This is a genomic window from Saccharibacter floricola DSM 15669 (genome assembly GCF_000378165.1).
In the GTDB taxonomy this organism is placed as follows: domain Bacteria; phylum Pseudomonadota; class Alphaproteobacteria; order Acetobacterales; family Acetobacteraceae; genus Saccharibacter; species Saccharibacter floricola.
Genome location: NZ_KB899336.1, coordinates 136,763 through 228,694, shown reverse-complemented (window position 1 = coordinate 228,694; position 91,932 = coordinate 136,763). Strand labels below are relative to the sequence as shown.

The 91,932-nt window shown below is 51.3% G+C and carries 76 protein-coding genes, 2 tRNA genes, 1 other RNA gene and 2 pseudogenes (1 of these 81 running past the window's edge); 57 read left to right on the top strand and 24 right to left on the bottom strand.

Annotated features, from left to right (window positions below; all coding sequences use genetic code 11):
• Positions 1-537 precede the first annotated feature (537 nt).
• From F457_RS14365 to F457_RS14360, 6 genes and pseudogenes are all read left to right on the top strand, one after another.
• Positions 538-933, top strand: a pseudogene (locus tag F457_RS14365) (IS5 family transposase); the annotation flags it as partial.
• Between the two features lie 208 nt (positions 934-1,141).
• Positions 1,142-2,668 (top strand): type I restriction-modification system subunit M, encoded by a 1,527-nt coding sequence (locus F457_RS0105570; RefSeq protein ID WP_018980150.1) that lies wholly within the window; start codon positions 1,142-1,144, stop codon positions 2,666-2,668.
• The gene (locus F457_RS12275) at positions 2,658-3,875 is read left to right on the top strand and encodes a restriction endonuclease subunit S (RefSeq protein WP_018980149.1); all 1,218 of its coding nucleotides are present in this window, start codon (positions 2,658-2,660) and stop codon (positions 3,873-3,875) included. Before F457_RS0105570 ends, F457_RS12275 begins: the two co-directional genes overlap by 11 nt.
• Entirely contained in the window at positions 3,872-7,162 is a 3,291-nt protein-coding gene (locus tag F457_RS0105560; RefSeq protein WP_018980148.1) for a type I restriction endonuclease subunit R, read from the top strand. Before F457_RS12275 ends, F457_RS0105560 begins: the two co-directional genes overlap by 4 nt.
• Positions 7,155-7,883 carry a M48 family metallopeptidase gene (locus F457_RS0105555; RefSeq protein ID WP_018980147.1) on the top strand — a complete coding sequence of 243 codons (729 nt, stop codon included), beginning with the start codon at positions 7,155-7,157 and terminating at the stop codon, positions 7,881-7,883. Before F457_RS0105560 ends, F457_RS0105555 begins: the two co-directional genes overlap by 8 nt.
• Before the next feature lie 751 nt (positions 7,884-8,634).
• Positions 8,635-8,754: pseudogene (locus F457_RS14360) on the top strand (IS5/IS1182 family transposase); the annotation flags it as partial.
• On the opposite strand, the gene F457_RS0105545 reads toward F457_RS14360, so the two are convergent.
• The 3 genes from F457_RS0105545 to F457_RS0105535 form a co-directional block, all read right to left on the bottom strand.
• Positions 8,751-9,578 carry an N-acetylmuramoyl-L-alanine amidase-like domain-containing protein gene (locus tag F457_RS0105545; RefSeq protein ID WP_018980145.1) on the bottom strand — a complete coding sequence of 276 codons (828 nt, stop codon included), beginning with the start codon at positions 9,576-9,578 and terminating at the stop codon, positions 8,751-8,753. The pseudogene F457_RS14360 and the gene F457_RS0105545 sit on opposite strands and share 4 nt — an antisense overlap.
• A gap of 1 nt (position 9,579) precedes the next feature.
• Complete coding sequence (locus tag F457_RS0105540; protein WP_026294229.1) at positions 9,580-11,169, bottom strand: NAD(P)/FAD-dependent oxidoreductase; 1,590 nt, start codon at positions 11,167-11,169, stop codon at positions 9,580-9,582.
• A gap of 191 nt (positions 11,170-11,360) precedes the next feature.
• Positions 11,361-12,374: an MBL fold metallo-hydrolase gene (locus F457_RS0105535; RefSeq protein ID WP_018980143.1), complete on the bottom strand. Its 1,014-nt coding sequence runs from the start codon at positions 12,372-12,374 to the stop codon at positions 11,361-11,363.
• Between the two features lie 99 nt (positions 12,375-12,473).
• Here F457_RS0105535 and F457_RS0105530 point away from each other — a divergent pair, with 99 nt between their 5' ends.
• Positions 12,474-12,974, top strand: coding sequence for a DUF3465 domain-containing protein (locus F457_RS0105530; protein WP_018980142.1), 501 nt, complete (start codon positions 12,474-12,476; stop codon positions 12,972-12,974).
• An 8-nt stretch (positions 12,975-12,982) separates the two neighbouring features.
• Here F457_RS0105530 and clpA read toward each other — a convergent pair whose 3' ends face one another.
• Positions 12,983-15,298: an ATP-dependent Clp protease ATP-binding subunit ClpA gene (clpA, locus tag F457_RS0105525; protein WP_018980141.1), complete on the bottom strand. Its 2,316-nt coding sequence runs from the start codon at positions 15,296-15,298 to the stop codon at positions 12,983-12,985.
• A gap of 73 nt (positions 15,299-15,371) precedes the next feature.
• Positions 15,372-15,692: an ATP-dependent Clp protease adapter ClpS gene (gene clpS / locus F457_RS0105520; protein WP_018980140.1), complete on the bottom strand. Its 321-nt coding sequence runs from the start codon at positions 15,690-15,692 to the stop codon at positions 15,372-15,374.
• 300 nt (positions 15,693-15,992) lie between these two features.
• On the opposite strand from clpS, the gene F457_RS12270 reads away from it, so the two are divergent.
• From F457_RS12270 to F457_RS0105480, 8 genes are all read left to right on the top strand, one after another.
• Positions 15,993-17,000: a D-alanyl-D-alanine carboxypeptidase family protein gene (locus F457_RS12270; protein WP_373316386.1), complete on the top strand. Its 1,008-nt coding sequence runs from the start codon at positions 15,993-15,995 to the stop codon at positions 16,998-17,000.
• A 128-nt stretch (positions 17,001-17,128) separates the two neighbouring features.
• Positions 17,129-17,929 (top strand): type I methionyl aminopeptidase, encoded by an 801-nt coding sequence (map, locus tag F457_RS0105505; protein WP_018980137.1) that lies wholly within the window; start codon positions 17,129-17,131, stop codon positions 17,927-17,929.
• Positions 17,930-17,976: 47 nt separating this feature from the next.
• Positions 17,977-19,788 carry a gamma-glutamyltransferase gene (gene ggt, locus F457_RS0105500; protein ID WP_018980136.1) on the top strand — a complete coding sequence of 604 codons (1,812 nt, stop codon included), beginning with the start codon at positions 17,977-17,979 and terminating at the stop codon, positions 19,786-19,788.
• A 53-nt stretch (positions 19,789-19,841) separates the two neighbouring features.
• Positions 19,842-19,938, top strand: an RNA gene (gene ffs / locus F457_RS13535) — signal recognition particle sRNA small type.
• A 102-nt stretch (positions 19,939-20,040) separates the two neighbouring features.
• On the top strand, positions 20,041-22,047 hold the full coding sequence (locus F457_RS0105495; protein ID WP_026294227.1) for a DNA polymerase III subunit gamma/tau: 2,007 nt from the start codon (positions 20,041-20,043) through the stop codon (positions 22,045-22,047).
• 15 nt (positions 22,048-22,062) lie between these two features.
• Entirely contained in the window at positions 22,063-22,386 is a 324-nt protein-coding gene (locus F457_RS0105490; protein ID WP_018980134.1) for a YbaB/EbfC family nucleoid-associated protein, read from the top strand.
• 15 nt (positions 22,387-22,401) lie between these two features.
• Positions 22,402-23,004: a recombination mediator RecR gene (gene recR, locus F457_RS0105485; protein WP_040920820.1), complete on the top strand. Its 603-nt coding sequence runs from the start codon at positions 22,402-22,404 to the stop codon at positions 23,002-23,004.
• Positions 23,004-23,753: an SDR family oxidoreductase gene (locus F457_RS0105480; RefSeq protein ID WP_018980132.1), complete on the top strand. Its 750-nt coding sequence runs from the start codon at positions 23,004-23,006 to the stop codon at positions 23,751-23,753. The genes recR and F457_RS0105480 overlap by 1 nt, the downstream gene beginning before the upstream one ends.
• Positions 23,754-23,866: 113 nt before the next feature.
• Here F457_RS0105480 and F457_RS0105475 read toward each other — a convergent pair whose 3' ends face one another.
• Complete coding sequence (locus tag F457_RS0105475; RefSeq protein ID WP_026294226.1) at positions 23,867-24,352, bottom strand: hypothetical protein; 486 nt, start codon at positions 24,350-24,352, stop codon at positions 23,867-23,869.
• Positions 24,353-24,503: 151 nt separating this feature from the next.
• Positions 24,504-24,827, bottom strand: a complete 324-nt coding sequence (locus F457_RS0105470) for a TIGR02300 family protein (protein ID WP_040920890.1) — start codon at positions 24,825-24,827, stop codon at positions 24,504-24,506.
• A 172-nt stretch (positions 24,828-24,999) separates the two neighbouring features.
• Here F457_RS0105470 and aroA point away from each other — a divergent pair, with 172 nt between their 5' ends.
• From aroA to F457_RS0105435, 7 genes are all read left to right on the top strand, one after another.
• The gene (gene aroA / locus F457_RS0105465) at positions 25,000-26,331 is read left to right on the top strand and encodes a 3-phosphoshikimate 1-carboxyvinyltransferase (protein WP_018980129.1); all 1,332 of its coding nucleotides are present in this window, start codon (positions 25,000-25,002) and stop codon (positions 26,329-26,331) included.
• Positions 26,328-26,966 carry a (d)CMP kinase gene (locus F457_RS0105460; RefSeq protein WP_018980128.1) on the top strand — a complete coding sequence of 213 codons (639 nt, stop codon included), beginning with the start codon at positions 26,328-26,330 and terminating at the stop codon, positions 26,964-26,966. The genes aroA and F457_RS0105460 overlap by 4 nt, the downstream gene beginning before the upstream one ends.
• Positions 26,967-26,978: 12 nt before the next feature.
• Positions 26,979-27,959 carry a HoxN/HupN/NixA family nickel/cobalt transporter gene (locus tag F457_RS13255; protein ID WP_018980127.1) on the top strand — a complete coding sequence of 327 codons (981 nt, stop codon included), beginning with the start codon at positions 26,979-26,981 and terminating at the stop codon, positions 27,957-27,959.
• A 284-nt stretch (positions 27,960-28,243) separates the two neighbouring features.
• Positions 28,244-29,953 carry a 30S ribosomal protein S1 gene (rpsA, locus tag F457_RS0105450; protein WP_026294224.1) on the top strand — a complete coding sequence of 570 codons (1,710 nt, stop codon included), beginning with the start codon at positions 28,244-28,246 and terminating at the stop codon, positions 29,951-29,953.
• 213 nt (positions 29,954-30,166) lie between these two features.
• Positions 30,167-33,517 (top strand): glycosyltransferase family protein, encoded by a 3,351-nt coding sequence (locus tag F457_RS0105445; protein ID WP_026294223.1) that lies wholly within the window; start codon positions 30,167-30,169, stop codon positions 33,515-33,517.
• 7 nt (positions 33,518-33,524) lie between these two features.
• Entirely contained in the window at positions 33,525-36,506 is a 2,982-nt protein-coding gene (locus F457_RS0105440) for a glycosyltransferase (protein WP_018980124.1), read from the top strand.
• A gap of 64 nt (positions 36,507-36,570) precedes the next feature.
• On the top strand, positions 36,571-37,572 hold the full coding sequence (locus F457_RS0105435) for a CgeB family protein (protein WP_018980123.1): 1,002 nt from the start codon (positions 36,571-36,573) through the stop codon (positions 37,570-37,572).
• Positions 37,573-37,641: 69 nt separating this feature from the next.
• On the opposite strand, the gene F457_RS0105430 is transcribed toward F457_RS0105435, so the two are convergent.
• Complete coding sequence (locus F457_RS0105430) at positions 37,642-40,353, bottom strand: M16 family metallopeptidase (RefSeq protein ID WP_018980122.1); 2,712 nt, start codon at positions 40,351-40,353, stop codon at positions 37,642-37,644.
• Between the two features lie 124 nt (positions 40,354-40,477).
• On the opposite strand from F457_RS0105430, the gene F457_RS12260 reads away from it, so the two are divergent.
• From F457_RS12260 to F457_RS12250, 4 genes are all read left to right on the top strand, one after another.
• Positions 40,478-40,999, top strand: coding sequence for a hypothetical protein (locus F457_RS12260; RefSeq protein ID WP_018980121.1), 522 nt, complete (start codon positions 40,478-40,480; stop codon positions 40,997-40,999).
• Between the two features lie 55 nt (positions 41,000-41,054).
• Positions 41,055-42,509 carry a glycosyltransferase family 2 protein gene (locus F457_RS0105420; protein ID WP_026294221.1) on the top strand — a complete coding sequence of 485 codons (1,455 nt, stop codon included), beginning with the start codon at positions 41,055-41,057 and terminating at the stop codon, positions 42,507-42,509.
• Between the two features lie 11 nt (positions 42,510-42,520).
• Positions 42,521-43,303 carry an MliC family protein gene (locus tag F457_RS12255; protein WP_018980119.1) on the top strand — a complete coding sequence of 261 codons (783 nt, stop codon included), beginning with the start codon at positions 42,521-42,523 and terminating at the stop codon, positions 43,301-43,303.
• Positions 43,304-43,367: 64 nt separating this feature from the next.
• Positions 43,368-44,345: an ABC transporter substrate-binding protein gene (locus F457_RS12250; protein ID WP_169584110.1), complete on the top strand. Its 978-nt coding sequence runs from the start codon at positions 43,368-43,370 to the stop codon at positions 44,343-44,345.
• 15 nt (positions 44,346-44,360) lie between these two features.
• Here F457_RS12250 and metE read toward each other — a convergent pair whose 3' ends face one another.
• Positions 44,361-46,679 carry a 5-methyltetrahydropteroyltriglutamate--homocysteine S-methyltransferase gene (gene metE, locus F457_RS0105405; RefSeq protein ID WP_018980117.1) on the bottom strand — a complete coding sequence of 773 codons (2,319 nt, stop codon included), beginning with the start codon at positions 46,677-46,679 and terminating at the stop codon, positions 44,361-44,363.
• Between the two features lie 259 nt (positions 46,680-46,938).
• On the opposite strand from metE, the gene F457_RS0105400 reads away from it, so the two are divergent.
• Together F457_RS0105400 and metF are read left to right on the top strand one after the other, a co-directional pair.
• Positions 46,939-47,895 (top strand): ArsR/SmtB family transcription factor, encoded by a 957-nt coding sequence (locus F457_RS0105400; RefSeq protein ID WP_018980116.1) that lies wholly within the window; start codon positions 46,939-46,941, stop codon positions 47,893-47,895.
• Between the two features lie 136 nt (positions 47,896-48,031).
• Positions 48,032-48,883, top strand: coding sequence for a methylenetetrahydrofolate reductase [NAD(P)H] (gene metF / locus F457_RS0105395; RefSeq protein ID WP_018980115.1), 852 nt, complete (start codon positions 48,032-48,034; stop codon positions 48,881-48,883).
• 89 nt (positions 48,884-48,972) lie between these two features.
• Here metF and infC read toward each other — a convergent pair whose 3' ends face one another.
• The 4 genes from infC to F457_RS0105375 all read right to left on the bottom strand — a co-directional run bounded on the left by infC (position 48,973) and on the right by F457_RS0105375 (position 53,286).
• Positions 48,973-49,533, bottom strand: coding sequence for a translation initiation factor IF-3 (gene infC / locus F457_RS0105390; protein ID WP_026294220.1), 561 nt, complete (start codon positions 49,531-49,533; stop codon positions 48,973-48,975).
• 111 nt (positions 49,534-49,644) lie between these two features.
• Complete coding sequence (gene thrS / locus F457_RS0105385; protein WP_018980113.1) at positions 49,645-51,591, bottom strand: threonine--tRNA ligase; 1,947 nt, start codon at positions 51,589-51,591, stop codon at positions 49,645-49,647.
• A 77-nt stretch (positions 51,592-51,668) separates the two neighbouring features.
• Complete coding sequence (locus F457_RS0105380) at positions 51,669-52,640, bottom strand: glycosyltransferase family 9 protein (RefSeq protein WP_018980112.1); 972 nt, start codon at positions 52,638-52,640, stop codon at positions 51,669-51,671.
• A 31-nt stretch (positions 52,641-52,671) separates the two neighbouring features.
• The gene (locus F457_RS0105375; protein WP_018980111.1) at positions 52,672-53,286 is read right to left on the bottom strand and encodes a nucleotide exchange factor GrpE; all 615 of its coding nucleotides are present in this window, start codon (positions 53,284-53,286) and stop codon (positions 52,672-52,674) included.
• Between the two features lie 245 nt (positions 53,287-53,531).
• Here F457_RS0105375 and F457_RS0105365 point away from each other — a divergent pair, with 245 nt between their 5' ends.
• The 7 genes from F457_RS0105365 (at position 53,532) to F457_RS0105335 (ending at position 61,844) form a co-directional block, all read left to right on the top strand.
• A complete protein-coding gene (locus F457_RS0105365) occupies positions 53,532-54,281 on the top strand; it encodes a response regulator transcription factor (protein ID WP_018980110.1) in 750 nt (249 codons plus the stop codon).
• Between the two features lie 88 nt (positions 54,282-54,369).
• Positions 54,370-56,094, top strand: coding sequence for an ATP-binding protein (locus F457_RS0105360; RefSeq protein WP_018980109.1), 1,725 nt, complete (start codon positions 54,370-54,372; stop codon positions 56,092-56,094).
• Positions 56,095-56,181: 87 nt separating this feature from the next.
• The gene (rapZ, locus tag F457_RS0105355; protein ID WP_018980108.1) at positions 56,182-57,132 is read left to right on the top strand and encodes an RNase adapter RapZ; all 951 of its coding nucleotides are present in this window, start codon (positions 56,182-56,184) and stop codon (positions 57,130-57,132) included.
• A 21-nt stretch (positions 57,133-57,153) separates the two neighbouring features.
• Positions 57,154-57,738 (top strand): Fur family transcriptional regulator, encoded by a 585-nt coding sequence (locus F457_RS0105350; RefSeq protein WP_051081300.1) that lies wholly within the window; start codon positions 57,154-57,156, stop codon positions 57,736-57,738.
• Positions 57,728-58,756 (top strand): asparaginase, encoded by a 1,029-nt coding sequence (locus F457_RS0105345; RefSeq protein WP_018980106.1) that lies wholly within the window; start codon positions 57,728-57,730, stop codon positions 58,754-58,756. The genes F457_RS0105350 and F457_RS0105345 overlap by 11 nt, the downstream gene beginning before the upstream one ends.
• A 135-nt stretch (positions 58,757-58,891) precedes the next feature.
• Positions 58,892-60,316, top strand: coding sequence for a sugar porter family MFS transporter (locus tag F457_RS0105340; protein WP_018980105.1), 1,425 nt, complete (start codon positions 58,892-58,894; stop codon positions 60,314-60,316).
• 139 nt (positions 60,317-60,455) lie between these two features.
• On the top strand, positions 60,456-61,844 hold the full coding sequence (locus F457_RS0105335; protein ID WP_051081299.1) for a sugar porter family MFS transporter: 1,389 nt from the start codon (positions 60,456-60,458) through the stop codon (positions 61,842-61,844).
• A 97-nt stretch (positions 61,845-61,941) separates the two neighbouring features.
• Here the strand turns inward: F457_RS0105335 and F457_RS0105330 are convergent, their stop codons facing one another.
• On the bottom strand, positions 61,942-63,459 hold the full coding sequence (locus F457_RS0105330) for a glycosyltransferase family 2 protein (protein WP_018980103.1): 1,518 nt from the start codon (positions 63,457-63,459) through the stop codon (positions 61,942-61,944).
• Positions 63,460-63,636: 177 nt separating this feature from the next.
• Positions 63,637-64,707: a quinone-dependent dihydroorotate dehydrogenase gene (locus F457_RS0105325; protein ID WP_026294218.1), complete on the bottom strand. Its 1,071-nt coding sequence runs from the start codon at positions 64,705-64,707 to the stop codon at positions 63,637-63,639.
• A 105-nt stretch (positions 64,708-64,812) separates the two neighbouring features.
• Between F457_RS0105325 and F457_RS0105320 the strand changes: the two genes are divergently transcribed.
• The 7 genes from F457_RS0105320 to hflX all read left to right on the top strand — a co-directional run bounded on the left by F457_RS0105320 (position 64,813) and on the right by hflX (position 72,413).
• Positions 64,813-65,097 carry a hypothetical protein gene (locus tag F457_RS0105320; protein ID WP_018980101.1) on the top strand — a complete coding sequence of 95 codons (285 nt, stop codon included), beginning with the start codon at positions 64,813-64,815 and terminating at the stop codon, positions 65,095-65,097.
• Between the two features lie 55 nt (positions 65,098-65,152).
• Positions 65,153-66,256, top strand: coding sequence for a tRNA dihydrouridine synthase DusB (dusB, locus tag F457_RS0105315; RefSeq protein WP_018980100.1), 1,104 nt, complete (start codon positions 65,153-65,155; stop codon positions 66,254-66,256).
• Between the two features lie 63 nt (positions 66,257-66,319).
• Positions 66,320-67,000 (top strand): helix-turn-helix domain-containing protein, encoded by a 681-nt coding sequence (locus F457_RS0105310; RefSeq protein WP_018980099.1) that lies wholly within the window; start codon positions 66,320-66,322, stop codon positions 66,998-67,000.
• A gap of 4 nt (positions 67,001-67,004) precedes the next feature.
• On the top strand, positions 67,005-69,359 hold the full coding sequence (locus F457_RS0105305) for a sensor histidine kinase NtrY-like (protein ID WP_018980098.1): 2,355 nt from the start codon (positions 67,005-67,007) through the stop codon (positions 69,357-69,359).
• A 9-nt stretch (positions 69,360-69,368) separates the two neighbouring features.
• Positions 69,369-70,790: a nitrogen assimilation response regulator NtrX gene (ntrX, locus tag F457_RS0105300; protein WP_018980097.1), complete on the top strand. Its 1,422-nt coding sequence runs from the start codon at positions 69,369-69,371 to the stop codon at positions 70,788-70,790.
• 25 nt (positions 70,791-70,815) lie between these two features.
• The gene (hfq, locus tag F457_RS0105295) at positions 70,816-71,085 is read left to right on the top strand and encodes an RNA chaperone Hfq (RefSeq protein ID WP_018980096.1); all 270 of its coding nucleotides are present in this window, start codon (positions 70,816-70,818) and stop codon (positions 71,083-71,085) included.
• Entirely contained in the window at positions 71,082-72,413 is a 1,332-nt protein-coding gene (hflX, locus tag F457_RS0105290; RefSeq protein ID WP_018980095.1) for a GTPase HflX, read from the top strand. Before hfq ends, hflX begins: the two co-directional genes overlap by 4 nt.
• 899 nt (positions 72,414-73,312) lie before the next feature.
• Here the strand turns inward: hflX and F457_RS0105285 are convergent.
• A complete protein-coding gene (locus tag F457_RS0105285) occupies positions 73,313-74,770 on the bottom strand; it encodes a SulP family inorganic anion transporter (protein WP_018980094.1) in 1,458 nt (485 codons plus the stop codon).
• A 219-nt stretch (positions 74,771-74,989) separates the two neighbouring features.
• Here F457_RS0105285 and F457_RS0105280 point away from each other — a divergent pair.
• Positions 74,990-75,065 (top strand) — tRNA-His (locus F457_RS0105280).
• Positions 75,066-75,088: 23 nt separating this feature from the next.
• On the opposite strand, the gene F457_RS0105275 is transcribed toward F457_RS0105280, so the two are convergent.
• Positions 75,089-75,964 carry an SDR family oxidoreductase gene (locus tag F457_RS0105275; RefSeq protein WP_018980093.1) on the bottom strand — a complete coding sequence of 292 codons (876 nt, stop codon included), beginning with the start codon at positions 75,962-75,964 and terminating at the stop codon, positions 75,089-75,091.
• Positions 75,964-77,517 carry a hypothetical protein gene (locus F457_RS0105270; RefSeq protein WP_018980092.1) on the bottom strand — a complete coding sequence of 518 codons (1,554 nt, stop codon included), beginning with the start codon at positions 77,515-77,517 and terminating at the stop codon, positions 75,964-75,966. The genes F457_RS0105275 and F457_RS0105270 overlap by 1 nt, the downstream gene beginning before the upstream one ends.
• A 378-nt stretch (positions 77,518-77,895) precedes the next feature.
• Between F457_RS0105270 and rplM the strand changes: the two genes are divergently transcribed.
• From rplM to F457_RS0105215, 10 genes are all read left to right on the top strand, one after another.
• Positions 77,896-78,369 carry a 50S ribosomal protein L13 gene (gene rplM / locus F457_RS0105260; RefSeq protein ID WP_018980090.1) on the top strand — a complete coding sequence of 158 codons (474 nt, stop codon included), beginning with the start codon at positions 77,896-77,898 and terminating at the stop codon, positions 78,367-78,369.
• Between the two features lie 9 nt (positions 78,370-78,378).
• Positions 78,379-78,879, top strand: a complete 501-nt coding sequence (gene rpsI, locus F457_RS0105255; protein WP_018980089.1) for a 30S ribosomal protein S9 — start codon at positions 78,379-78,381, stop codon at positions 78,877-78,879.
• A gap of 146 nt (positions 78,880-79,025) precedes the next feature.
• Complete coding sequence (locus F457_RS0105250) at positions 79,026-80,111, top strand: branched-chain amino acid aminotransferase (RefSeq protein WP_018980088.1); 1,086 nt, start codon at positions 79,026-79,028, stop codon at positions 80,109-80,111.
• Between the two features lie 19 nt (positions 80,112-80,130).
• Positions 80,131-80,436 carry a hypothetical protein gene (locus F457_RS0105245; protein WP_018980087.1) on the top strand — a complete coding sequence of 102 codons (306 nt, stop codon included), beginning with the start codon at positions 80,131-80,133 and terminating at the stop codon, positions 80,434-80,436.
• A 384-nt stretch (positions 80,437-80,820) separates the two neighbouring features.
• On the top strand, positions 80,821-82,002 hold the full coding sequence (locus F457_RS0105240) for a molybdopterin molybdotransferase MoeA (protein WP_018980086.1): 1,182 nt from the start codon (positions 80,821-80,823) through the stop codon (positions 82,000-82,002).
• Entirely contained in the window at positions 81,993-83,015 is a 1,023-nt protein-coding gene (gene moaA, locus F457_RS0105235) for a GTP 3',8-cyclase MoaA (protein ID WP_083912713.1), read from the top strand. Before F457_RS0105240 ends, moaA begins: the two co-directional genes overlap by 10 nt.
• Before the next feature lies 1 nt (position 83,016).
• The gene (moaC, locus tag F457_RS0105230; RefSeq protein ID WP_018980084.1) at positions 83,017-83,499 is read left to right on the top strand and encodes a cyclic pyranopterin monophosphate synthase MoaC; all 483 of its coding nucleotides are present in this window, start codon (positions 83,017-83,019) and stop codon (positions 83,497-83,499) included.
• Positions 83,496-84,092 carry an NTP transferase domain-containing protein gene (locus tag F457_RS0105225; protein WP_018980083.1) on the top strand — a complete coding sequence of 199 codons (597 nt, stop codon included), beginning with the start codon at positions 83,496-83,498 and terminating at the stop codon, positions 84,090-84,092. The genes moaC and F457_RS0105225 overlap by 4 nt, the downstream gene beginning before the upstream one ends.
• Complete coding sequence (locus tag F457_RS0105220) at positions 84,092-84,331, top strand: MoaD/ThiS family protein (RefSeq protein WP_018980082.1); 240 nt, start codon at positions 84,092-84,094, stop codon at positions 84,329-84,331. Before F457_RS0105225 ends, F457_RS0105220 begins: the two co-directional genes overlap by 1 nt.
• Before the next feature lie 4 nt (positions 84,332-84,335).
• Complete coding sequence (locus tag F457_RS0105215) at positions 84,336-84,764, top strand: molybdenum cofactor biosynthesis protein MoaE (protein ID WP_018980081.1); 429 nt, start codon at positions 84,336-84,338, stop codon at positions 84,762-84,764.
• Here the strand turns inward: F457_RS0105215 and F457_RS0105210 are convergent.
• The 5 genes from F457_RS0105210 to F457_RS13250 all read right to left on the bottom strand — a co-directional run bounded on the left by F457_RS0105210 (position 84,761) and on the right by F457_RS13250 (position 87,775).
• Complete coding sequence (locus F457_RS0105210) at positions 84,761-85,531, bottom strand: tetratricopeptide repeat protein (RefSeq protein ID WP_018980080.1); 771 nt, start codon at positions 85,529-85,531, stop codon at positions 84,761-84,763. The two genes, F457_RS0105215 and F457_RS0105210, sit on opposite strands and share 4 nt — an antisense overlap.
• Before the next feature lie 158 nt (positions 85,532-85,689).
• A tRNA-Leu gene (locus F457_RS0105205) sits at positions 85,690-85,775 on the bottom strand.
• 20 nt (positions 85,776-85,795) lie between these two features.
• Positions 85,796-86,464, bottom strand: a complete 669-nt coding sequence (locus F457_RS0105200; protein WP_018980079.1) for a M48 family metallopeptidase — start codon at positions 86,462-86,464, stop codon at positions 85,796-85,798.
• Between the two features lie 11 nt (positions 86,465-86,475).
• Complete coding sequence (locus tag F457_RS0105195; RefSeq protein WP_026294214.1) at positions 86,476-86,967, bottom strand: YcgN family cysteine cluster protein; 492 nt, start codon at positions 86,965-86,967, stop codon at positions 86,476-86,478.
• 37 nt (positions 86,968-87,004) lie between these two features.
• Complete coding sequence (locus tag F457_RS13250; RefSeq protein WP_169584109.1) at positions 87,005-87,775, bottom strand: extracellular solute-binding protein; 771 nt, start codon at positions 87,773-87,775, stop codon at positions 87,005-87,007.
• 346 nt (positions 87,776-88,121) lie between these two features.
• Between F457_RS13250 and F457_RS0105185 the strand changes: the two genes are divergently transcribed.
• The 4 genes from F457_RS0105185 (at position 88,122) to F457_RS0105170 (ending at position 91,541) form a co-directional block, all read left to right on the top strand.
• The gene (locus F457_RS0105185) at positions 88,122-88,565 is read left to right on the top strand and encodes a hypothetical protein (RefSeq protein ID WP_018980076.1); all 444 of its coding nucleotides are present in this window, start codon (positions 88,122-88,124) and stop codon (positions 88,563-88,565) included.
• Between the two features lie 350 nt (positions 88,566-88,915).
• Entirely contained in the window at positions 88,916-89,110 is a 195-nt protein-coding gene (locus F457_RS0105180; RefSeq protein ID WP_018980075.1) for a DUF1656 domain-containing protein, read from the top strand.
• 15 nt (positions 89,111-89,125) lie between these two features.
• Positions 89,126-90,037 carry an HlyD family efflux transporter periplasmic adaptor subunit gene (locus tag F457_RS0105175; RefSeq protein ID WP_018980074.1) on the top strand — a complete coding sequence of 304 codons (912 nt, stop codon included), beginning with the start codon at positions 89,126-89,128 and terminating at the stop codon, positions 90,035-90,037.
• Position 90,038: 1 nt separating this feature from the next.
• Entirely contained in the window at positions 90,039-91,541 is a 1,503-nt protein-coding gene (locus F457_RS0105170) for an efflux transporter outer membrane subunit (protein WP_018980073.1), read from the top strand.
• Positions 91,542-91,710: 169 nt separating this feature from the next.
• Here F457_RS0105170 and F457_RS12240 read toward each other — a convergent pair whose 3' ends face one another.
• A protein-coding gene (locus F457_RS12240) for a glycosyltransferase family protein (RefSeq protein ID WP_018980072.1) crosses the window boundary here: on the bottom strand, positions 91,711-91,932 show its end. 726 nt of this gene lie beyond the right edge of the window; only the last 222 of its 948 coding nucleotides appear in the window; the start codon falls outside the window, past its right edge; its stop codon occupies positions 91,711-91,713.

Here is a 91,932-nt window from a genome sequence, read left to right as displayed (position 1 = left end):
TGGAGCAGCCCGGTAGCTCGTCAGGCTCATAACCTGAAGGTCGTAGGTTCAAATCCTACCCCCGCATCCAATACCCCATAAAATTACATCTCTCTAATCACTTCAGAGACTAGCTGCGTCTCTCTGCAGCGCAATACTCCTGACGTGAGCCGACAGCCCAATCGTCTCTATCTCCGTGTCCGTAGCTCACACGAATAGTAGAAACGTTTAGGCAAGGAAATCGTCGTCTCTCTTAAAACTTCTGACATTATACTTGCGCGTCAGAGAATGGCTCCTGTCTTGGCTAGGAGCTGTTGACAAAAAATATTTTTGAATATGATGCACTTCTTCTCGTTGGAAAGGAGAGAGCGTATGTGCGGTGATTTAACAGACGCAGAATGGGCGATTATTGGTGAGCTTTTGCCGCCTGAGCGCGGATGATTGGCAACATATGATGGATAGCACCGTTGTTCGGGCCCACAGCCAGGCCGCTGGCGCAAAAGGGGGACATATAAGGAGGGTTTTGGTCGCAGCCGCGGCGGATTTACGAGCAAAGTCCACGCCCGTGCAGACGATCAAGGGCACCCTCTTGGCTTCACACTGACAGGTGGTGACGTTTCGGACACTTCTGGTGCTGCGTCCTTAATAGAACTACCTGCCGCAGCTCCTCGTCGATTTCTGGTCGACAAGGGGTATGATCGTGATAACATACGAGAAACCTTGCTTTTCCAGGTGGTTCTGCCCGTTATCCCACCACGATCAAACCGTAAAAAGAGCATTCCTTACGACATCCATGGTTATAGGGATCGCAATCATAGTGAGCGTATGTTCAATAAACTAAAGCAATTTCGTCGTATCGCCACACGGTATGACAAAACACGAAAATCCTTTCTCACCTTTCTCAACATCGCAGCCATGAAAATCTGGATACCATCATTTGTCAACAAAACCTAGAGTGTTGTGCTTCATAACGTCGTTTTCCTATTTGTGGCGATGTAGATGGGGGGTGTCACCCTCCTCAGAAGATTTCCGCGTTACGGATAGAAAAGGATATCTTTCTGAGATGCTTGTGTTCCTTCAGGTAACCTACTCTGGTCAATATAGAGCAGGCTAGTATAATCCTTCTGTCTCTGAATAGGATTTGAACAGGATTCCAAGCATCGTGACTGACCAGATTTCACAAGACGCTATTAACAGAACGCTTTGGAGTGCCTGCGATACGTTCCGCGGGACGGTGAGCCCGGATACGTATCGGGATTATGTACTGACGATGTTGTTCCTCAAATATATTTCAGACGTATGGCAAGACCATTACGACGTTTATAAAAAGCAATTTGGCGATAATCCTGAAGCGATTGAAGCGATGCTTAAGAAAGAACGCTTTGTGTTGCCTAAGGGGACGGATTTTTACACATTGTATAAAGAGCGCAACACTCCTGGCAATGGTGAGCGCATTGATAAAGCCTTACACGCGATTGAAGAAGCTAACGATGATAAGCTGAAAGATGCGGGGAAAAGCGTCTTCCAAGATATTACGTTCAATTCTGATAAATTGGGGGATGAGAAACAAAAGAATACCATTCTGCGTCATTTGCTGGAAGATTTCCACAAGCCCGAGCTGAACTTACATCCCTCTCGGGTGGGCACGATGGACGTGATTGGGAATGCCTACGAGTATCTGATTAAGAATTTTGCGGCCAGTGGTGGGCAGAAAGCTGGTGAGTTTTATACCCCGCCGGAAGTGAGTGAGGTGCTGGCTCGTTTGTTGAACCCACAGCCGGGGGAAACCATTTGTGACCCCGCCTGTGGTTCGGCCTCTTTGTTGATGAAATGTGGCCGCCAGATTACGCGTCACCATGAAGGCAGCAAGAATTACGCGCTGTTCGGGCAAGAGGCGATTGGTTCTACATGGTCTTTTGCAAAGATGAATATGTTTCTGCATGGGGAGAATAATCATCGGATTGAATGGGGTGATACCATTCGCAACCCGAAGCTCCTTGATGATAATGGCCATCTTATGCACTTTGATGTGGTGACGGCAAACCCACCCTTCAGCTTGGATAAATGGGGGCATGAGGAGGCGGCGAGTGATGTGCATCATCGCTTTGCACGGGGTATTCCGCCTAAAACGAAGGGGGATTATGCTTTCATCCTTCATATGCTGACCATACTTAAAAATCGCACGGGACGCATGGGGGTCGTGGTGCCGCATGGTGTGTTGTTCAGGGGGAGTGCTGAGGGAAAAATTCGGCAAAAGCTCATCGAAGAAAATATGCTGGATGCTGTTATTGGTTTGCCCCCAAAATTGTTCTTCGGCACGGGTATCCCAGCGGCGATTTTACTTTTCCGTAAAGGCCGCAAGGCGAACGATGTTCTGTTTATTGATGCAAGCCGCGAATTTACCGCGGGCAAGAACCAGAATATTTTAAGTGAAGAGAATATCACAAAGATTGTGGAGACCTACCGCAGCCGTACCAATGTGGACAAATACGCCTATTGCGCAACAGTGGAAGAGATTAAAGAGAACGACTATAACCTCAATATTCCACGTTATGTTGATACGTTTGAAGAAGAGGAAGAGATTGACTTAGAAGCCGTGCGGGCAGAGCGGGTTGAGATTAAGGCAGAGCTAGCAACCTTGGAAGCACAAATGGACGCTTATTTGAAGGAGCTTGGTTATGCTTCCTGAGGGGTGGAAATTAAGCAATCTTGGATTAATTGGAAAGTGGGCGGGGGGAAAGACGCCCTCCAAGGCAAATGATAGTTTTTGGAGTAATGGAACTATCCCTTGGGTTTCCCCTAAAGATATGATTACAGGAAAAATATTTTCTACAGAAGATTATATTACACAGGTGGCAATACAAGAAAATAAAAATCGACTTTATCCATCAGGTTCAATTGTAGTTGTAACGCGAAGTGGTATCTTGAGGAAGAAACTACCGGTTGCTATTGTGGAGGTTCCTTTCACAGTCAATCAAGACATTAAGGTATTGCCAGATAATAAAAACATAATCTCGGAATATATATATAATTATATAATGTGTTTCGAAAAAATTATTTTAAAATCCTGTCAAAAAGAAGGAACAACTGTTGAAAGTATTGATACCGATTCTTTCCTTAGTTTTCCCATTTCTCTCCCCCCCCTTCCTGAACAGAAGAAGATAGCGGCTATTTTATCGACGTGGGATCGGGCGATTGAGGGGACGGAGAAGCTTCTGGCTAACAGCCAGCAGCAGAAAAAATCCCTCATGCAGCAACTCCTTACCGCCAAAAAACGCCTTCCGGGGTTTGTTGGGGAGTGGGAAAGAGTAAAAATCTCTGACATTGCTAATATAAGAACGTCAGTATCTAAAGCAAAATATTTTTCTAAAGATGGCGAACGTTTTATTGTAGACATGGGTTCTGTTGACCGACAAGGAAAATTAAAGTGCACAAAAAAAACGCATCATGACGGTGATGTTTTAGAAAAAGGTACTTTAATTATGCCAAAAGATGATATCGGTGGAGGGAATATCATAGGAAAGACAGCTATTATTGCTCATAATAATTTATATGTCATGAGTGACCACGTTTACGCGCTTCATATCCATGATTGTTATAGTGGTTTTATTCATTTTTTAATTAATTCATATGAAATAAATAAGTCCTTATTACGAAAGGCAAATGGGACTGCTCAGTTGGGCTTAGGGAGAAAAGAGGTTCTTAAACAAGAAATTAGGATTCCTCCCTCCCTTCCCGAACAAAAAGCCATTGCGGCGGTTTTGACGACGGCAGACGATGAAATAACCGCTATTAAAGCGGATCTGGAGCGGTTGCGTCGGGAAAAGAAAGCGTTGATGCAGCAATTGCTGACGGGCAAGCGGCGGGTGGTTGTTGATGCGGAGGTGTCAGCATGACGGGGGGCCTGAAATTTCAGGAGGAGTATAGCGCAAAACTACCAGCACTGGCCTTGCTGAGTACGCTTGGTTGGCGGTTTTTGCCGCCTTCTGAGGCATTGGCGTTGCGGGGTAGGCGGCATCGTGCCGTTGTGTTGGACGATCTGCTGCGGGTGGAGCTGAAAAAGCGCCGCTTTATCTTTGAGGGACAAGAACACCGCCTGTCAGATGGGGCGATCGAGCGGCTCGTCTCTATCGTGACGCATCCTGATTTTGTGTCGGGCTTGCGTGATGCCAATGAGAAAATGACGACCCATCTGCTCTTCGGCATTGCGGTGACGGAGTTTATCAATGGGCGCAAGGCTACCCCAACGATTGCGCTGATTGATTGGCAGAATCTGGACAATAACAGCTTTACGTTCACTGAAGAGTTTAGCGTTTTGCGCACCGATGGGACGCAGATGCGTCGCCCAGACTGTGTGTGCTTTGTTAATGGGCTTCCGCTGGCGGTGATTGAGGCTAAGCGGCCCGATGCTAAGGCGGGCAAGGGGCCGCCGATTTTTGATGGTATTTCCCAATCTCTGCGCAATCAACGGGCTGACGAAATCCCGAATCTTTTTGCGTATAGTCAGCTTCTTCTGTCCATCACGGGGCAGGAGGGCTGTTATGGCACATGTGGCACGCCGCAGAAATTTTGGGCGAGCTGGAAAGAGGAAGATAATACCGAAAAGCAGATGGAGGCGCTCAAAAACACGCCGCTTTCTGCGGAACAAAAAGACGTTCTGTTTGCTGAGCGTAAACCGGCTGATCGGGCATGGTTTGAGGAATGGTCAGCGCACCCCTTGGCGGTGACAGAGCAAGATCGGCTCTTGATCGGTGTGCTGTCGCCTGAACGCTTGTTGGAGATGGTGCGTTTTTTTACTTTGTTCGATCGTCACAAAGGAAAGGTCGTTGCCCGGTATCAACAAGTCTTTGGCATCAAGCGGCTGTTAGAGCGCATCAAGACCCGCCGGCCCGATGGTGGGCGTGAAAGCGGCGTTGTGTGGCATACAACAGGGTCGGGCAAGTCTTTCACAATGGTTTTTCTAAGCCGTGCGTTGGTTTTGGATGATGACCTCAAGCAATGCCGCATTCTTGTCGTGACAGACCGAAAAGACCTTGAGCGGCAGCTTAGCAGCACCTTTGCCAGCGGTGGAGAGTTGTCAGGGAAGAAAGATAGAGCGGCTTCTCTCGCGACGTCGGGCCGTCGTTTGGCGCAACAGATCGGGCATGGGCAAGAGCGGATTATCTTCTCGCTCATTCACAAGTTCTATACCGCGACGAGCTTGCCTGAATGCCATAATGATAGTGCGGATATGATTGTGCTGGTGGATGAGGGGCATCGTAGTCAGGGCGGGGAGAGTCATGCCCGTATGAAGCATGCTTTGCCCAATGCCGCCTTTATTGCGTTTACGGGCACGCCCTTGTTGAAGGGGAGCAAGACGACGCAACGCTTTGGGAAGATCATCCATTCATATACGATGAAACAGGCTGTCGCGGATGGTACGGTAACGCCGCTTTTATATGAGGAACGCAAGCCTGATTTGTCGGTTAATGAGCGGGCAATTGATGCGTGGTTTGATCGTATTACGCAAGGGCTGACAGACCAGCAAGTCTCCGATCTTAAAAGACGCTTTGCCCGTGCTAATCAGGTTTATAAGGCTGATGACCGTATTCGCTTGATCGCGATGGATTTGGCGACCCATTTTGATAATAATATTGATAAAGACCTCAAAGGCATGCTGGCCTGTGATAGCAAGGTCTCGGCTATTCGGTATAAGAATTATCTGGATGATGTTGGGCTTTTCGAGAGTGCCATCGTCATGAGCCCGCCTGACACGCGCGAGGGTCATACGGAGGTGGATGAGCGCGCACAACCGGAAGTTCAGGAATGGTGGAATAAGACGGTCGGCAAACAGAGCGAGGAGGAATATACCCGCGCTGTGATTGAGCGTTTTGCTGAAGACCCAGATCTCAAGTTGATTATTGTGGTCGATAAGCTCTTAACGGGGTTCGATGAGCCGAAGAATGCCGTTTTGTATATTGATAAACCTTTGAAACAGCATAATCTTTTGCAGGCCATTGCCCGTGTGAACCGTTTGCATGACGAGAAGAAGCACGGTCTTCTGATTGATTATCGCGGTATTTTGGCAGAACTCGACACGACGCTCGCTCATTATGACAAGCTCGCTGATACGGTCGGAGGGTATGATCCGCAGGATATTGAGGGGCTATACAGCCAGATAAGCAGCGAATATCGGGAACTTCCTGCCCTGCATAAGGCGTTATGGGATATTTTTGCGAGCGTGAAAAATAAGCGCGACCCAGAGCAACTGCGTGCCCTGTTGGTGCCGAGCATGAAGGAGGAAGATGGCCGCACGGTTGATGTGAACGTAAAGCGGCGGGATGATTTCTTCGAGGCTTTGACGGCTTTTACCAATTGTCTCAAAGTCGCTTTACAATCTGTGTCATTCTTTGAGGATACAAGCTTCACAGAAGCTGACCGCACGACATACAAAGAAACCCTTAAGCAGATGAGCAGCTTACGGCAGGTTATTCTTCGGGATATGGGCGAAACCGTAGATTTTGACCAGTATGCTGAGAAGATTAAAAAATTGCTGGATCGGCATGTGGCCGGTGTGCAGGTGCATGACCCTAAGGGTGTGTATGCCGTTGGTAAGATGGGTAAAGTGCCGGAAGACACTCCGCCCGAAAACTGGAGCGATGAGAAAACACGGAATGAAACCGATCTGATCCGTACCCGCATCACCAAAATAATCGACCATGAGATGCAGGATGACCCGTATGCACAGGAAGCTTTCTCGGCCCTTTTGCGTAAGGTGATTCAAGAAGCAGAAGAGCTGTTCGATCATCCCTTAAAGCAGCTTATGCTTTTTCAGGAGTTTGAAGAGCAGGTTTCAGAGCGCACATTGAGCGAGATTCCACCTGTTTTTGAGGGGAACCGTCATGCTCAGGCATATTATGGTGTTTTCCTGAAAGTCTTTAACGCGTCGATGACAGATGATGACCGCCAAGAATGGGTCGATGTGGCGTTTAAGATTGATCAGATTGTGCATAAAGCTGTGCGGGAAAATTCGCTTAGTCGTTCCGATATGGAAAGAATTGTTGCGCAAGAGCTTATCAGTTTGTTGTTTCCAATCGGGCAGAAGAAAGGCTTTGGGGTCGATAAAATTACCGATATCAGCACATTTGTCACTCAGATTATGCGGGCGGGTTCGGCCACGGAACATCACAGCTCATATGGATGAGAGAGTGGTGCATTATGGCGGGGAGGTAATCCGTATCACATGCGTCCCGCTTGCACGCACGGGAACGAAGCTCCGCCTCAAAGTGCAACCTGACTTGAGTGTTCAAGCCCTTGTGCCCGATGGCACAACAGAGGATGCCCTTGACCGTACGCTGCAGAAGAAGGCCCGCTGGATTTGGCAGAAACTGCGAGACTTTAAAACAGTGCAACAGTACGCCATTAAGCGGGATTATGTGAGCGGGGAGAGCTACTTTTATCTCGGGCGGCGGCATCTTCTGAAAGTCCACCATCAGCCTGAAAAGCCAGAGAATGTGCGTTTGTTGCGCGGGCGCCTTGAGGTGTCTGTACACAAGCCCCAGCCATTACGTGTCCGAAAGTTGCTGGAGTTATGGTACTTTACCCGGGCGCAGGAGGTGTTTCACAAACGCCTTGCGGCTCTTTTGCCATCTACATTGTGGGTGGCTACACCCCCCGTGCTCAAAATCCAGGTCATGCAGATGCAATGGGGAAATTGCTCGCCCGATGGAGCGGTGACACTTAACCCACATCTAGTGAAGGCCCCACGGAAATGCATTGACTATGTTATTTTTCACGAGCTCTGTCACATCAAGGAACATCATCACGGCCCAGAGTTTTGGGCTCTGCTCAAACGAGTCATGCCTGACTGGGAGCGGTATAAAGCACATCTTGATAGGCTTGCGGAAATGCTTCTTCAATCGTGATGAGGGGAGTGTTTGCCGAGGGAAAAAGCGGCTACGCAGATATAAGATTTTCTTTTCCTGAAGGAAAAGATAGATGCGGGCTTGATCCATAATGAGGCTAGAGTCCGGTATATTTTCTGCGAGGTACAGGGCTTAGGTCGCGTTGACAAAAACTTTCGAATGCGTGGTGACGTATCGGACGAGAAGCGGGCGATGATTGTCACTCTTTTGCCTTCTGATCGTGGCCGTTGGGCGTGTTCTTCTGGAGAGTCGTCGCTTGTTTCTAAACGGCATGCTTTATGTTTTGCGTGTTGGTCTGCCTATGGCGAGATAGGCATGATTGTTACGGCAAGTGGAACCCCGTCGCTGTAGGTTTCGTCGTTGGGTTGAACAGGGCGTGTGGGGCGCTCTGCTGCAGACCTTGATAGACTTGGGCTTGACCGACGGCTGTGGTTCGTAACCACTTTACCGGCCACTGGTGAAAAGGAGGGCTCATTGGGAGGCTTTTGGTCGATCACGCGGCGGCTTTATGGGCAACGTCCACGCCCCATATGATCATTAAGGACGTCCTCTCGGGTTCGTTCTTACCGGAGGACAGGTCTCGAACTATAAAACCATAGACGCTCTGATGGTGTTCCAGTGCCAAACTCTAAGGCTCTACGGGTTGAGTGACGGTATAACAGCGATAGTTTCCGCTAAAGACGAGCGCTCCACAGAAAATAGACCGGCAGCGTGATAGGGATCGCAACCGCACGGAGTGTATGGTTTAAATAAGCTCAAGCAGGAGCGACGTATCGCAGCACGCTACGACAAAATGGCATTATCCTGCATGGGGGTTTTCCATCTCGCCGCAATAAGACTCTGGGTTAAATCTTTTGTAAGTGGGGTCTAAGAAAAACACGATTTGTGTTGTGAAGGACGTAAAACAACAAGTCCGATTTTTCCATGCACATATTCGTTCAGTGGCGTATCAACAACACAACGATTGCGTTTCAGTGAGGACGCATTTCGGAAAAATAATTGACCAGATCGCCAAATCGCAAAGCCCGTATGGCTCACATCAAGACCAGGTAATCCGCTATAGATTCCGATTAAATCCCCCGTCTTTAAAAGGGGGAGAGCGCTGGGAAGTGCCGTGCTCGGAAGATAAGAGATGCGCCGTTTTTTGACCGAGATCCCTGGCAAATATAGCGAGCCGTCGGCTTTTTGGTTGAGATATTTTGTGACGGTAACAACCTTAGAAGAAAGAGACGGTGTTATATCTTGCGCTAAAAAAGGGTGCGCATGAGCCCAATCGCTAAAGAAATTCCGTCGTGTAGGAAACGAAATGATCTCGTTGCTATAGCGTGTGTGGAGCAAAGCTAAAAGAAAGCCGTCAAGCGAGCTGCTCTGACTTAATGCCGTCACATATTCTAAAAATGAAAGACAATCTACTCCTCTCAAATCAACAACGAATTCTTCAGGACGTGTTGCAGAGCCAATAAGGCGATCAGCGAGATATGGTGTTTCTAGTAGAGCCTCTGACATAACAGCTAAACGGCTAATGCTACCGCAATTCTCCTGATGAATAGCGGTGAGCGCACGAATTTTGTCAAGCGTATAGCGGTCGATTGTGATGCTCTGAGGGAGGTGTGGACGTGCAAGAGAGCTACATCCACCTCCTAAGAAGAGACTGCCAAATGCTAGAAAAGATCTTCTATACAGAGTATGACTCATTTTAACCTTTCTCTTGTAGTAGAGAAAGGGGATTATCTGCGTAGGAAGCGATATCTGTATCACTCGAAATTCTATCATAAATAGATGAGTGTAAGAGTTCTATATAATCATGCCCTTTTAGAAGATAATAATATTGAAATTTCATGATATTTATATGTTTCTTAAGGGCATTGATGAGTTTGTTTTTATCTCCATTAGGTGAATTAATATTCATATTAGTGGTGCTAAATAATGTTGGATGTAAGAGAAGATGAGATGGAGCCTCATATGTGAGATTGTTGAACGCATCACTTTTTAAGAAAGCAGCAATATCAGAATAAATAGAGATAATTTCTCTTACAAGAGAGATAACATTCTCGACTAAATTATCATCTGAGAAGTCCATATTTCTCATAATGCTACAAAAGCTACCAAAGTATGTAACACTATCAATGCAGTATTTCACAGTCAGATAATACCAATCGTTCTTAAGTGTATACATGCCATCAAACATATGTTCCATTAATTCCATAAGAGAAGAAATAAGGATATTATTATTATGTATCTTACGGTTTATATTCATTCCTTTTAGGTCACTTTTAATATTTTGTGTAAGCATTGTATTTTGAAAAGCGATTACATCGAAACCTCCTGAATAATAAGGATCCCAAAAGCCATAGGCATCTCCTGTAAGGGCCCACCGGTTTTTAGAGGTCGCGTAATCGGAAAGTGTTGCAAATTTCCGAAGAATTTTAAAATCTAGAACATCGAAATTCTTTTTACGTAGATAAGAACCCAGGAGACTCTCGTTCTTTTCTAACCAAGACATCATTTTTTCTTGTGATGAGAAGTCATCAAATGAGTACATCTTTTCATCAAACACGATCCCAAGGCTCGTTGTATTCTCAGAAAGAGGGAGTATCCAGATCCAGTATCCTAGTCCCTCAACGTGAATAGAGCTACGTTCTCTTTCGGCATGGCTAAAGGGTGTTTTTCCATCATCAAGATAGATATCACTGACATTAACGAACCCCGCAAAACGAACCCACACGGATGAATGTGAAATTGGGAGTTTGCGTGTAATATCGAATTTTTTTGACAGGACCTTCTTCATGCCAGAGGCATCAATAAGCCATTGTGTCGTGAGTTTTTTCTCGTTTCCTTCTTTGTCGATAAAAAGAATGTTTTTGTGTGTTGTTTCGTCAGAAAAATCGACGAATTTATGATTGTTGAAAAAAGTTACTTTTTCTTTCAACATTGAATGAAGGTCGTTTTCGAATTTCCCTCGTTGGAAATGAAATGAATCATTAGGAGGGAAAGCAGTAGGCCCCATTTCAAAAAAAGATCCGTTATTTTCCCTGAAAAAGCGCATTCCCATTTTTTTAAAATGATTGTCTTCCATATAGTCATGTAACTTTAGAATATATGAAAGGTACAGCCCACCGACTTCGTTGAGAGATTCACCTACTTTATGGGCAGCGTCATGAACGGGGAAGGTTTCATCATTAATAAGAGCAATGTTAATAGGGCCGACAGTCTGGAGAAGTTGATAAGCAAGCGTTAGGCCTGAGAACCCGGCACCAATAATGGTCACATCATAGTTAGCCATCATATATCTCCGACAGCAGGGGATTATTGGAAAATATGTTCCTAAATTCTAGACATATCCCGGCAGGAGTAAAGTCAATTATTATTTCCACATAAATTTTTAGTTATTTTGATAATTGAGATCGATTTAATCAATAATGGGGGTAAGCCCATCATTGATTAAGAATGTTCTTTTAACGAATACGGATGTTGATTTTAGACAAGGTAACTCTCACCTTGTTTAGCCATAAGGAAGTAAATCCCCATATCGTTTCCATCATTAAGCTCACGGGCAATATGGGTGACGGGGTTTTCCGTCATGTGGAATGTTTCTTTTACATGCGTGATCAGCACTTTAAGGCCGCGTACATAATGACGCCCTCCACAGACTAACGCGAGATCACGTAAGCTTTGGAGAACATGCTCTGGGGTCATGTGACCAGCGAGGGCATTTTCAGGATGGTCGTTGGTATAGGTGGCTTCCATCACGATCGCTTTTAGGCGTTGTTCTTTTACAAGGGGAGCGATGGCTTCCCACAGCTCGTGCAGTTTTTGTTCCCCATTTTCAGGCTTGTCTGCTTCTGTATCACCGAGATAGAGCACAGCTTTTCCGTTGGTTTCGATAAGGAAAGCCGTTGAGGTCATAGGGCCATGTTTAAGAGGCCAAGCGCGAATGGTCAGATCACTTTTGGCGATTGTCTGCGCGACGCCGCTCTCCATGTCCTGATAGCTATATTTGCCAATGGCTGGTTCTGCACCACGGTTCCCTTGATTACCCCATATCTCATTATTGAAGAGATGGGAGGATAGAGCGTTTAATGTACTGGGGAGGCCGTAAATGGGTTTGGGCGTATCATCGGGGGAGGCTAAGACTAGTCCTGCGATATGGTCTAAATGAGGGTGGCTGATGAGATAGGCGCGAACGGTTTGTTTTAGCACATGTCCGGCACGGCTTAACGAAGAGTCGGGCATAATAGGAATATCGTCTAGCGAGCCTTTTTGCTCAGCGATTTTCAGCCCATGCCCTAAGGTGCCTGCATCACATAAGACGGCTTCATTACGGCCAAGAGGGCGAACCATGTATGAGGTGAGGTTGCCATCAATCACACCGCTGCGTGTTCCAAGAGCGATAATCTCAAAATCAGGATGTGTATCTGCAAAGGCGGGGCCTTGGGAGGATGGTTCTTTTTTGATCAGGTTGCGAAAAGATGAGAGTATTTGCGCATTCATTGGGATTGATCTCCTACGGATTTTTTTACCTTCATGCCCTATAAGGATAGTCCTGCCTCAAGAGTGGGGAAAGGCATTTACGTGAGTAAGGAAGCTATTATGCGTCTCTTTCATCCGTCATTGGCGGTTTTAAGTTTGGTTGGTTTGGCCTTGGCCATGCCGGGAGAGGCCTTAGCAGGGCCGCCCGCTGGTGCGGTCATGCCGACACAATGTGATAATGCGCATTTTCTAAGAGACCAGAGCGCATTTGCGCAGCAGTTTTCTTACCATCGTACGGCTTATGGTCTGCATAGTGATCTGCCTGAGCATATGTGTGGTCAGGTCACAAAAGTGTTCCGTGCGCGTCGTAGTCGGAGTGGATGGCATGGTTATTTCATGATGAGCGTCGGCTCAGGAGAGCCCGTTCGTGTCGTGTCAAATCTGGATGAAATGCACGCCCCTTCATGGCCATGGGTAAAGGTGGGTGACCATGTCGAGGTGCAGGGGCGCTATTATTACGATGGCCCGCGTCGTCAAGGTGTAGATTGGACCCATCACGGGACAAGCCGTAACTGGCCGTGGGCAGGTTTCGTTGCCGTTAACGGCCAGTCCTATCAGTAAGTTGTTGGTTAAGCCGGGGTGAGGTCGCGTTTTTTATGCGTCTCACTCTTGTCGTGATGGGGGGCTGGGTAGCTAAAGGTGAGTGCGTCCTCCTTGACGTCAATGCGAACATGCCCTCCCTCGGTGAGCTTGCCAAAGAGGAGTTCTTCAGCAAGAGGCTTTTTGATTTTTTCTTGGATAAGACGCCCCAGAGGTCGCGCTCCGTTAAGGCGATCATAGCCGTTTTCACCTAACCATTGAGAAGCCTTTTTTGTCAGTTCCAACGTGACTTTTTTCGCGTTCAACAATGTTCTCAGTTGTTCAATGAACTTGCTGACAATATGTTGCACAATCTCAGGTGAGAGCGGAGCGAAAGGAACAATCGCATCCAACCGATTGCGGAATTCTGGTGAGAAAAGCCGTTTGATCGCTTCTTCATCATCGCCAGAACGTTTGGTGCGTCCAAACCCGATAGCCTCTTTGGAGAGATCGGCTGCGCCTGCATTTGTGGTCATGATGAGGACTACATTCCGGAAATCGACTACTTTCCCCGTATGGTCGGTCAGTTTGCCGTGATCCATGACTTGCAGCAGGATATTAAAGAGATCGGGATGGGCTTTTTCGATCTCATCAAGCAGAAGAACAGCATGTGGGTTCTGATGGACAGCTTCCGTCAGCAGCCCCCCTTGCTCAAAACCGACATAGCCAGGTGGCGTGCCGATCAGACGTGAGATCGAATGAGGCTCCATATATTCTGACATATCAAAGCGAATGAGCTTGATATTGAGTGAGGATGCGAGCTGACGTGCTGCCTCTGTTTTGCCGACGCCGGTTGGGCCAGAGAAAAGGTAGCTACCGATTGTTTTTTCACCATCTCGTAAGCCTGCGCGTGACAGCATGATGGCCGAAGAGAGGGCATCAATGGCTGTTTGTTGGCCAAAGACAGCCTTGCGTAAATCTGACGATAAATGCCGAAGCGTTGAACGGTCATCTTTAGACATATGACGCGGCGGGATCTGGGCAATGCGAGCAACCGTGGCTTCGATATCTTTCAGGCCAATTGTCTGTCTTTTGCGATGAGGGGGTAATAAGCGGCAAGCGGCCCCAGCCTCGTCAATTAAGTCGATCGCTTTATCGGGCAGGTTTCGGTCATGAATATAACGCGCAGAAAGGGTTACAGCACCTCTAATAGCGGCATCGGTATAGCGGATATCATGATGCGCCTCGTAGCGACTTTTCAGCCCGCGTAAGATCCGTATGCTGTCTTTCTCTGAGGGTTCTGCAACGTCGATTTTCTGAAAGCGCCGGGTAAGGGCATGGTCTTTCTCGAAATGTTGACGATATTCAGAATAGGTCGTCGACCCGATGCAGCGCAGTTTTCCAGCCGCTAAAGCGGGTTTAAGGAGGTTAGACGCATCCATAGCGCCGTTTGTTGTGGCTCCTGCACCGACGAGCATATGGATTTCGTCAATGAACAAGACAGCATTGGGTGTTTTTTCAAGTTCATTGACGATCGCTTTAAGGCGTTCTTCAAAATCTCCACGGTAGCGCGTGCCCGCTAAGAGGCTTCCTAAATCAAGACTATAAATTGTGGATTTTTTGAGGATAGCAGGAACTTTTTTGGCAATAATACGCCCTGCTAATCCTTCCACAATGGCAGTTTTCCCGACACCAGGGTCTCCGACCATCAGAGGGTTGTTTTTAGTACGACGGCAGAGAATTTGAACGAGGCGTTCAACCTCTGCTTCACGTCCAATGAGGGGGTCAATGCTGTTAGCACGTGCACGGTCGTTGAGGTTTACGCAATAGGTATCAAGCGCGTCATGCTTGTCGTCTTTGGGTTCGCCCTTCGGTGTCGCATCGGGGTCGGCTGTATGCGCGCGCGCTCCACGGGTGGAACGCTGATACGTGCTGCGTGGTTCCTCTTGCGCCATGGCATGGATCGCATCAAGGCGTGTCATACCAAGGTTTTGGAGGAAGAAGACCGCATGGCTCTCACGTTCTGCAAAAAACGCCACCAGCACATTCCCGCCATTCATCGTTGGCTGTCCTGCACTTTGGATATGGATGGCTGCGCGTTGAATGACACGTTGAAAAGCGGATGTCGGTTGAGGTGGATCGCTGAGGTCAGACCGCTGCAGAGCTTGGAGGTCGTGCTCTAGGAAGTCGGTAAGGTCACGTTGCAACTGGGTGCGATCAACCCGGCAAGCCTCCAAGACGGCTACCGCATCGCTATCATCACAGAGGGCAAGGAGGAGGTGCTCCAAAGTGATGTATTCATGCTGGTATTGTCCAGCGAAAACGAGTGCACGCTGAAGCGTCTGTTCAAGTGTGGAGGACAGCATAGAGCGCTCCCTATAGTGAGCAAGGGTCAGACAGACGAAAATAAAGAAACGAACATGTAATGTGGCGCGTCTGCTACGCCTTCTCAAGAGTACATTGGAGAGGGTGTTGGTTTTGTCGTGCGAGATCCATCACCTGACTCACCTTTGTTTCTGCCACTTCATAGGTGAAAATACCGCAAACGCTGCTGCCTTTATTGTGTATTTCAAGCATGATGGCGGTTGCCTCTTGGCGTGCTTTGCCAAAAAAACGCTCTAGAACCTCTATGACAAAGTCCATAGGCGTATAGTCGTCATTGAGCATGATGACCTTATACATTGAAGGATGGGCCAGGTCTGTTTTTCGGCTGGTAAGCGTTTCATCGCGTACGGCGCCAATCCGTTCTGCCTGTCCCATAATGGTCTCCTCAGTGCTGGGTGAGCCTCAACATGCTCTATGAGCGACGATGATACGTGCGCTGGAACTTTTATATAGAGAAGACTATGGGCAGTTCTTGCGCGTTTGAGAAGGGGGATCATACAAAAGAGCCCTCGATCGGAAGGAGAACAGGGCAGGGAAACGGCCAGAAAATGGAAATTTTTATGGACAGGCCTGTAATCGTGATTCTACTAATGGAAGAAGCGTATGGGATTCTATAATCCTTCAATCCCTATTTTCTACAGCTTTCGTCATTTATCACATAGGCTGATCATTCTCATGCCCCTTATGCGTTGTTTTGCTTTGCTCTTCTCTTTGGGATTAACTCTCTTTGCGAGCGGCACGGCTCGGGCGCAGTATGTGGGTCATCTTTCCGGTTTTGTGATGGATGCGCACACGGGGGCTGTGCTGTCAGAGACGGACGCAGACTTGCAGCGTTATCCGGCGTCGTTGACGAAGATGATGACCTTGTATCTGACGTTTCAGGCACTCGAGCAGGGGCGCATTACGCTAGGGCAAAGAATGCCTGTATCTATTCATGCATCTTTGCAAAAGCCGTCTAAGCTCGGCATGCGGCCAGGCAGTTTTCTGACCGTTGAGCAAGGGATACTCGCTCTTGTTACAAAATCCGCTAATGATGCAGCATGCACGTTAGGGGAGTTTCTAGGTGGTGGGGATGAGACGCGTTTTGCGGCGTACATGACCAGCCAGGCACGGCGTTTGGGCATGAGTAATACGACCTTCCAAAATGCTTCTGGCTTGCCTGATCCTGACCAGGTGACGACGGCGCGTGATCTCGCCCGACTCGCCCGGCATCTGATGACGGACTATCCGCAGTATTATTCTTATTTTTCGACAGAGCAGTTTGTTTTCCACCGTCGTATTATTGCGAATCATAATCCGATGCTCAAGCTCTATGCGGGTGCCGACGGCCTTAAAACGGGGTTTACGGATCTTGCGGGGCATAATCTCGTAAGCTCTGCGCGACAAGGTCGCATTCGCCTCATTGGTGTGGTGATGGGGGCAGAGAGTAACACGCAGCGGAATAATACCATGATTGCGATGCTTAATAGGGGATTTGAGGCGGAAGGTCAGGCGCCGCAACCCTTGTTAAAGTCACCATCTCTTGTGGCTTCTGGGCATACCCGCCGCTGGGGGCGGCGTACGGTGCCTCATTTTGGTGGGCACAGACACCGCGTCGTTCTCGTGTCTTACCGTCCGCGTGTTTTGCATGGGCGTGTGACCCATCGTACCAGCGTGTCACATCGTGGACATCATCGTTCTTAAAGCGGCCTGATCAACATGGCGGATTTGAGGGAAGAAGCGTGGAAGTACATGTCTTCTCTTGCGTTGGCGGGGGAGCGGACGCATCTTGTTACCCTAATCATTGAGTGATGTTAGGATAATACGGATTCATGGCTTCTCATAACGAACGTGGTATACAATTTTATTCTCAGGATGATTTCCGGCATTTGCGCACGGTTGGTCAGCTGGCGGCAAAGACGCTGGATATGATTACGGACTATGTACAGCCTGGCGTGACGACAGAGGAACTTAATCAGCGTGTGCATGATTTTACGCTGGAACATGGGGCCACCCCTGCACCGCTGAATTATCATGGCTTTCCAAAATCATGCTGCATTTCGATCAATCATGTTGTGTGCCACGGTATTCCAGGAGAGAGAACGCTTAAAGAAGGCGACATCGTTAATATTGACGTGACGTCCATTCTTGATGGCTGGTATGGTGATTCGTCACGGATGTATACTGTTGGCAAGAAAATACCTATCAAAGCACAAAAACTAATTGATGCGACCTATAAATCTCTTATGCTTGGGATTGAGCAGGTTAAACCAGGGGCGACGCTGGGGGACATTGGCCATGCTATCCAGACATTTGCTGAAAAACAGCGCTTAGGTGTGGTGGAAGATTTCTGTGGTCACGGCATTGGGCGTGGTTTCCACGAGGCACCATCCGTGCTCCATTTTGGTCGTCCAGGGACGGGAACTGTTTTAAAGCCCGGGATGGTGTTTACCATTGAGCCTATGCTGAACATCGGTAAGCCTGATGTGAAGACTCTGGCTGATGGCTGGACAGCTGTGACACGTGATCGTTCTTTATCCGCTCAGTTTGAGCATCAGCTGGGTGTGACAGAAGATGGGTATGAAATTTTCACCCTTTCTCCTCAAGGTTATACGAAACCGCCTTATAAATAAGGGGTGTTTCCCTCTTTAAGTTGAAGCTAAGCGAGAAGGAATAACCTATGCGGAAGCGTGTTTATGCTTGTTTGTTGGGGAGTGCTTTGTGTGGGTTAAGCGGGACGGGGGGAGTAGCTCTTGCCGCCTCTCTTAGTGCTGCACATGACCCGCTGGCTTATGGGCCAGACAACGTGCGCCCGGGCGTTCTGGCATCCGCTCCGCATGGGATGGTCGTCTCTGCGCAGCATTTAGCGTCGGAGGCAGGCGCGCGGGTTCTTAAGCAAGGCGGAAATGCTGCAGATGCCGCCGTGGCAACAGGCTATGCGCTGGCTGTCGTGTATCCGGCAGCGGGCAATTTGGGCGGCGGTGGCTTTATGACCCTGCGTCCTGCGCATGGGAAGACAGTCTTTATTGACTTCCGTGAACGTGCATCAGAGCGAGCAACGGCAACGATGTATCTGGATGCTTCCGGGCATGTGGTGCCTGGGCAGTCGACCCAAGGGTGGAAGGCTGTTGCGGTTCCTGGAACGGTAGCGGGGCTTGAAGGGGTGCGTCAGCGCTGGGGACGGTTAAGCCGTGCGCAAGATATGGCCCCAGCCATTGAACTCGCCCGGAACGGTTTCACTCTTGAAGAGGGTGATGTGGAGTTGTTGAATACATCCACCGGCTATTTCCGTCACTCCCCAGAAGCGCGGTCGATCTTTTTACGTCCTGATGGTTCTTCCCTTCAGGTGGGTGATCGGCTTGTGCAGCCTCACTTAGCGCAAAGCTTAGCGCTTATTGCGCGTGATGGTGAGGACGCCTTTTATGCGGGGCCTATCGGAGATGAGATTCTTCGAGCGAGCCAAGAAAGTGGTGGCATTTTAAGCAAAGCGGATCTGCTGACCTACCGTATTCGCCTCATGGAGCCGCTGCGTTGTTCTTATCGTGGGTATCTCATAGAGACAGCACCTCCGCCTAGCGGGGGCGGTGTCGCTTTGTGTGAAATGCTGACAATTCTGTCAGGAGATGATCTGGGTCGCCTTGGACTGCACACAGCCCCTGCTGTGCAGCGTGAGATTGAGGCGATGCGCCATGCATATTCCGACCGACGCGACCTTGGGGACCCTGCTTTTGTTCAAAACCCTGTCGCTCATTTCCTAGACCCACAGTATGCGCAGCAGGTGCGGGAAGCGATTCCGCGTGATCGCGCTCTATCGTCTGCGCAGCTTCAAGTTGGGGTTGCGCTCCCTCAGTCAGAACAAAAGGCGGGTGCAACACCGTCTTCAGAAAAACATGAGACAACCCAGTTCTCCGTCGTGGATCGTGACGGTATGGCTGTGTCGACGACCTACACGCTTGATGGGTGGTTTGGTGCGGGCGTGATGGGTGGCCGTACGGGTATCTGGATGAATGACGAGATGGATGATTTCGCCATTAAGCCCGGTGAGCCTAATATGTTCGGGATTGTTGGGTCAGAAGCGAATGCGATTGCACCCGGGAAAACACCGCTTTCGTCTATGGCACCGAGTGTGGTGAGCAAAGACGGACATGTTGTCTTAGTGCTGGGGAGCCCCGGCGGGTCTCGCATTCCGACGATTATTCTCTCAGCCCTGACAGGAATGGTGGATTACGGGTTGGACTTGCGACAAGCGGTGGATCTCCCACGTTTGCACGAACAATGGATGCCTGATGGGGTGGAGATGGAAGAAGGCGCGTTATCTGACGCCGTTCGCCAAACCCTCACGCATGAAGGCTACCATTTTGTGCCCCATCGCCCATGGGGGATTGCTGAGGATATTGTCATTGGTAGCCCACGTCTGAGCGGCCCTCCCACAGGGCGTGTATATGGAGTGGCAGACCCTCGTCATCCCGGTGGTGGTGCCGTTGGACAATAAGTCGTTTAAGGGGGCTTGCTTTAATCCCCCCTATTTGTGCTAGAAGCGCGTTGGGAGATCGGCCCTGGACGGTTGACTTGCGAACTCGGTCAGGTCCGGAAGGAAGCAGCCGTAGTAAGATTATACTGGGTCAGGTGTCCGGTCTTCCACCGATGAGACAGAGTGAGGCCCTTGTGCCCCTGCTCGCAATCTGTGCGGCATAACCCGGCAGGGCCTGCCACATTCCTCTTCGTGGGAGGAGGCGTTACCCCTTTGACTGATGACGATCTTCCCTTGCCACCTGATGAAGGTGGTGGTTTTTTTGGTGATGAGCCTGCACCGGCACCTCAGACGGCGCCCGTGGATGAAAAAAAGCCCTATCAGGTTCTCGCTCGTAAATATCGCCCTCAAACTTTTGATGATCTGATCGGCCAAGAGAGCCTCGTGCGTATTGTGCGCCGGGCTTTTGAGGTTGGGCGTGTAGCGCATGCTTTCATGCTGACAGGGGTGCGTGGGGTTGGCAAAACGACGACGGCTCGTATTATCGCGCGTGCTCTTAATTGCGTAGGGCCAGACGGTAACGGCGGCCCGACCTCTGAGCCATGCGGTGTTTGTCCGAATTGCCGGGCCATTTTAGCGGATCGACATCCTGACGTTTTGGAGATGGACGCGGCATCGCGTACAGGCGTGGATGATGTGCGGGAGATTATTGAGGCCTCTCGTTTCCGTCCGATGCAAGCGCGGATGAAAGTTTTCGTCATTGACGAAGTGCATATGTTGTCCCGCAATGCCTTTAATGCGTTGCTTAAAACGCTGGAAGAACCCCCAGCGCAGGTCACCTTCATTTTTGCTACGACAGAGCTGCGCAAGGTGCCGGTCACAGTGCTCTCTCGTTGTCAGCGCTTTGATCTCCACCGTGTGCCGCAAGCTCAGTTGGTCGAGCATTTTGGTGGGATTGCGGTCAAAGAAGGGGCCAGCTTTGCGCCGGAAGCCCTCGCGCTCATCGCACGCGCTGCTGATGGGTCTGTGCGAGATGGGCTTTCTTTGCTCGATCAGGCGATTGCTCAAGGCGCGAGTGATGCGGCTTCTGTCGCGGATATGCTCGGTTTGGCTGATCGCGGCATGGTGTTTGACCTTCTAGATGCCGCGATGGAAGGCGATGTCGCGAAAGCGCTTAAAATTGCCGACCATGCCTATGCGCGCGGGGGTGATTTGGGCGTGTTGCTGGGTGATGTAATGGACGTGCTTCATTTGCTTTCCCGCATCAAAGCCCTCCCTAAGCTCCGTGAAGGGATGGAACTGTCGGAGATGGAGCGCGTACGTGGTGGAGCGTTAGCCGACCGTCTCTCTGTGAGTGTGCTGAGTCGTGCGTGGCAGCTTTTGCTGAAGGGGATAGCGGAAGTCGATATGGCGCCCGACCGTCGGCAAGCAGCCGAAATGGTGCTTATTCGCCTCTGTCATGCCAGTTTGCTCCCGACACCAGAGCGGATTATTCGCCAGTTACAGCAACGCACCGGGGGAGATGCCCCACCAGAGAGGCCAAGCGCACCAACGCAGGGAGCAGGAAATGCTTCAGCGCAGGGTGCTTCGCCTATGTCGGTTGCGTCGTCGGGAGGTACCGCTGCGTTGGCCCAGCCGCGTGCGGTACAGTCACCCGCTCAGCCACAACAGGCACCAACACCGCCCCGGGCAGCGTTGCGCGTTGTGGCGCGTGATGGTGTGTTGGTGGAGGGTGAGGAATATCGGGAGACGACGAGAGCTTCTTCCTCAGAGCCCCAATCTTCATCTTTCCCCGTATCAATGCCGCGCAGCTGGCGCGAAATGGTTCAGCTCGTTAAGAAAGAACATAACGACCCTTGGCTGCATGGTATTTTACGCTTTGAAGCGCATCTCGTGCAGTTTGGCCCGCCTCTGTTGGCCGTGCGTATTGATGATAGCAAAGTGTGCCGTCGGGCTCTGCGTGAGCTAAGTATGTTGCTTGAGCGTCTCTATCCTGGACAATGGCGCGTGGAGCCATCGCAGGAACAGGGGGAGCCGAGCCTTGATGAGCAAGGGGAGAAGGTTGTTGCGCTCAATCGTGATAAAGCAGCGCAGTCTCCTTTGGTGAAGGCGATGCTGACGACTTTTCCGGGGGCGACAATCGGTGAGGTGACAGACCATTCTCTTGATGAGTACGGTTTGCCGCCTGAACCGACAACGCCCTTAGGAGAGGATGGTCCGCCTGATTTGGATTTTGCACCGATTGATGCCGAATCCATTAGTGAAGACGATTTAGATTAACAAACAGGAACTCTGATGAAAAATCTTGCTGGAATGATGAAGCAGGCCACGCAAATGCAGGCCCGCATGAAAGAAGTTCAGGAAAAGCTTTCCAAGCTTGAAGTGGAAGGTGAGGCAGGAGCAGGGCTCGTGCGCCTAACGCTGACAGGTAAAGGTGTATTGAAGAACCTGACCATTGATCCAAAATTGTTGGATCCAGAAGATGCCGACACCGTTCAAGATTTGATCATTGCGGCTCATGAAGACGCTAAGAAAAAATCTGAATCCATCAGTGAAGAAGAAATGCGTCAGGTGACAGGTGGCTTGAAGCTCCCCCCTGGTATGGATCTGCCTTTCTAAGGAGGGACGTTGCGCGTGTGGTCAAGCCCAGAGATTGAAGCGTTGATTGCCCGTTTGGCACGTCTGCCCGGGCTTGGGCCACGCTCAGCGCGTCGGGCTGCTTTAGCGTTGTTGCAGGAGCCAGAAACACGGCTTAAGCCTCTGATGGCCGTCATGGGTGATGCTGCACAGACGATTCGCACCTGCTCGACATGTGGAAATCTCGACAGCCAGAATCCATGCGTGATTTGTTCAGACGATGAGCGTGATCAAAGCGTGATTTGTGTGGTTGAGACCGTCGGGGATTTATGGGCTCTTGAGCGCGCTGGGGTGCATAAGGGCCTGTATCATGTGCTTGGTGGTACGTTATCGGCTCTTTCAGGGCGTGGCCCAGATGATTTGAACACGCGTGGCCTGCTGGAACGTGTTGATGGCGGCGGTGTGAGAGAAGTCGTTTTGGCTCTAGGGGCGACGGTTGAAGGCGCAACGACGGCGCATTGGTTGCATCATCAACTCGCTGAAACAGGTGTGACGGTTAGTCGCCTTGGCCAAGGCGTGCCTATGGGCGGCGCATTGGAGGGCATGGATGATGGAACCCTTGCGGCTGCTCTGATGGCACGACGTAGGCTTGAAACATGATGGGATCATTCCCCACGACCATTCCTCGCGTTGCTCTTGTGACGGGAGGTGCACGGCGTTTGGGACGTGCGATGGTGGCTATGCTGGCGCGGGAAGGGTTTAGTGTCGCGATTCATTGCCATCACAGTGTTGAGCAGGCCCAAGAGCTTTTACAGGCTATTGGGGGAAAGGGCTGTGTCGTACAGGCGGATCTCGCCCAAGAGGACGCTTTATTACCGCTGATGGCAGATGTGCATGACCGGTTGGGGCCGGTTGGTGTGCTGATTAACAATGCCTCCGTTTTTCGGCGGGATGAGTTTGGTGAGGTGACACGCGCCAGTTGGGATCAGCATATGGAGCCTAACTTGCGTGCGCCCTTTGTCCTCTCTCAAGCAATGGCAGAGGCGTTACCGCCTGCATCAGAGGGGGTGATTCTCCATATGTTAGATCAACGTGTGTGGAATCTGACGCAACATTTTGTCAGCTACACGGTGTCACGCTCTGCGCTGTGGAGTTTGACACAAAGCATGGCGCTGGGCTTTGCCCCACGGATTCGCGTCAATGCGATCGGCCCCGGCCCTGTCTTGCCGGCTGAGGGGCAGTCTGATGAGCATTTTGCACAGATGTGCCACAATACGCCTCTTCATCATGGAGCGACCCCTCAGGAAGTCGCTCAAACAGCACGTTTTTTGATAGCGACACCGTCTATAACGGGGCAGATGATTGCCCTTGATAGTGGGCAGCATCTCAATTGGTCACCTCCTCGCTGAAAGAGGGTTGTTTTACCAGAGTTTTAGTACGGTGCTTTTCTTGCAGAGTGGCCGTGCGTGCTTATTGGCAGCGTTCTATAGTCTTGCGACTGGGGATAAAGGCTTCCACAAGCTTAACGTGGTAGGGCGTCTTTTGTGTAGCGTTCAAGCACGGCAGCGATAGGAAGACTATCGGTATGGCGGTGCAAAAGAGCCCTGTTTTCGAGAATAAAACCAGCAGGGAGGCCCGTCACACGGCTACTGAGCCTTTCACGCCAGAATGTGGCACTTCCGACAGCTCGGCCAAAGGGTGTGTGTTTGTCAGCTAGGCGTGCGCGCGCAATGGGGGTGAGGCGATTGGGTACGTAGGCATTCCAGGCTTCCGAGAGGAGCGTTGAGCCACACATAAGCTGCACATGACGTATGGTAATAGCGGCATCGCTGGTGGCACTCAGATTGAGTGAGGCGATTAATGCGCTATCGGGAATGCTGTGGTCATGGAGTAAGACAGCGTGAATGGGTGTTTTGCAGAAGCTCTGTAAGCTTGCCGTTGCGCTGTCACGCTCTAGGAGAAGCGTGCGTAACTTTTGGCCTTGGTCATGGGCAGAAGCGGGAGCCATGCCGAATACGCCGTAACAGAGAAACGGGAGGAGGAAAGAACACCCAAGACGATAGAATGGTGTGTTGCTTATCCCAGAAAAAGTGCGCTTCAGTGCGCCTTGTAAGAAAAGGCGCACCAGCGCGGGGAGGAGAGGACTCCTCCAAAGACGTTTACGAATCGTCGCGATCGTCTTTGTCAGTGGTGACTTCAATATCATTGCTGATGTCGTCGTCATCCAGATCATCGTCGGGAGAAATCACATCGTCATCATCGTCACCAGCGGTGTCGAGATCGACGTCATTCTCATGCTCGTTTTGATCCAGCTCTTTTTCCTTCTCGTTAGGAAGGGCCTCTTCGTGCTGTTGGAGACGGGAGAGGTTAGAGGGCTGTGTTGTCCCACATTTCGGGCATACGGCCGGAACGCGGTTAAGATCATAAAAACGTGCGTTACAATCGACACATGTCCGTTTTAAACCAAGTTCAGGTTTTGCCATAATGTTGAAAGCCTGCCATGCCACGCTAAAGGAAGAAGTATTGGGGCCCATGCCACTTCAGGCGGGGCCTGTCAAATGTTTCTCTCTTTTCGCTTTTGCTGGCAATGGTTAAAGTCCACTTTCTTGTGAGTAGATTGATACCATCGCAATCCCTCCGTGATGAAGGACCCTTATGACCGCCCAACACCGTCCCCTTACTGTTTCCGCTTCTCCTGCTGGGCTTTGTGGCCGTGTCCATGTGCCAGGAGATAAGTCTATCAGCCATCGTTCGTTGATGTTTGCTGCTCTTGCGCAAGGCACAACGCAGATTTCTGGCCTTTTGGAAGGTGAGGACGTGCTGTGTACAGCCGGCGCACTTCGCCAGCTTGGTGCGAAGATTACGCGTGGTGAGACGACTTGGCGCGTTGAAGGCTGCGGGGTTGGGCAGCTCAAAGAGCCAAGCGATGTCTTGGACATGGGCAATTCTGGCACGGCAGCGCGTCTTTTAACGGGTCTGCTGGCAACGCACCCCATTATGAGTGTGATGAGTGGTGATTCGTCGTTGCGATCGCGCCCGATGAAGCGCGTAACCGCGCCTTTGTCGGAAACGGGGGCGCAGTTCTTGACACGGGAAGGGCAGAGGCTGCCTCTCGCTGTGCAAGGGACGGGGGCTGGCAAACCTTTGCAGTATCGTCTTCCAGTTGCGTCTGCACAGGTGAAGTCAGCTGTGTTGCTTTCTGGGCTCAATTGCCAGGGTACAACAGTGGTGGAAGAGCCCATCTTATCGCGTGACCATACCGAGAATATGCTTCAGCATTTTGGTGTGGATGTGCAGGTATCGCCGCTTGAAGGTGGCGGGCGCACGATTAGCCTTCAGGGCCCTGCAACACTGACGGCGCGTGATGTGGTGGTTCCGGGAGATCCTTCTTCTGCTTCTTTCCCACTGGTGGCGGCTTTGCTGGTGCCGGGCTCTGATTGCGTGATTGAGGGTGTGGGGCTTAATCCGTTGCGGACAGGGCTGTTTATCAGCCTGCAAGAAATGGGAGCCTCTCTTGAGATTCTCAATGAGCGGATTGAAGGTGGTGAGTCTGTGGGAGACCTCCATGTTCGTGCCGGGACGCTGAAAGGCGTAACGGTGCCTCCAGAGCGTGTGCCGTCCATGATTGATGAATATCCGATCTTGGCGGTGGCGTGTGCCTTTGCTGAAGGGACATCCCGTTTGCAAGGATTGGCTGAGCTACGGGTGAAGGAAAGTGACCGTCTGGCGTCAACGGTTGCGTTGCTTGAGGTCAATGGTGCACGGGTGCATGTTGAGGGTGATGATTTGATCATTGAGGGGCAGCCGTCTCTTCCTGGTGGTGGGCAGGTGCTCTCCCATATGGATCATCGCTTAGCGATGAGTGCGATTGTGCTGGGCTTGGCTGCGCAAAAGCCCGTATCCATTGATGATACGGCTTTTATTGAAACAAGCTTCCCCGGATTTGTGGATTTGATGAATACGCTAGGCGCAGGGATTACGGTATGACGGGATCACGTCGGTTGATTATTGCGGTAGATGGGCCTGCAGCGGCAGGTAAAGGCACTTTGGCAAAGGCGTTGGCAGAGCGCTTGGCTCTACCTTATCTGGATACCGGATTGCTCTATCGCGCTGTTGCACGGCGCGTTTTAGATCATGGGGAAGACCCTGTTTTGCAGGGCGAGCAACATGCGAAGGCGATTGAGCCCGCTGATCTGGAACGTGATGATCTCCGTGTTCCTGAGGTTGACCGTGCAGCCTCTCTCGTAGCACGCCAGCCAGCAGTGCGGGAGGCGCTGCTTGAACGACAGCGTTCTGTTGGACGGGTTCATGGTGCCGTAGTTGATGGTCGTGACATTGGGACGGTTGTCTTTCCCGATGCCGATCTGAAGCTGTTTATTACGGCCTCTCCTGAGGTAAGAGCACAGCGGCGTTATCGCCAACGGCATGGTGAGGATTGTCAGGACGCTGAGTTGTTGGCTCAAGAAGTCGCGGCGATTGTCGCACGGGATGAGCAAGATGCATCGCGGGAGGTCTCGCCTTTGAAGCCAGCGGATAATGCTGTGCAAATTCTTACAGACCATATGGATGCAGAGTCGGTGTTGGATCGTGTTCTCACGCTTTTGCAGGAACGGCGAGCCTAAGATGATGCTTCTGTGGTAAGGGCGGAGCGTGCTGAGAAGGCGAGGTCCCAGCTCTGGTGGCTGGTAGGGCCTGTTACCGGTACTCTTGTCTTATGGGGGCTCGCCGGGTGGCTTCTCAAAAGCCAGCCCGTTCTGCTCGGGATTGCCGCTTTGGCGTATGGAACCGGGATACGCCACGCTTTGGATGCAGACCATCTTGCGAGTATTGATAGTGCTCTCCGCCTGGACGCGCATCGGCGTGGTGGGTCTGCGAGTGCTGGGCTGTTTTTTTCGCTGGGCCATTCGACGATCGTTGTGGGCATGTGTGTGCTGGTGTTCTGTCTTGGTCATGGCTTACAGCAGCACATTCATCATTATATGGCGCGTTGGGCGATTGTCGGGACGATCGTCTCGACGGCGTTTTTGCTCCTGGCGGGGAGTGCGACCTTGCTTGACGGCTGGCGTGATCCTCATAAGTCAATACCTTGGGGTGTTCGCCAGTGTCAGGGCGTTATTCGGCGCTTCTCAGCTCGACGATGGGGGCTCTATCTTCTGGGTCTTTTATTCGCGCTAGGGTTTGATACGACAACAGAAATTGGCGTTCTGGGGGTGTCGGCTACACAGTCCATGCAGGGTGTGTCTGTGTGGCGTGTGCTTCTTCTGCCGTGCCTTTTTGCGGCCGGCATGATTCTTATGGACACACTTGATGGCTTGTGGGCGTGGCGTGTTTATCGCCAATCATTGGGGCGTTCATCCCAAAGAAAGCGCTATCGTTTTTATACGGCCATTATGTCATCAATGATGGCGTTATTGATCTCTTTTTTCCAAATTTGTGATGCTGTGGATGAAGAGAATTCTGTTAACAATCACATAAATATTCGCTTTTATGGTGATGTCATCTCTATAAATATAGGAATAATATTTTCATTGGCAATAACATCAGTTTGGTTTGTTTTTATATCAAAAGATATATTGAATAGATTGCGGAAAGAACGAAATAACATCAATTTATGACAAAGATACATTGTCATTTTAAGTATTGATTTAAGTTTGTCATTTAGCGCTTTTATCTTTCTAGAAGATATCGTAGGGTGCCCGCCAAGTCTATGTCACGTGTATGTAGCCGTGCCGTGGCAAGCCCCGCTTCTGTGAATGAAGCGGGCCTTATTGGTTTTTAGATGAACTCTCGCTTGGCTACGAGGTGAGGGGAGACGTCGTTTTATCCTCGTTGCAGAATGGGCGGCGCAAAGCACGGGTCTTGGCCTGATCGGGTTAACGACCCTGGAATATTGAATTACATGGCTTCTGCCACTCAGAATACACCGAATCACGAAACAGAAGATTTTGCTGCTCTTCTTGACGAAACACTCGGTAGCGATACGGGCTTTGATGGTTCCGTTGTCCGTGGCCGTATTGTTCGTCTGACAGATGATCACGCGATTGTTGACGTTGGTCTGAAGAGCGAAGGGCGCGTTGCTCTGCGTGAATTCGGTCCGCCAGGTGTGACGCCGGATGTTAAGCCGGGTGATGTTCTGGAACTGTATATTGAACGTTACGAAGATCGTGACGGTTGTATCGTTCTTTCTCGTGAGAAGGCACGCCGCGAAGAGGCATGGACTGCTCTGGAAGGTGCTTTTGCGAACAACCAGCGCGTGAACGGCACCATTTATGGCCGTGTGAAGGGTGGTTTCACCGTGGATCTCGGTGGGGCTATGGCCTTCTTGCCTGGTAGCCAGGTTGATATTCGCCCAGTGCGTGATGTTGGCCCACTGATGGGGCAGCCACAGCCTTTCCAGATTCTAAAGATGGATCGTGCACGTGGTAACATCGTTGTTTCCCGTCGTGCCGTTCTTGAAGAGACTCGTGCTGAGCAGCGTTCTGAGCTGATCCAGGGTCTGAAGGAAGGCATGATTCTTGACGGTGTGGTCAAGAACATCACCGATTACGGTGCCTTTGTGGATCTCGGCGGCGTTGACGGCCTGTTGCACGTGACGGATATCGCTTGGAAGCGGATTAACCACCCATCTGAAGCTCTTCAGATCGGTCAGCCAGTGCGCGTGCAGGTGATTCGCTTTAACTCCGAAACACAGCGTATTTCCCTTGGTATGAAGCAGCTTGAAGCTGATCCATGGGAGAATGTTTCCGTTAAATATCCGGTCAATGCTCGCTTCACAGGTCGCGTGACGAACATTACCGATTACGGTGCGTTTGTTGAGCTGGAACCAGGCGTTGAAGGTCTGGTGCACGTTTCTGAAATGTCCTGGACGAAGAAGAACGTCCATCCAGGTAAGATCGTGGCAACTTCTCAGGAAGTGGAAGTCATGGTTCTGGATGTGGACAGTGCGAAACGCCGTATTTCCTTGGGTCTGAAGCAAGTTCAGCGCAACCCATGGGAGCAGTTTGCTGAAGAGCACAAGGTGGGTTCGGTCATCGAAGGTGAGATCCGTAACATCACTGAATTCGGTCTCTTCATCGGTCTGTCTGCTGATATTGACGGCATGGTTCACATGTCTGACCTATCATGGGATGAGCCAGGCGAAGTCATGATGTCCCGTTATGAAAAGGGGCAGGTGGTTCAGGCGAAGGTTCTGGATGTTGATGCTGAGAAGGAGCGTATCTCCCTTGGTATTAAACAGCTTCAGGAAGACCCTGCTGCAGACATTCTGGCTCGTATCCACAAGGGTGACATTGTTACCAGCGTTGTGACGGCAGTTCAGAGCAACGGGATCGAAGTGAAGGTGGACGATGTTCTAACTGGCTTCATCCGTCGTGGTGAGCTGGCCCGTGATAAGGCTGAGCAACGCCCAGAGCGCTTTGCTGTTGGTGAGAAGGTTGATGCTAAGGTCGTGAGCCTGGATCGTGCTTCTCGCAAGCTGGCCCTGACCATCCGTGGTCGTGAGGTCGAAGAAGACAAGCAAGCGATCAGTGAATACGGTTCGTCGGATTCTGGTGCATCTTTGGGTGATATCCTGGGTGCTGCAATCCGTCGTCGTAGCACAGACGACTAAAATTTAGAGAGTTCTGGAAAGAAAAATGCTTCTCAGAATACTCTAGACTTGCGAGAAAGGGCGGTCTTTTATAAGACCGCCCTTTCTTTGCGATAAATGATCAAAATACGCTCAGAGAGCAGAAGAGGGCTGTCTATGGTTCTATGGCCATAGAAGAGCGCTTTTGCTAAAGGACGTGGGACATAAGATGAGCCGTCGTGCTCGGGGGGAATGATGGCTATTATCTATAATACCAACTACACACATAACCCCAACTCATATCTTACCCTTGCTATTAGGCAGGCTGCGGAGCTCCTTTTCGGCAAGGACAATATTGTTGTTGCAGATAATATGAGTTTGGGGGAGCTTGCAGCGGCAGGGGAGCACGACACGCTGCTATGTATTGATGGGCAGCGTCTCAATACGGCGTTGATCCGGCGTGTGCGTCCAGCTTTTAAGACCATGATCTTATGGACGTTTGAAGATCCGTTTATGAAGGACTTTAACGTCGAAGCAGGGCCTCTATTTGATCATATCTTCACCAATGATCCATCCTGTGTTTCAGCATATCAAAACAAAGGGCATTATCTTCCTCTAGCGGCAAGTCGTTGGTTGCATGAGCGGCCTATTCAGCCGGCCGACTCTTTTGAGTATGATCTGTTTTTTGCCGGCACGATGTGGCCTAATCGCGTACAGACTTTGCGGCGTGTTATTGCCGCCTTCCCTGAGGCACGTCTGAAGCTGATTTGCCCGGGCAATGAATATCTTCCTCCCCTCCCAGATGATATTTCAGCCTTGGCGTTGCAGCGGCCAGTCAGTCATGAGGCTTTTGTCGATTTCGCCAATGTCAGTGCTGTGACGCTGACCATGTTTCGTGATTATGCAAGTCATGGCGATGTCAGTCAGGCGACAGCACCTGGGCCTCGCTTTTTTGAACTTGCTCTGGCAGGAACCGCTCAAGTTGTCGAAGCGGCTCCTGGAATGGATATGGAGCATTTCAAAAGCCTCGATGGTTTTAGCTTAGCTCATGATCCTGACGAGGTGGTTGAGGCTGTTTCACGGCTTCTCAATAATAAGGCTGCTCGTCGCCGTGCTGCGCAGACGTCTCAAAAAAGTGCATTAAAGCAGCATCTTTATGAGCATCGCCTTGAGCAGATGCGCGATATTACGAAAGCGAACTTCTCTCGTCGTAAAAACCAGACAATTCCTCTGGTAGAGCGGCGTCATCGCTTGCGTGTGCTGATGTGCACACACTCCACGATCCATGAGCAGGAATGGGGCGGCGTTGAAGTTTACCAGCGCGGTCTATGTTCGCTCTTAGGGCGCGATGTCGAATTTTTCTATTGGTTGAGACGCGGTAATTTTTGCCGCTTGCTGAGTGCTGCTGGGCAAGAGCTTGAGCGTTTTGATATTACAGAGCAGCCTTGGCAAGATGTCGTGTGTGATGCGGCTGAGGAGGGCATGTTCTCCAGCGTCATTAGCCAGTATAATATTGACATCGTGCATTTCCAGCATTTGGGCCATCATGCGCTTTCCTTGCCGTTAATCGCGAAAGCGAATGGTACGGGCGTTGTCTTCTCTGCCCATGATTTCTGGCTTATTTCATCGCGTTATAACCTCCTTAATCAGGATTTGCGCCATGTGGAGGGTGAGTTCACCTCTGTCTTGGCGATGGATGTTATGCTCAAGGTCGCAGAAGGCGTGGAATATGGTGGGGAGCAGACGCGTCGTGCCTTTATCGACCGTATGTTGCATCATATTGATGCGATTATGTTCGGGACGCCGTATTCGCGCGATTTGATGCATTCAGTTTATCCGATTTTGGATCAAAAACTGAGTGTCGTGAACGGAATCCCGAGCCCTGAAACGACGGTTCCGGTTACGCCAAAGGCTTATAAGCCTCTTGATGGGCGCCCATTGAGTGTGGCGATCGTTGGGAACTTTTTACGGACAAAGGGAGCAGACACTATTCTCGCTCTCATTGAGGCCGCGCGTCCGGGGCATTTTCACTTCCATATCTTTGGTTATATCCACCCTGAATATCAGGGGGTTTTTGACCAGATGAAGCGTTCTGATGTTACGGTGCATGGACGTTATGATATTGGTAATACCAGTGTATTGCAGCAGGCGGACGTCTCCTTAGCGCTGTCCATCTGGCCCGAAACCTACTGTATTTCGCTTTCAGAAGCATGGCAGCATGGGCTTGTGCCGATTGTGACCGATATTGGCGGTTTGGGTGACCGTGTGACCGATGGTGTCAATGGCTTTAAAGTGCCCGTGAGCCGTCCTGATATTGTCCTAGAACGGCTTGAATTGCTGCGGTCATCAGATTCTCTTCGTAAGAAGATGATGGAGGCCATTTCACCGAAGCTGTGGACGCATGAGAAAGAATACGGCAAAGGCCTGCTTGAGCTGTATCGTCGTATTGCACCACGTCGCAGTATGGGTGTGTCTGAGCTTCAGCTTGATGTGGGGCAACTTCATATTCTGCCGATTGCATCATGGCGGCACCAAGCGCCCCCACGGCATATTTTTGATCCTCCCATTTCGCGTGACCTGTCGATTGGTTTGCCTCCCCAGATTATTGACTGGTTCGCTATCCAGGGGGCTCAATGCTACGTGGATGACATCTGCCATTGTGTGCTTTCTGAGGGGTATGAGAAGCGCTTTAAGGCTGCGGATGAGTTCCATATCCGTGGTTGGACCTTCTTGCCGGATGTGAGTACGTCTGGGCAGATTTACGTCGTTCTTGTGAGTGACGATCCCGATGGTCCGCTCATCTTTATGCAGGCTCAACGCGAGATACGGTCAGATATTTCTAACTTGTTCGGTGCGAATGTGCCGCGTCGTTCGGGTTTTTCAGCGCAGGCTGCTTTGCGTGGTAAATGGTGTGAAGGGCGTTATCGTATTGGGCTTATTAACATCATTAATGGCCGCGCTGCCTTCCAGCTTCTTTCTCATGGTGTGGAGGTTAAGGGCAGTAAGATTGAGCAGGTTTATACCTCTCCGCCTTCTAATGACGTTATCTTGAGTGATTTCCGCCGCTTGTTAAAAAGCGACAATCTGCTGCGTGGTATTCGTTTGTCGCGTTTCCCAGCAGGGGCGTTCTATCCGTATGAGCGCGGACAGTTGACGCACTTTATTGATACGTTTGAGATCATGGGGGCCGAGGGAGCGTCTGATCATGACCAAGGAGCGCTCTTTATCCGCGGATGGAGCTTCCTAGAAGGACTCACGCGGTCAGGGCAGATTTTTGTGGCAATGGTGCATGAGAAGGACGATGAAATCGGCCTCTTTGCAACGGAACGTTTTGCCCGGAATGATGTTCAGGTTGTCCATCGTGATGCACCATTGTGCTCTGGCTTCCATGAAGTGCTCCGGCCTTGGCAGGGGCAGGTTGATAAAATGGACGGGACATGGCGCATTGCGTTGGTTAATATTGCCGGTGATCTGTACGGCGTGACAGTGACAGAGTTGCGGGCAACTTTGACGAAGGGACGCGTTGTCGAGGTAGACCGTAAAAAAACGTCTGATAAGCAGGAAGACCGTATGAGGTCGCTTATCTTGCAGCTGATGGAGCGTTAAGTCGGCTATGTCTATGTCATCTAGCTCGTCTGAAGACCCAAGAGGTGCTCGTCAGCCGCGCTGGTTGATCTTTGAGCGTGCGTGGTATGTGTTGCGCTACCCGGAAGTTACCTCTTGGATGGAAGAGAAGGGCTATGATGATCCTGAACTCTTCTATCGGGAGGTGGGGTGCCTGTATGGGCACTCCCCCAACCGGTATTTTGATGAAGTCTGGTATCGCGACACTCATAGCGATGTTCATCGTGCCCTTATCAACCAGACATGGCGGTCTGGTTTTGAGCATTATTGTGCAGAAGGGTATAAAACCTACGCGCCGCATTGGCTGTTTGACGAGCATTATTACCGGCGGCGCCATCCATCCTTAACAGAGTTTTCTTTGCAAAAAGACGGCCTGTGGAACGGGTATGATCATTACCTAGAAATTGGCGAAAGGCGCGGCTTCCAAGGGAGCCCCTTTGTGGACATACGCCTTTGCCGTGACATGGCGGCGCGGTACCCGGATTATTTCGGGGATGAAGGATTGCTGGCGTCTTGGCTTGTGTTACCGTCTATAATAGCTGATGCTGCGCCTATTTCATGGTATTTTGATCCGGTTTGGTATGGGCAGACTTACCCGGATGTGCAGCGAGGGATTGAGGAGGGACGTTATGCGAACGCCCTGCATCATTATTTTACGAATGACACGCCACGGCGTTACAATCCGCTGCCTTTCTTCTGCGAAGAATACTATCTTGAACATTCTCCCGATATTCTTCCCACGCTAGAAGCGGGAAAATTTCGTAACGGCTATGAGCATTTTGTCTACTATGGTGCTCATGAGGGGCGTGTTCCAGAAGAAGGGATTGAGTTAGCCGCGTATAGCCGTAATCTCCTTGTGCGTTCCCAATGTGACAATGGACTGTTTGACAGTGCATTTGCGCGTTTTGTGGCTGAACGTCAGGGCTATGCTGGCCCAACGGGAGAGAATGCGCCCGAAATTGAGGAGAGCCAGTCACGCGTTCTTTTTAAACGAGAAGCCGAGGCGTTGTTGGCGAGTACGGCGCGCTCTCCGCTTGATTTTAGCGTGCAGGGGATGCCGGAAGTCAGTGTGATTATGGTGGTGCATAATCAAATTGCTCTGACCATGCAGGCCCTTTTATCCTTACGGGCGAACTACCGTGGGTCGATCCAGCTGATCTTAGTCGATTCAGGCTCTTCTGATGAAACATCTCAGATTGATAAGCTTGTTCATGGGGCGGATATTATACGTTCTCGTGCCAATATCGGTTATTTGACGGGGTGTAATGTGGGGCTGGCCTATGTAAAAGCCCCCGCCATTTTATACCTGAATAATGATCTAAGATTGTATCCAGATGCTCTGCCACATGCGTTGGAACGTCTTTATAAGCATGAGGAAACGGGCGCTGTTGCCGCGAAACTTATACGCTCAAATCTTTATTTGCAGGAGGCGGGCTCTATTATTTGGCGCGATGGTGCGACTTATGGCTATCGCCGCCAAGATGATCCTAATTTGCCAGAAGCGAATTTTGTCCGAGAGGTTGATTACGGTTCGGCAGCCTTTTTGCTCGTGCGGACAGGGCTGGTACGGCGTTTAGGAGGGTATGATAAACGCTACCTTCCAGCTTATTTTGAAGATACAGATCTATGCGTCCGCTTAGGACAGATTGGCGCGCGGATAGTGTATGACCCCTCCGTTGTGGTTGAGCATCTCGAATTTGGAAGCTCAGGTCATGCCGGCTCTCATAACCTGATCCAGAAACATTGGCGTGTATTTGCCCAGACACATCAGGAGTTTTTGCGCCATCAGCAGCCGCCCCATGTGCGTAATGCGCTGCTTGGGCGTGAGCGTCGCCGTTCTGACCGTAAGCGCGTCTTGTTTATTGAAGATCGTATGCCTTTGCGGGGGTTAGGGTCGGGTTATGTGCGATCCAACGATATTATCTGCGCTATGGTAGCGTTGGGGTATCATGTTACCGTTTATCCGGTTCTTCCCGTTCAGGAGGAAAGCTTCCTTCTGTATCGGGAATTCCCAGAGACTGTTGAGCTGGCTTGCGAGCAGGATATGTCCACGCTGGGGCATTTTCTAGAAGAGCGTGCTGGCTATTATGATCTTCTCTGGATTGGCCGCACACATAATATGACGCGTTTATTGCCTATTTTGAGCGAAGCTAGCCGGTTTCTCTTCCGGTGTGGATCGGTGCTGGATACAGAGGTGGTGGCAGCGCCACGGACACTTTTGCAAGAAAAAATTGTTGACGGTAAAGAGCCTCGGGAAAGTCTTGATACGCTTTTAAAAGAAGAGCTTCAAAGCGCGCATTATTGCCAGCAGGTTGTTGCGGTTACTGAGCAAGATGCAGCACTTGTTCGGCGGGCTGGCTATCCCAATGTGTCCGTATTAGGCCATAGCATGAAGCCGCATCCAACGGTACGGTCTTTTGAAGAGCGTAAGGATATCCTCTTCTTAGGGGCGATGCACAGTGAAACATCACCGAATTATGACAGTATGATGTGGTTTGTCAGGGAGGTGATGCCCCATCTTGATGGCCTGGCTGATGATGTCGTGTTACGCATTGCGGGGTATGTGCCCCCTTGGGTGGATATGACACCTCTTGCGCGGCATCCGCGCGTGGATATTATAGGCGCGGTTGAGGATTTGGCACCGTTGTTTGATCGACATCGTGTTTTTGTCGCACCGACGCGTTTTGCTGGTGGTCTACCCTTTAAGCTCCATGAAGCGGCAGCTTATGGTCTTCCGATTGTGGCGACGTCCCTCTTGGGTGAACAGGTGGGGTGGGCTAATGGAGAGGCCTTGCTGACGGCTTCTTCAGAGGCTCCTGAGCATTTCGCGTCTGCGGTGAGAAGACTGTATGATGATCGGGATTTGTGGCATCATCTTAGAGAGGGTGCCTTAGCGTCGGTAAAGCGGGATGTTGATCCAGCTGCTTTTAAGAAACGCCTAGCGGATATCATGACAGCTTCTTTTGCTTGACCAAAAAGAGGCGGACGATTTAACCGGTTGACGGCACGGACTTGATGAGGCGGGAAGTAAGCATATGACAGCAGAGACAGGGCCTAAAGCCATGGGGCATGTTTTATTGTGCAGTGGTGGACGCTATGAAAGCCACGCGAATGCGCAGGTGCGCAAGACGATTAAAGATGGTCTTGAAGCCTGCTTTGGTGAGGGTAACGTCACCTCTGTTGATATTTCCTCAGCTGCTGCATCAATCCGTCTATTAAAGCCTGTGCTGGTTTTTGCGATGGGGTCTTATTTGCCTGAGAGCACGTACTATGGAGAAGTGTCCCGTGAGGCGAAGAAACATGGCGCGACGACAGCGTTTTGGGCAACGGAAGACCCCTATGAGCAGGATGCGAACTATCAAATCGCTTATGATTTCGATGTGATTTTCTCTTGCGATCGCTGGGGGCATCATTTTTATCAGCGTGATCGGGTGGTGCATCTACCGCTGGGCGCTTGTCCTAAATTGCATTATGTGCCGTTTAATGATCGTACTGAAAAAACGATTGATGTGCTTTTCTGCGGTGTGGCCTTTAGTTCGCGTAAAGAAGTTGCGCGTAATCTCATGCCTGTCCTGGAAAAGCTGAATACGCGCTTTATTGGCCCGGGATGGGGAGATATGGGGATTGGCTTTTCCGATGCCCGTATTGAAAAGAAGGAGCTGATTGAGCTCTATAGCCGGTCGAAGATTGTGCTGAACTTAGGCCGTTCTCTGCATTTTGAGAATAAACGCTTTATGATTGCGCCTTCAACGCCGGGCCCACGTACGTTTGAGGCGGCTCTTGCGGGGGCCTTCCAAGCATTTCATGAAGAGACGTATGAATTGCGCCGTTATTATGGGGCGGACGAGATCCCTGTGTTTTCAAATCGACGGGATTTTGAAACGTTGATTGATACATATCTTTATGATGATGAAAAGCGTTTGGCGATGGCACGGAAAGCTCAGGAGCGTACGCAGAAGGAACATCTCTATAAACATCGGCTTCAACGTGTAGTTGAGTATTTACAGAGTGAGAAATTATTGCCTCAACCGTCGTAATGGTTTGTGAGTTTTAAGCGTTGATGGAGCCTTCCCACAAAATGTGGGAAGGCTTTTTTGATGGGAGCGTTATTGTGGCTTTGGCCCAAGAATAATGCGTGCCATATCGGCAGGGCGTACCCAACGAGAGAAGGCTTCCTGCACGTGTTGTGGTGTCATTGTATAAATGGCACGCGCTGATTGGTCTGGTGTATCAAGAGGTAGGTCAAGGGAGATCAGCCCAAGCCATGTGCCAGCAAGACTGCTAAAGCTTGCTCGTCCCATCGGTTGGCCGCGTAGCAAGGTTGCTTTTGCGAGGTCGAGTGTTTCGGCTGAGACAGGGGTTGTGCGGAGGGATTGGACATCCTCAAGGGCGCGTTTCTGTGCTTTGCTGACTTTAGAAGGGTCTGCACCGAAGGTAATGGAGAAGCTTGTGCGCGTGCGGGAATAGCTAATGCCGCTACCAACACCGTAAACATAGCCGGTGCGTACGCGGAGGTCTTGCATAAGACGTGATGAAAAACCATCACCAAGAATTTCATTCCCAACAGCAAGCGCATGGCGGTCTGGATGTTGAACGGTCAGGGCCAAGGTTTCAGCCAGTGTGACTTTATCTTGTGAGCGGCCGGGGTCGGCAATCACAGCTTGAGAGGGCTTACTTTCAGGAAGGCTGGGGAGATCAAGCTGTGGTTTTGGTCCCGTCGCTTTCCACGAGCCAAAGGTTCGTTCAATTTCAGCACGTGCTTTTTCAGGCGTAATATCACCGATGACGACAATTGTCGTCAGGTCTGGACGGTAGGTCGTGCGATAATAAGCAAGGACATCATCCCGTGTGAGAGCGCGAATGCCCGCCGGTGACGCTTCACGCAAGGTGGGGTCTGTTGGGGGGACAAGCGCACGGCGTACGGCACGGCCGAAATGATAGCCCGGAGATTGTAAGGTTCCGAATTGGGCTTGTGCTTCTTGCTCGCGTGTAATGTCGAATGCTTTTTGCGGGAAGGCTGGGTCACGTTCATGGTCAGCTAACAATGTGAGCCCATCATGGAATTTGGAGCTTAATGCGCTGAGGCTGAAGGATGAACCGGCGTTCTCATCGGCTGACAGAGCGTCAAGCGCGCTTGCGAGAGCAAGTCGGTCGTGGCTGTGGCTTCCGTAAAGGAAGAGAGAATCGGTTAGTCCTGCAACTCCTTCCTTCCCATGAGGTTGCTCTAAAGCAGGATTTTGCCGAATGGTGCCAAAAAGCTCAACCGTATGACTGACATGCTCAGGCTGAACAAGCAGACGTAACCCATTGGGCAAGACCGTGCTGACAGGTTGAGGGGCATTGGGCGGAAGGGTTAACCGAGCCAAGGCTTTCTGGGCCCAGTCGGGCAAGGTGACCGCACGGCTAGGGGGAGAGGTCAGAGTTTCTGTTCCACCAAAGCCCTTATCAGCAATGGGTTTGCCGGAATCACTAGGGGTGAGTGTTGCGCTAACCGCATTTTTAGGGTTCAGCCATTGGCGAGCGAGGGCGTCAATGTCGCTTTTACGCACAGAACGGAACGCGGCGATCATATCTTCTGGGCTGTTAAGATGTTGTATTGCTACGGCTTGTGACCAGCTCTCTGCTAAGCCTGAAATACTGTTGGCGTTAAATTCCAGAGCCGCAATTTCGCGTTGTCGTGCTGCTTCAATCAGCTCTTCTGGAAGGCCATGTTGGCGGTAATCCTCTAAAATACGCGCCATTGCCGCTTTAAGGGCTGCGGGATTGCTGCCTTTAGGGAAGCCTGCATAGGCCGTGGCAATGCCTCCTTGTGCTTCTGGGGAGTACATGAAGCCTGTTTCAAGGGCTTGGCCTTGGGGCACGAGGGCAAAAAGCTGTCCACGTTCGCTTGCTAAGACATCGGAGAGTAACGTAGCGGCGGCATAACGTGGGTCACGCTGGCTCGGCATCCGCCATGCCATGGTTGTGAGGCCGATTGGTAAATCGGTGGGAAGTTGGAGGTCTTTGGCCGTGACCGATTGTGGTTTAATGGTGGGGCGTGCTGGAAGAGCGTGTGGAGGAATGCGACCAAAAGCCCGTTGCACATGGGCAAGGGTTTCTTGCGGGTCTACATCGCCTACAATGATGAGGACGGCATTATTAGGGGCATACCAGTCTTGGTAAAAATGGCGTAGCGTATGTGTGTTGGTCGCATCAAAAGAGGGGCGCGTTCCGAGAGCATCATATTCATACGGCGTATTTTTGTAGAGAATGCTTCGTACTTGGGACATATAGCGATAGATAGGGCTGGAAAGATCGCGTGAGACCTCCTGCTCGATAGCGCCCTTTTCATGGGCCCATTCTTTAGCATCGAGAGTGAGCCCTTCCATACGGCCTGCTTCAATACGGAGCAGGATATCAAGGTCAGATGCAGGAGCTGTGAAATAATATTGTGTGACATCAGAGGTGGTGTCAGCGTTATCTTCATTGCCGAGCCGTGCGCTGAGTGTTGAAAGTTGATCACGCGAGAGGGTGTGCGAGCCATTGAACATCATATGTTCAAGCGCATGGGCTGTACCGGGGAAGCCAGCGGGCGCATTAGCGGAGCCAACTTCATAATTCAGCATGGTTTGCACAACGGGTGCGAGACGGTTACGCACGATGACAACGCGTAGTCCATTGGGCAGCGTTGCGCGTAGGGGAGCTACTGTATCTGGAGAGCTAGAAGGCGCGGTGGGTGTTGAAGACGGGGTTTGCTGAGCCCAAGCGAGTGACGGAGAGGCGAGAATGGACGCACTAAGGAGCGTCCATCGTGACAGACGGGAAAGAGAGGGGAACATGCAACCTCCAGCAATGAGCGCGTCAGTGGTGGGTCAAAGAAAAACGTACAACTGAGTAAAAAGCTTGACGCCGTCTTTGTCTATGGCTGAAACCCCATGAAATGAGTGGAAAGGATAAATAAGAGTGAGTGTGCAAGAGACGATTCGTCGTGCTGATAGTGCTTTGCTTGATGGTATTTTCCAACCGATAGCAGACCGCCTGCCCGCAGGATGGTCGTCTTGGTCGGTGGGAATGAGCTTTCAACTTGGTTCTCTGATTTTTCAGGGAGCGTCTATTGTTGTGCCTTTTCTTTTTTATCGTGTGAGCGTCAATCTTGTTGTGCAGTCTGTTTTGGGCTTTCTGTGCAGTCTTGTCTTATTCCTCGGTTTTCAGCGTTATCGCACTCTTGTTCGCCCGGATATGATGAACCCTTTGCGCCCTATGATGCGGAGTTTGCGCGTTATAGGGATTGGGTTTGTGCTCTATAGTGGTTGGTGCTTAGTGAGTGAACCATCAGGTGATGAGCTCTGGAATGATCTGGACTTTGTATCCTTAGTGATTTTTGTCATTGGGCTTTATTTTATGGCCTGCCAGCCGCGTCCGCCGAAAACACAAAATGCGTCTTCTTGGAAAGGGGCGTTTCAGAGACGTGCGGCTGCTCGGTAAACATGTTAGGTCTGAGGACTGATGAGGGCATAACTGGTCGTTATGGGAGTGAAGCGTGGCCATAAAGCTTGGTATTGGGGTCATCACCTACAATCGGAAGGATACTGTGCGGCAATGTGTGGAAGCACTGCGCACCTTTACCCAACATCCTTTTGAGTTGGTCGTTGCTGATGATGGCTCCCATGATGGTACGCCATCTTTGCTGGAGCGTCTGCACGTCCCTTACATAACCGGTGATAATCGCGGGATCGCTTGGAACCGTAACCGGGCGATCTGGTGGCTTAAAGAAGAAAAGCAGTGCGATGTTATCTTAGTGTTTGAAGATGATTGTCGCCCATGCGTGTTCGGGTGGGAAAAACAGTGGATTGAGGCTGTTGAGGCCTATGGCCATATCAATCATATGCCTGAAATTACGCTTGAGATTGATAACGACGTTTCTTCAGGTGCTGGTACCGCGGCTGATCCTTACATTGCGCCGATGCATCAAGCGTATTGTGTCGGTTATCATGCACGCGCGCTTGATTTTGTCGGCTATCTTGAGGTTCGCTTCGAGAAATATGGTGAAGAACATGTGGAGCATACACATCGCTTTCTAAGAGCGGGGTATGGTGGTTTGCCACAATTTAGAACGCCGGAACGGGGCCAAGTGTTCTTTTTGCGTGGCGGGCTGGAGACATTGCCGTCTGAATCGCATGGAACACCGGAATGTGTGCACCGCAATGTTGAGCTGCATCGGCAGATTCAACATGAGCTGCTTTATCGGGCCCCATGGCGCTCTGATGAGCAGATGTTTCTATTTCGCGAAGAAATGGAAGCTGCTTTGAATCGTCCAACACCTGCAACACAGCCGAGTGATAACGGTTTTGATGCGGTTGTTTCGTTGGGTGGAAGTGAGAAAATCTCCCAGTATTTAGAGCAGGTTTTTGGTGAAACGGGGTCGCGGCTTTTTGACGGCTTTATGGCGCCTTTTCACAGTTTGATTGCTTTATTTGAGACGGATTTTCGCGATCTTTTCTCGACCAATTGTCTCTATGGCTATCACGATGCGTTGCGCTGTCGCGATAGTCTGATTGTCTATCATAATTGCTTGGATATTCCCCCCGGTGAGCGGGCGAGTGTCGAGCTGTTCCATAGTCAGCTGGGGCGCCTTAAGCAGGAATATCAGAGTTATCTGGCACAGCTTGACCAGCTTTGCGATGGGACACAGCGTGTGCTCTTTGTGCGCGATTGGCAGGAGACGCTTCATTATGAAGGGAGCCATCGCCCTTCTCATACGCGTGTGCCTGATTTTAAACGATTGGTTGACGCCATTGCTGCGCGTTATCCCAATCTTGAGTTTCGCGTGCTCTTTACCAATTACGGGGCGGCGAGTGCTGCGGATGCGCGGATGATTTTTGCCAATAGCCATGCTCCCGATCAGTGTGATGAAGCGCGTAAAGCTCAGGCTTGGGCCGATATGATCTCTCAGCTGGGTGTGTACCGCCATAGTGATGGAAGCTGGGATAAGTGAAAAGGGGACGTATGAAAGCACCATTTTTGATGGGTTGTGCACCTATGGGGCTTGCTCTTCTGGTGGGAAGTGCTGGATGCGCTTATGCTGCCCAACAGTCCTCTGCCCAACAGTCCTCTGCCCAACAGTCCTCTGCCCAACAGTCCTCTGCCCATCAGGAGAAGAGCTCGCCTAATGGGGTGATGATGGTGCCGCTTCATCATGGTGAAGCCTCGAACCGTCAGGATGTGATCTATCATTGCACAGATAACGATAAGAAAGATGAGCATGGAGGGAAAGACTTGCTTAAATCTCTCCCTGAAGGCGGGCATTTTATGGTGTCGTATCTTAATGCGGATATGACAGCGCTGGCTGTGCTCCCCGTGGACGGAAATATGCTGGCCATGGCGAATGTCATATCGGGGTCTGGGGCTAAATATGTGGCCGATCGCTATTCATGGGCGACACAAGGGGATGAAGCGACATTCTCTCGGGTTGATCGTGATGATATGTCGGTTTCATGTCGTGTTGTGAGTGAGTCTGTAGACCATTCCAAGACAGAGCCAGCAGGGGGCTCATCGCGTGATGTGCAGCCTAAAGCTGCTACTCCCGTTCAACAGCATGCTGGAGGAACGTCTTCATCCGCACCAGTGAAGGCCTCTGCGTCATCTCATCAAGATAATGGGGCATCGACGTCGACATCACAGGCGTCCGTTGTGCCGTCCTCGTCATCTTCTCACGATGGTGGAGCGTTGCCTACACAGCCTTCTTCTTCGCAGGACACCTCGAAAAGCACTCAACGATCCCAACATTAGGGGTGGTTAGGCGTTGATGCACAGGACGTCGTTTGTGGGTAGGGAAATGCTGACGCGGCGTGCCATGTTTTATAAGAGCGCGGCTTTCTGTACCGTATTCCAAGGTATAGATTCTGCTTTCTCTGCGGAGAAGGAGCAGCAACAGCAACCGTCACCGCGTTTTATTGCAGATGCATGGTATGCGCACACGGCTTTTCTTGTGTTGCTTGGAGCGCAAGATCGCCTTGTAGCCACGGCAGCGCGGCCGGAAACGACACCGTGGATGTTTCATTTTTTCCCCCAATTTCGCAAGCTTGCACGGCTGCAACCGCGCGCACTTAATGCTGAAGCTTTGTTGTCGCTCAAGACGGATCTCTTATTTCTTCCTGAAACAGAGATAGGGCAGAGTAATGTTTTTCGTCAGCAAGGCTTACGTGCTGTAACGCTCGGATTTTCAGACATGGAAGGGGTGCTGCATTGCGTGAGAGAAACGGCATCTCTGATCAGTACACCGCTCGCTTTCCGGCGTGCGCGTGCTTATGAGCGGGCGTTACGTCATGCATTAACGCAGTGTGTTCCATCACCGCATGGGCCGCGTCTTTTACATATGGCATCGTTAAAGCCGCTTAAAGTTGATGGGCGACAAACGATTATTGACCAATGGATACGAGCAGCTGGAGGGCAAAACGCGGCTTCTCTTTCGGGAAATCATCGTGAGGTCACAGCTGAACAGATTGTGATGTGGAACCCTGACCTGATTATTATTCCAGCGTCGGCTCCAGAGCACGATTTTTTCCAATCTCACCCTATTTTATCGCGTTTACGCGCGGTGCAGAATCATCGTGTTTATCGTAATCCCGCTGGGTTGTTTCTGTGGGACCGTTACGGCCCGGAATTGTTGCTTCAACTGGACTGGGCTAAACAGATTGTCACGGCAGGCCATAGTGATGAAGGCGCGATGATGGATCGGATCGTGGCTTTTTATCGCGACTTCTATGGCCTGCACGTGAGCAACTGGGAGGCAGGGAGGATGTTGGCCGCCCTGCCTCCTTCTCCTTTTTAAAAAGGAGAAGCGGTATTAGCCACGGAGTTCACGCGCTGCTGCAACAAGGTTTGCAATCGCTGGGCGAACTTCTTCCCAACGGCGGGTTTTCAGACCGCAATCTGGGTTAACCCAAAGTTGGCGACGGCTGACTTTCTTTTCTGCTGCGACTAGCAGATCTGCCATTTCGCTTACGGTTGGAATACGCGGTGAGTGAATGTCATACACGCCCGGGCCAATTTCGGCTGGGTAGTGATGGTCGGTAAAGGCTTCCAGAAGCTCCATCTTAGAGCGCGCTGTCTCAATGGAGATCACATCAGCATCCATTGCAGCGATGGATTCAATGATGTCATTGAACTCCGAATAGCACATATGGGTGTGAATCTGGGTTTTATCCTGCACACCGCTAGAGGTAATGCGGAAGCTCTCGACGGCCCAATCTAAGTAGGTTTTCCAGTCTTGGCGGCGTAGTGGCAAGCCTTCACGCAGAGCAGCTTCGTCAATCTGAATGACAGGGCAGCCTGCTTTTTCAAGGTCTTGCACTTCATCACGGATGGCAAAAGCAATCTGGCGGCATGTTTCAGAACGTGGCTGATCGTCCCGCACAAAAGACCAGTTCAAGATGGTGACAGGGCCGGTCAGCATGCCTTTTAGAGGCTTCTGCGTGCAGGATTGTGCATATTTCCACCAATCCAGCGTCATGGGTGCTGGGCGTGTGACATCTCCATAAATGATGGGCGGACGCACATAGCGAGAACCATAAGACTGCACCCATGCGTGTTTGGTGAAGACAAAGCCGGAGAGCTGCTCCCCAAAATACTGCACCATGTCGTTACGTTCGAACTCACCATGAACCAGCACATCAAGGCCGGTTTCTTCCTGCCATTTGATCGCAGAAGCGGTTTGTTCTTTCAAGAACGCTTCGTAATCAGCGGTGCTGATTTCTTTTTTAGCGTGCTTGGCGCGTGCCTGACGGACTTCCTTCGTTTGTGGGAAGGAGCCAATCGTTGTGGTTGGGAAGAGCGGTAGATGAAGCGCTTCTTCTTGGGCTTTTTGACGCACGGGGAAGGGAGAGAGGCGTTTTGCTAAAGACGCATCTTTTTGAGCAGCGCGCTCTTTAACGGCCGTATTGTGAATACGAACAGAGTTCTTGCGGCTCTTCACAGCAGCTGCTGACTCGTCAAGGGCTGCACGCACCGCATCGCGTCCTTGATTGAGAGCTTTTGCGAGGGTGGAGAGTTCGCCAATCTTTTGGACAGCAAAGGCCAGCCAAGATTTTACCTCTGGATCAAGCGTGGTTTCGCGTTCCAGATCAATCGGGGTGTGCAGAAGCGAGCATGATGGAGCAATAATGATATCACGTTTGGCTGCAATAGGCTCAAGACGATCTAAAATCGCGTTGAGGTCAGCACGCCAAATATTACGTCCGTCAATCACACCGAGCGACAGAAGCAGGTCTGGATGCGCCTTGCTCAAAACAGTGTCCAACTGCTCTGGAGCGCGGACGAGATCCAGATGCAGGCCGTGCACAGGCAAGCTCAGAGCGGTATCTAGATTATGGCCTAACCCACCGAAATAGGTGGTCAGCAGAAGCTTAATAGCGGGAACCGCTTGAGTGAGGCTCTGGTAAGCTTGCTTGAAAGCGGCCTGTGTGGCGTCTTCAAGGTCTAGAACGAGTGCAGGTTCGTCAATTTGGACCCATTGTGCACCGGCTTCGTGAAGCTTAGTGAGCACGTCCGCGTAAACAGGCAGCAAAGAGCCCAGAAGGTCGAGCCGGTTAAGGGAGGCATCACGCCCTTTACCCAAAAGGAGGAAGCTGACCGGGCCGAGGAGAACGGGGCGCGTATCATGGCCTTGTTCCTTCGCTTCACGATATTCATCAATGATTTTGGTTGAGGAAAGGCGGAATGTCTGGTCAGCGCTGAATTCCGGCACGAGATAATGATAATTCGTGTCGAACCATTTCGTCATCTCAGCAGCAGGAACATCGCTGCTATGGCTGTGTTTGCCACAACCACAGTCTTCGTGAGACTCACCTTTTACCTGACGACCGCGTGCCATGGCGAAATAGGTGGTGAGGTCAACATTGCCGTCAACTTTCCCGTAAATTTCAGGAACGGCACCAACCATCGCGCTGGTATCCAGCACATGATCGTAAAAAGAAAAGTCGTTTGACGGAATGATGTCCGCACCTTGGGCCTTCTGGCGAGACCATGCTTCAGCGCGGAGATGTTCTGCCGCTTGGTGAAGGTCAGCTTTCGTGCTGGTTCCAGCCCAGAAACTTTCAAGGGCTTTTTTAAGTTCACGGCGGGCCCCAATGCGAGGGAAGCCCAGTGTGGCAACTTGTACAGTCATTTATGTGTGCCTCATGGCGTAGCGGCCAGCAGGAAAAGGGCACCTCCCGCTCCGCTCCGTAGGGAGAAACGGAACAGAGAGGGAGGGCGTTTGCCCTGTAAAACCATACTGAACCGACAGGGGTGTGTCGGGTCTTGGTCGGTGAAGTGACTCCCAAAAAATCGTTTCACGACCGTGACTGCATTAAGCACTGACAGGCTCCCTAAAAACTGTCAATAGCCTATTGCGCATATAATGAAGTCGTTATATATACTCCCTTATGGATCGTGCGCTTATCATTTTTCAGGCTCTTGCTGAGCCGACTCGTTTAAGAATCTTACGTCTTCTGCGTGAGATGGAGCTTTCTGTGGGGGAATTGGCCCAGGTTCTGGGTCAAAGCCAGCCGCGTGTGTCTCGCCATGTTAAAGTCTTGGCTGAGGCAGAACTCGTGGTGCGTCGCAAAGAAGGGAGCTGGGTTTTTTTGGCCTTAGGGGCGCAAAAAGACCTCGACCCCGTTTTTGCGGCGCTGGATCAGTGGCATCCAGCCGAATCGGAAGCGGAGGATGACTTAGTACGAGCGGATCGGCAGCGTCTTCAGGCCGTGCGTAATGTGCGCATGGGGGCCGCAGAGGATTGGTTTGAAGTTCATGCAGCGGAGTGGGATGCGATTCGCTCCTTGCATGTGTCGGAAAAGGAGGTCGAAGCCGCTATTGGCCAGGTACTGGGTGATTCGCTTAAGAATTGCCTCGTGGATATTGGTACCGGAACGGGACGGATGTTGGAGCTGCTGGCAGGGACTGCCCGGAGTGCGGTTGGTTTTGACCGCAGCCCTTCTATGTTGCGTTTAGCCCGGGCGAAGTTGGAGCATATACAGACGGCTTCTGGTGAGGGGATTAAGCTCCGTCAGGGGAATTTTTATGCCCTGCCAATGGCTGAAAATGCTGCTGATTTGGCCATTATGCATCAAGCCTTGCGGTATGCGCAGCATCCTGCAGCGGTGATTGCGGAAGCTGCGCGTATTTTAGCGCCGGATGGACAGTTCTTGCTGGTCGATTTCGCTGCTCATCAACGAGAAGAGCTTCGGATGCGTGATGCACACGTTTATTTGGGGTTTCGTGATGAGCAGATGGCTGAGTGGTTTAAAGCAGCGGGCTTTGACCTTGTCTTAACCGAGGCGTTGGAAGGAGAGCTGACGGTCAAATTATGGCTTGGTCAGCTTCGTTCAACGGCGTCGTAAAGGCGGACATATAATCTGAGTGAGAGCCCTGAAGGGAGTGGCAGCGGGTACTGCTTTGAGGGTTCTCTTTTCCGATCATGATTGAACTAATTTTCAGGAGACGCAACGAGCGCTTATGTAAAGGAAGACCGGTAGCATGCCTAAGATTTCATTCGAGTTCTTTCCCGCTAAAACGGAAAAGGGTGCCGCTAAGCTGCTGCAAACAGCGCAAACTCTTGCAGGGCTGGACCCTAAATTTATGTCCGTGACCTATGGTGCGGGTGGAAGCACGCAGGAGCGTACACTTAAAACACTGCGTGATATGGTTGGGCTTGTTTCTGTACCAATGGCCGGTCATTTGACTTGTGTTGATGCGTCCAAGGGTGAAGTGGATGACGTAGCGCGGGCTTATTGGGACAGTGGCGTGCGTCATATTGTGGCGCTGCGTGGTGATCCACGGCCAGTTGAGGGCAAATCACGGTCGTTTGAGCCGCATCCACAAGGCTACCGGAATGCGGCTGAGCTGGTTGCGGGGCTGAAAAAAATTGCTCCTTTTGAGATTTCCGTTGCGGCTTATCCAGAAACACATCCAGAAGCTCAAAGCCCGGAAGCTGACCTTGATAACTTGAAGCGTAAATTCGATGCGGGAGCAGATCGGGCGATTACGCAGTTCTTTTTCCAAGCCGATCGTTTCTTGCGTTTTCGTGATCGTTTAGCCGCCCATAACATGACCAAACCGGTGGTGCCGGGTATTTTGCCACTGAGCAATCCTGCACAGGCTTGGGGTTTTGCTGAAATGTGCGGCGCGTCGGTTCCTCAAGACTTACGTCATCTTTTTGCTGGGTTAGAAGATGACGTGGCGGTACGCACGCATCTTGCTGCGGTGATGACTGACCGTATGTGCCAAAAATTACTGGATGAGGGGGTAGATCATTTTCATTTCTATACGCTCAACCAAAGTGCTACGTGTGCGGCTGTAAGCCGGCTTTTGGGGCATTTCCCAGGATAAGAAAAAACCCCTGCCAGTCTGATGTGGCAGGGGTTTTTAAATACCCGCGATAGAGCGCCTCATTCAGAGAGAAGGCGCAGAATGGAGGGTTATTTTGTTTCCCGTGTCTTTGTCGGGGCCAAGATCATAATCATTTGGCGGTTTTCAAGACGAGGGCGCTGCTCAGCTTTAGCAATATCCGCGGTAGCTTCACGGATACGCTCCATCATCTTGTAGCCAAGATCCTGATGGGCGACTTCGCGGCCTTTAAAGCGAAGAGAAACCTTCACTTTATCACCATCTTCAAGAAACGACTGTACGGCTTTGGCCTTGGTCATGAAGTCATGTTCACCCGTGCCTGGGCGCACCTTAACTTCCTTGATCTCAATGACCTTTTGCTTTTTGCGCGCTTCGTTGCGCTTTTTCTGCTGTTCGTACTTAAACTTACCGTAGTCGAGAATTTTAGCTACGGGAGGTTCAGCCGTCGGGCTGATTTCTAGAAGATCGAGCCCGGCAGAGAAAGCACGCGACAGGGCGTCACGGGTCGGCATGATACCAATCATTTCGCCATCAGCGTCGATGACACGAACCTGCGGCACTCGGATCTCTTCATTGACGCGCGGCCCATCACGTTGAGGGGCGGCGTTAAACGGCGGTCTAGCTATGGTCAACTCCTGTCACTATGTCGTCCCTGTTCAGAAAGACTCCAAGCAGGGTATTACAATTCTCTACGATTCATAGCCCTGCTACGACAACGGTGCAAGGGCTATGAGGGAGACTGATTAAGGCTTTAGTGCATTCTTTTTGCGAGCAATATCTGGAGCTAATGCTTCAGAGCTTAAGGTTGTGACGGCTTCTGCAAGTGGCATAACCTTCTGAGCTTGGTCGCCAAGGCGGCGCATACTAACAGTTTGCTCCTCTGCTTCACGGCGACCAACGACAAGAATCACGGGCACGCGCGCTAAGCTATGCTCACGTACTTTCGCATTGATTTTCTCATTGCGTGTATCGGTTTCAACATGCAGGCCTGCCTGACGGAGCTGTTGGGCCACGTCACGAGCGTAATCCGCAGCATCGGTTACAATGCTGGCGACAACGACTTGTGTGGGGGCCAGCCAGAGCGGGAATTTCCCAGCATATTGCTCGATAAGAATGCCCAAAAAGCGCTCAAAACTTCCCAAAATAGCGCGGTGAAGCATGACGGGGCGATGGCGGGCGCTATCTTCGCCAATGTAAGAAGCATCCAGACGCTCCGGCAAGACGTAATCCACCTGAAGGGTGCCGCACTGCCAGTCACGACCAATAGCATCGGTCAAGACGAACTCTAATTTAGGGCCGTAGAAAGCCCCTTCGCCGGGGTTAAGCTCATAGTCGACGCCGACCATCTCGCACGCGCGTTTGAGAGAGCCTTCAGCGCGATCCCATACCTCGTCAGACCCAGCGCGTGTTTCAGGACGATCGGAGAATTTAACGCGGAAGCTTTCAAAGCCGAAATCTTTATATACTTCGCCGAGCATCGTGACGAAACGAGCGGTTTCCTCGGCAATTTGATCATCCGTGCAGAAGATATGGGCGTCGTCTTGGGTAAAGCCGCGCACACGCATAATGCCGTGTAAAGAGCCTGAGGGTTCGTAACGATGGCAAGCGCCGAATTCTGCCATACGCAAAGGAAGCTCGCGGTAAGAGCGTAGCCCGTGGCGGAAAATCTGCACATGGCAGGGGCAGTTCATGGGCTTGAGCGCGAGGGTTTTATCTTCATCTTCCACTGTGGCGATGAACATATGCTCGCGATATTTATCCCAATGGCCTGAGGCTTCCCAAAGAGCGCGGTCAACCAGCTGTGGCGTGCGCACTTCTTGGTACTCATAGCGCTCTTGAATGCGGCGCATATAATCTTGCACGGTGGAGTAAAGGCGCCAGCCCTTTTGATGCCAGAAAATCTGCCCTACCGCTTCTTCTTGAATATGGAAGAGGTCCATATCACGGCCAATGCGGCGATGGTCGCGCTTTTCGGCCTCTTCTAGGCGCTGTAAATAGGCCTTCAGCTCTTTCTTATCGCGCCATGCCGTGCCGTAAATACGGGTCAGCATGGGGTTGCGATGGTCACCGCGCCAATAGGCTCCTGCTACGCGCATTAGTTTAAAGGCGTTACCAACATCGGCTGTGCTGCGCAGATGAGGGCCACGGCAGAGATCCAGCCATTCCCCCTGACGGTAGATGGAGATGACCTCATCTTCGGGGAGATCGCGAATTAATTCCGCTTTAAAATGTTCCCCATTTTTTTCAAAAAAACGGATGGCTTCATCGCGATCCCAGACTTCACGGGTAAAGTCGGTGTCCTTGGTGATGAGTTCGGCCATTTTCTTTTCAATGGCGGCAAAATCATCGGGTGTGAAAGGCTTGTCGCGCGCAAAATCGTAATAAAAGCCGTCTTTAATGCTTGGCCCAATGGTGACCTGCGTTTCTGGCCACAGGGTTTGCACAGCTTCTGCAAGAACGTGGGCCGCATCATGACGAATCATCTCAAGGGCTTCATCGTCCTTACGTGTGATGAAACGCACCTGTGCGTCGTTTTCGATGGGCGTTGCGATATCGACAAGCTTCCCATCAACCTCCATGGCAAGAGCTGCACGGGCGAGGCCGGCACCAATGGAGCTGGCAATCGTCGTGCCAGTTACTGTCCCGTCGAAGGTTCGGATACTTCCATCGGGCAACGTAATGGCAGGCATGAAGGCGCTCCTTGGTTGAGGATGTTATCGATAAAAATGGGCGAGGAGGTCGGAAGTTTCCTCACAAGCGGCGTAGTCTAGCCGATCATTAAGATATTTTGCACGCTTTTCTGTTGCGGCTCAAGATTAAGTAAGGGGAATGTCCAGTCTTGAAGGTAGCGGCACACGCGCTCGGCTGAAAGGGTGGCCAGGTCACGCGTCACAAGAGAGCGGCTATAGCCCGGTGTGAGAGATAATGGTGCACAACGGCGTGGGTCACTGTCATGGGAGAAAAGAGTGAGGCTGGGGCAGTCCATTGTGGCGGCCATATGCATAGGTCCCGTATCATTCCCGACCGCGAAAGCCGCACGATGGAGCAGGCCGGCGAGTTCTGGCAAAGATGTCCGGCCAGTTAGGTCGTGCGCGCTTGGCACGGTGTTGCAGATGAAGGAGCCTAACCCGTGCTGTGCAGCATCGCCGACGATGACAGGCTGTATGCCCTGCTCAACAAGCCATTGGACGAGTGTAGCAAAACGGCGGACAGGCCAGCGCTTTGCTGGGCGATGGGCGGCTGCCCCGGGGACGAGAACAGCATAGGGACGGGGGAGAGCGGGCCCTTCAGCTATAAGCCAATCGGGGACATGACGTGGCAGGGGCGTGAGGCCGGCCGTGCGGAGCTGGTCGTTTTGGCGTGCTAGGCCGTGCATGGCACGGCGCTGCGGATTGGTATGAGCGTTGTCACTCTTCGCATGCTGTCCCGACCAAGCAGGTCGTCCAGCAAGGCGGAAATAGGACTGTGTGCGACCGGAGTTTTGGAGGTCAATAACCTTATCGACGCGGCGGAGAAGCTGGCGAATCCACATATGATGACGCCAATGCGTCCATGACGGGCGATCGTCCACCAGCACGTCATCAAACCACGGCGAGCATTCAGCCAAGGCGCGATACGGGCTGCTGGTGAGTAACGTGAGATGATCTGAGGGGAAATGATGGCGGAGCGTGGCAAAAGCACTAAAGGCCTGACAGAAATCCCCTAAAGCACCGTGCTTAATGACGAGGATATGGGCCAACGTCTCCGCCTTTCATAACGTTTAAAAGGGATTACTCGGGTTTTTTGCCCTTGGAATCACCATTAGCAACCAAAACCATAGCGGGCTTCAGCAAGCGGTCTTTGAGCATCCATGTTGGTGTCCATGCTTGAACAACATGGCCTGGAGCATGGTCAGGCGATTCAACTTCTTGCATTGCTTGGTGAAGGTTGGCATCGAAAGCCTGGCCTGTAGCATCCTGACGGGTGATCCCGTTGCGCTCAAGGATGGAAAGGAAGGAACGCTCCGTACCTTCTAGCCCTTCGCGAATGCTGGTGATGATTTTATCTTCCCCTTCTTTAGGTTCGGGGAGAGAGGCAACGCCGCGTTGAAGATTCTCTGCTGCTTCGACAACATCGCGTGCAAATTTTTGCACGGCATATTGACGGGCATCATCAAGATCGCGCTTCGCACGTGTCCGCAGGTTTTGATTATCTGCTTCAGAGCGGAGCCAGCGGTTTTTCATCTCTTCGACTTCTGCTTCCAGAGCCGCAATACGCTCCTCTGGTGAGGCATCAGCTGCAGGCTTTTCGCCTTCTTTTTGCTCATCAAGAGCTGCGGCAGCCTCTGCAGCGGCGCGTGCGCCAGCAGTTTCGTCTGTTTCTGTATGAGGATTTTGTTCTGTCATAATATGACCCTATTGCGTTTTGTGCCTTTTAAATGGGCCTTCAGGATGACCCTTCCTTCGTAGAGGACATAATGATGATGAGCCTGAAAGCAAGAGGAATATGCCATACAGCGATGGGAGAGGAAGGCTAAAAACAGCTCTTGAGGGGATATTTGGTCTGAGGCGCTTTCATGCTACGGGTGATCTCTTAATGCGTGCTTTTAAAATATATATTGTGTTTGATTATGTTAGGAGACCCCATAAAAATGCCAAATTCTGACGAACAGCATGGGCGTGCGAGCGGAGCGCCTATTATCACGTTAGTGGATGATGATCGTAACATTTTAGCGTCTGTGCAAATGGCACTAGAGGCGGAAGGTTATGGGGTGCATACCTATACGGATGGTGAGAGCGCCTTGCAGGGTCTGTTATCTCGTCCTGTCTCATTAGCGATTTTAGACGTCAAAATGCCCCGTATGGATGGCATAGAGCTGCTCAAGCGTTTGCGGACACGCTCTAATATGCCTGTTATTTTCTTAACCTCTAAAGACGAAGAAATGGACCAGTTGATGGGGCTGCGTCTTGGGGCGGATGATTATATTACTAAACCTTTTTCGCTCCGTCTGCTTGTTGAGCGGATCCGTGCTTTGTTGCGACGTCATGAAGTCAGTCAGGCTGAGGTGACGGGGGACAGCACGGCGGGGCGGTCGATTCTTGTGCGTGGGCCGTTGGCGTTGGATGAAGCACGGCATCAATGCTTGTGGAACGACAAGGAAGTCGCCCTGACGGTAACGGAATTTTTGCTGGTTAAGGCACTGGTCGTGCGGCCTGGCCTTGTGAAATCACGCGATCAACTGATTGATGCCGCGTACGGTGATAGTATCTATGTTGATGACCGGACAATTGATAGTCATATCAAGCGTGTAAGGAAGAAATTCCGTCAGGTAGATGAGGATTTCAATCAGATCGAAACGCTTTATGGCGTTGGCTATCGTTATCGCGATATTGCGTCCTGATTTGTCTATCCTGCCGGTCTATGTTCGTCATTAAATTGCAAAAGAGGGGCGTTTTAGATGCCGACCTCGCTCTGGAGGGCCGTTTATTATGACGGTACGGCGTCTTTTCCCTCGCTGGTTACGTTCCCCTCGGCAAGTATCGCCCTTACTTGTGCGTGTTCTGTTGGTGAACATTGTCCCGCTCATGCTGTTGGCGGGGATGCTGCTCTATATCAATCAATTCCAAGCCAGTTTGTTAGAAGCAGATGTGACGGCTTTGCGTGAGCAGGCGCATATTTATGCAGGAGCACTAGGGGAGTCGGCTGTTCGTCGTGGTGATCGTCATGAGGTGGCGCTGGAAGCGTCTTTGGCGAGCCCCTTATTGGCTAGTCTGATGAATTCCAGCTTGAACGCTCATGCACGTCTGTATAGCCCGGATGGACATTTGCTGGTTGATAGTCGGCGTGATTTCCCCCTTGATCGGGGTGGTGTCGTGGTTCCGGGGCGCCCTGAGCGCTGGTCTCCGCCGCGCGATAATATTTTCGATATGTTTTATGCGTGGGTGTTGCTGCGCTTGCCTCTTACGTCCAGCGCTGGGCCTGTTCCTCTTGATAATTCCACAGATGATGCTGCATTAGCAGGCTCATCATCGTCAATGCCGACGCAAGTAGAGATGCCCCCCTATATTCGCAGGACGGATACACACGAGCTTGTAATTACGGTGGTGGAGCCGATTATAGCAGACAGCAATGCGACGATTGGTGAGATTCAACTCACGCGGCATGCTCCAGAGATTGACCGTTCTTTGTTTGCGGTGCGTTCTTCCATTCTATCGCTGCTGCTGCTGTCTTTGTGCTTGACGGTTCTGCTCTCACTTTATCTCTCATCAACCATTGCGCGGCCATTGCGGCGTTTGGTGAAAACGTCGCATGACATGCGTGAACCAGGGAAGGGAAGAGCGGATTGTGTGCCGCAAAGTCTTTTGAACAGAAAAGACGAGATCGGCACTTTAGCACGGGCATTGCGGATTAGCACATTGGCGTTATGGGCGCGGCTGGACGACACGGAGCGCTTTGCAGCTGAGGTAAGTCACGAGCTTAAAAACCCGCTTTCGTCGATCCGTTCGGCCTTAGAAACATTGCCACGTATTCATGACGCCGCTGCACGCGAGCGGCTTTTGAACATTGTGAGTGGCGATGTGGGGCGCTTAGAGCGACTTATTGCTGATATTTCAGATGCAAGTCGTGTTGAAGGAGATTTGCGCCGTGGCCAGCGCGGTTGTGTGGAAATTGTCCCCTTGCTGAACGTGTTGGTGGAGATGCACCAAACGACCCGGCGCGATACAGACCCGATCTTACGCCTGAAGACCGATAAAAAGGGACGTAAATTATGCTTGCGGGCGGTAGAAGACCGACTGGTGCAGGTGTTGCGTAATTTGATCAATAACGCGTTGTCTTTCTCGCCAGAAAAAGGGGTGGTTACGATTGCGGTGCGGGTGTGCGGGAGTGAAAACCCCCAACAAAGTGATGTTTCTCGTAGGGGGAAGAAGGCGAGCAAAACATCTTTTGTTGAGATTGTGATTGAAGATGAAGGCCCGGGCATTCCGCCTGCTAAGATTGAGAATATTTTTGAGCGTTTTTACTCCGAACGCCCGGGAACGGAAGATTTTGGGCAGCATTCTGGGTTAGGGCTGGCCATTAGCCGCCAGATCGTGCGTGTATTAGGAGGTGATCTTTATGCAGAAAATCGCTATGCTGTGTCATCTTCTTCAGAGGGAGGGAGAGAGGTCAATGGTGCTCGATTTATCATCCACTTGCCGCGTTGTTGGGGGTGACGATCAGTCGGGCACGTATGTCGTCTTGGAAAGGGCTTCTGACATGATGGCAGGGTGCGCAGAGCGATATGATCGCAGAGGACTGGGATGTCTATCATGACAGAGCAGACTCTTCGGCATATTTTGCTCGTAACGGGTCTTTCAGGTGCAGGGAAGGCGTCTATTCTGCGCATGTTGGAAGATCTTGGGTATGAGGTTGTTGATAATCCGCCATTAGATCTTTTTGATGCGCTTATTTCTCGGGCAGGGAAGCGGCTCGCGATTGGCATTGATGTCAGAAGCCGTGGCTTTGAGGCACAACGTGTGCTGGAGCGTGTCTCGTGGTTGCGGGCGCAATCAGATAGTGTCGTGCATCTTCTCTATGCGACCGCTGAATATGATATTCTTCTGCGTCGTTTTACGGCAACGCGCCGGCGTCATCCGCTTGTCAGTGGTGGAAGCGTCGTGACAGGGCTAGAGCAGGAAGCCAAGCTGCTCGCCCCATTGCGCTCTGAAGCAGACCTTGTGGTGGATACGTCAGACCTTCCTTTACCTGAATTGCGGCAACTCATTACGGCACGGTTTGGCGGGCATGCGGATAATGACCTTTCCGTCGTTCTCATGTCTTTTGCATACCCGGCCGGTTTGCCACGAGAAGCTGATATTGTGCTCGATGCTCGTTTTCTGCGGAACCCACATTATGATGAGGCTCTTCGCCCCCGTACGGGGTTGGAGAAAGTGGTCGCTGATTATGTGAAGGAAGACCCCTTTTATAAGCCATTTTATGATCATGTTTTAGGCTTGGTATCGTTGGTGCTTCCGCGCTTTGTGGAAGAGGGGAAAAAATACGTCACTATTGCGATTGGCTGTAGTGGTGGGCGCCATCGTTCCGTGACGCTTGTGGAAGCTTTGGCACATGATTTGGCACAACGAGAAAAGCCTGTAGAGGCTGAGCATGTGCCGATTATGGTGTTGCACCGTGAGTTAGCGCGGCAAGGATTAGCGTCATGGCGTTGGGCGGTGGCCCCGGAGGAAGGCACAGCGTCTCAGCGTGATTAAAAGGGCATGAAGGAAACACGCATGGCACAAAAGGCTGGGCAGCCTGCTCAGGATCATGGCGGGGAAGAGGTCGTTTTTTCCGCATCGGTGATACGGCGGTTAGATGAGGCCGAGCAATGGTGCCGTCAGCATGGGCAGCGTTTGACGAAAACACGGCGGCAAGTTCTAGGCTTGGTATTGTCTGAAAAACAGGCTTCAGGTGCGTATGATCTTTTAGCGCGTTTACGCACGTTGCAGCCACGTGCGGTTCCTCCCACCGTGTACCGAGCGTTAGAGTTCCTTCTTGAGTATGGGCTGGTTCATCGGATTGAGCGCCTGAGTGCTTTTGTAGGATGCCATCACGCGCTGGATTGCCAGAGTGGGTGTCGTGAGCACGGAACATGGGGCGTGCATCGTGCGCAGTTCTTAATTTGTCGCCAATGTCGTTGTGTGGAAGAGCTGGAGCAAGATGTTGTGGCGGCTGTTTTGCTGTCTTCTGCGCGTGGAAGAGGCTTCCAAGCAGAAGCGGCAACGGTAGAAATTGAGGGACTCTGTGCGGAATGTGCGGTGTCTCTTCCAGACGGCGATACCTCTCATCATGGGAAAGATAGCGATCATGACCGATAAAAAGATGGATATGGGCTTATTGGCAGAGGCAACACGTGGAGGACGGGTTGAGTCGCGTCATTATGGGCGTGCCGTTGTCGTCGATACGGCGGGCCGTCTTGTCTGGTCATGTGGTGATGCGGAGTCTTTGCTTTTTCCACGCTCTACCGTCAAAGCTTTTTTAGCGCTTGAATTGGTCGCAAGCGGAGCGGCGGATCGTTTGAAACTCGGTGATGATGCGCTTGCCTTAAGTTGCGCGTCTCACGGAGGGGAGGAGGCCCATACGCGTTTGGCGGCTTCTATGTTAGCTCGTGTTGGGCGCGATGAAACAGCGCTTGAATGTGGTGCTCATTGGCCGAGTTATATGCCTGCAGCTGGGCAATGGATGGCGCAAGGCCATACAGCTCCATGTTGTTTGCATAATACCTGCTCGGGGAAACATGCAGGGATGGTCTGCCTTTCGTGTGATCAAGGGATAGACCCGACAGGCTATGTAGATCCGGAGCATGAGATACAAAAACGTGTGACCGCTTCACTAGAACAGGTGATTGGGGTGCCTCATCGCGCAGAAAATCGCGGGATGGATGGATGCTCATTGCCGACTTATGCCGTGCCTTATCGAGCATTGGCCCAAGGGTTGGCCCGTTTTGGCACGGGCGATGGCCTATCGGATGCCTACGCAGAGGGGGCGGCTCGTCTGCGCCGGGCTGTGGCGGCGCATCCATATATGGTGGCGGGCACTGGGCGTTATGATACCGCGATTATGGAGCGTTTTGGTGAGCGTGCCTTTGTGAAAATGGGTGCTGAAGGCATTATGGTCGCGGCTCTACCAGAAGAAGGCTTGGGCATTGTCGTGAAGGCTGAAGATGGTGGAGCGCGTGCGGCGGAGTTAGCATTAACAGCGTTGTTGAAGCGCTTTGGTCAGAAGAGCCTTTGTCATTCAGGAGAAGATGAGGCGTTTCTCGATCGTTGGAGTGCGCGGAAGCAGCTGAATTGGCGTGGTCGAGAGGTCGGGACGCTTCGCTCTGTTATCCGGTGATTGGCGCTGGAACAGGGGGGATGTTGCCTTGTTTATGACAAGAGCGACTGATCTATTAGCTTAGTTAAAAGTGCTTTTTGTGGTAAATGCAGGGAACTGCCTAAAGAGCGCTCATAAAATAGGAGCATTCCCTTTATGAAAACTGTATCGGATCAGGAGGTTACTGCTCCCGACGCACCGGCAGAGGGTCACGTTAATAAAGTAGCGCGCCGCCGTGTGCTTGCTGTTTGTCTTATAGCATCACTTGCTGGCCTCATGTGTGGGCTGGACATTGGTGTTATTTCAGGCGTGCTGAAGCCATTTGGCACGCAATTCCATGTCTCAACAGGCTTACTTGAGTGGGTTGTTGGTGGCATGTTGGTGGGGGCAACGATTGGGGCCCTAACAGGTGGTACGCTCTGTAACCATCTAGGGCGTAAATATACATTAACTATTGCTGCATTTTTGTTTGCTGTTGGTGCTTTCGGGTCGGCTGCAAGTTGGTCTGTTGCGTCGATGATTGCTTGCCGTGTGCTGGTTGGTTTAGGTATGGGGCTGTCCGATTTTACAACCCCTCAATATTTGTCGGAAATTGCCCGTAAAGAGCAGCGTGGGGCAATGGTTTCTACCTATCAGTTGCTGAAAACGATCGGGATTTTTCTGGCTTTCTTCTCCAATAGTTGGCTGTCTCCGTCGGGAGCATGGCGGACGATGTTGATTGTTGAGGCTATTCCAGCTGTACTTTTCTTAGGGGCTTTTTTGTTCCTTCCACAAAGCCCGCGTTGGCTTGTGATGCGTGGTCATTGGGAACATGCTTTTGAAGTAATGACCAATCTGCGTGATACGTCGTCTTCTGCCCAACGTGAGTTGGAGGCTATAGATGAACAGCTTCAAACAAAACAAGAAGGTTGGAAGCTTTTACGCAGGAATTCCAACTTTCGGCGTTCTGTTGGGCTTGGTATGTTGTTGCAAATTATGCAGCAATTCGCTGGTATTAATATCATCATGTATTATGCCCCGCGCATCTTAGAAGCCGCACATTTTGATCTCACGGCGCAAATGTGGTGCACCGCTCTGATTGGCCTCGTTAACGTGCTGATGACGTTTGTAGCGATTGGTTATTCTGACCGCTGGGGACGTAAACCTATTCTTTATATGGGGTATGCAAGCATGGCGTTAAGCATGGCTATTCTTGCAGTTATTCTCTATGTCGGGCCGAGTTCTTTGGCGCTTCAGCTCTCTGCGTTGGCGCTCATTATTGTGTTCGTCGGTGGGTTTGCGATGTCGGCTGGGCCGCTGATGTGGGTGATTTGCTCTGAAATTCAGCCTAATGCCGGGCGTAATCTTGGTATTTCGATTTCGACGGGTACCAATATGTTGAGCAACCTGTTTATTGGGACGACCTTTTTGACAATGCTCGAAGAGCTTGGCAGCTCTAATACATTCTGGGTATTTGCGAGTTTTAACGCTCTTGCTATTATTCTCATCTATCTCTTTGTGCCAGAAACAAAAGATGTCTCGTTAGAAACAATTGAGAAACGCCTGATGAGTGGCGTTAAGCTGCGTCAATTAGGGAAATAAGCAGGGGGAAGGTTATTACGGATCGTATGAGAAGCGTTTCCATAATAACCTTCGAGCCGTTGTTTAGAGGAAAGGTCTAACCAAAATCATGGTTGAAGAAGAGGCCCGTCAAGGACAGGGTGTAACACCTGCGGAGGGTATGGAAGACGATTCAACATCGTTTTTTGATCCGACACGCTTTAAAATTTTAGCCATTGGTGTTGTTGCGGCTCTCGCTGGGCTGATGTCAGGGATTGATATCGGCGTGGTGTCAGGGGCGCTCGCTTTTTTTGGTAAGCAATTTCATGCTTCCACCTTGGCCCTTTCTTGGGTGGTGAGCTCAATGATGGCCGGCGCGGCTGTTGGGTCTGTTAGCGCGGGATGGCTGTCTCATCATATGGGCCGAAAACGCGCTCTTATCTTGGGTGCTGCTGTCTTCGCTGTTGGAGCGGCAGGCTGTGCTTTAAGCTGGTCTATCCCCTCGATGATTGCCTTTCGTGTCGTGATGGGGGTTGCTGTTGGGCTATCGGCCTTTACGGCACCATTATATTTGTCTGAAATTGCGAGTGAGGATTCCCGTGGAGCGATGGTTTCCACCTATCAGTTGATGCTGACAGTGGGTATTTTTGTCGCGTTTTTATCTGATACGTATTTTTCTTATAGTGGTGACTGGCGCTGGATGTTCGGGGTAGCGGCCTTCCCTGCGGCGCTCTTTTTGATTGGGGTGCTCTTCCTTCCCTATAGTCCACGTTGGTTGGTGATGCAGGGGCGTCACAGAGAGGCCCGGCAGATCATGTTGGATCTGCGCAATGACCCGTTGGAAGCGGCGAAAGAGATTCAGGCCATTCGTCTGCAACTTGAAACCAAGCAGGATGGTTGGAAGCTCTTCCGGACGAATTCCAATTTTCGTCGTTCGGTCGGCTTGGGCATTATGCTGCAGGCGATGCAGCAATTTGCTGGCATCAATATTGTGATGTTTTATGCGCCGAAAATTTTGGAATATGCGAAGTTCGATACGCAGTCCCAAGTATGGTGCACGGCCATTATCGGGATGGTCAACATGTTTGCCACCTTTGTGGCTGTTGGTCTGGTCGATCGTTGGGGACGTAAACCCATCCTGTATGTCGGTTTTACGGTGATGGCGATCGCCATGGTTGTTTTAGGCTGCTTGCTCCATTCTGGTATGGGCTCCAGCGGTGCGCAGATGGCGGCAGTTTTTGTGCTGATGGTTTTCTGTGCAGGACATGCGATGTCGGCGGGGCCGTTGATGTGGGTCTTGTGTTCTGAGATTCAGCCTATAGGCGGACGTGATTTTGGTATGGCTGCGTCCACGTTGACGAACTGGGTCACCAATATGATCGTTGGTTTGAGTGCACTCACATTGATGGAAACGTTGGGGGCAGCAGGCACATTCTGGTTGGTAGGGGCGTTGAATGCACTCTTCCTTATTTTGACTATCCTATTAGTTCCAGAAACAAAGGGTATGGCGCTGGCAGTGATTGAAGAGCGCCTGATGAAAGGTGTGAAACTTCGTAAATTGGGGCGTTAAGGCTTCTTAGAAGGCTTTTCACTATTCCCGACATAAAAAACCCCTCTCTTCCATATGAAGAGAGGGGGTTTTTTATACGGTGGATGACAGCGTATGTTTACAAGACAAAGGGCGCAAAGGGGCCAAGCTGAGCTGCCAGATATTTTTGATCGTCTTCTGAGAGAACATTGTATAGGAGCGGAAGAAGGCGGATCGTGGCTAGCCGATCTTTGTGGGCCATATGGGCGATGGTACCGAGAGTGACCGGATGGCGCAGAGTGTTTTCCAGTAACCGTATGAATGAAAGCTCATTCCATGAGCGTCCATCAGGGGCCGCATATGCAGGAGCAAGGCTGAACGTTTCCCATAAATGGGGAACAGGCCGATCCGCAATGAGGGGTTCGCCGGGCACTGTGGTGAGGTATGCGTGGCGGCGGCTCATTCCCCCTATTTGTTGTAAAGCAACGTGATCAGCTCTTTCGGTTGGAACAAGATTGTAGCCTAGAAAACCTGTTAAGCGACTATCCGCCAAAATGGAGAAGTCGAGGATATTATCCTTGAGATCAAGTGCGAAGAGGAAACCCTGATGGGGCATAGAAGCGGTGTGTAAAACAAAGAGGCCCGTATTGTTTTTAGCCAGACCTTGTGAGCAAACACGTGAGCCGTGAATCTCCAGCTTGTCATTATTCCACGGTATAAGGCGTGAAACAGCAAGGTTATAAGGTGGCTGAGGCCGTGCGACGGAGATCTGCTCTGGTCTGGAGGCTGGTAATGGGAGGTTATTGAGCGCCTCTCCAACCCCCTGAAAAACGGTTTTCCGCATCCAGTCAAGTACAAGAGGTGTGCGTCCTTGATGGCGGCTATCTTGGCTGTCATTGCAGTCATCTTCGTTAAAATCCGCCAAGGTAAGGCGGCTATCACGCCGACGGCGTGCGCGCTCGACAAAATGCTCTAGGCTTCGCACACGAAAATGCATGATACGCGCTGTGGCCCAATCAGGCAGTGCTTCTGTCATGCCAACCTGAGCACCCCAGCTCAGGTCACGCCCGTCAGGATCAACATAACGGCCTTCTTTAAGGGGGAAAGCGTAGGCATTTTCCCACTCGCCATTCCAGCATTGTGGGCGCAAAAAGGTCTTAATGTGCCGATTAACGGGGTTATCTTCTGTGCTGTGGCGTGTATAGGCATAAAAGGGAGGCATGTCGGGACGGGTGATGTGCCCGCTACTGCCATAAAGGCACCAATGAATACCGACAGCACCGACATCGGGGCCAAAACTACGAAGGAAATTTTTCAGCGTATCGTGCCGGTGCAGGGCTAGATATTCGTCTGTATCAAGGAAACCGACCCAATCCACACTTTCTTTGAGTGCGTGAAGGGCATCCATATAGACGATTCTTTGGCGCTCCCAATAAACAGGCTGCTGGGGTTTCCATGAGGTTCCGTGCAGTTCATTAATGAAAAACACACGGATATCATGCTGCACGGAGGCAGCCTTTAAGAGGGCGCGTGTGCCGTCATCAGACCCATCATCGAAGAGTACGAATGTATCTACTCCAAGTAGGGCATGCCAGCCTATCCAAGCGAGAAGGTCACTTGCCTCATTGCGGATAATCCCGACCAGAGCAGTTTTCATGAGGCGTACCATTCTCCATTGCTAAAGGTGGCTAAGGGCGTTGAAGCTGGCGGGTTCGGCAAAAATGATAACCCGCACAGATCGTCATAATAATGGTATTTTCTCTGAGATGGAAGCCGCAGGGTACGGGATGTTTCCCCATATTACGGCCTCGCGGGTTAAGGTATCGTGTTGGCTTTAACGCTTAGAATAGGGCGTGAGCTCAGCAAGAGAGGAAATATTATCAGCACGCATGGCTTCTAGGAGTTCCTTTTTCAACCGTACAAGAGCGGCGGGGCCTTCATAAATAAAGGCTGTATAGATTTGAACCAAGCTTGCCCCCATTTTGAGGCGATCAAGAATATCACGTCCTGTCGTGATGCCCCCCGAGGAAATCAAGGTGAGTTGCCCATGGGCAAGTTGAGAGACAAGCCGTAAGACATCACTGGAACGTGCCTTAAGGGGTGCACCAGAGAGGCCGCCTGTTTCAAGAGCATGAGAGGAGGTGAGGCTTTTGGGGCGCGCAAGGGTTGTGTTGGTGAGAATTAAACCATTGGCCCCGCTATTAATGGCTGCATTAACGATTGGTCGGTACGAATCGTCGCTGAGATCTGGCGCAAGTTTGACGAGGAGAGGGGGATGGTCAGGGTGAGCTTGCTTAATAGCATCAAGAAGGCGGCTGATCGTATCAGACCCTTGTAGGTCACGCAGACCTGGTGTGTTGGGGGATGAAAGATTGATGGTGATGTAATCAGCATAGTTTTTTACCCGGCCGACAAGAGCGGGGTAGTCTTTCAACGGAGCTGAGCCGGTTTTGTTAATCCCAAGATTAATGCCGATGGGGGCCGTCGCGGCCTGAACGGTGCCGTCGCTAGCGGGGCGGTAGAGGAGGGAGAGATTTTGGCAAAAACGATCAATCCCACAGCTGTTAAAGCCCATACGATTAATAATCGCTCCATCTTCTGGAAGGCGGAAAAGACGAGGGCGTGGATTGCCAGGCTGAGGACGAGGTGTCACAGTCCCGGTTTCAATATGGCTGAAGCCAAGTTTGGCGAGACCTCGAACGGCGCGCGCATTTTTATCGAACCCCGCTGCGAGACCAATAGGGTTGGAGAAAGAATGGCCAAGAGCTGTGGTGGTTAAAGCAGGGTCATCGGCAGGGGCGCTCCCTGCAAAGCCCGAGCGAATGGAATGGACAGCGATTTCATGAGCGAGCTCAGGATTAACGTGGCGGAGCACCCAACTTGCGATCGTACTGGTATCAATCATCATGAAGTTTCCTTTGACTTTACAACCCGCTATCGCCGCACCACGTTCTTTGGCGGCGCCCAGCCTTCTTGTTCAGTGTAACGAATTTCAAAAGGTAGAGATAGCATGAGTTGGGATGATCCCTATCTTGAAACCTGCTGCCGCTCCGCGCTGCATCGTCTGTGGCTGAGTGGTGATGGAGGGCGGCCTGCGGCTGCACCTGCGGGAGCTCAGCTTCCAGATTTTAGACAGCCTCTTAAAGATCGTCCTTGCCTAGATCGTCTTGTTGAGCGTGGTTTTGCGCGTCAGAGAGAGAATGGGCGGTTTGTGATCACGCCCGAAGGAATGGCGCGTCATAAGCAGGAAATTCAGGGGATGGCCTCTCGGATATCTGTGTTGAAAAAAGGCTGAACGAACGTGGGGATTTGTTGCGCTTTTGCAGGGGGGGCGCTAAATTAGGCGGCCTATGAATGCCATTTCCTTCCCATCGTCTTCTGTTCAGGTAGAGCCGGGCTCTGCTTCTACTCCTCTTTTCTCCCTGCCGCCGATTTCTTTGGGTGGCGGCAAGGTGATTGAGGATCCGGTTATTCTTGCCCCTATGTCTGGTGTAACAGACCTTCCATTTCGTCGTCTTGCGCGTGAGCTCGGCGCTGGTCTCGTCGTGTCGGAAATGATCGCCTCTTGGGCGATGATTCGTGAAAATGAGAATACGATGCGTATGGCGCGCACAGCTGGAAAAGACGGGCTTAATGCTGTGCAGCTTGCTGGATGTGACCCCGAGGCGATGGCGCAAGCTGCCCGGATTGCTGTCGATGGTGGGGCTGATGTGATTGATATTAACGTCGGTTGCCCTGTGAAAAAGGTGGCTATCGGTCAAATGGCGGGCTCTTCCCTTATGCGTGATGAAGCCCTGACCGCTCGCCTTCTTGAAGCGACAGTGAAAGCGGTGGATGTGCCGGTAACGCTGAAGATGCGGATGGGCTGGGATCACACCAATCTGAATGCGCCGCGTTTAGCGAAGATCGCGCAGGAATGTGGGATTCGCATGATCACGGTGCATGGTCGAACACGGCAGATGTTCTATAATGGCACGGCCGATTGGGCTTTTGTGCGGTTAGTGAAAGAGGCCATGGATCTCCCCGTGATCGTCAATGGTGACATCACCAGTATTGCCGATGCGCGTGAAGCGCTGACACAATCTGGAGCGGATGGCGTGATGGTTGGTCGTGGGTGTTATGGAAGGCCGTGGTTCCCTGCCCAGCTTGTGCAGTCCCTCCGTACAGGACAGGATGTGCCGGACCCCGATCTGGCAACAGAAAAACATATTGTGCTGAAGCATTACCAAATGATGCTGGATCATTTTGGGGAGCATCCTGGCCTTCGTCTCGCGCGTAAACATGTGTCCTGGTATTCTGCGGGTCTCCCGGGGTCTGCTGCTTTTCGTGCGGCTGTCAATCATATGAGTTCCGCCCCGGAGGTTGTGGAGCATTTGACGCAGTTCTACGATACGTTAATTGCCGCGGGTTTTGTGCGCGATCGTGAAGGAACGGCGGCGCGTCATGCGGCCTAATTGGTTAGGTCTATTGACGGTGGGTTGCTGGCTTATTTTGCGTGAACAGAGCGGGGTGCTCTGATGAAGACGCTTTTTCTTTACGGAACGAGTCGGATTGAGCGTCTGGAAGTGGCCCGTAAGCTGCATGCTCATAGTGCGCGTGCACGGGCAGCTTTTATTGAGGCACAGCTGACGTCAATCCCGCAAGCGTTGCGGAGTGAGTATTTATTTGGCTCAAGAGAGGTGACGGGCTGGGTGGAGCAAGCGCAGGGCGGCACGTTGCTGATTGATGAGTTGGATTGCCTGACCACAGAGCTACAGAAGCGTGTTGCTGATCTGCTCTTAAGCCGAGATCATGATGTTCGCCTGATGGTGGCCAGCCGTTATGACCATGGTCTCTTATTGCGTGATGGTCAGTTAGAAGAGCCGCTCCATCATTGGTTAGAGGGGTTAACGGCCAGTCAGCGTTTGGGCCCAGAGCGGATTAAAGCGGTACGCGCTTTGCCTGATCATAAAGGCAGCCCCGGCCTTTCTTCTGTATTGGAGCCTGCGATGCGTAGCTATGTGGAGGCTGGTCTTGAAGCAGGTGGGTGCATGCTGCATGCGCAAGTGGTCGGGGCGGTAGAGAAGCCGTTAATTTCTATGGTGCTTCATCATACAGGCGGCAATCAGTTGCGTGCTGCTTCTTTACTGGGTGTTAATCGCAATACGCTGCGGAAGCGTATTCGAGACCTAGGGATCAGTCTACCGAAGGGGGGATGATACGATGAGGCGTTCGACACGGTGGATACGGCGCTTCCTCGCTCGGCTTGTCAGTGCCGATGGCATTGTGTCGCTTACCGTTTTGGCGCTTTTTTTAGCGTTGACCACCTTCTGGGTGCTCGCGAGTGGTATGTCGGTGGCGCATATTCCACAGGTGCAGGCCCTTCTATTCCTTCTGGACTTCATCACCTTATTGTTGATCGGTGCGGCGGCTATTGGCCAGATTGGGCGAATGCAAGCCGAGAGACGGATGGGCATGGCAGGAGCGAGGCTGCATGTCCGCCTTGTGACGCTGTTTGGTGTGATTGCCGTGGCACCCACGTTGATGGTTGGGGCATTATCGGCACTCTTTTTCCATTATGGTGTGGAGATTTGGTTTTCCAATCGTGTGAATACGGCATTGAGCGAAGCGCGCTCGGTCGCTGCGGGTTATTTGCGTGAGCATAATGAGAACACACGCACGGAAGCCTTTGCACTCGCTAACACCTTGTTGACGATCCAAAATGATGAGTTTTTTGCGCATGGGACGGATCTTTTCCATGCGCCTTCCCGGCTTCAAACGCTTCTAGAAGATGAAGTGACAGAACGTGGGTTGAGCGATGCCATTATTTTTGACCCTTTATCCGATAAAGTGATCGCCACGGGTGGGTTGTTCGTGGGGAAGGAGGGATCCCCTCAGCTTGCGCTTCCTTCACGGTCAGTCATTGCGATGGTGAAAGCGGGGGATGTCGCCATCTTGGATCAGCCTGACTCTCATGTGGTGAGGGCGGTGGTATCGCTGGGGGAAAGCTCGGGGCTTGTTCTTGTCATTACACGTCCGGTTGATCCAGACATTATGCGTCATATGCAGCGTACAAATACGTTGGTGCATAATTACCAGCGTATGATGCGAAACAGGAATAAAACGCAGGTAACCCTCATCCTCATTTTGGCACTGATGGGGTTGTTGGTGCTCGCTGTTGGTATGCTAACGGGCCTTGCTTTGGCGAACCGTATTGCTCATCCGCTGAGCCGACTGATTATTGCGGCGCGTCGTATTGCACGTGGAGACCTAGAGGCGCGCGTGCCGATTGAAGGCGTGCCAACTGAGCGCGATGATGAGGTTAAAACGCTGTCTTGGGCGTTTAACCGCATGACAGACCAGCTCGCAGGCCAGCGTTCAGAGCTTATGAAGGCTTATGATCAGATCAACGAGCGGCGGCGTTTTACAGAAGCGGTGCTCTCAGGTGTGTCCGCAGGGGTGATTGGGCTGGATACCCGGCAGATGGTGGAGCTGCCCAATCGTGCAGCTTCGGTGATCTTACAGCGTGACCTACAACAGTATATTGGCCGGGCACTCGTAGAGTGTGTGCCCGAATTTGCATCGTTGTTAGAGGCCGTACAACATGTGCCTGAGCGTGAACATACCGCTGAAGTGCAGATTGACACGGAAGGGGCACAAGCTCCTGGCGGCCCGGGTGAAGGCGGGGGCGCGCGTGCTGGCCGCACGCTTCTTGTCCGTGTGGCGACGGAGAAAGGGGAGCGTGATATTGATGGTTATGTCGTCACTTTTGACGATATCACGGTGCTCCAAGTGGCGCAGCGCAAGGCAGCATGGGCGGATGTTGCACGACGGATTGCTCATGAAATAAAAAATCCGTTAACGCCCATCCAACTTTCAGCCGAAAGGTTGCGGCGGCGCTTTCAAAAGGAAATCACAAGTGATCCTGATACGTATAACCAGCTTGTGGCGACGATTATCCGCCAAGTGGGCGATATTGGGCGCATGGTTGATGAGTTCTCGTCTTTTGCGCGTATGCCTCAAGCTGAATTGGCGCGGTATGATCTTGTGCGTTTATGCCAAGAGGCACCTATTTTGCAGCGCCATGCCCATCCTGACATTCTCTATCGAACAGAAGGGCTTGAGGCGAAAGGGGTCATGGTCTTGTGTGACCGGCGCCTTATCGGGCAGTGTTTGACTAATCTTTTGCAAAATGCAGCAGATGCGATCACGATGACAGGGCGCAAAATAGATGATACGCGGCCGTGTATTGGGGAGATTGTTTTATCGTTGAAGGTGAACGATAAAGAAGCCGTCATTGGCGTGAGTGATAATGGTATTGGTTTGCCATCTGGTGAACGCCATCGGCTGATTGAGCCTTATGTAACCCATAAGCCAAAAGGTACGGGCCTAGGGCTTGCCATTGTTCATCGGATCATGGACGCTCACGGTGGCCGGATCACTTTTACGGATCGTCGTGAGGGGGGCCGGTCCAATGATGACGACCAGTTCGGGGAGAGCCAGCAAGGAACGCTTGTCACACTCTGTTTGCCGCTGGTGGAAGACGATAATATTGCAGAGGAGTGTAACGGATCGTGAGGATATCAGATGGAACATGAGATTCTGATTGTCGATGATGAGCCCGATATCCGTTTTCTCCTTGAGGGAATTTTGGAGGATGAGGGCTATAGTACCCAGAGTGCAGCGCAGTCCGATGAGGCGATTGCACTGTTTCGTGACTACAGGCCTTCACTTGTTATCCTTGATATTTGGTTACAAAATTCAAAGCTAGATGGGATAGAGCTGCTTAAGCTCTTCAAGGAAGAAGAGCCCAACGTGCCCATTTTGATGATTTCAGGACATGGCACGATTGAAACGGCTGTTTCTAGCCTTCATGAAGGGGCCTACGATTTTATTGAAAAGCCATTTCAGTCTGATCGTCTCTTGGTCATTGTGCAGCGAGCCCTTGAAGCGGCGCGTTTAAAGCAGGAAAATGCTGAGCTTCGTTTGCGTGCCGGGGCACAAATGACATTGATGGGCAATAGTGGTTTGATGGCCGCGTTGCGTCAGCAAATTTCACGCGTAGCCCCGACAAATTCACGCGTGTTAGTGAGTGGGCCTGCTGGGGCAGGGAAAGAAGTGGCTGCGCGGATGATTCATGCGCAGTCTAAGCGCTCTGATGAACCTTTTGTGGTGCTGAATTGCGCAACCTTGGCCCCTGACCATTTTGAAGAAGAGCTCTTTGGGGTGGAGGGGAAAGAAGGCCAGCCGACACGTCGTGGCGTGCTCGAGCGTGCGCACCGTGGCACCTTGTTGCTTGATGAAGTTGCGGATATGCCGTTGGAGACGCAGGGAAAGATCGTGCGTGCTCTGCAAATCCGTACCTTTGAGCGTTTAGGTGGCACTCATAGCGTGAAGGCTGATGTGCGCGTTATCGCGACGACAAGCCGTGATTTGCAGGAAGAAATTGAAGCACGGCGTTTCCGCGAAGATTTATATTATCGCTTAGCGGTTGTGCCGTTGAAGGTGCCTTCATTGGCAGAACGGCCTGAGGATATTCCAGCTCTTGCGCGCTATTTTCTTGAAAGCTGTGCGGAGAGTTCTGGTCTGCCTAAGCGTGAGCTTTCTGTTGATGCGCTCGCGAGTTTGCAAACCTATGAATGGCCCGGCAATATTCGTGAATTGCGTAATTTGATGGAACGTATGCTGATCATGGCTCCAAGTGGGAGTGCGAACCATACAGACCCTATCCGTGCGGATATGTTGCCTGAGATGGTGCGTAAGGGAGCCCCGTCCATGACACGTCTGAATGCGGAGGCTGATGTGATGAGTCTGCCATTACGGGAAGCGCGCGATAAATTCGAAACACAATATTTACAGGTGCAGCTGATGCGTTTTGGCGGCAATATTAGCCGAACGGCTAATTTTGTGTGCATGGAGCGTAGCGCGTTGCATCGCAAACTCAAGCAGCTTGGCGTTACGCAAGAAGAGCGCAATAATGGCGCTCAATCTGCTTCGGCTGAACGCTAAGGGCGATAGGGGAAACGAAGTCTTTATGTCGTCATCACTGTCTGGTTCTGTACAACAGGCCTTTTTGGAGCATTTGCGTCAATGTGAGGAATCGGTCACGGTTTTCCTCGTGAATGGTGTGAAGCTTCAGGGGGTTATTGCTCTGTTTGATGATCGTACGCTGGTTTTGCGGCGCGATGGCCATGTGCAGCTTGTCTATAAACATGCCGTTAGTACCATCATGCCCGTGGCGTCGATGCCTGATTTTACTCAAGAGTTGATTGATGGTGCTGAGGAAGGTGTGGAAAGTTTGTGAGACGTCAGCCAAAAGAAACAGCACGCGCTCCAACGGTTGCGGCCGTTGTCCTCCCTGTTGAGAAAACGGGAGCCTATAGTAATCCGCGTGCCGCACAGTCACGCCTTGAAGAAGCCGTTGGGTTAGCAGCCTCTATTGGGCTTGAGATTGCCTACACAACAATTTTCCCACTGCGAACACGGCGTCCGGCGACGCTTTTGGGGGCGGGGCAGCTGGAGCAGCTCTGTGATGAGGTCAAGGCCGAGAATATTGGCGTTGTCGTTGTTGATTCGCGGTTATCTCCTGTACAGCAGCGTAATTTAGAAAATGAGCTTGGCTGTAAGGTCGTGGATCGAACGGGGCTTATTCTCGATATTTTTGGTGCACGGGCGGCCACGCGGGAAGGTGTGCTGCAAGTCGAGCTGGCTCATCTGGAATACCAACGCTCACGACTCGTGCGGCTTTGGACGCATTTGGAGCGTCAGCGTGGTGGGTTTGGCTTTATGGGCGGCCCAGGGGAAACCCAGATGGAAGCCGACCGCCGGATGCTTGATGAGCGTTTGGTAAAACTCCGTAAAGAGCTAGAGCAGGTGCGCCGCACACGTGGGTTGCATCGGTCGGCACGGCGGCGTGTTCCTTTCCCCATTGTTGCGTTGGTTGGTTACACGAATGCAGGAAAGTCCACGCTGTTTAATACGATCACAGGGGCTGAAGTTCACGCGCAAGACCAGCTTTTTGCAACGCTGGACCCGACGATGCGTGGGCTGACGCTTCCTTCAGGACGGCATGTTATTCTTTCTGACACGGTGGGCTTTATCAGTGAGCTTCCCACGGAGTTGATTGCCGCGTTTCGTGCGACACTCGAAGAAGTGGCAGAAGCTGATATTATCTTGCATGTGCGTGATGCAGCTCATCCTGAAAGCAATGCACAGCGTGATGATGTGCTCTCTGTGTTGGATGATATGGCCAAAGACGGGATGTTGGATAGCCATTGGCCAGAGCGTGTGATTGAGGTGATGAACAAGGCTGACCTTTTGGGGGGTACGACAGCGATTCCCAAACGTGAAGGTGCGGTTGTTGTTTCTGCGCTGACGAAGGAGGGGCTGCCTGATCTTCTTGAAGCGCTGGATCAGTTCATGACACGCTCTATGGAAGTCGTGCGGACGTCTCTTGCTGTCACGGATGGAGCGGCGATGGCATGGCTGTACGATCATGGTGAGGTCATTGAGCGTGCCGATAGTGACGAGGCGATTACGCTGATTGTGCGTTTAACATCTGTGAACCGTGAACGCTTTAAACGTGTTTATCCGACTTTTCCCTTAGAAAATGTGGCTAACGCGACTGATTAAGAAGCGCATTGGCCCATACTACCGAGCGGTGTTTTGTATCTTTTCCGATCGGGTAAAGTTCGGGTGAAGAGGATGTAGATCGTGGTTAGGCTGCCTCGCTATGGTAGCGTCAGGTTTTGCTGCTTTTGTGGGTGGTGTTTTTTATACCATAATAGCCTTTAAGCGGGAGAGTTTCACATAGAGAGGCTCCCCCCCGTGTCGAGTGACGCTGAAAACGTACTTCGGTTTTAGGGATGACCGAGCCGGAGAGCAAAGGCTTGGAGAGGTCGCTCAAACATTTTGACTGTTGGAAGACAGATGATGTTGTTCTCTGGTGTTTGAGGGGAATAACCGAAATCACTCCACATTGTGTCAGTTGGGCGATCAACTGATCTATGTCATGGAGCTTGTCGGCAATAAAAGTCTTTGGATTGATATGTGCAGCGTGCTCCAGTGTGATGAAATATTTTTCCGGGTTGTTCAGTGCATTGCAGACTGTGTAAATTTAAGTGTTCAGTCCACCTGATCCCCTTTTTTTAGGGGCTCCAGCGCTGTGCTGATGGGCTTGGATAATTGTGCTATTGAGCATCATAGTTTTATTGTCATAATCAATAGTCAGATCAAGCTATAGGATGCTGGCGTGATAGCGATACAGCACGGCCTTCACGGAGAGCTGATTGTCCGAAGTCGTGCTTCCAACGTGTCTCTCCCTATTGGGCAGCAGGTCTTTTATCTGCTCCCATTGGCCATAGCGTCAATCGTAACGACGCATTTGTGCCCTCCCTTTCAAGGTGACATATCACGGTGGGTAAGGGGTAAAACCGGTTAGAACATGCCAGATTGTGTCAGTTGGTTAGGGCATGGTCATTCTATTCATGGAGCCAGTCTTCCAAAGAGAAAGACTGGCTTAATATCATCGGTTAAGTGCGAAGCGTTTGTTCATCCGATTGTTTGTTAAAAATCGAATGATGAAGTGCGTTAAGCCCTTCGATGATCACCTTACGATCATGTCGGCGGAGCTTATCAATGGTCTTTTCCATCGCTTGCACAGAGGTAACGTCCCAGAACCGAGCGTGGGTGAGGTCAAATACCACGGTTGGGGCATCGGTCAGGTAGTCAACAGAGCTGGGAATAAGGTCGGCTGATGCGAAGAAGACTTCCCCACTGATAGAGTAGGTGAGCACTCCACCATCCCGAGCCGGGGTGACTTGAACCAGTTTTGCTGTACGCCATGCGAAGAAAACACCTGACAGCAGGACGCCAACGACCACGCCAGCGGCGAGATCATGCGTTAGCACAACGACGATGACGGTCGCGATCATGACAAAGCTCGACAATTTAGGCTGGCGGATGAGCCCACTTAAGCTGTCCCATGCAAAGGTGCTGATAGAGACCATGATCATCACAGCAACGAGAGCGGCCATGGGTACGCGGGCAATCCATGAATGTAAGGCAACCATCAGGAGCAGCAAAAATGCCCCAGCGGTAAAGGTGGAGAGCCGCCCACGCCCACCATAGCGCAGGTTACCAACGGTCTGGCCAATCATGCCGCAGCCGGCAATGCCCCCAAAAAGCCCAACGAAGATGTTGGACAAGCCTAAGCCTGTGCATTCGCGCTGTGGCTTTCCGTGTGTGTCGGTCATGTCATCGACGACAGAAGCTGTCATGAGGGATTCCAGCAGGCCAACAGCCGCAGCCGCTAAGGCATAGGGGAAAATGACTGAGATGGTCTGCCATGTCAGGGGGATATGGGGGAGGGTGAGATGTGGCAGGCCCGTGGGCAGCTCTCCAAGATCCGCCACAGTGCGCACAGGCATAGGGTGGAAGACTGTAATGGCTGTTAGCGCGATAATGCAGATGAGAGGTGAGGGGATGGCGCTAAAGACGCGTGGGACGAGGTAGATAATCACCAAACCAATCGCGATGAGCAAGTACGTATGCCATGTTACGCCCAGCATTTGCGGCACTTGAGCGGAGAAGATCAGTATCGCGAGCGCATTTACAAAGCCTGTGCGTACTTCGCTTGAAACAAAGCGCATGACAGATTGTAGCTTGCAGAGCCCGAAAATAACCTGAAAGGCCCCGGCCATAAGGGTCGCTAGTAGCATATACTGCACACCGTGCGTATGGACGAGGGGCGCCATGACAAGTGCGACGGACCCTGCCCCGCCGGAAATCATACCCGGGCGCCCCCCTAAAAACGCAATGGAGACGGAGATAACAAAGGAGGCGAAGAGGGAGACGGCCGGTGACACCCCGGCAATGTAGGAAAAGGCAATGACCTCAGGAATGAGGGCAAATGTCCCCACCATCCCGGCGAGAATTTCCTTCACCGGGCGTTGTGTCCATTCTTGGACGTAAGATGTGGCGGATGCCATATGTGATGACCCTTCTGTAATACGGGTAAGTGGTGATCAATTAAGGACAGATGCACACCGTATTCCGGCCCGGGGCGGCAATTCTTCTTGTGGTATAAAAGCTTCTCAAGACGCTGTGAAGATAAAGGATGGGATGGTGGAATGATATTTTGTTGAAAATTTATCATTTAGGGGCTGGACGTAAGGGTGAGGATTTAATAGAACTTGCCTCGCTGTATGGCGGATGTAGCTCAGTTGGTAGAGCGCCGGTTTGTGGTACCGGTGGTCGTGGGTTCGAGTCCCATCATTCGCCCCAGCATTCCCCCTTAAAAATTAAGCTTATTGAAAAAGACGCTTCAGTCCTTCGTCAAAGCTGATGGGCTGCACGCCAAGTCGTGTGGTCATAATGGTGATATCAGTGTCTTTATCTTCCAACAAACGCCGGATTTCAGGCGGTGTAATGGTCGGTAAAGCGGGAATGAACGCCGTGAGCTGGGCCATCCGCATTAAGAAGGAAGCCGGTAAAGAGAGAATCGGGCGCGGTTTTAAGCCTGCATGCTGCATAATCTTTGTGATAAAATCCCGGTACGATAGGCATTCCGCTCCTGCGATTGTGATACTTTCTGGCCCCGTGATGTTGCGTTTGCGTAAAAGCTCCAAAGCGGCATAAAGGCAGCGTATGACATCCTCTTGGTCAATCGGTTGCACGAGCGCGCGCCCATGATTGGGAAGTGGGATGACGGGAAGAAAACGCAGAAGTTTGGTGAGGCGTTGCACGTTATTTTCACCCTCTGCACCATAAATCATCGTTGGGTGTAAGATGATGGAAGGGCGCGGGTCATTCTGCAGGGCGCGTTCACCAAGAAGAACACCACGGGCATGGTCATCGGGCCAGTGGGTGTTTTTACGGGTGCTTCCGAGTGCAACGATTGGGGCTTTTGACGCATGGAGAAGGGTGGGCAAGTGGCGTGCATGGGCCGTAGTGATAATAAAGGCCCCATCTCGTAATGCATCTCGAACATTTTGACTGTCGTGCAGCTCAAGAGAGCGGACGGTAACGGCGTGCTGAGGAAAATGGGCGAGGTTTTTGCGCACTTGCTCAGGTGAGCGCGTGCAGGCAATGAGGGGGATGTGTGCTCTTAGAAGAGTGCGGCACAAAGCTCGGCCTGTGCGGCCATTGGCCCCAATGACGGCGACGGGCGCTGAAGGGTTCATTAATGCACCGTGACAGAGGTAATATGCGCGCGGTCTAGCACGGCATTGGTGGGGCCTGTGAGTGGGAGATGGATGAGATCATCAATCGACAGGGTGCCAAAACCAACCGTTAATGTGCGGTCTTTAGGAGTGAGCACATAATCCATCATAGGTGTGAAGAGCGGACGCGCGCTGATTGCCTGTTCTAGCGCATGGATGAGATCTTCACGGAAATGCGCACGTTCCTCTACGGATGCGTTGATATGAGCGAGATGTGGCCAGAGATCGAGAAGCCGTTCGCCTTTAAGGGTGATAGTAGCGTTTGTCATAAGAGCATTCTGGGCAAAACTCTCTCGATCCATGGCCGTATGCAAAGGGTTTTTTGCTGGAAGGTGTGTATGTGCGTCCAGCGCTACATGCCCAAGAGAAGGAACCGTAAGATGGGAGGTGAAAGCGTTATCCCATCCTTTATCATCTTTATGGCTGTTTTCTATGAACTGTAAGAGCGTCTTTTGACCATTGATTGACATGGTAAAATGTCGTCCGCCAGCAGGGCGTAGATGAATGCCTTGAAGCTCGCCTTCTGTATGGAGGGCTGCTGAGAGGTCATTCTTACGTGTCAGGTTCAGGTGGTCGAGCCGAAAGACACTGCCATTTTCTGGGTTTCCAATGGTGAGCGCAAGGTGATGGAGCCACAGAGAGCCGGGGCTTTCCCACAAATTTTGGAGAGGATCACGCTGGAATGCTTGGGATAATGCTTCTTCAATGTGAGATGAATTGCTCTGGAGCCAATGATGATGGCCATTACGAGCATAAAATCTCTCCAACGTGAGTGTAAGAGGGATGGCTGCACTGTTCGTCATATCTGGAGGGCACAGCATATCGGAAAGAAGCGTGGGCCAAGTAGATGTGCTCTTCGAGGACAGCGACAAGGACAAAGACACATTTTTGATATCTGTGAGAACGCGAGACCCGACGCCATAGCCTTCCAACGTGAGGGTTTCCACCGTGATATGTGTGAGGTGAAGAGCAGGAGAAAAGAAGGGTTGTTGAGGCGGGAACGTGAAATCAAGCCCTTCAACATGGGTTCGGCCAAAGCGCAACGATGAGAGATGTTGCGGGTTGAAGGAGAGAATAGCGGCAAGTGAATGCGTGCTGACGGTTGTGAGGTCTGTATGGAGTGCAGCCTTGGGGGGAGACGGGATAAGAAGATGACGGAAAATAGCCTTGGCGGCATGCAAATTAAGTGAAGGGCCGCGATAATCAGCAGAATCGAGCTGAAGGCTTGCCATGCCGATGCTACCATCGTGGAGAAAATGAGGGTGTCCTAAACGAACTTGAGCAGCGTGGAAGGTAATCGTTGGGCTGTGAAACGTCACATCATGGAGTGTTGCGCCGCCAATGAGGAGGGAAGGGGAGGCGCTGCGGTAGGTGAAATGACTGCCAGCAGGCAGCGTTTCCTGAAACCGTGTGAGGATATGGGTTAGCGCATGAGACGCCTCACGATAAAGTCCAATACCAGCCGCACAGAGGATAAGGGCTGTTAAAGAAGTCGTCAGCCAAGGTCTTTTCACGGTGTGTCTTCTTTGAAAGGGCGCATCTTCTGACTGGGAGGGCCTAAAACGGGAAAGAGGGCCACCATATCATCCACTTTGATGGGGGCAAGCCTCTGTTGGGAGCATGATTGTGGCAAAAAATGATCAATCGAGTGATTTGTTGATAGAAAATAGTGCGGTAACATAATACCGCACTACAATAAGTAGCAGTTTTTAGCCAAAAACACTTCAACTCTGTTTATAAAAAACACTTGACCTTATCGTCATCTCTCGCGATAACGCGCCCTATCTTATGTCTTTTCTTATGCCTTGATTCTCTGACAATGAGGAGGGAGGCGAGGAAAGCTTTTCCCGGTGCGGCGATGTTCGCGGCGCCTCAAGTTGGAAACGTCATTAATGAAGACCACAGTTTCGTTGAAACCTGCGGAGGTGACGAGAAATTGGATCCTGATCGATGCCGAAGGGCTGGTCTTGGGTCGTCTCGCTACCATCATCGCTAACCGTCTGCGCGGTAAACATAAGCCTCAGTACACACCACATGTGGATGCTGGTGATGCTGTTATTGTGATCAACGCAGACAAAATTGTTCTGACAGGCAATAAAGTCGGTCAGAAGCTGTTCCATTATCACACCGGTCATCCTGGTGGGGTGAAGGAGCGCAGCATTCGCCAACGTCTGGAAGGGAAAAACCCTGGCCACGTGGTGGAGAAAGCTGTTGAGCGTATGATCTCACGCGGCCCATTACAGCGCGCTCAGATGAAGCACTTGTACGTTTATGCGGGAACAGAACATCCTCACGATGGCCAAAAGCCTGTGACACTGGATGTTGCCGCTATGAACCGCAAGAACACTGTACAACGCAAGTCGTAAGGCCTGATCATGTCAGAGACTCAAGAGCGCTCCGCCGAGCGTACCGGCACGCTGCAGGATCTTGCTAGCGCTGCTCCTGTTACTACAAATGCTGCACCGGTTTATGAAGCCAAGCGTGATGCACAAGGCCGTTCCTATGCGACGGGTCGTCGTAAGGACGCTATTGCTCGCGTATGGATCAAGCCAGGTAAAGGCGATATCATTGTGAACGGTCGTCCGGTCACAACATATTTCGCACGCCCTGTGCTGCGTATGCTGATCACTCAGCCATTCCTGCTGGTGGATCGTTACAACCAGTTTGACGTGTATTGCACGGTTACTGGTGGCGGTCTGTCTGGTCAGGCTGGTGCTGTGCGTCACGGTTTGTCCCGTGCGTTGGCTCATTATGAGCCAGAGCTACGCCGCGTCCTGAAGGCGGCTGGCTTTCTCACCCGCGATAGTCGTGTGGTTGAGCGTAAGAAATACGGTAAGGCTAAAGCCCGCCGTTCCTTCCAGTTCTCCAAGCGTTAATTTTTCGACGTTTGGTGGCTTGGAAGCCGCTACGGAAAACCCCCGTCTGCGTTATGCAGCGGGGGTTTTTTTGTGGGAAAACTTGTGTCAGAGCAAGGAAAGTATTATTGCGTTAAATGCCCTATTTTCTTTAGGAATCTTACGTCATGGCTGACTTCCACATCGAAAAGACCTCCACTCCTACTCCGGCTGATCAACGGGAAGCACTCCTTAAAGACCCAAAATTTGGTCGTGTGTTTACCGATCATATGGTGGTTATTCGCTATGTTGAAGGTCAGGGATGGCATGATGCAAAGGTGGTGCCACGGGGGCCATTGTCGATTGATCCAGCCTCAACGGTTTTGCATTATGGGCAGGAGATTTTTGAGGGGCTGAAAGCTTATCGCGGGAAAAATGGGGATATTACTCTGTTCCGTCCTGGAGCGAACGCTGCCCGTTTTGCGGCATCGGCCCGTCGTTTGGCAATGGCGGAATTGCCTGAAGATCTCTTTATGGGTGCTATTGAAAATCTTCTTAAAGTTGATCGGGACTGGGTTCCTCAGGGAAGTGACCAGAGCCTTTATCTACGTCCTTTCATGATTTCTAATGAAGTGTTTTTGGGTGTGAAGCGCGCGAACGAATATTTATTTGTGCTGTTGGCAAGTCCCGTTGGTGCTTATTTCAGCTCTGGCTGTGTGTCTGTGTGGGTGTCGGATGAGTATACCCGTGCGGCAATTGGTGGAACGGGTGAAGCAAAATGTGGCGGCAATTACGCGTCTAGCCTTGTCCCTCAGCAAGAAGCTGCTGAGAAAGGCTGTGACCAAGTTCTGTTCCTTGATGCCCGTGAGCGGCGTTATGTGGATGAAATGGGCGGCATGAATGTCATGTTCGTTCATAAAGATGGTTCTGTGGTGACACCACCGCTGAGCGGAGCCATTTTGCGTGGCATTACACGCGATAGCTTGCTCAAGCTGGGCCGTAAGATGGGCCTGACGATGCGTGAGGAGCCCATCGCTATTGATGATGTGTTTGCAGGCGCTGCCTCAGGTGAGATCGTCGAAGCATTTGCGTGTGGCACGGCTGCGGTGGTGTCTCCTATCGGGTCTTTCCACCGCGCTTCAGGCGATGAAGCACGCTTTGGTGATGGGAAAACGGCCGGCCCTGTTGCTTTACGCTTGCGTGAAGCCTTGAGTAACGTGCAACGTGGTGAGGCGGAGGATTCGTTTCATTGGGTCCACCACGTAACAGTGTGAGCAATAAAGGGACGGCTTCATGGCAGAGAGAGTTCTGATTCGTAATACTGCATCTGGTATAACGCGGAAGGGTTATATCGGTTTTAGCTGGACGTATCTCTTTTTCGGCTTTTTGGTACCGCTTATTCGCGGTGAGATTTTGGTCGCTGTCCTCCATGCCGTTTTAACGGCGATTACGGGCGGATTTTGGCAGTTATTTTACTGCTTTTTCTATAATCGCCATTATATGACGCGCATGCTGTCTGATGAGGGCTATGTTCTGGCGGATACGCCGGAGCGCAATCAAGATGCCGCTTGGGCACTTAACATAACGCCTCCTTCTTAAAGGAAGGGAGGACTGTCATAGAGTGTTCCCTCTCTGTTTTTTAGTGAGAGATAGAGGGAGTGCGTGATGGGAAAGGGTCTTCGATAATGAAGGCCCTTTTTTATGTGGCCAGCGTTAGTAAAGCCTCGCTTTTGGGAACGTGCTCTGTATTGTTGATACTCTTCTCTCCTATGGCTTTCTGCCTGACTGATTGTCGATGTTTGTGAGGAGGGGCTCGCTACAATAAGAGCGAGGTTTTGCGGCAATAGTCCTGTAGCGGCAAAGATAGAAGCAGGCGGAGGAGAGACGGCAAAGGAAGGGCTCTGCATTTGTATCAGCTGTTGATTGTGGGCGCTGGGCTCTTATTTAAAAGGGACGGCACTGAGGATTAAAAAGAGGATAGCTATGGCTCTCATCACCGTAACAGAGGCGCATAAGGCTGTGATGCGGCATGCGGGTGATTTCGGGTGTGAGCCTGTGCCATTACATCGCGCACGTGGACGGGTCTTGCGACAGAAGGTCAGAGCAGAGCGCGATCAACCGCCTTATGACCGTGTGATGATGGATGGCATTGCTCTAAGAGTAGGGGCTGCTTTCCCACTTCATGTTTTGGGGATGCAACGGGCTGGGGAACCACCGCGTGAACTGCCCGAGGGCGCTTTTTGCTGGGAGGTCACGACAGGCTCTGTACTGCCTATAGGGGCGAATTGTATCATTCCTGTTGAGCAGATTCGCCGGGTGGATGATCAGGTCTTTTTTATGGGAGACGAGCTCCCTGCTCAGGGTGCGTTCATTCATCCTCAAGCATCTGACCGCACGCAAGGAGACGTTCTTTTATGCGAGGGGCAGAAGTTGGATGGCCCCTCTTTGGCCGTTTTAGCGGCGAACGGGGTGGCGACGCCGCTGGTCAGCCGTGAGCCTTCTGTTTGTGTTGTGACAACGGGTGATGAGCTGGTGGAGGTGGATGAGCCTGTCCAGCCTTGGCAGGTGCGGCGGTCAAATTATTATGCGATCATGGGGATGTTGCAGCTGCACGGCTTTTCGATGCTTGAACATCGTACGCTAAAGGATGCGTATGATGAGACATGTGCTGTGCTTGGGGACATTATAGCGCGTTATGATGTGGTCTTGCTCAGTGGTGGGGTTTCGATGGGGGCCTTTGACTATGTGCCGCGTGCTTTAGAGCATATCGGGGTACAGTGCGTTTTTTATAAAGTCTTACAACGTCCTGGTGGGCCGCTATGGTTTGGTTATGGTTCCGCGGGGCAACGTGTCGTTGGTTTGCCGGGAAATCCTGTATCGGCCATGGTGTGTATGGCGCGTTACGTGCTGCCGTTGTTGGATCAAGCGGCTAAGCGCGCGGTGGGCGAGGTTGTATCGTTGTCGTTAACGGCCCCCGTGCCACGTTTGGCACAGCGGACGCGTTTTGTGCCGGTGCAGGTGAGAGGCGGAGAGGCCCAGCCTTTCCCTATGCCGACCTCGGGGGATTTTATGGGGTTGCCTCAGACTGGTGGGATTGTCGAGCTTTCACCGGGAGAAGGAGAGGCGTTCGCTGGGACGCGCGTTCCTTTTTATCCATGGGCGTAGTCATACGGGATCAGTACGGTCGTGCGTGGCGGGATTTAAGACTGTCGATTATTGATCGCTGTCCATTCCGTTGTCCGTATTGCATGCCGGAGACGGACTATCCCGATGGGTTTCGTTTCCTCGCCTCTAATGAGCGCTTGAGCGTGGCGGAGATGGTCACGATTGCGCGCAGTGCTGTGCGGCTGGGTGTGCGTAAAATTCGCCTGACAGGTGGGGAGCCCCTGCTGCATCCACAGTTGCTGGAGCTTGTTGAAGCCTTGGCAGCTTTGGAAGGAGTGGAGGACTTAGCGCTGACAACCAATGGGGTGCTGCTTCCACAGCTAGCAAAACCGTTGCAAAGGGCGGGGTTGCGGCGTGTAACGGTTAGCTTGGACGCGTTAGACTCTGTGATTTTTTCTCATATGAGTGGCGGTCGTGGGCATGTTGAGCATGTGCTGAGCGGGATTGAAGCGGCTTGTCAGGCTCAGTTCCCTGATGGTGTGAAGATCAACAGCGTTGTGCAGCGGGGTGTGAATGAGCGTGAGGTTCCCAAACTTGCGGCTTATGGGGCGGCGCGTCAGATGAACACAAGGTTTATCGAATATATGGATGTGGGAACGCGCAATGGGTGGCAGCGTCATGAGGTTGTGACGGCTGATGAGATCTATGCTTTGCTTGAACAAAATGGCCCCCTTGAGCGTATAGACCTGCGTTATGAAGGCGAAGTGGCGACGCGTTATCGCTATCGTGGGACTGATCGTGAGGTGGGCATTATTGCCTCTGTCACGATGCCTTTTTGTGGGACATGTACACGCGCGCGGTTATCGTCAGATGGTCGGTTTTATACATGTCTTTTTGCTCAGGAAGGGAAGGATCTCCGTTCGGTCGTGCGTCATGGAGGGCCTGATGCTGTGGAGGAGGTTCTGCATACGTTATGGCAGCGGCGTTCAGACCGCTACAGTGAGAAGCGCGCAGGGCTTGATGGGCAGAAGTCTGCCTCGCAACGTGTTGAGATGAATTATATCGGGGGCTGAAATGACCATATTAAATCATGTTGATCCTCATAATCAGAATCCGCATATGGTCGATGTTGGCCAAAAAGACGTGACCTCCCGTCATGCTACGGCGCAAGCGCGTATTCGCTTCCCCGCTGAATGCGCGCAACAGTTGCGTGACCAAGGCTTTATGACCAAGAAAGGCGCGGTTTTGACGGTTGCGCAAATTGCTGGGGTGATGGGTGTAAAGGCGACGCCGCAGCTTATTCCGCTTTGTCATACATTGCCGCTGAATGGTTGTCAGGTTGAATTGCATGTTGAGGGGGACGATGTTGTTGTTCAATGTCATGTATCATGCCATGGCCGAACAGGGGTGGAGATGGAAGCGCTAACGGGAGCTTCTGTCGCAGCTTTGACGGTCTATGATATGTGCAAGGCGCTGAGCCATGACATTGAGATTCATGAGGTGCGGTTGCTGCAAAAAGCCGGCGGGAAACGTGATTTTCAACGAGAGAATGTATGAGTGAGGGTCTTTACGGCCTTGTCCTAGCAGGCGGACAGAGCACGCGGATGGGGTCTGATAAAGCGCTGCTGTCTTACCATGGAAAGCCCCATCTTGATTATCTTATGGAGGTGGTGGCGCCTTACGTGCAGCAGTCTTTCGTTTCTATACGGCCTGAACAGCGCCATGAGAGCGTAAGGGCGCGTTTTTCTTGCCTTGTTGACGATGGAACCGTTACGGGGCCAGCAGCGGGGATTTTGGCTGCTTATCGTGCGTTCCCCAAAGCGAATTGGCTGGTCTTGGCGTGTGATTTGCCATTTATAGATCAGGCCTGTTTGGCGCATTTATGTGATCAGTGGCGTCTATCTCCTTCTCGTTCTCTTGCGTATCGGAACGCAGAGAATGGCCTCCCCGAGCCTTTGTGTGCGATCTGGACACCGCCTATGCTGGCGGCATTGTCGGAGTACGTTGCCCAAGGGCACGTATGCCCACGCCGGGCTCTGATAAAGCAGGAGAGTGCGCTGTTGGATACGCTGAACGCGAATCATGTGAACAATGCGAATAGTCAGGCGGATCGCGCAGCGGCTCTGGCACAGATGGGAAAGGATGCCTGATGCGGATTACCTTAGAATATTTCGCTCAACTGCGCGATCTAGCAGGGTGCACGCGTGAAGAGCGGGACATTGAAGCGATTAGTCTCGGCACGCTTTATGAGCAGGTCAGGCGTGATTATCAGTTCCCATTAGAGCGTGATCAGCTTCGTGTGGCGGTGAATGATGCGTTTGCTTCATGGGATGAGGTGCCTCATGAGGGAGATATGGTGGTGTTCATTCCTCCCGTGACGGGAGGTTAAAACCATGGCAATACGTTTTGTCATTGCGGCTCAAGAGATGGATATAACCCCTTTGAAGCAAGCGCTGCGTTTAGCAGAGGCAGGGGGGTATTGTGCTTTTGAAGGATGGGTGCGCAACCATAATCACGGGCGTGCCGTAAAAGCGTTGGAATATCAGGTGTATGAGGCTCTAGCACGCAAAGAAGGGGCGGCTATCTTAGAAGAAGCGATGGAACGGTTTGAGATTTCAGCGGCGTCTGCGATGCATCGTTCTGGAATGTTGGATATAGGGGATATGGCTGTATGGATCGGTGTGTCGGCCCCTCATCGTGAGGCAGCCTTTCAGGCATGCCGTTTTATTATTGATGCGATCAAACAGCGCTTACCTGTGTGGAAGAAAGAACATTACACGGAAGGTGAGGCCCAGTGGGTCGCGTGCCATCATCATGGTTAAGAAGACGCTGCGTTTTCCTGCTGTGCACGCAGGATCGTAAGTTTTTCGTCCAGAAGCGCCTTTAACTCGGGGTCTTTGGGGGCGTGGGGGCGGCTGAGTTCACGCTCCATGGCGAGAAGAATATCAGGTGTGGCGTCATGCACGGCGCGCTGCCAGAGTGACAGCGCCTCTTGAGGACGGTTCTGAGAGAGTAAAATCGTTGCATAATTATGCTGCCCCCGATAATCACCCCCCTCTGCTGAACGGCGGTACCAGTCTAAAGCGGCGCGAGGGTCACGCGGTGTTTCCCATCCTTCTTCTATGAAACGGGCGAGAAGATTCATGGATTTGGGGTGCCCTTTATGGGCGGCACGGTGAAAAAGCGTGAAGGCTTCTTTCATGTTTTTTAGTGTCCCCAGCCCACGCATCGTGCAGATCGCTAAATTATATATGCCCCATAAATCGTTAAGCTCAGCAGCGCGGCGATAATGTTGAACGGCTGTAGGTAGATCCAGTGGACATCCCCAGCCAAATTGGGCGCAACGGCCAAGCATATTATGCGCTGGGCCATAATGGGCCTGAGCGGCGATGGTGAACCAGTCATAGGCCTTTTTATGATCGGGTGTTACATATTGGCTGTTGAGAAGGGTCTTTCCCCATAAAACTTGCTCAAGAACATGACCATTCGCTGCTTTTTGGTAAATGTCCTGAATGGAATTCGGCAATGGAGTAGGGATATTGTCTTTCTGTGAACGGCGGAAGAAGGACAGAAAGCGTGTCAGTGCCATGAAGAAGCAGAACCCTATCAATGGGAGAAAGCAGAAGGCCTCCTATGATAGAATGGATAGATGAGAATAAGAAGCATTATCTTAATATAGGCATTATCTAGGTGTGGCCTGATAGCAGATGTATGCCAAAGAGAACGGTTTTATTGGGGGATCGCTTCTGGTGCGCACTGCGGGACTTGAACCCGCACGTCCTTACGGACCCGAGATTTTAAGTCTCGTGCGTCTACCATTCCGCCAAGCGCGCAACACCAGAAGTTGAAAGCCTCATACCATACGCATAAGAAGAATACCATTCTGACGAAGATATTTTTCTGCTTTAAGCCGTCCTTTTTTTCCATCAGGGCAAAAACGATCCACATGAGCCCAAAAGGCAGGGCTATGATTGAAATGTGTCATATGAGCAAGCTCGTGAACGATCACATAGCGAGCAATGTCGTCCGGCGCCATAATAAGGCGCCAGTTGAGCATGAGGCGTCCTTGTCGCGTGCAGCTGCCCCAACGGCTTTTTGTATCACGCAGAGTAATTTTCTGTGGTTTTTGGTCCATGATGCGACCGTAATGGTCAATAAGAGCCGGTAAGGTCACTTTGGCTTGCTGATGCACAAAGTCCTTGAGAAGACGCTGTTTGTCTTCCAAACATTCACCACCGAGGAGAAAAGTGTCGGCGGTGAGTGTCGTCTCGTTGCCTGTAGAGTGCTGAAGCCGGTAGAAGCACCCGTGCAACAGCACGTGATTTCTTTCCAGAGCAGAAGCAGGAAGGGCTGCGAGAGCTTCGCTGACCCAATGAGCTTGGCTGTGTAAAAGTGCGATACCCTGTTTCCGGCTTGCGCGAGGGGGAAGAGTGATCACCACAGCTTTGCTCTGTATATCAATACGAAGTGAGAGCCGCTTAGCGCGTGGTGCGTTCTTCCAAATGACCGGAGGGGCGAACATAAACAAGCAGCTTACGTGTCGGACGACAGGGGGGCTGTACAGGGTGGAGCATGCTCTGGCCATTCACCTGGCCAGTCAACCTCATGGTCTTCGAGCATTCCGGCATCGCGCTCATTGATGCAACGGTCACGGACCGATGCGCCCACTTTATGGACTGTTTCATGCGTACCGCTGCGCAGCGGGTGCCAGTCTGGTAGGTCAAACCCATCACGGAGGAGGCGATAGGCGCAGCTAGGGGGGAGCCAATCTGCTTCGCGGAGGATAGACAGCGTGAGGGTGATGCACTCAGACACGCGGCGATGGCGACGATGATAGTCCGAGCAGAGGCAGCTATGTCCGTCTAGAAGGCGGCATGAAACGTTTGTCCAGATAATGGCGTCTGTTTCGTCGTCACGTAATTTATCAAGACAGCAACGCCCGCAACCGTCGCAAAGAGACTCCCATTGTTCCGTTGTCATGTCATCAAGGGAAGTGGTTTGCCAAAAGGGCGCGGTAGAAGTCATGGAGTCCAGTATCGTTAGGGGCGATGAAGAAGAGAGTTTAACGGCGAAGCCATGCTGCGAAACGTGCTTCTAGCATAGGTGCATGAACCGTCCAGAAATGGTTGTCAATTTCAAGTGTTTTATCAGAGATTGGTACGTTTTGGGAGGTATCTACAGCGTTTGTTTCCCACGGATTTTTCCCAAATTGTGTTGTATAAAGCGTGTATGTGGTTCCGCTCATAAAAAGAGAGGAATTAGATGTTCTCGCTGATGGTACCATGCTTTTACGAGGTGTGACGCCCATCAGAAAAGCCTTCTTTTTCATCAAGTCTCGTGCTTTAGAAGGACTATCCCACCACACGATATAGGGGCGTAATTGGTCAAGACGATGGAAAGCATGGGCGACGCCGCGTGATGTGGCAAGGGTCTCGTAAATACGTTGTGGGGGCACTCCATCAGAAAGAAGCGCGATTTCAAGGGTAAGACGTGCGCTTTTGGGGAGAGCTCTTTGCCCGGGGAGTTGAACCACATCCCACAAATCTTGCCATTTTGGCGGTGTATCTAAACGCGCTTGATCCCATACTAAAATATCTTCAGCATGCCCGGTAGGTTGACCGGAGTTTTTAGGGGACGATAGAGGCTGAAAGCCCCTATCGTCACAGCCTAGGACAGGCGGTGTTCCATCAATGAGCACGGGCGATGTGTAGCCTGCTACACCTACAGCACAATAAGACGGTGATGCTAAACTGAGAAAGCTCCCTATAAAGCGTGCTATAATCCTCTTTTGAAAATGAAGAAGTTGATAATATTTTTTAGAATAGGGGAGCATAAGGCAGCATAGTAGATGGAAATGATAAAAGTAAACTCTAGAGTATTTTGTGGAGTTAGCAAGATTTATTGCAGAAAAGTATGGGGGTATTCTAAAAAACATCCTCAAATATGGGGAAGGGATACCGCAATAAGAATTTTGGTATTATTTTCTCATATTTAATAAGAAATTTAAAGGATTATAAGAAAATTAGGAATCTAATAGGCCATTTTTTATAAAATTATTATTTATTTCAATAAGGAGAGTATATGGTTTTTGCATTAAAAGAGAGAAAGGCTTTTCTCTTTCGGTGATCTTCTTTATGTTTGTAAGTCTGTTTTCTTCATAAAGAGGTTATAGATGCGCCATGAGTAGTCCTGTTGAAGTTGGTCAAGAGGTTCTTTCTGCTCAAGGGCAGATTATCGGACATTGTGCAAAGCGCTACGGATTGCGTGCTGCTTTTGCAATTGTTGCGTTGGTATTTTTGGGGTTTGCCGCGCTGTCCTTCCACGGGGTTTTGTGGGCTCTTTTCCTGACATTTTGTCATTTAGGGCCTTTCTATTCAGCCTTGTGTGTCTTGGGTGTTGATCTGCTCTTTGTGCTGATTTTTGTTATTCTTGCTTCCCTGTCGCGTAGGCCTGGTGTGGCAGAAGAAAAAGCACGGATGGAGCGTGATCGGAAAGTTCAGGAGCTGAAGCAAGCTTTTGCGCTGTCAACGGTCTTAGGTGTGCTGAACGGGCCGGTTGGCCGTTATGCAGGAGGTCAGGCTTTCAAGATTGTTCGTTCCCTCTTCTCACGTAAGAAGTCGTAAGAGAGAGCGAGGGCCGTTGGGGCAGATAGATGGTGCGAGGATTATGCCAGCATCACGCAAAGGTGATAAATCCTCGCAATAAAAGGGCGGACGTGCGAATAATTGCTTTATTCTGCCTTTTTTGAAGGAATGGAGAGGCACTTTCCCTCATCTAGAAGGGGGAAAGTGCCTTTTCTGTTTCTAGATCAGGCTGGTCAATAGTCGTCTAATTCGTTACCCTCTGCTTACTGACTTGGCTGATTCTGATGAAAAGGAATCAGCCCTATTTATTAAGGATTGGGGAGAAGCGTGGCACAAGTGTTAGCAGACCATGTAATTCGTCATTGCGACGGAGGTCAGAGGGATGTGTAATGCTTGCTGAAGTTAATCTCTTTGGTATTTTTGTCTCGCCAATCGCTATTTATGCTGTCGTTGCCGTTTTCGTGACTTTGATGCTCCGTTTTTTGTTGTGGAGGATTGGAGCTTTAGGATGGTTCTGGCACGTCGCCCTTTTTGAGATTGCGTTATATGTTTGTGTGCTTTGCCTCCTGGTGTTGTATGTTTAGCGGGGAGGCGGCCTTATGATATGGCTTCGCCGCTTCTTGCGTCCATTGTTAACATGTCTCATCCTCTGCTTGGCAGCGGGGCTTGGCTACGTTGTATGGGATATTTATGTCCTAGATCCATGGACACGTGATGGGCGTGTTCGTGTTTATGTAGTGAACGCGGCACCTGAAGTATCAGGGACGGTTGTTTCTGTTCCCGTTATTGATAACCAGTTTGTTCATCGCGGGGATCCATTATTTACAATTGATCCACTGCGTTTCCGCCTCAAAATTGATGAAGCGCAAGCCCGCTTATTGGGGGTGACGGAAGATTATAAACTGAGTGTTTCCAACGCTCGTCGCCGTAAAGGCTTGGGTGGTGTTGTCTCTCGTGAAGAGCAAGACAACTTTAATTCTGAGATGGAGACGCGTCGCGCTCGTGTAGAGGAAGCCAAGTCGGATCTTGATACAGCCATTTTGAATTTACAACGTTCGACCGTTTACGCGGCTGTTGATGGTTACATCACAAACCTTAACTTGCGAATTGGCGATTATGTTGAGGCTGGTCAGCCGCGTATGGCTGTCATTGATGCGCATAGCTATTGGGTTAATGGCTATTTTGAAGAAACCAAGATGCACGGTGTGCATGTTGGGGATGTTGCCCGTATCAAGTTGATGGGGTATCGCCGGGTTCTCAAGGGACATGTTATTAGCATTGGGCGTGGTATTAATGATGCGAACGGTGTCTCTGATAAGCTTGGTCTGCCAGATGTAAGCCCGATCTTTACATGGGTGCGTTTAGCACAGCGTATTCCTGTCCGTATTGAGTTTGATGATGTTCCGCCAGATCTGATTTTGTCTGCTGGTATGACAGCGACTGTAGCAGCGGGAGAAGCGAAGAGAGGGGGGAGCGGTCTGCTGACAACATGGCTGCAGAATCACTTGTAATATGAGACGTACCCTTGCCCTCTTAATTTCTGGCTGTTGTTTACTTTCCTCATGTATGGTGGGGCCAAATTACAAGCCAGACAAAATTGCTCTTCCTAAGAAATTTACGAGTCAGCCTCATCCGGCGACGAAAGAGGAAATCGCTGCTACTGAGAAATCGTTAAAAGAATGGTGGGGGCAGTTTAACGACCCTACCCTCAATCGTCTTGTAGAGCGGACGATTGCGGGAAATTACGATTTGCAAGCAGCCACGCAGCATATTTGGAGTGAACAAGCGCTCAGACGTCAAGCGCAGGCTGATTGGTATCCGCAGCTTGATGCCAATGCCGGCGGTGGGGATAGTCGCTATTCCATTAATGTGGATAACTGGCCTATCCGGCCCGGAAATCCCACAAATCATCCTCAAGCTTCTGTTTTGACTTATGGTGCACGGGCCAGTTGGGAAATTGACGTTTTTGGGCGCATTGCTCGTCAAGTTCAGCAACGTAAACGTGCTGTTGAGGAAACGATTGAGGCAAGGCGTGGTTTGCTGATTTCATTGTTGAGCCAACTTGTCAGCGACTATATTGAATTACGAACCATTCAGAGCCGCCTTGCTGTGACTGAGAATGCGATCCGCACAGCACATTCAAGCACGAATATGGTGGAGCGGCTGTATGCTAATGGTGTGGGCAATACCTTAGCGATTGCGCAGGCTCGGACAGAAGAGCATACAGAGCGTGCGCGTCTTCCTCCGCTTCATGCTCAACAAGAGCGCATGATTCATGCGATTGCGACGTTAATGGGCGAAATGCCCGGCACGTTAGAGCCAGAGCTTGAAGAGCGTCGCCCCCTTCCCAGGGTGCCTACGTTCCCTTCGACGATTCCGTCGATGGTGTTGGCTAATCGTCCTGATATTCGTGAGGCGGAGCGGCGTTATGCTGAAAGTACGGCTCATATCGGGGTGGCTGTTGCTCAGCTTTACCCAAACTTTAATATCCCGCTCAATTTCAACCCGAATGCATCGGCGATGTATCAGGCTTTCCAGCTTGGTGGAATGAGCTGGAATATCATGATGATGATGTCTTTGCCGGTTCTTCATGGGGGGAAATATAGTGCGCAGATTGCAGAGGCGCGTGCTGAAGCTGAGGCAAGCCGTTTGCAGTATCGGCAGGTTGTTTTGAATGCCTTTCGCGAAGTGGAAGATGGGCTGGATGACTGGCATCAGGATAATGAATATGTACACCAGCAGGAAGAAGCTGCGAGTCAGGCGCGTTTAGCGCGTGATCGAGCGCAGCAGCTTTTTGGGGCTGGTTTGACGGGCTATCTCAATGTGTTGGATTCTGAACAAACAGCGTTGACGGTGCAAGATGACGCTGTGAAAGCTCATGGGAAACGTCTGACCGATGCCATTACGCTTTACGTTGCGATGGGGGCCGGTTGGCAAGGGCGCGAACTTGCTGACGCTCGTCTGCCTATTGAACGGGGCAATCAGAGCATGCTGCTGAGGGCTTTCACGCGTTAGTTCCTCAGCGCGTGTCCGGTGGCTTTGTTTAGATCGGCATGACCGTATTACTTTCGCTTTTTTTACGGAGTGACAGCGGCTCTTAGTTGGGAATAAGGAGGCACCATTACTCTCTATAGGGTGGATGTTGTTGCCTATAGTGCAGGTTATCGCAGGTGATGCCCCGTAGTCATCTGGTGTTAGACGGTGAGATGATGCTGCTAAAGCGCAAATTCATCTGCCTTTTTGCGCCAGTTTCATCAATAACGGTTGTTGTGGCTTTAGGGTCGAGGCGCATCGCATCGTATCCGGCAAGATGAATAATCCCCGCAGGCAAATGTGGGTACGTATGTTCGCACAATAAGCCCGTTTGGCTATTGAAAAACCATGGGCCGAGATAGTTGCAGCGTGC

What these genes read in the sequence shown, in the direction of transcription:
- F457_RS12275 (WP_018980149.1), top strand. Translation starts at nt 2,658, where the DNA reads ATGCTTCCTGAGGGGTGGAAATTAAGCAATCTTGGATTAATTGGAAAG.
- F457_RS0105560 (WP_018980148.1), top strand. Translation starts at nt 3,872, where the DNA reads ATGACGGGGGGCCTGAAATTTCAGGAGGAGTATAGCGCAAAACTACCA.
- F457_RS0105555 (WP_018980147.1), top strand. Translation starts at nt 7,155, where the DNA reads ATGGATGAGAGAGTGGTGCATTATGGCGGGGAGGTAATCCGTATCACA.
- F457_RS0105545 (WP_018980145.1), bottom strand. Translation starts at nt 9,578, where the DNA reads ATGAGTCATACTCTGTATAGAAGATCTTTTCTAGCATTTGGCAGTCTC.
- F457_RS0105540 (WP_026294229.1), bottom strand. Translation starts at nt 11,169, where the DNA reads ATGATGGCTAACTATGATGTGACCATTATTGGTGCCGGGTTCTCAGGC.
- F457_RS0105535 (WP_018980143.1), bottom strand. Translation starts at nt 12,374, where the DNA reads ATGAATGCGCAAATACTCTCATCTTTTCGCAACCTGATCAAAAAAGAA.
- F457_RS0105530 (WP_018980142.1), top strand. Translation starts at nt 12,474, where the DNA reads ATGCGTCTCTTTCATCCGTCATTGGCGGTTTTAAGTTTGGTTGGTTTG.
- clpA (WP_018980141.1), bottom strand. Translation starts at nt 15,298, where the DNA reads ATGCTGTCCTCCACACTTGAACAGACGCTTCAGCGTGCACTCGTTTTC.
- clpS (WP_018980140.1), bottom strand. Translation starts at nt 15,692, where the DNA reads ATGGGACAGGCAGAACGGATTGGCGCCGTACGCGATGAAACGCTTACC.
- F457_RS12270 (WP_373316386.1), top strand. Translation starts at nt 15,993, where the DNA reads ATGCCCCTTATGCGTTGTTTTGCTTTGCTCTTCTCTTTGGGATTAACT.
- map (WP_018980137.1), top strand. Translation starts at nt 17,129, where the DNA reads ATGGCTTCTCATAACGAACGTGGTATACAATTTTATTCTCAGGATGAT.
- ggt (WP_018980136.1), top strand. Translation starts at nt 17,977, where the DNA reads ATGCGGAAGCGTGTTTATGCTTGTTTGTTGGGGAGTGCTTTGTGTGGG.
- F457_RS0105490 (WP_018980134.1), top strand. Translation starts at nt 22,063, where the DNA reads ATGAAAAATCTTGCTGGAATGATGAAGCAGGCCACGCAAATGCAGGCC.
- F457_RS0105480 (WP_018980132.1), top strand. Translation starts at nt 23,004, where the DNA reads ATGGGATCATTCCCCACGACCATTCCTCGCGTTGCTCTTGTGACGGGA.
- F457_RS0105475 (WP_026294226.1), bottom strand. Translation starts at nt 24,352, where the DNA reads ATGGCTCCCGCTTCTGCCCATGACCAAGGCCAAAAGTTACGCACGCTT.
- F457_RS0105470 (WP_040920890.1), bottom strand. Translation starts at nt 24,827, where the DNA reads ATGGCAAAACCTGAACTTGGTTTAAAACGGACATGTGTCGATTGTAAC.
- aroA (WP_018980129.1), top strand. Translation starts at nt 25,000, where the DNA reads ATGACCGCCCAACACCGTCCCCTTACTGTTTCCGCTTCTCCTGCTGGG.
- F457_RS0105460 (WP_018980128.1), top strand. Translation starts at nt 26,328, where the DNA reads ATGACGGGATCACGTCGGTTGATTATTGCGGTAGATGGGCCTGCAGCG.
- rpsA (WP_026294224.1), top strand. Translation starts at nt 28,244, where the DNA reads ATGGCTTCTGCCACTCAGAATACACCGAATCACGAAACAGAAGATTTT.
- F457_RS0105445 (WP_026294223.1), top strand. Translation starts at nt 30,167, where the DNA reads ATGGCTATTATCTATAATACCAACTACACACATAACCCCAACTCATAT.
- F457_RS0105440 (WP_018980124.1), top strand. Translation starts at nt 33,525, where the DNA reads ATGTCTATGTCATCTAGCTCGTCTGAAGACCCAAGAGGTGCTCGTCAG.
- F457_RS0105435 (WP_018980123.1), top strand. Translation starts at nt 36,571, where the DNA reads ATGACAGCAGAGACAGGGCCTAAAGCCATGGGGCATGTTTTATTGTGC.
- F457_RS0105430 (WP_018980122.1), bottom strand. Translation starts at nt 40,353, where the DNA reads ATGTTCCCCTCTCTTTCCCGTCTGTCACGATGGACGCTCCTTAGTGCG.
- F457_RS12255 (WP_018980119.1), top strand. Translation starts at nt 42,521, where the DNA reads ATGAAAGCACCATTTTTGATGGGTTGTGCACCTATGGGGCTTGCTCTT.
- F457_RS12250 (WP_169584110.1), top strand. Translation starts at nt 43,368, where the DNA reads ATGTTTTATAAGAGCGCGGCTTTCTGTACCGTATTCCAAGGTATAGAT.
- metE (WP_018980117.1), bottom strand. Translation starts at nt 46,679, where the DNA reads ATGACTGTACAAGTTGCCACACTGGGCTTCCCTCGCATTGGGGCCCGC.
- F457_RS0105400 (WP_018980116.1), top strand. Translation starts at nt 46,939, where the DNA reads ATGGATCGTGCGCTTATCATTTTTCAGGCTCTTGCTGAGCCGACTCGT.
- metF (WP_018980115.1), top strand. Translation starts at nt 48,032, where the DNA reads ATGCCTAAGATTTCATTCGAGTTCTTTCCCGCTAAAACGGAAAAGGGT.
- thrS (WP_018980113.1), bottom strand. Translation starts at nt 51,591, where the DNA reads ATGCCTGCCATTACGTTGCCCGATGGAAGTATCCGAACCTTCGACGGG.
- F457_RS0105375 (WP_018980111.1), bottom strand. Translation starts at nt 53,286, where the DNA reads ATGACAGAACAAAATCCTCATACAGAAACAGACGAAACTGCTGGCGCA.
- F457_RS0105365 (WP_018980110.1), top strand. Translation starts at nt 53,532, where the DNA reads ATGCCAAATTCTGACGAACAGCATGGGCGTGCGAGCGGAGCGCCTATT.
- F457_RS0105360 (WP_018980109.1), top strand. Translation starts at nt 54,370, where the DNA reads ATGACGGTACGGCGTCTTTTCCCTCGCTGGTTACGTTCCCCTCGGCAA.
- rapZ (WP_018980108.1), top strand. Translation starts at nt 56,182, where the DNA reads ATGTCTATCATGACAGAGCAGACTCTTCGGCATATTTTGCTCGTAACG.
- F457_RS0105350 (WP_051081300.1), top strand. Translation starts at nt 57,154, where the DNA reads ATGGCACAAAAGGCTGGGCAGCCTGCTCAGGATCATGGCGGGGAAGAG.
- F457_RS0105345 (WP_018980106.1), top strand. Translation starts at nt 57,728, where the DNA reads ATGACCGATAAAAAGATGGATATGGGCTTATTGGCAGAGGCAACACGT.
- F457_RS0105340 (WP_018980105.1), top strand. Translation starts at nt 58,892, where the DNA reads ATGAAAACTGTATCGGATCAGGAGGTTACTGCTCCCGACGCACCGGCA.
- F457_RS0105335 (WP_051081299.1), top strand. Translation starts at nt 60,456, where the DNA reads ATGGAAGACGATTCAACATCGTTTTTTGATCCGACACGCTTTAAAATT.
- F457_RS0105330 (WP_018980103.1), bottom strand. Translation starts at nt 63,459, where the DNA reads ATGAAAACTGCTCTGGTCGGGATTATCCGCAATGAGGCAAGTGACCTT.
- F457_RS0105325 (WP_026294218.1), bottom strand. Translation starts at nt 64,707, where the DNA reads ATGATTGATACCAGTACGATCGCAAGTTGGGTGCTCCGCCACGTTAAT.
- F457_RS0105320 (WP_018980101.1), top strand. Translation starts at nt 64,813, where the DNA reads ATGAGTTGGGATGATCCCTATCTTGAAACCTGCTGCCGCTCCGCGCTG.
- dusB (WP_018980100.1), top strand. Translation starts at nt 65,153, where the DNA reads ATGAATGCCATTTCCTTCCCATCGTCTTCTGTTCAGGTAGAGCCGGGC.
- F457_RS0105310 (WP_018980099.1), top strand. Translation starts at nt 66,320, where the DNA reads ATGAAGACGCTTTTTCTTTACGGAACGAGTCGGATTGAGCGTCTGGAA.
- F457_RS0105305 (WP_018980098.1), top strand. Translation starts at nt 67,005, where the DNA reads ATGAGGCGTTCGACACGGTGGATACGGCGCTTCCTCGCTCGGCTTGTC.
- ntrX (WP_018980097.1), top strand. Translation starts at nt 69,369, where the DNA reads ATGGAACATGAGATTCTGATTGTCGATGATGAGCCCGATATCCGTTTT.
- hfq (WP_018980096.1), top strand. Translation starts at nt 70,816, where the DNA reads ATGTCGTCATCACTGTCTGGTTCTGTACAACAGGCCTTTTTGGAGCAT.
- F457_RS0105285 (WP_018980094.1), bottom strand. Translation starts at nt 74,770, where the DNA reads ATGGCATCCGCCACATCTTACGTCCAAGAATGGACACAACGCCCGGTG.
- F457_RS0105275 (WP_018980093.1), bottom strand. Translation starts at nt 75,964, where the DNA reads ATGAACCCTTCAGCGCCCGTCGCCGTCATTGGGGCCAATGGCCGCACA.
- rplM (WP_018980090.1), top strand. Translation starts at nt 77,896, where the DNA reads ATGAAGACCACAGTTTCGTTGAAACCTGCGGAGGTGACGAGAAATTGG.
- rpsI (WP_018980089.1), top strand. Translation starts at nt 78,379, where the DNA reads ATGTCAGAGACTCAAGAGCGCTCCGCCGAGCGTACCGGCACGCTGCAG.
- F457_RS0105250 (WP_018980088.1), top strand. Translation starts at nt 79,026, where the DNA reads ATGGCTGACTTCCACATCGAAAAGACCTCCACTCCTACTCCGGCTGAT.
- F457_RS0105245 (WP_018980087.1), top strand. Translation starts at nt 80,131, where the DNA reads ATGGCAGAGAGAGTTCTGATTCGTAATACTGCATCTGGTATAACGCGG.
- F457_RS0105240 (WP_018980086.1), top strand. Translation starts at nt 80,821, where the DNA reads ATGGCTCTCATCACCGTAACAGAGGCGCATAAGGCTGTGATGCGGCAT.
- moaA (WP_083912713.1), top strand. Translation starts at nt 81,993, where the DNA reads ATGGGCGTAGTCATACGGGATCAGTACGGTCGTGCGTGGCGGGATTTA.
- moaC (WP_018980084.1), top strand. Translation starts at nt 83,017, where the DNA reads ATGACCATATTAAATCATGTTGATCCTCATAATCAGAATCCGCATATG.
- F457_RS0105225 (WP_018980083.1), top strand. Translation starts at nt 83,496, where the DNA reads ATGAGTGAGGGTCTTTACGGCCTTGTCCTAGCAGGCGGACAGAGCACG.
- F457_RS0105220 (WP_018980082.1), top strand. Translation starts at nt 84,092, where the DNA reads ATGCGGATTACCTTAGAATATTTCGCTCAACTGCGCGATCTAGCAGGG.
- F457_RS0105215 (WP_018980081.1), top strand. Translation starts at nt 84,336, where the DNA reads ATGGCAATACGTTTTGTCATTGCGGCTCAAGAGATGGATATAACCCCT.
- F457_RS0105210 (WP_018980080.1), bottom strand. Translation starts at nt 85,531, where the DNA reads ATGGCACTGACACGCTTTCTGTCCTTCTTCCGCCGTTCACAGAAAGAC.
- F457_RS0105200 (WP_018980079.1), bottom strand. Translation starts at nt 86,464, where the DNA reads ATGTTCGCCCCTCCGGTCATTTGGAAGAACGCACCACGCGCTAAGCGG.
- F457_RS0105195 (WP_026294214.1), bottom strand. Translation starts at nt 86,967, where the DNA reads ATGACTTCTACCGCGCCCTTTTGGCAAACCACTTCCCTTGATGACATG.
- F457_RS13250 (WP_169584109.1), bottom strand. Translation starts at nt 87,775, where the DNA reads ATGCTCCCCTATTCTAAAAAATATTATCAACTTCTTCATTTTCAAAAG.
- F457_RS0105185 (WP_018980076.1), top strand. Translation starts at nt 88,122, where the DNA reads ATGAGTAGTCCTGTTGAAGTTGGTCAAGAGGTTCTTTCTGCTCAAGGG.
- F457_RS0105180 (WP_018980075.1), top strand. Translation starts at nt 88,916, where the DNA reads ATGCTTGCTGAAGTTAATCTCTTTGGTATTTTTGTCTCGCCAATCGCT.
- F457_RS0105175 (WP_018980074.1), top strand. Translation starts at nt 89,126, where the DNA reads ATGATATGGCTTCGCCGCTTCTTGCGTCCATTGTTAACATGTCTCATC.
- F457_RS0105170 (WP_018980073.1), top strand. Translation starts at nt 90,039, where the DNA reads ATGAGACGTACCCTTGCCCTCTTAATTTCTGGCTGTTGTTTACTTTCC.